Annotated in this window: 117 protein-coding genes, 1 other RNA gene and 2 riboswitches (1 of these 120 only partly in view); of the genes, 27 read left to right on the top strand and 91 right to left on the bottom strand. The window is 43.4% G+C overall.

Annotated features, from left to right (window positions below):
• On the bottom strand, nt 1-798 hold the 5' portion of the coding sequence (locus EL241_RS04665) for an SDR family oxidoreductase (protein WP_036107013.1). It extends 75 nt beyond the left edge of the window; the window shows 798 of its 873 coding nt (coding positions 1-798); its start codon is at nt 796-798; its stop codon lies beyond the left edge, outside the window.
• Nucleotides 799-942: 144 nt separating this feature from the next.
• Between EL241_RS04665 and EL241_RS04660 the strand changes: the two genes are divergently transcribed.
• Both EL241_RS04660 and EL241_RS04655 read left to right on the top strand, forming a co-directional pair.
• Complete coding sequence (locus EL241_RS04660; protein WP_126320386.1) at nt 943-1,524, top strand: TetR family transcriptional regulator; 582 nt, start codon at nt 943-945, stop codon at nt 1,522-1,524.
• A 236-nt stretch (nt 1,525-1,760) separates the two neighbouring features.
• Nucleotides 1,761-3,140 (top strand): L-cystine transporter, encoded by a 1,380-nt coding sequence (locus EL241_RS04655; RefSeq protein WP_003758506.1) that lies wholly within the window; start codon nt 1,761-1,763, stop codon nt 3,138-3,140.
• A 43-nt stretch (nt 3,141-3,183) separates the two neighbouring features.
• Here EL241_RS04655 and EL241_RS04650 read toward each other — a convergent pair whose 3' ends face one another.
• From EL241_RS04650 to abc-f, 5 genes are read right to left on the bottom strand one after another with little or no spacing between them, the layout of a single operon-like run.
• On the bottom strand, nt 3,184-4,134 hold the full coding sequence (locus EL241_RS04650; protein ID WP_036107019.1) for an aromatic acid exporter family protein: 951 nt from the start codon (nt 4,132-4,134) through the stop codon (nt 3,184-3,186).
• A gap of 20 nt (nt 4,135-4,154) precedes the next feature.
• On the bottom strand, nt 4,155-5,003 hold the full coding sequence (locus tag EL241_RS04645; protein WP_036107022.1) for a methyltransferase domain-containing protein: 849 nt from the start codon (nt 5,001-5,003) through the stop codon (nt 4,155-4,157).
• The gene (locus EL241_RS04640; protein WP_036107025.1) at nt 5,000-5,491 is read right to left on the bottom strand and encodes a dihydrofolate reductase; all 492 of its coding nucleotides are present in this window, start codon (nt 5,489-5,491) and stop codon (nt 5,000-5,002) included. Before EL241_RS04640 ends, EL241_RS04645 begins: the two co-directional genes overlap by 4 nt.
• A gap of 16 nt (nt 5,492-5,507) precedes the next feature.
• Nucleotides 5,508-6,452 carry a thymidylate synthase gene (locus EL241_RS04635; protein ID WP_036107028.1) on the bottom strand — a complete coding sequence of 315 codons (945 nt, stop codon included), beginning with the start codon at nt 6,450-6,452 and terminating at the stop codon, nt 5,508-5,510.
• A complete protein-coding gene (gene abc-f / locus EL241_RS04630) occupies nt 6,449-8,347 on the bottom strand; it encodes a ribosomal protection-like ABC-F family protein (protein ID WP_126320385.1) in 1,899 nt (632 codons plus the stop codon). Before abc-f ends, EL241_RS04635 begins: the two co-directional genes overlap by 4 nt.
• A 192-nt stretch (nt 8,348-8,539) precedes the next feature.
• Between abc-f and EL241_RS04625 the strand changes: the two genes are divergently transcribed.
• Nucleotides 8,540-9,727 (top strand): serine hydrolase domain-containing protein, encoded by a 1,188-nt coding sequence (locus tag EL241_RS04625; protein WP_126320384.1) that lies wholly within the window; start codon nt 8,540-8,542, stop codon nt 9,725-9,727.
• A 43-nt stretch (nt 9,728-9,770) separates the two neighbouring features.
• On the opposite strand, the gene EL241_RS04620 is transcribed toward EL241_RS04625, so the two are convergent.
• Both EL241_RS04620 and mntR read right to left on the bottom strand, forming a co-directional pair.
• Nucleotides 9,771-11,453 carry a formate--tetrahydrofolate ligase gene (locus EL241_RS04620; RefSeq protein WP_036107031.1) on the bottom strand — a complete coding sequence of 561 codons (1,683 nt, stop codon included), beginning with the start codon at nt 11,451-11,453 and terminating at the stop codon, nt 9,771-9,773.
• Between the two features lie 90 nt (nt 11,454-11,543).
• Nucleotides 11,544-11,963: a transcriptional regulator MntR gene (gene mntR / locus EL241_RS04615; protein WP_040486773.1), complete on the bottom strand. Its 420-nt coding sequence runs from the start codon at nt 11,961-11,963 to the stop codon at nt 11,544-11,546.
• Nucleotides 11,964-12,269: 306 nt separating this feature from the next.
• Between mntR and cspD the strand changes: the two genes are divergently transcribed.
• Entirely contained in the window at nt 12,270-12,473 is a 204-nt protein-coding gene (cspD, locus tag EL241_RS04610) for a cold-shock protein CspD (RefSeq protein WP_003758486.1), read from the top strand.
• 115 nt (nt 12,474-12,588) lie between these two features.
• Nucleotides 12,589-12,981 carry a ribonuclease HI family protein gene (locus EL241_RS04605; RefSeq protein WP_036107035.1) on the top strand — a complete coding sequence of 131 codons (393 nt, stop codon included), beginning with the start codon at nt 12,589-12,591 and terminating at the stop codon, nt 12,979-12,981.
• Nucleotides 12,982-12,998: 17 nt separating this feature from the next.
• Here the strand turns inward: EL241_RS04605 and EL241_RS04600 are convergent, their stop codons facing one another.
• From EL241_RS04600 to EL241_RS04590, 3 genes are all read right to left on the bottom strand, one after another.
• The gene (locus EL241_RS04600) at nt 12,999-14,306 is read right to left on the bottom strand and encodes a Y-family DNA polymerase (RefSeq protein ID WP_052009240.1); all 1,308 of its coding nucleotides are present in this window, start codon (nt 14,304-14,306) and stop codon (nt 12,999-13,001) included.
• 130 nt (nt 14,307-14,436) lie between these two features.
• Entirely contained in the window at nt 14,437-14,901 is a 465-nt protein-coding gene (locus EL241_RS04595) for a GNAT family N-acetyltransferase (protein WP_077912808.1), read from the bottom strand.
• Nucleotides 14,902-14,972: 71 nt separating this feature from the next.
• Nucleotides 14,973-15,722 (bottom strand): SDR family oxidoreductase, encoded by a 750-nt coding sequence (locus EL241_RS04590; RefSeq protein WP_036107038.1) that lies wholly within the window; start codon nt 15,720-15,722, stop codon nt 14,973-14,975.
• 159 nt (nt 15,723-15,881) lie between these two features.
• Between EL241_RS04590 and EL241_RS04585 the strand changes: the two genes are divergently transcribed.
• A complete protein-coding gene (locus tag EL241_RS04585; protein ID WP_003758476.1) occupies nt 15,882-16,487 on the top strand; it encodes a TetR/AcrR family transcriptional regulator in 606 nt (201 codons plus the stop codon).
• A gap of 47 nt (nt 16,488-16,534) precedes the next feature.
• On the opposite strand, the gene EL241_RS04580 is transcribed toward EL241_RS04585, so the two are convergent.
• The 10 genes from EL241_RS04580 to EL241_RS04535 all read right to left on the bottom strand — a co-directional run bounded on the left by EL241_RS04580 (nt 16,535) and on the right by EL241_RS04535 (nt 24,543).
• The gene (locus tag EL241_RS04580; RefSeq protein WP_003758473.1) at nt 16,535-17,407 is read right to left on the bottom strand and encodes a 5'-3' exonuclease; all 873 of its coding nucleotides are present in this window, start codon (nt 17,405-17,407) and stop codon (nt 16,535-16,537) included.
• 68 nt (nt 17,408-17,475) lie between these two features.
• A complete protein-coding gene (rpsN, locus tag EL241_RS04575) occupies nt 17,476-17,745 on the bottom strand; it encodes a 30S ribosomal protein S14 (RefSeq protein ID WP_003758471.1) in 270 nt (89 codons plus the stop codon).
• 121 nt (nt 17,746-17,866) lie between these two features.
• Nucleotides 17,867-19,171: a nucleobase:cation symporter-2 family protein gene (locus EL241_RS04570; RefSeq protein WP_126320383.1), complete on the bottom strand. Its 1,305-nt coding sequence runs from the start codon at nt 19,169-19,171 to the stop codon at nt 17,867-17,869.
• 3 nt (nt 19,172-19,174) lie between these two features.
• Nucleotides 19,175-19,753, bottom strand: a complete 579-nt coding sequence (locus EL241_RS04565; RefSeq protein WP_003758468.1) for a xanthine phosphoribosyltransferase — start codon at nt 19,751-19,753, stop codon at nt 19,175-19,177.
• Nucleotides 19,754-19,834: 81 nt separating this feature from the next.
• A riboswitch (purine riboswitch) is annotated at nt 19,835-19,936 on the bottom strand.
• 29 nt (nt 19,937-19,965) lie between these two features.
• Complete coding sequence (locus EL241_RS04560; RefSeq protein WP_126320382.1) at nt 19,966-21,480, bottom strand: carboxypeptidase M32; 1,515 nt, start codon at nt 21,478-21,480, stop codon at nt 19,966-19,968.
• Nucleotides 21,481-21,482: 2 nt separating this feature from the next.
• Nucleotides 21,483-22,631 (bottom strand): THUMP domain-containing class I SAM-dependent RNA methyltransferase, encoded by a 1,149-nt coding sequence (locus EL241_RS04555; RefSeq protein ID WP_036107044.1) that lies wholly within the window; start codon nt 22,629-22,631, stop codon nt 21,483-21,485.
• 165 nt (nt 22,632-22,796) lie between these two features.
• Nucleotides 22,797-23,165: RNase P RNA component class B (rnpB, locus tag EL241_RS04550), an RNA gene on the bottom strand.
• A gap of 15 nt (nt 23,166-23,180) precedes the next feature.
• Nucleotides 23,181-23,516, bottom strand: a complete 336-nt coding sequence (gpsB, locus tag EL241_RS04545; protein WP_003758462.1) for a cell division regulator GpsB — start codon at nt 23,514-23,516, stop codon at nt 23,181-23,183.
• Nucleotides 23,517-23,629: 113 nt separating this feature from the next.
• The gene (locus EL241_RS04540) at nt 23,630-24,178 is read right to left on the bottom strand and encodes an SLOG family protein (protein ID WP_003758460.1); all 549 of its coding nucleotides are present in this window, start codon (nt 24,176-24,178) and stop codon (nt 23,630-23,632) included.
• Nucleotides 24,175-24,543 carry a YppE family protein gene (locus tag EL241_RS04535; RefSeq protein WP_036107046.1) on the bottom strand — a complete coding sequence of 123 codons (369 nt, stop codon included), beginning with the start codon at nt 24,541-24,543 and terminating at the stop codon, nt 24,175-24,177. The genes EL241_RS04540 and EL241_RS04535 overlap by 4 nt, the downstream gene beginning before the upstream one ends.
• Before the next feature lie 270 nt (nt 24,544-24,813).
• Between EL241_RS04535 and recU the strand changes: the two genes are divergently transcribed.
• A complete protein-coding gene (gene recU / locus EL241_RS04530) occupies nt 24,814-25,413 on the top strand; it encodes a Holliday junction resolvase RecU (RefSeq protein ID WP_003758457.1) in 600 nt (199 codons plus the stop codon).
• Nucleotides 25,414-25,443: 30 nt separating this feature from the next.
• Entirely contained in the window at nt 25,444-28,023 is a 2,580-nt protein-coding gene (locus EL241_RS04525; RefSeq protein WP_036107049.1) for a transglycosylase domain-containing protein, read from the top strand.
• 50 nt (nt 28,024-28,073) lie between these two features.
• Here the strand turns inward: EL241_RS04525 and EL241_RS04520 are convergent, their stop codons facing one another.
• The 22 genes from EL241_RS04520 to EL241_RS04415 form a co-directional block, all read right to left on the bottom strand.
• Nucleotides 28,074-28,562, bottom strand: a complete 489-nt coding sequence (locus EL241_RS04520; protein ID WP_003758453.1) for a YpoC family protein — start codon at nt 28,560-28,562, stop codon at nt 28,074-28,076.
• A complete protein-coding gene (gene nth / locus EL241_RS04515; protein ID WP_126320381.1) occupies nt 28,555-29,214 on the bottom strand; it encodes an endonuclease III in 660 nt (219 codons plus the stop codon). The genes EL241_RS04520 and nth overlap by 8 nt, the downstream gene beginning before the upstream one ends.
• An 8-nt stretch (nt 29,215-29,222) precedes the next feature.
• Nucleotides 29,223-29,930, bottom strand: a complete 708-nt coding sequence (locus tag EL241_RS04510) for a DnaD domain-containing protein (RefSeq protein WP_003758450.1) — start codon at nt 29,928-29,930, stop codon at nt 29,223-29,225.
• A 164-nt stretch (nt 29,931-30,094) separates the two neighbouring features.
• Nucleotides 30,095-31,387 (bottom strand): asparagine--tRNA ligase, encoded by a 1,293-nt coding sequence (gene asnS, locus EL241_RS04505; protein WP_036107052.1) that lies wholly within the window; start codon nt 31,385-31,387, stop codon nt 30,095-30,097.
• 14 nt (nt 31,388-31,401) lie between these two features.
• Entirely contained in the window at nt 31,402-32,586 is a 1,185-nt protein-coding gene (locus EL241_RS04500) for a pyridoxal phosphate-dependent aminotransferase (protein ID WP_036107056.1), read from the bottom strand.
• A 19-nt stretch (nt 32,587-32,605) separates the two neighbouring features.
• Nucleotides 32,606-33,121, bottom strand: coding sequence for a cell wall elongation regulator TseB-like domain-containing protein (locus EL241_RS04495; RefSeq protein WP_232020851.1), 516 nt, complete (start codon nt 33,119-33,121; stop codon nt 32,606-32,608).
• A gap of 107 nt (nt 33,122-33,228) precedes the next feature.
• A complete protein-coding gene (dinG, locus tag EL241_RS04490; protein ID WP_126320380.1) occupies nt 33,229-36,018 on the bottom strand; it encodes an ATP-dependent DNA helicase DinG in 2,790 nt (929 codons plus the stop codon).
• A gap of 90 nt (nt 36,019-36,108) precedes the next feature.
• On the bottom strand, nt 36,109-36,495 hold the full coding sequence (panD, locus tag EL241_RS04485) for an aspartate 1-decarboxylase (RefSeq protein ID WP_003758445.1): 387 nt from the start codon (nt 36,493-36,495) through the stop codon (nt 36,109-36,111).
• A complete protein-coding gene (panC, locus tag EL241_RS04480; protein WP_036107058.1) occupies nt 36,488-37,357 on the bottom strand; it encodes a pantoate--beta-alanine ligase in 870 nt (289 codons plus the stop codon). Before panC ends, panD begins: the two co-directional genes overlap by 8 nt.
• A gap of 4 nt (nt 37,358-37,361) precedes the next feature.
• Nucleotides 37,362-38,195, bottom strand: coding sequence for a 3-methyl-2-oxobutanoate hydroxymethyltransferase (gene panB, locus EL241_RS04475; protein WP_036107061.1), 834 nt, complete (start codon nt 38,193-38,195; stop codon nt 37,362-37,364).
• 181 nt (nt 38,196-38,376) lie between these two features.
• Nucleotides 38,377-38,838, bottom strand: coding sequence for a hypothetical protein (locus EL241_RS04470; protein WP_036107064.1), 462 nt, complete (start codon nt 38,836-38,838; stop codon nt 38,377-38,379).
• Nucleotides 38,839-38,864: 26 nt separating this feature from the next.
• Nucleotides 38,865-39,314, bottom strand: a complete 450-nt coding sequence (locus EL241_RS04465; RefSeq protein ID WP_036107067.1) for a hypothetical protein — start codon at nt 39,312-39,314, stop codon at nt 38,865-38,867.
• Nucleotides 39,315-39,457: 143 nt separating this feature from the next.
• Entirely contained in the window at nt 39,458-39,907 is a 450-nt protein-coding gene (locus EL241_RS04460; protein ID WP_036107070.1) for a hypothetical protein, read from the bottom strand.
• Between the two features lie 63 nt (nt 39,908-39,970).
• Nucleotides 39,971-40,438 carry a hypothetical protein gene (locus tag EL241_RS04455; protein ID WP_232020850.1) on the bottom strand — a complete coding sequence of 156 codons (468 nt, stop codon included), beginning with the start codon at nt 40,436-40,438 and terminating at the stop codon, nt 39,971-39,973.
• Nucleotides 40,439-40,453: 15 nt separating this feature from the next.
• The gene (locus EL241_RS04450) at nt 40,454-42,373 is read right to left on the bottom strand and encodes a GW dipeptide domain-containing protein (RefSeq protein ID WP_126320379.1); all 1,920 of its coding nucleotides are present in this window, start codon (nt 42,371-42,373) and stop codon (nt 40,454-40,456) included.
• 211 nt (nt 42,374-42,584) lie between these two features.
• Nucleotides 42,585-43,043: a thioredoxin family protein gene (locus EL241_RS04445; RefSeq protein ID WP_036107094.1), complete on the bottom strand. Its 459-nt coding sequence runs from the start codon at nt 43,041-43,043 to the stop codon at nt 42,585-42,587.
• Nucleotides 43,044-43,061: 18 nt separating this feature from the next.
• Complete coding sequence (locus EL241_RS04440; RefSeq protein ID WP_036107098.1) at nt 43,062-44,036, bottom strand: biotin--[acetyl-CoA-carboxylase] ligase; 975 nt, start codon at nt 44,034-44,036, stop codon at nt 43,062-43,064.
• The gene (locus tag EL241_RS04435) at nt 44,020-45,207 is read right to left on the bottom strand and encodes a CCA tRNA nucleotidyltransferase (protein ID WP_036107102.1); all 1,188 of its coding nucleotides are present in this window, start codon (nt 45,205-45,207) and stop codon (nt 44,020-44,022) included. The genes EL241_RS04440 and EL241_RS04435 overlap by 17 nt, the downstream gene beginning before the upstream one ends.
• Nucleotides 45,208-45,241: 34 nt before the next feature.
• Nucleotides 45,242-46,033, bottom strand: coding sequence for a 4-hydroxy-tetrahydrodipicolinate reductase (gene dapB, locus EL241_RS04430; protein WP_036107105.1), 792 nt, complete (start codon nt 46,031-46,033; stop codon nt 45,242-45,244).
• Nucleotides 46,030-46,362, bottom strand: a complete 333-nt coding sequence (locus tag EL241_RS04425) for a nucleotide pyrophosphohydrolase (protein ID WP_036107108.1) — start codon at nt 46,360-46,362, stop codon at nt 46,030-46,032. Before EL241_RS04425 ends, dapB begins: the two co-directional genes overlap by 4 nt.
• A 153-nt stretch (nt 46,363-46,515) precedes the next feature.
• A complete protein-coding gene (locus EL241_RS04420) occupies nt 46,516-47,625 on the bottom strand; it encodes an NAD(P)/FAD-dependent oxidoreductase (RefSeq protein ID WP_036107111.1) in 1,110 nt (369 codons plus the stop codon).
• Nucleotides 47,618-48,265, bottom strand: a complete 648-nt coding sequence (locus EL241_RS04415; RefSeq protein WP_036107114.1) for a uracil-DNA glycosylase — start codon at nt 48,263-48,265, stop codon at nt 47,618-47,620. Before EL241_RS04415 ends, EL241_RS04420 begins: the two co-directional genes overlap by 8 nt.
• Nucleotides 48,266-48,357: 92 nt before the next feature.
• On the opposite strand from EL241_RS04415, the gene EL241_RS04410 reads away from it, so the two are divergent.
• Nucleotides 48,358-49,359, top strand: coding sequence for a serine hydrolase domain-containing protein (locus EL241_RS04410; protein ID WP_052009242.1), 1,002 nt, complete (start codon nt 48,358-48,360; stop codon nt 49,357-49,359).
• Here EL241_RS04410 and EL241_RS04405 read toward each other — a convergent pair.
• The 25 genes from EL241_RS04405 to EL241_RS04285 all read right to left on the bottom strand — a co-directional run bounded on the left by EL241_RS04405 (nt 49,356) and on the right by EL241_RS04285 (nt 73,968).
• Nucleotides 49,356-50,639 carry a BaiN/RdsA family NAD(P)/FAD-dependent oxidoreductase gene (locus EL241_RS04405; RefSeq protein WP_036107117.1) on the bottom strand — a complete coding sequence of 428 codons (1,284 nt, stop codon included), beginning with the start codon at nt 50,637-50,639 and terminating at the stop codon, nt 49,356-49,358. The genes EL241_RS04410 and EL241_RS04405 overlap by 4 nt on opposite strands.
• Before the next feature lie 125 nt (nt 50,640-50,764).
• Nucleotides 50,765-51,448 carry a zinc metallopeptidase gene (locus EL241_RS04400; protein ID WP_036107120.1) on the bottom strand — a complete coding sequence of 228 codons (684 nt, stop codon included), beginning with the start codon at nt 51,446-51,448 and terminating at the stop codon, nt 50,765-50,767.
• A 146-nt stretch (nt 51,449-51,594) separates the two neighbouring features.
• Complete coding sequence (locus tag EL241_RS04395) at nt 51,595-52,194, bottom strand: DUF1405 domain-containing protein (protein ID WP_003758418.1); 600 nt, start codon at nt 52,192-52,194, stop codon at nt 51,595-51,597.
• A gap of 72 nt (nt 52,195-52,266) precedes the next feature.
• Nucleotides 52,267-52,806: a ReoY family proteolytic degradation factor gene (locus EL241_RS04390; RefSeq protein WP_003758416.1), complete on the bottom strand. Its 540-nt coding sequence runs from the start codon at nt 52,804-52,806 to the stop codon at nt 52,267-52,269.
• Nucleotides 52,807-52,834: 28 nt separating this feature from the next.
• Nucleotides 52,835-54,088 (bottom strand): tetratricopeptide repeat protein, encoded by a 1,254-nt coding sequence (locus EL241_RS04385; protein WP_003758415.1) that lies wholly within the window; start codon nt 54,086-54,088, stop codon nt 52,835-52,837.
• Between the two features lie 128 nt (nt 54,089-54,216).
• Entirely contained in the window at nt 54,217-55,506 is a 1,290-nt protein-coding gene (gene aroA, locus EL241_RS04380; RefSeq protein WP_036107126.1) for a 3-phosphoshikimate 1-carboxyvinyltransferase, read from the bottom strand.
• A gap of 3 nt (nt 55,507-55,509) precedes the next feature.
• On the bottom strand, nt 55,510-56,622 hold the full coding sequence (locus EL241_RS04375; RefSeq protein ID WP_036107129.1) for a prephenate dehydrogenase: 1,113 nt from the start codon (nt 56,620-56,622) through the stop codon (nt 55,510-55,512).
• Nucleotides 56,623-56,633: 11 nt separating this feature from the next.
• Nucleotides 56,634-57,725, bottom strand: a complete 1,092-nt coding sequence (gene hisC / locus EL241_RS04370) for a histidinol-phosphate transaminase (RefSeq protein WP_036107132.1) — start codon at nt 57,723-57,725, stop codon at nt 56,634-56,636.
• A gap of 2 nt (nt 57,726-57,727) precedes the next feature.
• Nucleotides 57,728-58,099 (bottom strand): chorismate mutase, encoded by a 372-nt coding sequence (gene aroH, locus EL241_RS04365; RefSeq protein ID WP_036107134.1) that lies wholly within the window; start codon nt 58,097-58,099, stop codon nt 57,728-57,730.
• Nucleotides 58,100-58,113: 14 nt separating this feature from the next.
• A complete protein-coding gene (gene aroB, locus EL241_RS04360) occupies nt 58,114-59,193 on the bottom strand; it encodes a 3-dehydroquinate synthase (protein ID WP_126320378.1) in 1,080 nt (359 codons plus the stop codon).
• A gap of 2 nt (nt 59,194-59,195) precedes the next feature.
• Nucleotides 59,196-60,362 carry a chorismate synthase gene (aroC, locus tag EL241_RS04355; RefSeq protein ID WP_036107137.1) on the bottom strand — a complete coding sequence of 389 codons (1,167 nt, stop codon included), beginning with the start codon at nt 60,360-60,362 and terminating at the stop codon, nt 59,196-59,198.
• A gap of 183 nt (nt 60,363-60,545) precedes the next feature.
• Nucleotides 60,546-60,989: a nucleoside-diphosphate kinase gene (ndk, locus tag EL241_RS04350; RefSeq protein ID WP_003758399.1), complete on the bottom strand. Its 444-nt coding sequence runs from the start codon at nt 60,987-60,989 to the stop codon at nt 60,546-60,548.
• 19 nt (nt 60,990-61,008) lie between these two features.
• Nucleotides 61,009-61,980 (bottom strand): heptaprenyl diphosphate synthase component II, encoded by a 972-nt coding sequence (hepT, locus tag EL241_RS04345; RefSeq protein WP_036107243.1) that lies wholly within the window; start codon nt 61,978-61,980, stop codon nt 61,009-61,011.
• Nucleotides 61,981-61,989: 9 nt separating this feature from the next.
• Nucleotides 61,990-62,703 carry a demethylmenaquinone methyltransferase gene (locus EL241_RS04340; protein ID WP_036107140.1) on the bottom strand — a complete coding sequence of 238 codons (714 nt, stop codon included), beginning with the start codon at nt 62,701-62,703 and terminating at the stop codon, nt 61,990-61,992.
• A 19-nt stretch (nt 62,704-62,722) separates the two neighbouring features.
• A complete protein-coding gene (locus EL241_RS04335) occupies nt 62,723-63,487 on the bottom strand; it encodes a heptaprenyl diphosphate synthase component 1 (protein ID WP_003758394.1) in 765 nt (254 codons plus the stop codon).
• A 65-nt stretch (nt 63,488-63,552) separates the two neighbouring features.
• Nucleotides 63,553-64,110, bottom strand: coding sequence for a GTP cyclohydrolase I FolE (folE, locus tag EL241_RS04330; RefSeq protein WP_003758393.1), 558 nt, complete (start codon nt 64,108-64,110; stop codon nt 63,553-63,555).
• 196 nt (nt 64,111-64,306) lie between these two features.
• Nucleotides 64,307-64,615: a non-specific DNA-binding protein Hbs gene (locus tag EL241_RS04325; protein ID WP_159099860.1), complete on the bottom strand. Its 309-nt coding sequence runs from the start codon at nt 64,613-64,615 to the stop codon at nt 64,307-64,309.
• A gap of 241 nt (nt 64,616-64,856) precedes the next feature.
• The gene (locus tag EL241_RS04320) at nt 64,857-65,882 is read right to left on the bottom strand and encodes an NAD(P)H-dependent glycerol-3-phosphate dehydrogenase (protein ID WP_036107154.1); all 1,026 of its coding nucleotides are present in this window, start codon (nt 65,880-65,882) and stop codon (nt 64,857-64,859) included.
• A gap of 12 nt (nt 65,883-65,894) precedes the next feature.
• A complete protein-coding gene (gene der, locus EL241_RS04315; protein WP_036107159.1) occupies nt 65,895-67,205 on the bottom strand; it encodes a ribosome biogenesis GTPase Der in 1,311 nt (436 codons plus the stop codon).
• 157 nt (nt 67,206-67,362) lie between these two features.
• Nucleotides 67,363-68,511, bottom strand: a complete 1,149-nt coding sequence (gene rpsA, locus EL241_RS04310; RefSeq protein ID WP_126320377.1) for a 30S ribosomal protein S1 — start codon at nt 68,509-68,511, stop codon at nt 67,363-67,365.
• Nucleotides 68,512-68,853: 342 nt separating this feature from the next.
• Complete coding sequence (cmk, locus tag EL241_RS04305) at nt 68,854-69,525, bottom strand: (d)CMP kinase (RefSeq protein WP_036107245.1); 672 nt, start codon at nt 69,523-69,525, stop codon at nt 68,854-68,856.
• A gap of 14 nt (nt 69,526-69,539) precedes the next feature.
• Nucleotides 69,540-70,502 (bottom strand): asparaginase, encoded by a 963-nt coding sequence (locus EL241_RS04300; RefSeq protein ID WP_036107166.1) that lies wholly within the window; start codon nt 70,500-70,502, stop codon nt 69,540-69,542.
• 78 nt (nt 70,503-70,580) lie between these two features.
• Nucleotides 70,581-71,354, bottom strand: a complete 774-nt coding sequence (locus tag EL241_RS04295; RefSeq protein ID WP_126320376.1) for a LysM peptidoglycan-binding domain-containing protein — start codon at nt 71,352-71,354, stop codon at nt 70,581-70,583.
• Nucleotides 71,355-71,530: 176 nt separating this feature from the next.
• Nucleotides 71,531-72,937 carry a RecQ family ATP-dependent DNA helicase gene (locus EL241_RS04290; protein ID WP_036107174.1) on the bottom strand — a complete coding sequence of 469 codons (1,407 nt, stop codon included), beginning with the start codon at nt 72,935-72,937 and terminating at the stop codon, nt 71,531-71,533.
• A complete protein-coding gene (locus EL241_RS04285; RefSeq protein ID WP_170166142.1) occupies nt 72,937-73,968 on the bottom strand; it encodes a YpbB family protein in 1,032 nt (343 codons plus the stop codon). Before EL241_RS04285 ends, EL241_RS04290 begins: the two co-directional genes overlap by 1 nt.
• Before the next feature lie 100 nt (nt 73,969-74,068).
• Between EL241_RS04285 and EL241_RS04280 the strand changes: the two genes are divergently transcribed.
• Nucleotides 74,069-74,302 (top strand): ferredoxin, encoded by a 234-nt coding sequence (locus EL241_RS04280; RefSeq protein WP_003758367.1) that lies wholly within the window; start codon nt 74,069-74,071, stop codon nt 74,300-74,302.
• Nucleotides 74,303-74,333: 31 nt separating this feature from the next.
• Here the strand turns inward: EL241_RS04280 and EL241_RS04275 are convergent, their stop codons facing one another.
• The 14 genes from EL241_RS04275 to EL241_RS04210 form a co-directional block, all read right to left on the bottom strand.
• Nucleotides 74,334-74,936 (bottom strand): ECF transporter S component, encoded by a 603-nt coding sequence (locus EL241_RS04275; RefSeq protein ID WP_003758365.1) that lies wholly within the window; start codon nt 74,934-74,936, stop codon nt 74,334-74,336.
• A gap of 162 nt (nt 74,937-75,098) precedes the next feature.
• Nucleotides 75,099-75,221, bottom strand: a riboswitch (FMN riboswitch).
• A gap of 52 nt (nt 75,222-75,273) precedes the next feature.
• Nucleotides 75,274-75,813 (bottom strand): acyl-CoA thioesterase, encoded by a 540-nt coding sequence (locus EL241_RS04270; RefSeq protein ID WP_376701024.1) that lies wholly within the window; start codon nt 75,811-75,813, stop codon nt 75,274-75,276.
• On the bottom strand, nt 75,791-77,596 hold the full coding sequence (locus tag EL241_RS04265; RefSeq protein ID WP_036107181.1) for a HAMP domain-containing sensor histidine kinase: 1,806 nt from the start codon (nt 77,594-77,596) through the stop codon (nt 75,791-75,793). The genes EL241_RS04270 and EL241_RS04265 overlap by 23 nt, the downstream gene beginning before the upstream one ends.
• A gap of 58 nt (nt 77,597-77,654) precedes the next feature.
• Nucleotides 77,655-78,374, bottom strand: coding sequence for a response regulator transcription factor (locus EL241_RS04260; RefSeq protein WP_003758358.1), 720 nt, complete (start codon nt 78,372-78,374; stop codon nt 77,655-77,657).
• A 130-nt stretch (nt 78,375-78,504) separates the two neighbouring features.
• Nucleotides 78,505-79,236, bottom strand: a complete 732-nt coding sequence (locus tag EL241_RS04255; protein WP_003758356.1) for a pseudouridine synthase — start codon at nt 79,234-79,236, stop codon at nt 78,505-78,507.
• Nucleotides 79,236-79,829, bottom strand: coding sequence for an SMC-Scp complex subunit ScpB (gene scpB, locus EL241_RS04250; RefSeq protein WP_003758355.1), 594 nt, complete (start codon nt 79,827-79,829; stop codon nt 79,236-79,238). The genes EL241_RS04255 and scpB overlap by 1 nt, the downstream gene beginning before the upstream one ends.
• Nucleotides 79,826-80,575 (bottom strand): segregation/condensation protein A, encoded by a 750-nt coding sequence (locus EL241_RS04245; protein WP_036107183.1) that lies wholly within the window; start codon nt 80,573-80,575, stop codon nt 79,826-79,828. The genes scpB and EL241_RS04245 overlap by 4 nt, the downstream gene beginning before the upstream one ends.
• A gap of 12 nt (nt 80,576-80,587) precedes the next feature.
• Complete coding sequence (gene lysA, locus EL241_RS04240) at nt 80,588-81,901, bottom strand: diaminopimelate decarboxylase (protein WP_036107186.1); 1,314 nt, start codon at nt 81,899-81,901, stop codon at nt 80,588-80,590.
• A gap of 145 nt (nt 81,902-82,046) precedes the next feature.
• The gene (locus tag EL241_RS04235; RefSeq protein ID WP_003758350.1) at nt 82,047-82,865 is read right to left on the bottom strand and encodes a purine-nucleoside phosphorylase; all 819 of its coding nucleotides are present in this window, start codon (nt 82,863-82,865) and stop codon (nt 82,047-82,049) included.
• 32 nt (nt 82,866-82,897) lie between these two features.
• Nucleotides 82,898-83,788, bottom strand: coding sequence for a site-specific tyrosine recombinase XerD (gene xerD, locus EL241_RS04230; RefSeq protein ID WP_003758348.1), 891 nt, complete (start codon nt 83,786-83,788; stop codon nt 82,898-82,900).
• A gap of 111 nt (nt 83,789-83,899) precedes the next feature.
• Nucleotides 83,900-84,358 (bottom strand): ferric iron uptake transcriptional regulator, encoded by a 459-nt coding sequence (gene fur, locus EL241_RS04225; protein ID WP_036107192.1) that lies wholly within the window; start codon nt 84,356-84,358, stop codon nt 83,900-83,902.
• 187 nt (nt 84,359-84,545) lie between these two features.
• Complete coding sequence (locus tag EL241_RS04220) at nt 84,546-85,568, bottom strand: FecCD family ABC transporter permease (protein WP_036107193.1); 1,023 nt, start codon at nt 85,566-85,568, stop codon at nt 84,546-84,548.
• A 1-nt stretch (nt 85,569) separates the two neighbouring features.
• Complete coding sequence (locus tag EL241_RS04215) at nt 85,570-86,595, bottom strand: FecCD family ABC transporter permease (protein ID WP_036107194.1); 1,026 nt, start codon at nt 86,593-86,595, stop codon at nt 85,570-85,572.
• Nucleotides 86,596-86,711: 116 nt separating this feature from the next.
• Nucleotides 86,712-87,662: an iron-hydroxamate ABC transporter substrate-binding protein gene (locus EL241_RS04210; RefSeq protein WP_382311392.1), complete on the bottom strand. Its 951-nt coding sequence runs from the start codon at nt 87,660-87,662 to the stop codon at nt 86,712-86,714.
• A gap of 141 nt (nt 87,663-87,803) precedes the next feature.
• Between EL241_RS04210 and EL241_RS04205 the strand changes: the two genes are divergently transcribed.
• Together EL241_RS04205 and EL241_RS04200 are read left to right on the top strand one after the other, a co-directional pair.
• Nucleotides 87,804-88,646, top strand: a complete 843-nt coding sequence (locus tag EL241_RS04205) for an ABC transporter ATP-binding protein (RefSeq protein WP_050777022.1) — start codon at nt 87,804-87,806, stop codon at nt 88,644-88,646.
• The gene (locus tag EL241_RS04200) at nt 88,627-89,631 is read left to right on the top strand and encodes an NAD(P)/FAD-dependent oxidoreductase (RefSeq protein ID WP_036107196.1); all 1,005 of its coding nucleotides are present in this window, start codon (nt 88,627-88,629) and stop codon (nt 89,629-89,631) included. The genes EL241_RS04205 and EL241_RS04200 overlap by 20 nt, the downstream gene beginning before the upstream one ends.
• Before the next feature lie 115 nt (nt 89,632-89,746).
• Here EL241_RS04200 and EL241_RS04195 read toward each other — a convergent pair whose 3' ends face one another.
• Complete coding sequence (locus tag EL241_RS04195; protein ID WP_003758337.1) at nt 89,747-90,289, bottom strand: NUDIX domain-containing protein; 543 nt, start codon at nt 90,287-90,289, stop codon at nt 89,747-89,749.
• Nucleotides 90,290-90,489: 200 nt separating this feature from the next.
• On the opposite strand from EL241_RS04195, the gene EL241_RS04190 reads away from it, so the two are divergent.
• Nucleotides 90,490-91,140 (top strand): 5-bromo-4-chloroindolyl phosphate hydrolysis family protein, encoded by a 651-nt coding sequence (locus EL241_RS04190; RefSeq protein ID WP_036104728.1) that lies wholly within the window; start codon nt 90,490-90,492, stop codon nt 91,138-91,140.
• Nucleotides 91,127-92,314 (top strand): toxic anion resistance protein, encoded by a 1,188-nt coding sequence (locus EL241_RS04185; RefSeq protein WP_003758334.1) that lies wholly within the window; start codon nt 91,127-91,129, stop codon nt 92,312-92,314. The genes EL241_RS04190 and EL241_RS04185 overlap by 14 nt, the downstream gene beginning before the upstream one ends.
• Nucleotides 92,315-92,352: 38 nt before the next feature.
• Here the strand turns inward: EL241_RS04185 and dinB are convergent, their stop codons facing one another.
• From dinB to rnz, 3 genes are all read right to left on the bottom strand, one after another.
• Nucleotides 92,353-93,423, bottom strand: coding sequence for a DNA polymerase IV (gene dinB, locus EL241_RS04180; RefSeq protein ID WP_003758332.1), 1,071 nt, complete (start codon nt 93,421-93,423; stop codon nt 92,353-92,355).
• A gap of 88 nt (nt 93,424-93,511) precedes the next feature.
• Nucleotides 93,512-94,288 (bottom strand): SDR family NAD(P)-dependent oxidoreductase, encoded by a 777-nt coding sequence (locus EL241_RS04175; protein ID WP_036104530.1) that lies wholly within the window; start codon nt 94,286-94,288, stop codon nt 93,512-93,514.
• A 13-nt stretch (nt 94,289-94,301) separates the two neighbouring features.
• Complete coding sequence (rnz, locus tag EL241_RS04170) at nt 94,302-95,216, bottom strand: ribonuclease Z (protein ID WP_036104731.1); 915 nt, start codon at nt 95,214-95,216, stop codon at nt 94,302-94,304.
• A 259-nt stretch (nt 95,217-95,475) separates the two neighbouring features.
• On the opposite strand from rnz, the gene zwf reads away from it, so the two are divergent.
• From zwf to EL241_RS13620, 3 genes are all read left to right on the top strand, one after another.
• Complete coding sequence (gene zwf / locus EL241_RS04165) at nt 95,476-96,945, top strand: glucose-6-phosphate dehydrogenase (protein ID WP_003758325.1); 1,470 nt, start codon at nt 95,476-95,478, stop codon at nt 96,943-96,945.
• A gap of 216 nt (nt 96,946-97,161) precedes the next feature.
• Nucleotides 97,162-97,608, top strand: a complete 447-nt coding sequence (locus EL241_RS04160; protein WP_003758323.1) for a YueI family protein — start codon at nt 97,162-97,164, stop codon at nt 97,606-97,608.
• 13 nt (nt 97,609-97,621) lie between these two features.
• Nucleotides 97,622-97,759, top strand: a complete 138-nt coding sequence (locus tag EL241_RS13620) for a hypothetical protein (RefSeq protein ID WP_003758321.1) — start codon at nt 97,622-97,624, stop codon at nt 97,757-97,759.
• On the opposite strand, the gene EL241_RS04155 is transcribed toward EL241_RS13620, so the two are convergent.
• On the bottom strand, nt 97,756-98,199 hold the full coding sequence (locus EL241_RS04155) for a DUF6884 domain-containing protein (protein WP_126320374.1): 444 nt from the start codon (nt 98,197-98,199) through the stop codon (nt 97,756-97,758). The two genes, EL241_RS13620 and EL241_RS04155, sit on opposite strands and share 4 nt — an antisense overlap.
• Before the next feature lie 4 nt (nt 98,200-98,203).
• A complete protein-coding gene (locus EL241_RS04150) occupies nt 98,204-98,737 on the bottom strand; it encodes a GNAT family N-acetyltransferase (protein WP_036104542.1) in 534 nt (177 codons plus the stop codon).
• 602 nt (nt 98,738-99,339) lie between these two features.
• Here EL241_RS04150 and ilvD point away from each other — a divergent pair.
• The 9 genes from ilvD to ilvA all read left to right on the top strand — a co-directional run bounded on the left by ilvD (nt 99,340) and on the right by ilvA (nt 110,325).
• A complete protein-coding gene (ilvD, locus tag EL241_RS04145) occupies nt 99,340-101,031 on the top strand; it encodes a dihydroxy-acid dehydratase (protein WP_003758312.1) in 1,692 nt (563 codons plus the stop codon).
• Nucleotides 101,032-101,057: 26 nt separating this feature from the next.
• Nucleotides 101,058-102,773, top strand: coding sequence for a biosynthetic-type acetolactate synthase large subunit (gene ilvB / locus EL241_RS04140; RefSeq protein WP_036104546.1), 1,716 nt, complete (start codon nt 101,058-101,060; stop codon nt 102,771-102,773).
• A gap of 1 nt (nt 102,774) precedes the next feature.
• On the top strand, nt 102,775-103,266 hold the full coding sequence (gene ilvN / locus EL241_RS04135; RefSeq protein ID WP_003758310.1) for an acetolactate synthase small subunit: 492 nt from the start codon (nt 102,775-102,777) through the stop codon (nt 103,264-103,266).
• Between the two features lie 58 nt (nt 103,267-103,324).
• Nucleotides 103,325-104,320: a ketol-acid reductoisomerase gene (ilvC, locus tag EL241_RS04130; RefSeq protein ID WP_003758309.1), complete on the top strand. Its 996-nt coding sequence runs from the start codon at nt 103,325-103,327 to the stop codon at nt 104,318-104,320.
• Nucleotides 104,321-104,477: 157 nt separating this feature from the next.
• Entirely contained in the window at nt 104,478-106,016 is a 1,539-nt protein-coding gene (locus tag EL241_RS04125; RefSeq protein WP_036104549.1) for a 2-isopropylmalate synthase, read from the top strand.
• The gene (leuB, locus tag EL241_RS04120) at nt 106,013-107,065 is read left to right on the top strand and encodes a 3-isopropylmalate dehydrogenase (protein WP_036104552.1); all 1,053 of its coding nucleotides are present in this window, start codon (nt 106,013-106,015) and stop codon (nt 107,063-107,065) included. The genes EL241_RS04125 and leuB overlap by 4 nt, the downstream gene beginning before the upstream one ends.
• A gap of 1 nt (nt 107,066) precedes the next feature.
• Nucleotides 107,067-108,464: a 3-isopropylmalate dehydratase large subunit gene (leuC, locus tag EL241_RS04115; RefSeq protein ID WP_036104554.1), complete on the top strand. Its 1,398-nt coding sequence runs from the start codon at nt 107,067-107,069 to the stop codon at nt 108,462-108,464.
• Nucleotides 108,442-109,032 carry a 3-isopropylmalate dehydratase small subunit gene (gene leuD / locus EL241_RS04110; RefSeq protein WP_036104556.1) on the top strand — a complete coding sequence of 197 codons (591 nt, stop codon included), beginning with the start codon at nt 108,442-108,444 and terminating at the stop codon, nt 109,030-109,032. Before leuC ends, leuD begins: the two co-directional genes overlap by 23 nt.
• A gap of 24 nt (nt 109,033-109,056) precedes the next feature.
• On the top strand, nt 109,057-110,325 hold the full coding sequence (gene ilvA, locus EL241_RS04105) for a threonine ammonia-lyase IlvA (protein WP_003758297.1): 1,269 nt from the start codon (nt 109,057-109,059) through the stop codon (nt 110,323-110,325).
• Nucleotides 110,326-110,369: 44 nt separating this feature from the next.
• On the opposite strand, the gene EL241_RS04100 is transcribed toward ilvA, so the two are convergent.
• Complete coding sequence (locus EL241_RS04100; protein WP_036104558.1) at nt 110,370-112,592, bottom strand: putative mucin/carbohydrate-binding domain-containing protein; 2,223 nt, start codon at nt 112,590-112,592, stop codon at nt 110,370-110,372.
• A 215-nt stretch (nt 112,593-112,807) separates the two neighbouring features.
• On the opposite strand from EL241_RS04100, the gene budA reads away from it, so the two are divergent.
• Nucleotides 112,808-113,524, top strand: coding sequence for an acetolactate decarboxylase (gene budA / locus EL241_RS04095; protein ID WP_003758292.1), 717 nt, complete (start codon nt 112,808-112,810; stop codon nt 113,522-113,524).
• A gap of 41 nt (nt 113,525-113,565) precedes the next feature.
• On the opposite strand, the gene EL241_RS04090 is transcribed toward budA, so the two are convergent.
• Together EL241_RS04090 and EL241_RS04085 are read right to left on the bottom strand one after the other, a co-directional pair.
• Nucleotides 113,566-114,678: a low temperature requirement protein A gene (locus EL241_RS04090; protein ID WP_036104559.1), complete on the bottom strand. Its 1,113-nt coding sequence runs from the start codon at nt 114,676-114,678 to the stop codon at nt 113,566-113,568.
• Nucleotides 114,679-114,923: 245 nt separating this feature from the next.
• Entirely contained in the window at nt 114,924-115,322 is a 399-nt protein-coding gene (locus tag EL241_RS04085) for a DUF4064 domain-containing protein (RefSeq protein WP_036104560.1), read from the bottom strand.
• Between the last annotated feature and the right edge of the window lie 21 nt (nt 115,323-115,343).

The following is a 115,343-nucleotide window of genomic DNA, read 5'->3' as shown; positions in this document are numbered from 1 at the left end:
GTTGTCGCCCCAAACATTTCTTAAAGTGAACTTGGCCAACCATGTAAACTTGCCAGGAGCTTCTTCATCAGCAATTGCTTCGACAGGCAATCCTAGGCTTTCACCGATTTTCTCAGCAATGCTTTTTAACGGAATATCTGATTCCGCAACGCCGTGGTAAGCTGCCCCTTTTTTGCCTTTTTCAATCGCAAGCCGGTACAGCGTTGCGATATCTGCCAAGTGGACAGCGGACCAGTGATACGCTCCCTCGGCATAATAAGATCTGCCATTTTGCTTTGCAAGGTCGAAAAGTCCATCGATAAAAGCGGAGTGTCCGTCTTCATGTACACTTGGTGCCGGCCGAACGATCATTACACGCACACCTTTATCTTGATAGGTTAAGGCAGTTGTTTCACTAGGACCTCTTAAACTGCTTTTATCGATCGCATCCGTCTCTTTTTTGAGCTCACCAGCCGGAAATTGACCGATAGCAGAAGTCACGATAAAGGCTTTTTCAGTTCCAACTAAGGCATCGCCGATCGTTTGGATCACTTCTCTATCGATCCGGCTCGAGTTTTCCATGTTCGCCCAGTCGTGGATAAATCCTAAATGAATAACGCCATCTGCCTCCTTGGCTGCCTCAGCAATGATCTCCGTCGATTCCAGATCCCCTATCACTACCTCTCCGCCAATAGCTAAGATTTTTTCCTTTGCTGCTTCCGAGCGTGCTAACGAAACCACCTCATACTCCTTTTCCAAGAGTTCTTTTAGAACAGCACTTCCGATAAAACCACTTGCTCCTGTTAAAAATATTTTCATTTAAATCCGTCCTTCCGATTGATATATTTGCCTCGTACCTGTAAAATTACTAGCAAATAAGATAATTTGACACGAATGTCAGTCACTGACAAAACCATTATAACTCTGTCAGTCACTGACGTCAATAACTAGGAGCCACTTAATATGGATAAAGAAAAAAAACAACCGCAATTAAATACCCGCGACAGACTGGAACAAGCCGCTTTAGAATTATTTGAGCAAAAAGGTTATTCCCTGACGACAGCGGAAGAAATCGCCAAAAGAGCAAACGTCACAGAAAGAACATTTTTCCGGTATTTTTCAGAAAAGAAAGAAGTTCTCTTCAGCGAATCGGCCACTTTTCTTCATTCGATCCTAGCAGAATTAGATCAACAGCCTAAAACAGTTTCGGATTTCGAGAAAGTATATCAAGCTTTTTATCGGGCGACCAAAGTCTTTTTCAAAGATCTGCATGCCCACTCTAAATACAGAGCCAAGGTGATCTCCTCAACACAAGAATTAAGAGAACGAGAACAAACTAAATTTCATTTTATCGAAGCAAAAATCACGGAAAAACTGATCGAAGAAGGCAGTGATCCTTTTCAAGCTTCGATCGTTGCTAATTTAGGGATCAAAATTTTTGAATTTGCTTTTAACGACTGGGTCAATACCGAAGCAGAAGTTCCTTTTGATGAGAAAATGGAGGAGACCAAAGAAAAGTTTATGAAGACGATCCAGCTCCTTTGATCTATTCCATTGTCTGAGTATCTTAAACGCTAAAATCTGCCTTCCACTCCCCCCTTTAGAATCTCAGCATTTTCATCAACCAAATATGGCTGATTTTCGATAGTCTGACGGCTCGCTAAGCGTGTCGTCTTTTTTAGGGTTAAATCCATTGACAAAAAAGCCAATTCCATGTAAGGTAATACTTACAATTCTTATCGGAATTATATATTTTATTTTATTAAAGGGGGAAAAATGAATTGAATACGTTTTTGTTAGTGGTTAACTTAGTGATCGCTGCGCTGATTATTGCCGGTTTTATTTTTCTGGAGAAGAAACATGTTTCTTTTTCTAAACGGGTACTGCTTGCGTTAGCGATCGGGATCATCGCTGGTTTTATTATCCAGTTTACGTATGGTTCAGCAAGTCAGGTAACAACAGATACTACGAGCTGGTTAGGGATTATCGGCAGCGGGTATGTCAAATTTTTACAAATGATCTCGATCCCGCTGATCTTCATCTCGATCATTACGGCATTCACCAGATTGCAGCTTAAAACCAACGTTGCTAAAATCGGTCTATGGATCATTGGAACATTGGTAGTAACTGCGGCGGTAGCTGCTTTGATCGGGATCGGTTATGCCCTTTTATTCCAACTCGATGCTAATCATATCTCACAAGGCACAATCGAGATTTCTAGAGCAAAAGAACTGCAAGATAAGTTCGCAAGTATCAGCAATCTCTCCTTCCCGCAAAAGATCTTGGAACTACTTCCATCCAATCCATTCTTGGATTTCACTGGAGCTAGAGCAACTTCCACGATCGCAGTCGTTATTTTCGCTGCCTTTATCGGTATTGCTTTCTTAGGTGTCAAACGCAAACAGCCAAAAGAGGCAGCAAGCTTCTCTGCTGGTGTCGATGCCGTTTACGCGATCATCTTGCGTATCGTCCGCTTGATCCTTCGTTTGACGCCATATGGTGTCTTTGCGATCATGACCAGCACGGTAGCAACTAGTGATTTGAACGCGATCTTGAAACTCGGAAACTTCGTGATTGCTTCTTATGTAGCGCTGATCTCGATGTTCATCGTTCACTTGCTGATCGTAAGTTTATCCGGTGTCAACCCGATCACCTATGTTCGGACTGCGCTTCCGACACTTACATTTGCCTTCACATCACGTACAAGTGCTGGTGCCCTACCACTTAATATCGATGCTCAGCAAAAACTAGGAGTTCCTTCTGGGATCGCCAACTTTGCCGCCTCCTTTGGTTTATCCATCGGTCAAAATGGTTGTGCTGCGATCTATCCGGCAATGCTGGCGATCATGATCGCCCCAACAGCGGGTATCAATCCTGCTTCTTGGAGTTTTATCTTTACGGTTATCGCCGTTGTAGCAGTCAGCTCCTTTGGTGTAGCTGGTGTCGGCGGTGGTGCAACATTCGCTGCGATCATCGTCCTTTCGACATTGAACTTACCGGTCGGACTTGCCGGAGTATTGATTTCGATCGAACCGCTGATCGACATGGGACGTACTGCACTTAATGTCAGCGACAGCATGGTAGCAGGTATTGTCACTAGTCGAGCTACCGGTTCACTCGATAAGGAAAGCTCCGATCAAAATCTTGCTAGCGAAGCATAAAAATAAAATCCCCTCTGGCTCTAACTAAGCCGAGGGGATTTTTTTATACGCGCTGGATAAAATTGCGCTTGATCTCTAAAAAGTATCGCAGGTCATTCATATATTGAAACAGTTTTGCCCGATGCTCAAACTCATTTCGTGTCTGTGGCAATTCGCTCTCCCGAAATTGATGAACGAGCTCCGTGACTGCCGCCACTAGTTCATCGGCTGGATTTTCTTCGGATAATGAATCCGCTGTTTTCTGCGTGATCTTCGCTAATTCCTTACTGTAAAATGTATCTTCTGAAAGTGTTACTAAATGCTCTTTCATCTGCAGCAGGATCTGGTATTGAACCAGCCGCATATCCATGTATTGTAGATAATACTGTTCCTGCTTGAAAAACTGGTTCTCACTATGATTTGTAGCCGCCTGTTTGGCCTCGAGCAACGCCTGATTCAGTCCCGGCAGCTCCTGATCCCTATCCTCGAACAACACTTGATTTGCAAGTTGATCCGCCATACCACTCAAAATCGAACGCATCAGTTGCTCGATATGTTTCTGACTCGCTTTGATCCGACTTTCCATTTTCGGCATGTATAGATTCAGCAAGATCGCGATTCCCGCACCGACTGCCATCAGCAGCAATTCATTGGCAAACAATCCGACTGTTATCACACGCTCTACTAAAAGATGCGTCATCAAGACAGAACTGACCACAATACCGTCCGTCAGTTTAAATCGAACTGCTAGCGGAATAAATATCAGCAATGCAAAGCCGAACGCAAGCGCATTAAAGCCGATCACGTAAAAACAAAGCGCTGCAACCGCTAGGGCAAGGATTGCTGAGAATAATCGCTGATACGCTAGCTGTAAAGAGCTTTTTTTAGTGTTTTGGATACTTAAAATCGTGATCACGCCTGCAGAAACGGCATAATCCAGCGAGAGCCAGTTGGCGATCCATATCGCAATACAGGCACCCACTGCTGTTTTTATCGTTCGCATGCCAATTCGCATCGCCACGCCTCCTCCAGCTGTTATTTTGCTTTGCCGACTAAAATACGGTAATCCACCGTATAAGTAGTCTGCGTCAGTAAAGCTTCCTTATCTTCCGCCTTTAAATGCCAGCCAAGCGGCGTCATCGTCAGCAGATCAGGTACTCGTTCTGGCGGAAGTTCAGCCGTGTAAGTCAGCCGTTCACTGCTGATCCATTCAAATGAAGCACGAAAGCGGTCCAGCACTTCTTGATTAGAATAGCTTTCCTGCAAACGTGGGTCAAATTGGCGCAATTCCTGCAGATAATCAGTTTCCGGAACGACTTTTAACAAATAGCCGCCGGGCTTTAAGATCCGGGCAAATTCTTCATAATTGGAAGGCGATAAAATATTCAAGATCACATCTACACTGCGGGAAGCAAACGGACTATTTGCCAGATCTGCTACCGCCCACAAGATATCCGAAAAGTCACGAGCAGCTTGTTTGATTCCTTCTTTCGCAATATCCACACCGATATAAGTATACTCCTCACCCATTAGCTGCTTGATCGCGGCCAGCTGACTGCCTTCCCCGCTTCCAGCATCAAGCACGACACCGTGCGGAAGGGTTTCAAGCAATTCTGTCAAACGCTGCGTCAGCCCCTGAAAAAAACCCGCTTCCGCAATGCGGTGACGTGCTTCAAACAGCACTTTATCATATTTCGTTTTATTTCCATGCGCCAGCAGATATAGATAGCCCGGTTTGGAAACATCGAATTGATGCCCCTGTTCACATACGAATGAGCCGGCGTCATTCGTGTGAAAGCTTGTTTTACAGAGTGGACACTGATATAGCGATAAATGTGCTGCGAGTAATTGTTTTGCGGCTGCCAGTTTTGATAATCGATTCATTGGATCTCCTGCTCACGTTCATAAACAAGAAATGCATGCGGATACTTATTTTTTTCATCGATGTGACCAGGGATCTCTTGGACTAATCGAAAGGCCGACCAGTCCAAGACAGGAAATGCCGTATCTGCGTCAAAGGTGGCTGCGATTTTTGTGACATAGAGGCGATCTGCATCATCCGCAAATAAAGCATAGATCTGTGCGCCGCCGATAATAAAAATAGCTTCTTTTTCCGCACGCTTTAAAATGTCTGCCTTTGTATGGACGACAGAAGCATCTGCCAATGTCAGCTCTGGATCTCTCGTCAATACGATATTTTCCCGGTTTGGCAGTGCTTTTCCAAGCGAGTCATATGTTTTTCTACCCATCACGATCGTCTTGCCGGTCGTTTGTTTTTTAAAGTAAGCCAGATCAGCTGGCAGTCGCCAAGGCATTTGGTTGTCTTTGCCGATGTTGCCATTCGCATCTTGGGCCCAAATCAAATTGATCATTTTCTGTGACCTCCTTTTATACTGAGATCGGCGCTTTGATCGCCGGGTGTGGTTCGTAGCCTTCTAACGAAATATCCGCTACTTCAAAATCAAAAATACTCGCCGGTTCTTCGGCTAATCGCAGCGTCGGCAATGCTTTCGGCTCGCGGCTCAGTTGTTCCTTCACTTGTTCGATATGGTTATTATATAAATGCGCATCGCCCATCGTATGGATAAATTCACCGACTTCCAGCCCCGTTTCGCGCGCGATCAGGTGAGTCAGCAGTGCGTAGCTCGCAATATTAAAAGGCACACCTAGGAAAATATCTGCACTACGCTGATATAATTGACACGATAGTTTTCCATCTGCTACATAGAACTGAAACATAGTATGGCAAGGAGGAAGCGCCATAGTCGGTACATCTTCCGGATTCCATGCAGAAACGATCAGACGTCTGGAATCAGGTGTCTTTTTGATAGCTTCGATCACTTCTTTCAATTGATCAATCGTTTCTCCGCTCGACGTTTTCCATTCCCGCCATTGTTTTCCATAAATGTTTCCCAGCTCCCCGTAAGTAGCTGCAAAGGCTTCGTCGGTTAAAATCGCTTGCTTGAATGCTTCCATTTCTTGTTTATATGCTTCCCGGAAAGCTGCATCTTTTTCAGCCCGCAAGCCGAAATCCGTCATGTCAGGTCCTTTGTATGCTTCGCTTTTGACATATCTTTCAAAGGCCCATTCATTCCAGATATTGTTGTTGTGCTGCAGAAGATAGCGTATATTCGTATCCCCGTGCAGGAACCACAATAACTCGCTGACCACTAGTCTGAAAGCTACTCGTTTTGTAGTTAAGATCGGAAACCCTTTTGCAAGGTCAAAGCGCATTTGATACCCAAATGTACTGATCGTTCCAGTTCCTGTTCGATCTCCTTTTTGCGTGCCGTGTTCCAGTACATATTTTTCTAGTTCTAGATACTGTTTCATCGTCTTCCTCCTTCGTTTACATACATCGACAAATATTCCCAGCGTTCCATTTTCGTCTCTAGCTCGCTTTCCATCGATTCGATCCCGGCACTGATTTCAGATGCTTTGGTATAATCTGCACCTGTTGCCTCCAGTTCTTGGTTAGCCTTGATAATCGCTTGTTCTAGCTGTTCGATATCTGCTTCGATCGTGTCCCACTCGCGTTGCTCTTGGTAAGACAATCGTGTCTTTTGTTTTGGCTCAGGTTTAGCCTCTTCCACTATTGTTTTCTTTGGTTTCGCTGCCTTTTTTTCGGTTGCTTCTTCTGTATCCAAATAATCCGTATAGGCGCCATAAAATGTCGTTATCTCGCCTCTGCCTTTGAAAATCAGCAGGCGCGCTGCTACTTTGTCTAGAAAATAGCGATCGTGGCTGACCGTGATGACCGTTCCCGCATAGCTTTCCAAATAATCTTCGAGCACAGTCAGTGTTTGTGTATCCAAGTCATTGGTCGGTTCATCCAGAAGCAAGACATTTGGTCGTTCCATCAAAATTTTCAGCAGGAAGAGCCGTCGTTTTTCCCCACCTGATAAACTGCTGATCTTGTTGCCATGCATTTGCGGCGGAAAAAGGAATTTTTCCAGCATCGCACTGACACTTAAAACTTCGCCGCCTGCCGTTTCTACTTGATTGCCGATTTCCTGCAGATAGGTAATGATCCGTTTATCAGGATCTAGGTCTTCATTCTGCTGCGTGTAGTAGCCGATGTTGACCGTCTGACCAGTTGCGAGTTCCCCGCTATCGGGAGTCAATCTGCCGGCCAATAAATTGAGCAGCGTCGATTTTCCAGTACCATTACTGCCGGTTATCCCGATACGTTCGCCAGGTTGGACGATCAGATTGACATCTGTAAGGATCGGTTGCTCAGCGAAAGCTTTGGAAAGGTGTTTGATCTCAAAGACATCTTTCCCAAGACGCGCTGTTTGAAAGTCCAATTCCAGCTCGGAGGAATCGGTTTTTGTTTTTACTTTTGTTTCCAAATCTTGAAATCTCGATTTACGCGCTTCTTGCTTTGTCCCTCTGCCTTGCGGTCCGCGTCTCATCCACGCCAATTCCCGCCGATAGAGATTTTTATTTTTGTCGACTTCTTTCGCTTCATTTTCCACACGGACAGCTTTTGCTTCGATAAACTTCTCATAATTACCGATGTAGCGGTAAAGATTGCCTTGATCCAGCTCGACAATATGATTGGTTACCTGATCTAAGAAATAACGGTCATGCGTCACGAGCAGCACGGCACCCTTAAAGCGTTTTAAATAATCGGTCAGCCATTTGATTGAGGCATAGTCTAAATGGTTGGTAGGCTCGTCTAAAATGAGCAGATCAGGTGTTTCGATCAGCACTTGACTGAGTCCGACCCGTTTGCGCTGGCCACCTGATAGCGATTTGATCTGCATCCCTAGATTATTGATCCCTAGTTTCTCCACGATCATCTTCGCTTCTGTTTCCACATCCCACGCCGAACTGGCTTCCATTTTTCTGCTCGCCTGTTCATAAGCAGCTAGCGCATCGCTGTCTTCTGGATGCTTCTCCATCAAGAGCAAAGCTTTTTCATACATACGAATCGCTTTCAAGCTCTCGGTCTCGCCTTGGAAAATCGCATCTAAGATCGTAGCTTCTTCAGGGAGTGCAGGATCTTGCGACAAATAACCGATCCGGTAATCTTTCGGTTTGGTCACTTCGCCTTTATCCGGTGCGTCTTTCCCACTGATGATTTGCAGCAGTGAAGACTTACCTGTACCATTGACACCAATAAATCCGATTCGTTCGCCTTCCGTAATGGTTAGGGAAATATCTTGAAAAAGTGTTTTTTCACCATAGGTTTTGGTAATATGTTCTATTTTTAATTGTTTCATTCCTTATCAACTACTTTCCTTCAGTCTTATTTATTTTAAAAGAAAAACCGGAAAAAGGAAAGGAGATAAGTAAGGAGAATTTAATTTTCCCTTATAAAAATCTTTCTGTTTCCTTTTATTTCTCCCCTTGAAATCTGCTGACTTTTGTCCTATTGTGGAGATATAAACTTATTAACTGCTAGGAGTATGTCCATGTATCCACCAAAGAAAACACGCTCAGAGATGAATCGCCGCCGCAAAAGGCGCCGTCAGCTACTCATTCTTCTTTTTTTATTGCTTATTGCTGTCATTGCTGTGAAAATGGCTTGGCCGTCGCAAACTGCCACGGATAAGCCTGCGTCGTCAAAAAAAGAACCTATCCAATCCGAAAACCTTTCAAAAAAGAAAGCTAAAGTCCCTCAACAAAAAGCTAAACAAACGAAAACCATCAGTAAACTGCCGGTATTGGACAACTATTTGTCTTCCCTTCATTTCAGCGGTACCGCCATCGTGGTTCGAAACGGGAAAATAATCCTCCATAAAAGTTATGGCTATGCTGATCGGGAGCAAAAAAAAGCAAATACCAATCAAACAGTTTACTACATTGGTTCCGCTCAAAAAGCATTTATTGCCACCAGTATCATGCAGCTACAGGAAAAGCATCAATTGACTATTGACGATCCGATCGCTACTTACTTCCCCGATTTTCCAAACGGGAAAAATATCAAGATCCGCAATCTTCTGACTCACACATCAGGAATCGTCGGTCATACGGAAGGGCAAAATGCGATCACACCAAAAGCACTGGTGAAGGATATTGAAAAACAAGGCATCCTCAGCCAACCCGGTACTTGGCATTATCTGGATTCCAATTATACCGTCTTAGCCTATTTAGTAGAAAAATTAAGTAAACAATCACTGGAAAGCTATTTAAAAGCACATGTCTTTAAGCCTGCCGGTATTAGAGATGCTGGTTTTTACAAAGACTTTGCCAAAAACAAACATGCTTCTACTGGCTATTATTTAAAGCAGGATGGCACATACATGACCCCAAGCCTTCCTGATCTCTCGCAATTGTTCGGCGTAGGGAACATGTATATGCGGCCTTACGATATGTATTTATTTGACAAGGCTTTAAGTACCAAGAAATTGATCAATGCTGACAGCTACAAGGAAATGTTCACCAAAGGCAGCTCTTCCGGTTATGGCTTTGGGTTTTATGTCGATCCTGGCAGCTATAATAATCATGGTGTGCTAAATGGATGGAATGTTTCCAATAGTTTTAGTCATACTGGCAAAACGTTTGTTGTTTTATTTTCCAATATCCAAAACAACATCGCTTCCTTTGGGCAGGTAAACAATCATGTTTACGAACTGCTGAACGCAAGTAAATTTCAATAATAAAAAAGAGCAGCGAAATGATTTCCCGCTGCTCTTTCGTTATTTAAAACAAACCGATCGCATGTCCGTTTTCATCTACATCCATTTGCAGTGCCGCCGGTTTTTTCGGAAGTCCCGGCATTGTCATCACATCGCCTGTCAGTGCTACGACAAAACCTGCTCCTAATTTTGGAATGAATTCGCGAATGTGGATAACAAAATCTTCCGGACGTCCTAGCTTCGCGGCATCATCAGATAAGGAATACTGCGTTTTTGCCATGCAGATCGGATAACGGTCCCAACCGTATTTCTTGAATGTTTCAATTTGTTTTTGCGCCTTTGTCGAAAGCTCGACCCCAATAGCGCCGTAAACTTTCGTCACGATCTTATCTAATTTCACTTCCATTGTTTCTGCATCGTCATAAAGTCGTTTGTAGTCTGCTTCCTCTTTGTCGATCACCCGAATGACCTGTTCTGCAAGATCTACTCCGCCGCTGCCACCTTTTTCCCAAACTTCTGTAAGGGAGACCGGGAAACCCGCTTCGGCACATAATTCCTGCAGCGCCTCTACTTCTGCGTCTGTATCAGTAATAAATTTATTGATGGCGATGACAAACGGCAGCTGGTAATGGTGAATCGATTCTGCATGTTTTTCCAAATTGGCAAATCCAGCTTTCAAAGCTGCGACATTTTCTTCTGCTAAATCGGATTTCGCCACGCCACCGTGCATTTTCAATGCCCGGATCGTTGCCACGATCACCACGCAGTCTGGTGCTTTTCCTAGTACCGGCACTTTGATATCCAAGAATTTTTCCGCACCAAGGTCCGCACCGAATCCTGCTTCCGTTACCACATAATCCCCTAGTTTCAAGGCAGCTTTTGTGGCTTGGATACTATTACAGCCGTGTGCGATATTAGCAAATGGGCCCCCATGGACGATAGCGGGCGTGTGTTCTAGTGTTTGGACTAGATTAGGCTTCAACGCATCCTTCAAAAGCAACGTCAGCGCACCTTCAAAACCAAGTTCGCCTACTGTGACAGGTTCGCGTCCAAACGTGTAACCGACGACGATCTCGCTCAGCCGTTTTTTCAAATCGGCAAGGTCACTGGCTAAACAAATAATCGCCATGATTTCCGAAGCAACCGTGATATCGAAGCCATCTTCACGTGGCACCCCTTGAATCGGCCCGCCAAGTCCTACCACAACATGCCGCAATGCACGGTCGTTCAAATCCACAACTCGTTTCCACGCGATTCTACGGCCATCTAGCTGCATCTCATTGCCCTGCTGCATATGATTATCGATAAAAGCTGACAAAGCATTGTTCGCTGCCGTAATGGCATGAAAATCCCCAGTAAAATGCAGGTTGATGTCTTCCATCGGGATCACTTGTGCAAAGCCGCCACCAGTCGCGCCGCCTTTGATCCCCATCGTTGGTCCTAAAGAAGGTTCGCGGAGCGCAATGACTGTCTGTTTCTCTTTTTGAGAAAGTGCATCGCCTAAGCCGACTGTCACCGTAGATTTCCCTTCCCCTGCTGGTGTAGGATTGATCGCCGTTACCAAGATCAGTTTCCCATCTTCTTTTTGTTCTAATGATTGGAGTGTCTGATAAGTCAATTTTGCTTTATTTTTTCCGTACAGTTCTAAATTTTCTTCTTCTAACCCAATTTTCGCTGCAACTTCGGTAATTGGCAAAATTTCTGCTGCTGTCGCAATCTCGATATCTGATTTCACGTGGCTCGCCATGTCGCTTCCCCTCCAATTATGTATTTATTTCTCCTTTTGGACACAAATGAAAAGAGGATATGCTATCTCACCCGCCTATCCGTCTCTCCTTTATTCTCCTTGTTTCGCTTGCAGTTCCTTTAGTTTTTGCTGCGCAGCTTCATTTTCCTCAAAATATTGAACCACATCACCAATACGGTCAATAGAATTCCAACTCAAGTGATGCTCGATTCCTTCAACATCATGATAAATATGTTCTTCTTCTACACCAATGATCGTTAGAAATCGTTCCAGCAGTGTATGCCGCTCTAATAAACGTTTCCCAACTTTTTTTCCCTTTGGCGTCAGTACTAGCCCCCGGTATTTTTCATATACCAGATACTCATCTTTATCTAGCTTCTGCACCATTTTTGTAACAGAACTCGGATGTACGAAAAGTTCATCGGCAATGTCGGAAACACGTGCATAACCCTTCTTTTCTATAAGCGAGTAAATTTTTTCGATATAATCTTCCATGCTCGGTGTTGGCATATTACTCCCTCCAACTTTCAGAATTAACACTTCCATTGTACTATAGAAAAGCAAAGGAAGGAAGCAATATATGTCCTCACACGTTCTCATGTCACACTTGTTGTTCCAAAATCGGCAAAAGCTAAAAAATATTCTTGACGATATCCGAACAATTGTTTATAGTAAAGTTATCATAAAGCAAGTCTTTATGAATTTAGGCTGACTTGTATCCATGAGTATTTGACTGCCTTGAAATGTAAGCGCTATATATTGTAAGTCAGTATTCATCTTTACGATGTGTCACCGATAAAATGGGAGGATTCAAACATGCAAAATGGGAAAGTAAAATGGTTCAACAACGAAAAAGGCTATGGCTTCATCGAAACCGAAAATGGTGAGGATATCTTTGCTCACTTCACTGCAATTCAAGGTGACGGCTACAAAACACTAGAAGAAGGACAATCTGTAAGTTTTGAAGTTGTCGAAGGTAATCGCGGACCACAAGCAGCTAACATTGAAAAATTATCTTAAAATTTGCTAGTCACGTGCTAGTCCTTATAAATGTCTTGAAAGATACCCTCTTTCAAGACATTTTTTATGAGGTTGTTTATAATAAAAGGACGATGATATAAGGAGGTTTTTGGTGATGGAAATTTTTGTCGATGCTGCTTCAGCTGGCAATCCCGGATTGAGCGGTGCTGGCATCGTACTTAGCCAGGGCGAACTGCACGAACAATTAGCGATCCCGCTAGGAACGATGACAAACCACGAAGCTGAATTCATTGCGATCAAACTTGGTCTCCGCCGTGCTGTCGAGTTGGGAGAAACCGCTTTTGTCCGGGTTTACTCAGACTCTAAAGTAGCCATTGAAGCGATTGAAAAGCGCTTTGTCAAAAACCCGCTTTTCAAACCGTATTTGGAAGAGATCTTACAGCTTATCTCTCATTTCTCTTTATTTTTTATTGAATGGCGTTCTGTAACCAAAAACCGGAAAGCGGATGAATTAGCAAGGCGCGCAATTCAATCTCAGCGCAAATGAACATGTCAGAATGCGTGTTATTTTTTATGTCCGCCAACCTTGCCGTTACGTATAATCCCATTCCCTGAGGCTGTATAACTAACGGCGCGCATGATCGCCTGCTTGCCGTACCGACCTCTGATCTGATCGATCGTAAAATCCAACCGCCGCTTTTCTTCCAGTATCTCAGGGCTAGCAAATAAATTGAGCTGATGATAGCTTTCGGGTGTCACTCCGCCGATCGATATTCCAATCGACCTCACTGCATCCCCTTCGTAGTATTTACGAAAAAGCCGTAGAAAGGCTTCTTGAAATTGCCATGTTAAATTCGTAGCTGTATGCAGCTTCATTTGCCTAGAAAACCCTTTGATGGTCGAGTGCGCGCTATTTCCGATCGAAAGCCGAATAAAATCTCCGACCGCAGAGTGGTTGCGCAGACGCTCTGCTACATTATCCACCATTTCCGCGATCACTACCTCTACCTCCGCTTGCAGATGATAGTCACGCATCAAAATCTGATTTCCTCCATAGCTTTTTTCCAATGCCTGGATCGCTTGGTCAAGCCGCGTGTAGTCTAAACCATTTGCATGATAAAAAAGCTGCTCGCCGATAATGCCAAATTCTTTCTTTAAGGCGGTCAGCGATGCGTGTGCTAAACTTTTGATCGTATAGATACCCAGCTTTTCCAACCTTAAAGCCGTTCTTCTCCCGATCCCCCAAAAATCCGTCAAACGCTTGATCTGCCAGATTTTTTCAGGGATATTCTCGTAATTCCAATAAGCGATCCCGCTTTCTCGATGTTTTGCTTCGTTATCCATTGCCAGTTTTGCAAGCAGTGGATTATCTCCGATCCCGATCGTGCAGTAAAGGCGAAACTGTTTATACATTTCTTGCTGCAGCGCTTGCACTAAATTAGCCAACCCGCCATAGAGCCGAACACTGCCAGTGACATCTAGGAAAGCTTCATCAATACTGTATACATGAACAAACTTCTTCTCCGTGTAGTGGTAAAAAAGCTGCTGGATCTTCATATTCATGTCAATATACATCTGCATATGTGGCTCAACAATTTTGACAGACGGATCGTTCGGGACTTCAAAAAGCCGATTCGTGGTATTGATGCCATAGTTTTTTTTCATCGCAGGGGTAGCTGCTAAAATAACGCCTCCTTTTTGTTGCAGATCGCTCACGACCACTAGATTGGTCTTAAATGGATCCAATCCGCGGATCGCACATTCGACACTCGCAAAATAACTTTTGATATCTACTGCCAAGATGACTCTTCTAGGTGCATGTTGATAATCGAATACTGGGTTCATTGCACCTACCAACTTTCGTAATTCCATTTCTCTTTCATTATAAGAACACACGTTCGTTTTTGCAATAGGTAATTGGTCCCTTTCCCGAAAAAAAACACAGCAATGTGACATTACTGTGCTTACTTGAAAATAATTAAATTATGTTGGCGCTCCATTTTCAGAGGTCTTTTTGCATAAAACAGCTATTCGGATCTTCTTGATAAGATCCAAAAGGCAATGTCTCTATAAAGCCTAATTTTTTATATAAATGCTGCGCAGGGATAAAATACGGTTCCGTTCCGGTTTCCAAACTGATGCGTTGATAATGACGTTCTTGCGCCTTTTGTATGGCAAATTCGACAAGACGCTTTGCTACGCCTCGTTTTAAAAACTGCGGATGTGTTTTCAGCGATTTGAGTTCGCCGTGATCTGCTGCTAATTCTTTTAGTGCAACGCATCCCAAAATATCATTGCCATCCGTCAGCGTCCAAAAAGAAATATGCTCCGCTTGCAGTTCCTCGATTGCCAAAGCATGGACGCTTTCCTTTGGTGAGGTCGCATACATATCTTGTAAATGAAGTTCCAGTAGCTCGATTAATTTCGGATTGCTGAAATCTGCCTGTATAATGTCCAAAGCAGCCACCCTCTCTACCCATTAGCCTTTTTCTTTAGTATAGGGGATATTGGCTTTCTATAAAAGTAATATACCTGCTTTTATTCGATCTCTGCTTTCATTTTCTGATACATTCCAGCAACAGTTTCATTGATTTCTTTACGCGACATTTCCAGTACTTTTGCCGAATGTGCAAAGCCGATTTCTTCTTTGCCAGCTTGCATATCGCGGAAAACACTGTCGGCAAATTCGTCGGCATCTTCTCCGGTATTATGAAGTCCTGTACCACCTAAATCAGTATTGACTGCTGGTGGCAAAATTTCAATGACTTTGATAGCTGTTTCAGAAAGCTGATGACGTAAAGCCATCGTAAAAGCATGAACCGCTGCTTTCGAGGCGGAATAAATCGGGCTGATGACCATTGGAATGATTGCCAGACCAGAAGAAACATTTACGATCGTTGCTTGTTCTTTTTCTACAAATAATTGGCTAAATAAAATCGCTAAGTGGATTGTAGCTTCTTCGTTTGCTTTTATTTCCTGCAAGTAATAATCCCAATTATTTCGTACATCTGCTTTTAAAAGATTAAATCTTTGCTGGATGCCTGCGTTGTTCACGAGAATATTCGTTTCCGGGTGATCCGCGCTGATCCAATCTACTAAGGCAATACGCTCGTCTACATTCGTTAAATCACATTTTCTTGTGATTACTTCTGGATGCGCCGCTTGAACATCTGCCAATTTCTGCTCATTTCGTCCACAAATAATGACGCGATCCCCTTGTTTTAAATAACGTTCTGCCAATTTCCAGCCAATGCCGGAACCTCCACCTGTAATAAGTACGGTATTCATATTCTTTCCCCTCTCTTATCTAGCATTCTCCTCCAGCTAAATACTCATTAACAATGAACATATTCACTGAACGCATTCATTATAAACCTTTTCTTTTCTAATTGCAAGGGGTATAATAATGGTACCTTAAATTAAAGCGTATAGGAGTGTCGATAGAACATGCTTACCAATCGCCAATTGCAAAAAAAGAAGACTGCTGAGATGCTTTATCAAGCGGCAGTCGAACTTATTCAAGAAAATGGTTATGAAAATACGACCGTCAGCAGCATTACAAAACGAGCTGGCGTTTCGACGGGAACTTTTTATGTTCATTTTAAATCGAAAGAAGATATCGTTCGAGAGATATTCTTTTCGGACTATGAAAAGCTTATTACCACTAAATTCCCAGCTTTTCTAAAGGAGCATCCAGAAGCATCCGTTGCAGAAAAAATAACGTATTTTTTATGGCTGAAGATTCCCTTTGTTATGGAAAAAGGAATCGATGTGACGACACTCACCTATATGACTTTCTTTTCAGAAGCCATGGACAAAACAAAGCCACTCAAAGAATGGACAATGCTGGCCACGCTTCAGGAATTATTGCTGGAAGCCGAAGAAAAGCATCTGCTAAAAGCAGATTATACGGCAGAAGCAGCCTTTGAGATCCTTTATTCTGCTATCCGCGGAAATGTGATCACTTGGATCTTGACACGCGGTCAATTTGATCTTGAGGCACGGACCAAGACGGCTCTTCATTTAATGCTGCAAGAACTTTTCACAACATGATCACTAACAAAAAAAGCACAGCCCCGAATCGGGACTGTGCTTTCCACTTATAAAAATTCACGTGCCAACATTTTCAATCCGTATTGCTGAATGACATCCTGGGCTGAAGAATGGAAACCATCAAATCTACACTGCTCATAATTTACTTCAAGCGGAACAGCTACGTGGATCTCGGCAAGCTGTCGGCTCAGTTCCAGCATTGCCAAATCTTCTTGGATCTTACGTTTCTGAGCTGGTTTCAGTTGTTCCAAGTTGGCAAGGACGCCTTCGATCGAGCCAAACGTTTGGATCAATGTCAACGCTGTTTTTTCTCCGATCCCGCGTACACCTGGATATCCGTCGGAGGTATCCCCCATCAACGCCTTGACGTCGATAAATTGTTTTGGTGTGATGCCCATTTCTTCATAAAAAGTCGCTTCATCATAACGCTTATAATTGCCAAAGCCCTTCTGCATGATCCACACTTGATTGGACGGAGAAAGCAGCTGAAGCAGATCTTTATCGCCACTCAAGACCGTCGTAGAAAGGCTTTGCCCTAGCGATGCCGTGATCGTACCGATACAATCATCTGCTTCATAACCGGGAACACCCACATTCACAAAGCCGAATCCAGCAGCTACTTCTTTTGCCAAATCAAACTGCGGGATCATTTCTTCTGGTGGAGCCGTGCGGTTGGCCTTATAGCCGTCGTACAATTCATTGCGAAATGTCTTAGAGCCCATATCCCAACAAATAAGTGCGTGGGTTGGATCACTTTGCCGAAGTGCTGCCAGCAAATGTTTCATAAATCCTTGGACGCCGTTTGTGGGAATGCCATCTTGGTTGAACATAAATTGTTTGGATACAGCGGTCGCATAAAAGGCGCGGAATAACAAAGCCATCCCATCGACTACTAATAAGTTTTCTTGTTTGCTAACCATGCATGATTACCTCGTTTCTTCTCTATTGTAGTCCATTGTATCATAATACCAATAGAGAAAAAACCGGTTTACCAGCTCGCTTTTTTCACGCCAGGAATCTGACCTTTGTGAGCCAATTCGCGGAACCGGATGCGAGACATGTCAAATTTACGCATGTAGCCATGGGGACGCCCTGTTAGTGCACAGCGATTATGGATACGTGTCGGCGATGCATCGCGAGGAAGTTTGCGTAGTCCTTCATAATCACCAGCTGCTTTCAGTTCTTTGCGGATTTCTGCATATTTAAGAGCCGTAGCCACTTGACGTTCATGTTTGGCGATTTTCGATTTTTTTGCCATAATGATCCTCCTTTTTTTTTTCAAATCGTAATGATTACGTTTTACATCATACACCTCTTTCTTCTTCATTACAAGTCATTTGCACAAAAAAACACAGCGCCTTTTACGCTGTGTCTCTCCTTTATTGTTCTACAGAAGATTCCTGCAGCTTTGTTTTTTCTTTTGGTGCAAGCCGGATATTGAAAATAATATTTAGCAGAATAGCGGTAATGCTTCCTGCTACGATTCCGTTGCTTGTGAACAGCTGTAAAAAAGCCGGCAAAACGTGGAATAAATTCGGAACAGCTGTCACACCAAGTCCCACACCAACGGAACAGGCAATGATAAGCAGATTTTCCTGAGAAGCAAAGTCGACTTTACCCAGCATTTTGATCCCTTGGGCAACGACCATTCCAAACATAGCCACCATCGCGCCGCCGAGAACAGCGGTCGGGATCGTGGTCGTCAATGCACCGATTTTTGGTACTAAACCAAGTACGAGTAAAAATCCCGCTGCGATATACATCACTTTTTTCGTTTTCACGCCTGATAATTGTACTAATCCGACATTCTGTGAATACGCAGTGTAGGGAAAAGTATTGAAGATCCCGCCGAGAATGATAGCCAGCCCTTCTGATCGATATCCCTTCGTCAGATCATTTGCTTTCAATTTTTGACCAGTAATATCCGAAAGCGCAAAGTAAACGCCTGTTGATTCGACCATGCTCACAAGTGAGATCAAGATCATCGTGATGATAGCAGAAGCATGGAACGACGGCATCCCAAAGTAAAATGGCGTCGGCAAATGCAGCCAAGTCGCTTCGCTCACTGCACTGAGCGAGATTCCTCTTGTAAAAGCGTCCACGATACTCCCGGCAAGCAGCCCGATCAATACTGCAATCGCTCGTAAAAAACCTTTGCCAAATTTAAAAATAAGAATAATCAATAATAATGTCCCAAATCCTAAAGCTAGATTATACGGCGAACCGAAATCTTTCGCGCCTTCCCCTCCAGCCAGATTATTGATCGCAACTGGAATAAGTGTCAGTCCGATCACGGTTACGACAGAGCCAGTAACAACTGGCGGAAAAAAGCGGACGATCATGGAGAAGAATGGTGCGATCAAGAATACGAACAATCCTGACACAATGATCGCACCATAGATCGCACTGATACTCATCGACTGCCCGATCAAAATAATTGGCGCGATTGCTTGAACGGCACAGCCCAAAATCACTGGCAACCCGATCCCAAAGAAGCGATTGACGAATAATTGCAGGCAGGTCGCTACCCCGCACATAAAAATATCAATGGAAACTAAATAAGTCATTTGCGCTGGTGAAAAATGCAACGCACCACCGATCAAAAGTGGAACGATCACTGCACCGGCATACATCGCCAGTACATGTTGCACACCTAAAAGCGTCAATTTCCCTTTACCAAACATGGCTCAATCCTCCCTCACAAATTCAATTCCCTTATCTGACAATGACGCGATCCGAGCAAGTGAATAAATCGGCACACCCGTTTTTTCTACTAATGTGCGCCCCTGCTGAAAAGATTTTTCAATAACGATTCCAATACCGACTACTTCTGCACCGCTCATTTCGGCGATCTCAAGCAATCCAATGATCGCTTGCCCGTTCGCTAAAAAGTCATCGATCAGCAGTAAACGATCATCAGCCTCTAAAAAAGCTTTTGAAACGGCGATCTCATTGCTTTCTTTTTTGGTATACGAATACACGGTGCTGGTATAAAGATTATCAGTTAGTGTCACAGACTTTTTCTTGCGGGCAAAAATAACTGGTACCCCTAGCTTTAAGCCAGCAAAGACTGCCGGTGCAATGCCGGATGATTCGATCGTTACGATCTTGGTGATTCCTGCCTCACGGAATCGCTCGGCAAACGCCTCTCCCATTTTATCCATCAGTTCCGGATCGATCTGATGATTCAGGAAACTATCTACCTTCAACACATTTCCTTCTAAAACCGTTCCTTTTTCGCGAATATAGTTTTCCAACAATTGCATAGTATGTCACTCTCCCTCAATAAATAAAAAAAGCTTGTTCTCTAGTGAGAACAAGCCAAGACAATAGGATATACGCCTACCGTCAACTTCTATCTCACTTATAGTCCAGTCATTTACGGCAACCGGGTAGAAACGCGCCATCCCTATTATGGCAATTATATAAGTGTTCGATACGTAATAAAAACCAATTATACAGCTTTGCTGCTTGCTGGTCAATCTAATTGATAAACGAACTGATATCTTTTTTCCAGTAGGTCTAATAAATAATTCGGGTTCAGGGATTCTCCAGTTGTATCTTGTAAAATCTCCAATGGTTCTTTGAGCTTGCCGTACTGATGGACATGCTCAGTAAGCCAATTTTTGATTGGCGAATAGTCATCACTTGCGATCACTTTTTCCACATTCGGGATCTCTTTCTGCAACTGATGATACATTTGCGCTGCATACATTAAACCAAGTGCGTAAGAAGGGAAATAACCGAAATCGCCTCCCGACCAGTGGATATCTTGCAGAACGCCTTCTGTATCATTTTCCGGTCTAATACCTAAATAGGCTTCATATTTGTCAGCCCATACTTGCGGCAGATCTTTCACTTCCAGTTCTTCATTGATCAATGCTTTTTCCAACTCATAGCGAATCATGATGTGTAGCGGATAAGTTAGAATATCTGCTTCGATCCGGATCAGCGAACTTTCCGTCAAATTCACAGCTCGGTAAAAATCTTCCAAGCTGACATTATCCAGGTGCGAATCTGCAACTTGCTGAAGCGCCGGATAATTACTTTTCCAAAATGCCAAACTAGAACCGACGATGATCTCGTAAAACAGCGATTGTGATTCGTGGATACCCATGGAAGCACCGCTCGCTAAGTTTGTTCCTACTAATCTCGGTGCAAAGTTCTGCTCATAGATTGCATGTCCGCCTTCATGGATGATTCCAAAGACAGCCATTTTGAAATTAGCTTCGTCATAGCGGGTGGTGATTCGGACATCGCCGGGGTTCATTCCGATCGCAAACGGGTGGATCGTATCGTCTAGTCTTCCTGCTTCAAAATCAAAGCCCATTTTTTCTAAAATAGAAATACTGAATGCTTTTTGTTTTTCTTTGGAAATACTGACTTTCAAGATATCGCGGTTTGGTTCCGAATCACTAGCCGCGATCTTTTCGCGCAAAGCAGTGATCCCTTTGCGCAATTTGGCAAAAACATCATCCAGCAAGGCAACTGTCATTCCTGGTTCATATTGATCCAGTAGCGTATCATACTTATCTGCTTCATATCCCCAATATTCTACAAAGCGGCGTTTCATCGCGATGATTTCAGTCAAATAAGGCTCCAGTATGCCAAAATCTTTTGCTTCGCGTGCTTCCGCCCATGCAGTCTCGCCTTGTGCGACCAATTTGGTATAAGCGGCATATTCTTTCGCCGGGATTTTTTTATTCCATTCATATTCTTTTTGAGAAACTTCTAATGTCTTGCGCGTAACTTCATCCAGTTGCTCTTTTACTGGCGCTAACTCGGCAATAAATGCGGCCATTTCGGTAGACGTTTTCATGTCAAAAATCTCGCTGGAAAGGACGCTGACTACTTCGGAACGCTGCTGCATGCCTTTAGCTGGGGCTTTGGTTCGCAGATCCCAAAATACTAATTCCAATGCTTCGCTGACGGCTTCGATTTTACGAATGTAGGCTAAAAACTCTGCTTGTAACTCTGCTGTTTCTTCTGACATGCTTATTCCTCCGTTTCCATTCTTTTCGGACGCGGGCCCCAATATTGATAAAGGTCCGTACGCAGGTATCCGTTATATAATTTTCGTTTTTTAGTCGCTTTCTTGCCGAACGCTTCTTCAAATGTTTCCAGCGACGTCAAGACATAGAAGGACCAAGTAGGGATCGTTGCAAAGATCTGTCCCATTTCTTCATAAAGCTCACGGACTGCTTCTTCATCTTCCAACCGTTCCCCGTAAGGCGGGTTGGCTACCATAACGCCGTATTCGTCTTCTGTATGGAAATCTTTCAGTTGCATCTGTTTGAAATGGATCAAATCTCCAAGGCCAGCTTCGATCGCATTTTGCTTCGCGATCTCTACCAAGCGGTGATCGATGTCAGAAGCTGCGATATGGAGCGGCTGATCATAATTCGCCAATTCCTCTGCCTCACTCCGTGCTTTTTCCCATATTGAGGCAGGCATCCAATCCCACTTTTCCGAAGCAAAAGTCCGGTTGAATCCAGGGGCGATGTTTTGACCGATCAATGCCGCTTCGATCGGAATCGTACCAGAACCGCAGACCGGATCATAAAACGGGCGGTCGGGATGCCAGTTTGTTAATAATACAAGTGCTGCTGCCATGGTTTCTTTCAGCGGCGCCGCACCTTGGGCAGTACGATAGCCACGTTTATGTAAGCCTGCTCCGCTCGTATCTAATGTGATCGTAACTTCATCTTTTAACAAACCTACTTCCAGTTTGAAAAGTGCGCCTGTTTCCATCAGTCTACCAGAACGGCGATATTTATCGGACAAGCGATTAACTACTGCTTTTTTCACGATCGCCTGACAATCGGGCACACTATATAAGGTTGATTTTACCGATTTTCCGGCTACAGGAAAATTAGCATCCAATGGTAAAAAATTTTCCCACGGTAATGCCTTTGTTTTTTCAAACAGCTCATCAAAAGTCGTCGCGTTGAATCTACCCACCACGATCTTGACACGGTCAGCCACACGCAGCCACAAATTCGTCCGTGCGATCGCCAACTTATCTCCTTCAAAATATACCTTACCATTATCTACTTTTGCCTCATAACCCAAGCGGCGTACTTCTTTGCCGACGATAGCTTCTAAACCTGAAGCCGCGGTAGCGACTAATTGAAATTTGTCCATGTCAGTTCATTCCCTTATCTTTTTTTCATTATCAAAAAAAGCTGTTTCACTCCTGAAACAGCTCCAATTTTTGAAAAATGGCGAAACGCCGCCGTTTTTCTATCTTGCAGCGGGACAGACTTGTGCCGTTCCGCTGTTTCATTTAAATTCATCCTGAAAATAACGTTCTATAAGCCATGTTCTGTTCATTACTGCGTACAGGATAACAGTAAATCGATAATCATCTATCTGCGCGAATTAATTCGCACCTCTTCCCTTGTTCAATTTCCTCGGGAAAAGTGCCCCTACCATAGTTTGAGTTTCTCGCTCGTGGGGTTTACCGCGTTCCACTTCTGACATTTCTATCAGAACTTCGTCACTGTGGCACTTTCAAGGCTACTACATCATATCTTACGACTTAGATGGTTTACCTGCCGTCAGAGTTTGGTGGCTCTGCCTTGGCTTATTGTTTCACCAAGCACGATCACTACAGGCATCTCAGCACTGTGCGAGCATGGACTTTCCTCTGCGATCAAGCAGCGATTATCCGAACGTTATTTCATTTTTTATTTAATAATTGTCATTCAATTTGTTGCCGAAAACATGCTTTTCTAAGTTGGACAACCGTTTCAAGATGTCGAAATTCGTTGTTCCGACAGGCTGAACAGGTGCCGAGTCTACTTGCGAACTTGCAGAGCGTTTAGGCGTTTCGTCTAAGGCTTGCACCAAGCGGATGTTTTCTTCTCGTAGTGTTTCTATTTCTTGCGTAAAACTTCCATAATCTTTGATCACTAAATCTAAAAATTCGTCCACATCTTCCGGATTATATCCGCGAAGTCCGGTTTTAAATTCTTTTTCTAAAATTTCTTTGGCTGTTAAATTATATTCAAACTGTTCAGAAGCCATTATACTTCACCTCTATTTATGTGCTAACATAATATTTATCATTCTTATACCTATTCTTCCAAATATCACGGCTTTTGTCAATCTTATTCCGCAAAAAAGCAAAATCTTTCCTGTTAAAAATCACTGTTCATGTCTTCTACTACTTCTTGGAGCGCATAAAAATCGATCACACGAAGGAGATATGCTTCCCTTTCCTGTACCTGCCGCACTCGATCGTAGAAAAACTTCGGGCTTCCTTCCCGCTCTGCATCATAGACCATCAGCACGCCATCCGTGTTGTCGATGATAAATTGATCACGTAGCTGGAATTGGCGCGGATTCTCATAGGGACGATTCGTGATCGCAGCCTGATAGTCAGCGTCTGCCAATACTTCCGCATACCAGAGCTGATTTTGCTCATTCCATTTACTTTGCTGCTCTAAAAAAGGTTCGAGGACTGCTAATTTGACATCATAACCTTTCCATTTGCATTCGGCCACGACTTCTCCTGCCCAAAGCTCGATTCCCAGCTGTCCAGAAATAATGACCCATTCCAATCCGTCTTCGATCATGGCGACCAGTTCTCTGCGGATCGCTTCCTTTATGTAGGTGGCTTCGGGGGCATCTTTTTTGAAGATTCCCAGCTCAAAATTTTTATAACCGGTAACAAAAACACTTTTCACAGCGTGTCCTCTTTTCGTTCCAACAGCAAAAGGATTTTTGATAATGTATATTTGCTTGATTCATAATGATCAACGAAATGCTTGTAAAAAGATTTACCATTAAATGCGTTGACGGCGGTCATTTGAATATTCTCCGCAGCTTGATTCAGCTGCAGCTCGCCCAAGTAAAGCGGACGTTCCGAAATCACCCAAGGCAAAGCCACCAGCAAAAACGCATCACAGCGACGTTTCGCTTCATCGACAAATGGTTTCATATCTTCATAAAAATCGAAAGGTTGCTGGGAATCACGGTTTTCCAGATAAAGCTGCCAATTTTTTTCATTTTGCTCCAAGAGCGCTTCTGTTTTTTCTTTTAATTCTTTCATTTTCCGTAACATCCTTTGTCAGATTCTATGTTCAATATAGCATACCTGCGGGAAGAAAAACATCATTTCGACCCTATTGCTGTTTTCCTTTACTTTTTTTGAAAAAATTTAAATAAATCTTTAAAATCCTGAAAAGTCCTGCTCCCCCAAGGCGAAAGTGTGTTCTTGTTTTACAAAATCCACCTCAATGACTACTAAAATAATTTTTATTTGTTATAATAAGGGATAGTCCACGAATAGAATGTTTTTGAATGATTGAGGTGAAAAAAATTGGCGATTGGCTATCCGAATGGTAAAAAAAAGGAGATCCACAAACAGGTCTCGAAAAAACAAAAAGGAGTTATTGATTACGGTCGCCGCGGAATGTCTTTGGAAGATGATCTTAACGATACGAATCTCTATTACCTCGAGGCAGAAAAGGCAGTGATCCACAAGAAACCGACGCCTATCCAAATCGTAGGTGTTGATTATCCCAAACGAAGCAACGCCAAGATTAAAGAAGCTTATTTTAAGCAGCCTTCTACTACGGACTATAACGGTGTTTATAAAGGAAGATATTTAGACTTTGAAGCGAAAGAAACGACTAGCACGACTTCTTTCCCATTGCAGAATATGCACGAACATCAGATCACGCATATGCAACATGTGTTAAAACAAGACGCGATCGTGTTTGTTATTATTTCTTTTCGGACGCTACAAGAATGTTATTTTATACCTTTTCAATCTTTTTACCCATTCTGGGAACGTATGCTGAGCGGCGGAAGAAAGTCGATCACGCTTGCGGAAATACGTGAAAAGGCAGACCTGATTCCTTATGGTCTAAATCCACGACTTGATTTTTTGACGATTATCGATAAAATTTACTTTTGATCAAGTCTTTTAAAAGGAGGGAGATTTTTAATGGCAGACAAACCACAGACAAGATCTCAGTACCGCAAAACAACTAAAAAACAACCAGCAACAGCTAAAAAAGCGCAATCTAAAAAGCGGAATATCCCGCTATTGATATTTAAAATTATTTTCTTTGCCGCTTTATTCTGTGCTTTCTCTGGTATTACAGTCGGAGCTGCTGTGTTTTACCATTATGCAAAAGAAGCACCAAAATTAGTAGACTCGAAACTGCGCGACCCGCTTTCCTCCAAGATATTGGATAAAGATGGCAAGGTCTTTGCTGAAGTGGGGACCGAACAGCGCGAATATATTGAATACAAAGCAATTCCGCAGAAATTAAAAGATGCGATCCTCTCCACCGAGGACAGCCGCTTCTATCAACATGACGGAATCGATCCGATCCGTTTTGGCGGAGCAGTCGTAGCCAATATCAAAGATGGTTTCGGTGCGGAAGGCGCAAGTACCCTTTCTCAGCAGATCATCAAGATGTCCTACTTAGACTACACCAACAAAACGCTTGCTCGTAAATCGCAAGAAGCTTGGCTTGCCCTGCAACTTGAAGAAAAATACAGCAAAAACGATATTTTAGAGATCTACGTCAATAAAGTTTACATGTCTGACCGTGTTCACGGTATGCAGACAGCAGCGGAACATTATTATGGGAAGAAACTCGACAAACTGACACTTCCAGAAACGGCGCTTATCGGTGGAATGCCGCAAAGCCCGAACAGCTATAACCCCTATGAACATCCCAAAGCTGCAAAAGAACGCCGCAACACGGTACTGCACAATATGTATAAACATAATAAAATCAGTAAAGAAGACATGGATAAGGCGATCGCAACACCGATCAAAAAAGGACTGGTATCACTTGCCAAACGTAATGATAAGACTTACAAATATGATGCCTATGTGACACAAGTGCTGAATGAGATCCCGAAAAAATACGATGTTTACCGAGATGGCCTAACGATCCATACTTCCCTTGATCAGGATGCTCAAAAATATACTGAAAAAATGATGAACACCAATGAAATCGTTAATTACAGCGATAAAGATATGCAAGCCGGTATCGTGATGACGGATACGAAAAATGGTCGTATCTATGCGATCGGCGGTGCTCGTAATCAAAAAGTACAGCGTGGTTATAATTATGCGACGCAACTAAAACGTTCAGTCGGTTCTACCATGAAACCTATTGCTGATTACGGCCCTGCCTTTGAATATTTGAATTGGTCCACCGCTCACGTGCTGGACGATTCCAAATATACGTATTCCAACGGCGTTCCGATCAATGACTTCGACTTTGGCTTTAAAGGAAAAATGTCCCTTCGCGCTGCACTTTACCAGTCGCGAAACATTCCTGCTTTGAAGACACTCCAAGCTGTTGGGCTGGAAAACTCCCAATCATTTGCAAGCAAACTTGGTATGGATTATCCGCTGAAAGATTACGTCGAATCTTTTGCGATCGGTGCAAATGAAGCAAGTCCGCTACAATTAGCAGGCGCCTATGCAGCATTCGGCAACGATGGAAATTATACCAAGCCGCATGCTGTTGAAAAAATCGTGCTTTCAGATGGAAAAACAAGTATCGACATGGAACCAAAATCGTCGCGTGCGATGAAAGAATCCACTGCTTATATGGTAACGGATGTTCTCAAAGATGTACTGAAAGTCGGAACTGGTACTACAGCCGCCGTACCTGGTGTACCGGTTGCAGGTAAAACTGGTACAACGAACTTCTCTGCTGAACAAGCAGCAAAACACTATTATCCAAGCGGCGCTGCCCGTGATGCTTGGTTTGCTGGTTATTCTACCAATTACAGTATTGCTGTTTGGACCGGCTACAACAATGATAAGAAGAGCGAGGCAAAATACCTGTCTCCAGATGAGCAGCGAATCTCCCAACGAATGTTCAGCGCATTGATGGGACATGTTTCCGCAAATCGACAAACAAGTGATTTCCAAATGCCAAGCAATGTCGTCCGCATCCCAGTGATCAAAGGCAGCGATCCGGTCGTTCGAGCAGCATCTGGCACTCCTAGTGATCAAGTCAGCTACGAACTATTCTTATCCGGTCATTTACCTGCTAAAACAGCTTCGGCTCCGAAAAAAGATAAAGATGCCGATAAGAAAGATGATAAGGATAAGGATAAGGACAAAAAAGAAGATGACCAAGACAAGGATAAAGACAAAAAGGAAGATACGGAAAAAGATAAACTAGATGCGCCTAGCAATTTATCTGCTAAGTATGACCAGAGCCGTAAAATCATTCGCGTCTCTTGGAACGGTGTCTCCGGTGCTTCTTCTTACGTCGTTACTGTAAATGGCTCCGCATCGACTGTCAGCTCCACTGCGATCGAAGTCAGCGGCGGGAAAGCAGGCTCCACTGTGAGCATAAGCGTCGTCGCCAAAAAAGATGGGCAGACGAGTGGTTCCGCTAGCACCAGTGTAGCAATCCCGAAAGAGGAAACCAATAACGATCCTGCTGACAACAACAAAGATAAGGATAAAGACAAAGATAACGATAAGAATAAAGACGCCAACAAAGACAAAAAGGACAAGAAAGACAACGATAAAAAAGATTAAAAAAGACGCCCTAGGCAAAAGAAGTTCACTTCTCTCGCCTAGGGCGTTTATTATTGTTTGGCAATCAGTTTGCGCTGTTCTAAAAGCAATTCTTCCCACTGTTTGAATCCCGGATAGGTATGTCCATTCTCTAAAATATAAGTCAGCCGTTCTTCGATATTCATCGGTTTGATCTCAAGGGTCGCAATTTGTTTATCCAGTTCCCGCAATTGCACAGGACGCCCATTGCTCCAAAATAAAATCGATAAAAACAAGCCCAATCCGTCCCGTACTGTTATAGATTCGGGTTTTTCTTTTGCCTCAAAAGCTGCTTGAATGACTTCCGCCACGCTGCTCGCTTGTTTCGCCAGTTTGCGGCAAGCTTTTGCTTTATCCTCTTTCCATGGCATCACACCCGCTCCTTCGCGGAAAAATTGATGTTCTTGCCAGAATGGAAAGCCGCTTACATAAATAGATTCCGGATCGATTTCCTGCCATTCTGCACTTGGGAATGGAAATGCCGGATGCTGCAGTTCAAATGCATAAGCCTGTTCAGCCATCAAAGCCCCTCACTTTCGCTTGTTTCTTTCCTTCTCTGCAAATCGAAAGCAGCGGACATACTTGACACTCCGGCTTTCTAGCTTTGCAGTGATAGCGTCCAAAGAAAATCATCGCGTGGTGCGCGTCTGACCACATTTCTTTGGGAAGTTTACGCATCAATGTTTGTTCTACTTCGGTAACCGAATCTTTCCAGCGACAGATTGCCAGTCGCTTGCTGACACGTTCCACATGCGTATCGACGGCCAACGCAGGGATACCAAATCCCACTGACAAAACGACATTTGCCGTCTTTCTGCCCACGCCCGGCAGGCTCTCTAGTTCCGCATGCGTAGCCGGTACTTGACCGTCAAACGTTTCTAGCAGTTTACGCGATAAGCCTTGGATATTTTTTGCTTTGTTTTTGTACAAACCGATCGACCGAATATCATCCATCAGCTCCTCTACAGAAACATCCAGATAGTCTTCCGGCCGATGATATTTTTCAAATAGCGAGGCGGTCACACGATTAACGAGTACATCCGTACATTGTGCAGATAAGACAACAGCCACTAGCAGTTCAAATGTATTACGATGCTCCAATTCGCAATGCGCCATTGGAAACATGCGCTCCATTTCCTCTATACACATGATCGTTTGTTGTTTGGTTAACATCTATGCCCTCATCCTTTTCTTTTTTCCAGCCAATCATAAAGCGGGATCGAACCATCGCTTTTTTTCACTTCTGTATTTTCTTCCTGTCCATTCGACTTATGAAAGTTTTCGGAAACTTTTTTCGCATCTTGAGAGGTTTTCACGCCTTGTTTCGTCCAATTCAGCAAAATACGATCGATATACCGGAAATTGAGTTTTTGCGAAATCACAGCTTCTTTCAGCGCCTCTTGAATCACTTCGTTGCTCAGCCCATCTTGATCTAACCAGCTGCTGATCATTTCTGCTTCCATTGGAGAGAGTGGACGGCCAAATTCGGCTTCAAAAATCGTATACAGATTGACCTCCGTTTGCTGCTGCGAGGCAACTTTTGCCTCTTCTTCCTTATTCCAATATAACAAGCTCAGTTTTTTCCAGAGCGGCTGCAGACTGAAGGCTTCCGAAATAACAGCTTGCGACGCATTCTGTTCGATCGTCAAAATCCCTTTTTTCATTAGGCCATCCACGATCGCCATGACCTGAGCGGCAGAAAGCGACATTCTCGCAGCAATATCTTCCATAGACGGAAAACTTTCCTTATCGGTTGCAAAAGATTGAATTTGCAGGATACACATCATTTCTTGCTCATTCAATCCTAATTTCGTATAGTTTTTTAATAATACCTGCGGAAAAGAAACATTTCCCTCCGCTATCCAATTTTCTAATACCTTTTCATCCATTTTGCACACCTCACAGTGAAATTATACCATGATTCCAGCTGGAAAAATATAAAGGAGGCATAAAAAAACAAGGTAACCCGCGATTACCTTGTCAAATTAAGAAAAAATAATTAGAATCTTTTTTTCTTGCATTTGTGAGATCATCGCGGATCCCTTGCTTTCACTTATGGATAAAGTCGGTTCAGCAAACGAGGGAATGGAATCGTTTCGCGAACATGTTCCGTTCCAGATATCCAAGCGACGGTACGTTCCAATCCTAATCCGAAGCCGGAATGTGGTACGGAGCCGTAGCGTGCCAAGTCGATGTACCAGCTATAGGCTTTTTCATCTAATTCATGTTCTTTCATCCGCTCTAGTAAAACATCCAAGTCATGGATCCGTTCAGAGCCGCCAATGATTTCTCCATAACCTTCCGGTGCGATCATATCAGCACAAAGGACTACTTGCTCATTGTCTGGATCTTCCGGCATATAGAATGGTTTGATTGCTTTTGGATAATGGGTGATGAACACTGGTTTCTCAAAGCTGTCTGCGATCGCTGTTTCATGCGGTGCCCCGAAGTCATCTCCCCATTCGATATCATCAAATCCAAGTTCATGCAACTTTTCAATTGCTTCTGTATATGTGATACGCGGGAATGGAGCAGTCATGCTTTCAAGGACGCTCACATCTCTGCCTAGTCGTTCTAGTTCTAGTTTGCAATTATCAAGTACTGCTTTTACTAAGAAAGCAACATACTGCTCTTGTACTTTCAAACTGTCTTCTAATTGATAGAAAGCCATTTCCGGTTCGATCATCCAGAACTCGATCAAATGACGTCTTGTTTTAGATTTTTCAGCACGGAAAGTTGGTCCGAATGAAAAAACCTTACCGAATGCCATTGCGGCTGCTTCCATATACAACTGACCACTTTGAGAAAGAAACGCATCTTCATCGAAATATTTCGTATGGAATAATTCTGTTGTTCCTTCTGGTGCACTTCCTGTTAAGATCGGTGGATCGATTTTGATGAATCCTTCTTTGTTAAAGAATTCATAAGAAGCACGAATGATCTCGTTTCTGATTTTCATGATCGCGTGTTGGCGATTGGAGCGCAACCATAAATGACGATGATCCATCAGGAACTCGGTACCATGTTCTTTTGGTGTGATCGGGAAATCATGCGATTCACTGATCACTTCGACTCCGCTCACGGCAATCTCATAGCCAAACGGCGAACGGGTATCTTCGTTGATTATGCCGGTCACATATAAGCTTGTTTCCTGTGTCAAAGATTTTGCTGCTTGGAAAATCTCTTCGCCAACTTCTGCTTTCACGACTACGCCTTGCATGAATCCTGTACCGTCGCGAAGTTGCAAGAAAGCAATTTTCCCGCTGGAACGTTTATTGGCAAGCCAAGCGCCGATCGTAACTTCTTTGCCGACATAGTCAGCTGATTGATTAATTGTAATTTTCACAGATTCTACACTCCCTATTTACTCATAAACTCATTTATTCTATCAATTGCCGTTTGGAACAATTCCGGATCGGTGGCGTAAGATACTCGGATATAATCCGGCATTCCGAACCCAGATCCTGGGATCACTGCTACAAGAGCCTCTTCCAGTAATCCTTCTACAAAAGCATCAACAGAAGCATACCCTTTTTGCTTCGCTGCTTCTTTAGTTTCAATAAAGAAGTAAAATGCGCCCGCTGGCTTTTTCGGACGAAAGCCTGGGATCTTCTCCAACTGCGGGTAAAAACGATTCATTCGCTCTTCAAACGCCTGATACATTTGCTGAGGAACTTCTTGACTGCCATTGTAGGCTTCCACAGCTGCATACTGCGAATTGGATGTTGGATTACTGGTCAAGTGATCCGCTAGTTTTGTCATGCCTGCAATCAATTCTGAGGCTGCTGCTGCATAACCGATCCGCCAACCTGTCATTGCGTATGCTTTGGAGACGCCGTTGATCACAATCGTCTGTGCATACAGTTTATCACTGAGACTCGCGATCGAAACGAGATCCTGTTTGTTACCATAATAAAGTTTTTCGTAGATCTCATCGGAAATAATGTACAGACCGTGTTCTTCGGCAACTTTTCCGATTGCTTCGAGTTCCGCCTTCGTATAGGCCATCCCGGTAGGATTGTTAGGAGAATTGAGAACTAAAGCTTTCGTTTTCGGTGTGATCGCTTGTGCTAAACGAGCATCACTCAATTTGAAGTCTTCTTCAAAAGTGGTATCGATAAACACTGGAACACCGCCAGCCAACTTCACTTGTTCCGGATAAGTCACCCAGTAAGGGCCGGGAATGATAACCTCATCGCCTGGATCAATAATCGCTTGGAAGACCGAATACAAGACGTGCTTTGCCCCTGTTCCTACGAAGATCTGATTTGGTTCGTATGTTAGATGCTGATCGCGTGCTAATTTATCGACGATCGCTTGTTTTAATTCTGGTATCCCTGCAGAAGGCGTATATTTGGTATAGCCCTTTTCCATGGAATCCACAGCTGCCTGAATGATATTCGCAGGTGTATTGAAATCCGGTTCACCTGCTCCAAGCCCAATGACATCAATGCCGTCTTTTTTCATTTGTTTCGCTTTGGCAGTGATACTAAGTGTGGGTGAAGGAGCTACTTCTTGAATTCTTTTTGACAATGGTGTGCGCATGTTATTCCCTCCTACATAATCATAGATTCTCAATTGAATGGAGCACTTTGCCGTCTTCAAAAGATAAGTTGACATAATTAAGGTTGCCATTTCCAGTCAAATACGTTACTTCCCAAATGGCTTTTTCATTTTCCATTCCAAGCTTCGTATGAAGGATCTTTTCTGGATTTTTTTCGCTGTGGATGATCGATCTTGCCTGCTTCTCCGAGATGCCATCTGCTGCATACTTAACGAATACTTTGCCAGACTTTTTCTTGGGGACCCAGACGATGATCTTCTTGTTTGCCTTATTCTTTCCAACTAGAACAGAATAATCTTCTTTTGGCCCATTATACAAATAAAAGCGGCTTACATCTTTGATCGTAACGTACCCATTGATCCGATCCAGCGCCTCTTTCTGAGCAGCACGAACGGGCTTGTCCGCACTCCGCAGATAAAGCAGGAAGCAGGCGATGAGGATGAGAACGGCAGCAATACTGATATAAACCCATTTATTCACGCGTCTTCTTTGCTTTTTAGTTCGAATTCGTTGCATATTCTCGCTCATTTCTATAACTTTTCTCGCCGAATGTTCCGGCGCGTTTTATACTGTTTCCATTATAGCAATTGACAGGCTAGATTTGAAGCTAAAACCGGAAAATTTTAACTATCCTTAAAAAATGATTCAGTGATCGTCAAGATTTCTTCTTCATCTGCCGTGATGACTGGTGTTTGCGGAATCGAGGTTAAAAAGGCTTTTCCGAACTTTGTGGTTTCCAGACGGCTGTCGAATACAAAGACGATGCCCCGGTCTGTTTCCCGGCGGATCAAGCGACCGAAGCCTTGTTTGAAACGTAAAATCGCCTCTGGCAGCGAATATGTTTGGAAGGCATTTTCACCACGCTCTTTCCGCAGGCTGATCTGCGCTTTGGCATACGGATCGTCTAGCGGAACGAAGGGAAGCCGAACGATCGCTAAACAAGAAAGTGCCTTACCAGGAATATCGATGCCTTCCCAAAAACTGGATGTCCCCAGTAAAATCGATTTTTGGAAGACTTGGAATTGCTTGGCCAATCGTGTAACACTTCCGGGGGATACCCCTTGCGCCAAGATGCGGAATGTTTCTAGGTCATGACTGTTTTTCAGATGATAATAGGTTTTTTGCAACATTTCAAAGGAAGTGAACAAGACGAGCATGCGACCATCCGTCCGTTTGGCGATTTTTGCCAAGTAACGGGCTAGTTGCAGTGTATACATATCGACCGGTGTATCCTTGATCGGTGGCATATCTGTAGGGATCAACACTCGCGCTTGATTCTCATAATCAAACGGGGACTCGATCTGTCTGGTTATCAGCTCGCTTTCTTCTAAGCCAAGATTTTGGCAGATGAAGCGAAAATCACCTGTGATCGTAAGCGTCGCCGAGGTCAAAATAACCGTTTTTTTCTGATCGAAAAAGGTTTGTTTTAGCTGTTCGCTATTATCCAAACGAACCGATTTGATTCGCATACTTGTGATTGAGCGTTTGCTGTCGCTTTCCAGAGATAGCGCTTGAACCGGTATCTTTTGGTAGATCATCTGCGCCAGATCGTCTGTCATTTCTTGCCAATCAAGCAAAAAGGCATAAATCTCTTCTAAGAAGGCGCTCTCTGCTTCATCCCAATTCGTTTCTTCGGCTTTTGCTTTTGCTAGCAGCGCGTCCATTTGAAGAGCCGCCTCACGTAACAATTTATATACTTTTTCAGCAGCATAGAAAATATCGTCTGGCAGTGGCTCCCTTTCACTATTAGAAATGAGGCCCCTTTCCAGCTGATACAATTTTGTCTGCTTGGCATAATCCTGCAGCACTACAAAAAGCTCCTCTGATGCCTCGCCTAATTTAAAACCGGCGACATCAAGGTCGTAAAGCATTTCTGCTTGCGGGAACAGCATCGCCATTTTAGCCAGCAGCGAATACTTTTCCAACGAGCCGAGCTGATTTAGGAAATATTTGATTTTGCGGTAGGACAAAATAAACGTCCCGCGATCGCGTGCACTATCGGCAAAGTGATGTGCTTCATCAATAACTGCGACTTCATAATCAGGTAGGATCGCTTGTTTGCCGAAATGATCTGCTAAGAGGAGCGCGTGGTTGACGATCAATAGATCGGCGTGTCTGCTTTGTTCATAATTATAGCGATAAAAATCATAGTCTAGCCAGGGATCATGCTGCGCAGACAGATACCAACCAGTATGTTTCATCCGATTCCAAAAAAGCTCTCCGCCACTGGAAAGGTTTACTTCGCTGATATCCCCGGTAGTTGTTTCTGTAAGCCAAACAAGCAGTTTCAGCTTCGTGACGACGACATCGTATTGTGATTCATTTTCTTCTAAAAGTTGTTCAAATTTAAAGAGATTGAGATAATGATCTCTGCCCTTGAGTAGACTCACAGCAACCGGGAATCCAACGATTTTTTCCAGTAAGGGAATATCTTTCTCTACTAGCTGATTCTGCAAGAGCGTTGTATAAGTACTGATCACAACAGGCATGCCGCTTTGTTTGGCGTGATAAACAGCCGGTATAAAATAGCCAAGCGACTTCCCGATACCGGTTCCGGCCTCAATAAGTGCATGTCGCTTTTGCTCGATCGCCTGCTGGATCACATCCATCATTTCAAACTGTCCTGTCCGTTTAGTCAATGAAAGACCATTCTGCTCAAATAGCGCTGCTTTTGCTTGCGCCGTTTTCGGAAAAACATAGCTACTACTTTCTGCTGGCTCGGAAATAGTCGGTTTCTTGCGAATGACGAGACCACGATATTCCATTAATTCATCCGGCAATGCCTTCAGTTCTCGGTCTTTCTGCATCTCCAGTTCAAATAATAATTCCGGCAGATAATTTTTCAAGGATTGCGAGATCGTAGCCATTTTGCGAATAACCGGCAGCGGTAGATTTTCCAGTTTATCTAATAACAAGAGCAGCAGGTCCGCGGTTACTTCTGCATCACTATCCGCTTGATGCGGCCTGTCATGTCCTAATTTAAATTCATCCGAAAGGTCCTGCAATTTGTAGCTGTCGATTCCGGGATAAATGATCCGTGCTAATTCGACCGTATCCAGTTTTTTCGTTTTCGGTAGCGGATAACCTGCCCGCTGCATTTCGCGTGCTAAAAAAGTCCAGTCAAAAGAAACGTTGTGGGCCACAAAAATACAGTCTTCCAGCAGATTTTGAATGATCGGCGCCACATCCGTAAAAATCGGTGCATCGTAACAGTCACTTGGTTTTATGCCCGTCAGTTGTTGGATAAAAGGCGGTATTTCCCGTTCCGGATTGATAAAGGTAGAGTAAGTTTCTAAACGCTTAGAACCTTCTACTAGCGTTGCTGCAAACTGAATGATGCGGTCATGCCTATTCGCTTGGTTACCAGTAGTTTCTAAGTCTACTACTAAATACCTTTTTTCTTTTCTCTTCATAACTTTCTCCTTCCAACAACTTTGAACGATGTAAAAATATTCCAGCTACTAGTACCCTTTCTTCGAGTAGTAGCTGGAATAAGGATTTTACTATTCTAATGTCGTTTGTGCTTTTTCCTCATAAAGCACTTGTTCAATTATATTATTTTCTCCGAGTACAACTACTTTCGGCTGATGTGCTTTCACTTCTTCTGCCGTAAAGATCCCATAGCTGATGATAATAACAGTATCTCCTACTTGGGTATGTCTTGCCGCTGCCCCATTCAAACAAACGATGCCGCTGCCTCGTTTTCCGGGAATAATATACGTTTCGAGCCGCGCACCGTTATTATTATTGACGATCTGTACTTTCTCGTTCGGCAACATATCGACTTGTTCTAGAATCGCTTCATCGATCGTGATACTGCCGACATAATTTAAATTTGCTTCCGTGACCGTGGCACGATGGATCTTGCCATTCATCATTGTTCTAAACATGTGCTATCGCTTCTTCCTTATTTATTAATTCATTATCGATCAATCTGGCCTTGGAATATTTGACAGCCGCGGCAATAATAAGCGGTGCCTGCCAGTCATGTACAGCTTCAAATTCTGGAAAGCTGTAAATCGCCAAGTAGGCAATTTTTTCATGGCTTTTTTGGCTGTTGATCTTGTCTGTCATCGCTTGGACAATCACGCTCTCATTCGTTTCTCCACTCTCGATCAACTGTCTGCCAAGTAGCAGTGCTTGATGAATGATCGGTGCTTCGCTGCGTTCTTTTTTGGATAAATAGACATTGCGCGAACTTTTCGCCAGGCCATCCGCCTCACGAACAGTCGGTACGACAACGATCGTTAACGGAAAGAAATAATCGCGAACAAATCCTTCGACCACTGCCACCTGCTGGGCGTCTTTTTGACCAAAATACGCGCGGTTCGGTGACATTAAATGAAATAGTTTCATCAAAACTGTCACGACCCCATCAAAGTGACCTGCACGCTCGGCGCCATCCAAAACAGCAACTCGCCGCTCCACATGTGGTTTCATCGAAAGCGGCTCCGGATACAACTCTTCCGCACTCGGCATAAAGAGTAGATCAACATGATTTTCTTCTGCTGTAGCAATATCTCGAGCTTCATCGCGTGGATAAGCATCGAAATCTTCATTAGGACCAAATTGCGTTGGATTGACAAATACACTCATAACGACACAGTCATTTTCCGCCTTTGCGCGTTTAACCAGTTGCATGTGTCCCTCGTGCAAATATCCCATTGTCGGTACAAAGCCAATGGATTTATCCTGCTTTTTCCATTTTGCAATATGCGCTGCGAGCGCTTCTCTAGTCCGAATCACTTCCATGCTGTCACTCGCCTCCGTATAAGCCCTTGATTTCTTCTTCCTTCATGTTGAAACTATGCTCCTCGCGTGGAAACGTGCCTGCCCTTACTTCACTCGTATATGCCAGCAATGCTTTTTCGATCGGTACGTCGATATCTGCATATCCCTTCACGAATTTAGCTCTTCTCGTAATCCCGTAACCAATAACATCGTGATACACCAAAACCTGGCCATCCGTATCTGGACCAGCTCCGATCCCGATAACAGGAATTGTAAGCAGCCGCGTGATCTCTTTTGCCAGCTGCCTTGGGATCGCTTCTAAAACTAAGGCGATCGCCCCAGCAGCCTGTACTTCTAAAGCGCTTTTAATAAGGGCGCTACCTTCCGCAGCCGATTTCGCCCGGACTTTGTAGCTTCCAGTCAGACCGACACTTTGTGGCGTCAATCCCAGATGTGCGACTACCGGCGCCCCTGCCTCCGTAAGTGCCGTGATTTTTTCTATCACTTGACCAGCACCCTCCAGTTTCACAGCATTTGCTCCCGTCGCTTGGATGATTTCCCGCGCAGTAGCAATCGTTTCCGTAATGGAACCGTGATACGTCATAAATGGCAAATCTGTTACCATAAAGGTATTGGGTGCCCCGCGCCTCACCGCCTTACTATGATGGATCATATCCGCAGTCGTGACTGGAATCGTAGAATCATAGCCAAGCACGACCATCCCTAACGAATCCCCCACTAAGATCATATCCACATCCGCCTTCTCTGCATTCTTCGCAGACGGGTAATCATAAGCAGTGAGCATGGTTATTTTCTCGCCTGCTTCTTTCATTGCCAAAAAATCAATCGGTTTTTTCATGATTCAATCTCCTATTCGTCCCTGCCGGCGCTTGCCGATCAAGGCAAAATTTTTTTAAAAAAGGCGTGCTGTATATGCCAAATCTGGTCACATCCGTTGCACACCTGTATCGTACCATATTTTTAGGGATACATAAAGCACCAGACTTGTGTCTGGTGCTTGGGTCGATATAGGGGCGTGCTTAAAATAAGGGGAAGAGAAGTGGTATGACGAACAAGCGCTTTTTGCGTTTGAATTTGAATGATTCTGTATGTTTTTTGCCGTTTTCTAGCCAAGTGATTCGCATGCCTTTGATGCTGTTGTCGGGGCCGTTGTAAAAGGTTTCGTAATCTGTCAATGTTTTACCATCAAAGTTCCCTCCTCCTTTTTCAGCATCCGTTTTCATATATTTATTCTGATACTTATTATCAGTCAATAGATCAACCGATTCGATCTCTGGTTCACTACCTGCATTCTGCCACGTTATTTTACCATTCCATGGATAACGCTCCGTATCAACACCATCCATGCCTTTTCGAGGTTTATAGGCGGCTTTCCAATTATCGGATTCACCAATGATGATTGCGGGTTGAAAAGCGGAGAAAATGAACCAGGCTAATAGAAGTAATAAGCCAGATAGTAGAAATAGTATCATTTTTTTCATTCATTTTTCCTTTCTATTTGAAATCGTTAAAATAACGGAAGAACAAATAATCTTTTTTCCCGCTTAAATTTAAATGATTCTGTCTGCTTTTTGCCATTCTCTTTCCATGTAATTCGCATGCCTTCGATACTATTGTCTGGGCCATTGTAAAATGTTTCAGGATCCTCAATGACTTTTCCGTTAAAATTACCATTTCCTTTTTTAGCAGCGTCTCTATCTAATTCATTTACATACTTATTATCAATCCATAAATCGACCGACTCGATTTGCGGTTCACTAAAAGAATGACGCCATTTTATTTTCCCACTCCATGGATAACGCTCCGTGTCAACGCCATCCATGCCTTTTCGGGGTTTATAGACTACTTTCCAATTATCGAACTCACCGATAATGATTGCGGGTTGGAAAGCGGAGAAAATCAGCCAGGCGAGAAGGAGTAGAAAACAGACTAAAAAGATCCTTAGGTTTTTTTTCATTTTTTTCCTCTCTTTTCTAAGGCTTACATGCCTTCGATGCTTTTGTTAGGGCTGCTAGGAAAAGTTTCTTCGTCTTTTCTAATTAACTACTTTTCATTTTTAATTGTAGTATCAGCATATTAACAGATGTTATCTAAACTTTACTAAAGAAGAGAGATGAGAAGCGGTATAACTAACAAGCGTTTTTTGCGCTTGAATTTAAATGATTCTGTATGTTTTTCGCCATTTTCTTGCCAAGTGATTCGCATGCCTTTGATGCTGTTGTCGGGGCCGTCATAGAAGGTCTCAGAATCCTCAATGACTCTTCCGTTAAAATTGCCATTTCCTTTTTTGGCAGCGTCTTTATCTAAATCATTTACATATTTATTATCAATCCATAAATCGACCGACTCAATCTGTGGCTCGCTAAACACATGCCGCCATTTGATTTTTCCAGTCCACGGATAGGCAATAGAATCCGCCTCAGTTCCTTTTCTGGGTTTATAGACTACTTTCCAATTATCAGACTCGCCAACTATGATTGCGGGTTGAAAAGCGGAGAAAATCAGCCAGGCGAGAAGAAGTAGAAAACAGACTAGTAAGCATTTTTTCATTTATTTTTCCTTTCTTAACGGAGGCAACCTAATAATTTTCTTACAAACATTCCCTCCATTTTTCTAAAATAGTGGGAAAACAAGTGGCATGACTAATAACCGCTTCTTGCGTTTGAATTTGAATGATTCTGTATGGCTTTTGCCGTTTTCTTGCCACCTGATTCGCATGCCTTCGGTGGATTTATCAGGACCATTATAGAAGGTTTCGTAATCGGTCTGCCTTTTTCCATCAAAGTTTCCGTCCCCTATTTCAGTGCCATTTATAAGGGTCATATAGTTATTTATATATTTGCCGGAATCTAGTAAATCCACAGAAATATTTACTGGCTCTTTTGAGGTACCTTTATACTCGATAGTGCCTTTCCAAGGATAGCTAATTGAATCAGCAGCAGTACCTTTTCTAGGTTTATAGGTGGCTTTCCAATTATCGGATTCGCCGATGATGATTGCGGGTTGAAAGGCGGAAAAAATTAGCCAAGCTATAAAAATCAAGGTACTTATTAATAAAAATTTATATTTCTTTTTCATCATTTCTTCCTTTCTACTTTAAAATTTTATTACTCGAATAGATATGCGATTTTTTTGTTTGATTGCTTTTATATTCCGCTTATAATAGTTTTGTGAATGCCCCGCCATATACAAAGTCTTATTACTTTTCTGAGTAGCAATCATCGAGTGATAGTATCGCTTTCCACCTTTTTTCTTAAACTGAATAATATCTCCCGGTCTCGCATAAGAAATGGTAGAGTTAACATTTTTAAAACTCCTCACCGGTTTTCTTTTCGACCAATAAGCAGCAAAATCAGACACATTTATCCAAGAAGAGGAAACAGCAATTTCGTGATAGTCTGTCCAGCCATTTACGACACGATGTACATGTTGACTATACCAATAAGACTCTGTTTTATAGATATTACGCGGCACAGGTTTTTTAACTTTTTCGGACATCCGACCATTATACACACATTGAGAAACAAAATTCGTACAATCAGCACCTTCACGGCGATAATTTTTATTTCTGTGCTTCCCCCATTTCTTCGCATACGCAATCGCCCGCTTCCGGTTATACCCTTTAGCCCTAAAAGCGGTAATATCGCTCTCGACAATATCATTATTTTCGATTTCTTCTTCCTCTGCGATTCGATTTAACTCACGGATCGTAGTATTTTGTTCCGCGATTAAAGGAGACTTGTCCTCGTCTTTTTTATCCGAAATTTCAGCTGTTTGCCGGCTTGAAATAGTAGCCTTTTTTTCTGCTTTTTCATCTGGCTCCGGCGTAATCAAATTCTCATCATCGATAATCGGTTCTTCTATCAGATCATCGTCTAAGTCAACCGAACTTTCGGTTTGCTCTCCTTCTGGAAATGCTTTTTCAGAAGGGGTGGATGTGTGCTTATGCAGATATTCGCTTAGGTAAGCGGTGATAATATCATAATCTTCCCGCTCTGCCAAATCATTGTCGCTATCCTCTAGTAATTGTTCGGTCGCAAAATTTACAAATGCTTCCGAATTTATCTTCATCGCTTTGTTATTCAATTTTAAATACGTTTGAATCACGTTCTCTACCTGTGCTACTTTAGAATCTTCTGTTAAATAGGTCGTTAAGTGTTCCGGCTTTATCCAGCCAAGTTGTTTTCCATCTTTGGCGATAAGCAGATATTTGGTTTCTCCTGCGCTTGATTTCAGGATACGCTCTTTACTTACATGAACGGTATTGGAGATATAGCCGTTAATATCGTACTCCGTTCCCGATCCGTTAACAGGATTCCAATCTCCTTTGTAAATATTATCGTTGCCTTTGGCGATGATCGCCTTATAGGAAACCGGTTTGTCCACATATGTAAGCGGCGTGTATAATTTGGTTCCCGCTTTATCTATCCAACCCACTTCTTTATAGGTGGAACCAATGAAAGAATAAATATTGAGCCAAGTGACTTTATTATCCGTTACGATTTCTCTTCTAACTTGTAAACTAAAATTATAATAGGGAGCAGATGTCCCGACTTTTTTAGCCCCCGGTGTGTTATGTGGCCCTTTACTGTAGATGCCGTCACTTTTCCTTGTGATCGTAGCAAAGTAATTCACGTCTTTTTGAGAAGTGATTTTTCGAAAATCAGCGCCTTGTTTGATCGCTTTTTTATCCACCCAACCGATCGTTTTTCCATCCATGTCTTTAAAATTTACCCATGTTCGTTTATTGTCGGTGACCCATTCATTGACAGCTTGATATTTTTTACCTATGTATTGTACTGAATTCCCTAACTTTTTCGCACCCGGTGTATTATATGGTGCATGTCCAAAAACATTATATGTCGTGCTTGTTTTCACAATATCCATCGAATAATGAACATTCTTTTTAGAAGTGATTTTACTTGCAGCAGCATTCCCTTGCAGCGGTAATGGAGGTATTAGGATACCGATAGTCAGTATAACGAGTAGTAATTTCTTGAGAAGTGTTTTTTTCATCTGTAAGCTCCTTTGGTGTAAGTTAACACAAATACTAAATGAAATCTTTTTGTAACGCAAGCGAAATCATTGATATAATTAAGAAAATTTAAATTATTTCTCAGTATGGTTAGAATGATTACTTTTATTGTTTCTATTCTTACCAAATAGAACAAGCAAGCTGATGCTAATAAAAAAGCAGCAGGAAATTATTTTCCCACTACTTCTTTTATTATTTATGCTCCTTAAGCCAATCCGCTAATTTCTTTTTATCCGGTGTTGGTGAATAGGTAGCTTTTACTTTTCCATCTTTCATCGCTACTAGAGTAGGAACGGAATCAATATCGTATTTTTTCAGCAGTGCAGTCATGGCCTTCTCATCGACTTTTCTAGCTTTATCAACATTATAATAATCGATTTTACCAAGCTTTTGTTTTTTTACTTCCTTTTGAAACATCGGTTGAAAAGCTTGGCAGTCTTCGCATGTCGGTCTACCGACATAAATAGTTTGACTGGCTTTATTTTTGACTTTTGTCTGCCAATCGTTTGTGGTGATCACATGCAGAAAATTTTTGCCTGCCGCTTCGGTTTGCTTGGCTTTTTCAGCCGCTGTTTTTGAGTTCGCTCCCCCACACGCACTTAATGTAACTAGCGCGGCAACCGCGACGAACATGGCGATCCATTTTTTCATTTTTCTATTTTCCTCCCCTTATTCCTTATCGAATTCAATATCCGCTGAATAAATTTCATGAATGACACCTTGCGCGTCCTCCATCAGTAGCACTCCTTCGTCTGAGATACCTTTTACTTTCCCACGGATACTTCCTTTCAATGTGCTGGCGATCATGGTTGACTGAAATGGGATCGCCTTGGATTCCCATAATAATTTGATTGGTTCAAATCCTTTTTCTGTATATAGCTGATAATATTTTTCAAAATAAAGCATGGCTGCTTGAAATAAGATAGTTCGAGAAACGGTTTCCCCGGTTTCCTGACGCAATGAGGTAGCTTTGTTTTTTATTTCATCTGGAAAAGCGGCTTGGTTGACATTGATGCCGATTCCCAAGATAAGTGCTTCGATCTGGTCTGCTTCTGCCTGCATTTCCGTGAGCACTCCACATACTTTGCGTTTACCAATATAAATATCATTGGGCCATTTGATTTGCGGCGTTAGATCCGTTACTTTTTCAATTGCTTCAACAATCGCGAGTGAGGCAATGAAAGTAAATTGTGGTGCTTTTGCGATTGGGATATCTGGTTTTACGATGAGACTCATCCAAACACCTTGTCCTTTTTGCGAATCCCAGTTACGGTTCATTCTCCCTTTTCCCGTTTCCTGCTGATCACCAACGATCACTGTACCTTCCGGCGCCCCGTCGTTAACAGCCTTTTTTGCAACTAGTTGCGTAGAACCCACCGTTTCATAGAAGTAGAGGTTTTTCCCCATGAAGGTAGTCGCTAAATTTAAGAGCAGGGCATCGCGCGTGTATTGTTCCGCAGAAGCGCGCAGACGATAACCTTTATTGCGTACTGCTTCAATCAGAAAGCCTTCCGTGCGAAGCTGTTCCATTTGTTTCCAGATCGCTGTTCGAGAACAATTCAAATGATCCGCTATTTTTTGACCAGATAAAAAGTCATTTTCGTGCGCTTGGAATAATGCTAATAATCTATCTCGATTCTTCATCTACGACCCACCTTTTGATTGCATCCGACGTATTAGATAAACGACCTTGCACAATCTCTTTTTCTAATTTTTCAATTGTTATTTTCAGCCATTTGCCAGGTGCTTTCCCCGTCCAAGCCATCAAGTCCCGTCCGTCTGCCATTAATTCGTCGCGACTATGAATGGGCAGTTCGCCGTATTGCTTCAATAATTCATTTACTACTCCATCTTTCGCATACATGATCTCAAAAGCTGATCCTACTAAGCAAAGAACCTGCTCTCCGGCATAATAGAGATCTGTAGCTGTCCATTCCTCCGGATAATCCATCAAGCGTTCATAAGCTTTACTCACTACCTGAATGGTTTTATTCGATAATTTCCATGCTCGGAGAAATTGACTGGCGGATTCAGGTTTTACTGCCGCTGCAAGTAGCAGCCATGTTGCTAGTTCGTCTTGCAATTCGCTGAAATGCCATGTTGCTAGCTGCAGCAATGCTTCCTGTTTTCCTTGCAGTCCGGGCAAATAGACTTCTACACCGCTATCCACCAACAGTTTCAGTGCCTTGTTCACGGCTTTTCCTTGGAGAAGCTTGACCCATTCCGTTGTTTTTCGCTCCACCGCTGTATGCGCTAATAATGCTTTATTCTCTTGAAGCGCCTGCCGCGTTGCCTGATCCAACTGAAAGTCCAGTTGACTGACAAAACGGATCGCCCGCATCATCCGAAGCGCATCTTCGTGAAACCGTTCGTGTGGATCTCCGACAGCACAGATTTGTTTGGCAGTGATCGCTTCTTTCCCTCGAAAAGGGTCAATAAATCGGCCTGCTGCATCCATCGCGATCGCATTCATTGTAAAATCCCGGCGCCTCAAGTCTTCGGTCAATGAACGGATGAAAGTAACTTCTTTTGGCCGCCGAAAATCTTCATAGGTGCCCTCTGTACGAAAAGTCGTTATTTCATAGAAGGTGCCATTTTCTCTGACAGTGACCGTCCCATGCTCAATACCTGTATCATATGTCTTTGGAAAAATCTCTTTTACCTCTTCAGGAAAAGCGCTTGTTGCGATATCGACATCGGCGATCTTTCTGCCAATGAGGAAATCGCGCACCGATCCGCCGACAAAATACGCTTCAAAGCCGGCAGCCGTTAATTTTTGTAAGACTGGCAAGGCTTGTTTGAAAATCTCGTCCACGTGTACTCCTCCTAAACAGCACTATAATCGGCGCTTAATCTAAAATATTTTCTAGTCCATAAATCAATGTATCTAATTCTGCTGTTTTGCGGATGGAGAGTGCTACGCCAGACATGAAAGATTCGCGGTGATACGAATCATGACGAATCGTGAGCCCTTGTCCTTTAGCACCAAAGATAACTTCTTGATGGGCAACAAGTCCCGGCAGGCGAACACTGTGGATCCGCATACCGTCAAATTCTGCTCCCCTTGCTCCTGGAATCGTTTCTTCTTCACCTTCTGCGCCTTGCGAGATCGCTTTCCGTGTTTCGGCCATCATTTCAGCTGTTTTTCTCGCTGTACCGCTTGGGGCATCCAGTTTTTGATCATGATGCAGTTCGATTATCTCCACATTCGGGAAATATTTTGCTGCTTTTTGGGCAAACTGCATCATCAATACAGCGCCAACTGCAAAGTTAGGTGCAATGATCGCACCGGTTTTTTTCGATTCTGCGATCTCCGTTAATTCCTGCAACTGTTCCGTAGTGATTCCAGTTGTTCCGACCACTGCTCGAACACCGTTTTCCAAAATCGTTTTCGTATGTACGTATCCCACTTTTGGTGTCGTAAAATCAACGACACATTCCGGCTCTGCAGCTTTCAGCATGGCTTGCATATCGCCAAAAACAGGCACATCCAGCTCACTGAATGCTGTCACTTCATTGATGTTTTTCTCGCTGGGTTCATGATCCAATACGGCTACGAGTTCCATGTCCTCTGCCGCTAAGACCGTTTTGACTACTTCATGTCCCATTCTGCCTTTAAAACCAGATACTGCTACTTTCATTTGTCTTCCTCCTTTAAAGTCCAACGTTTTTTATCTCGTGTATTGAATTTATTCATCACTCCGTCATGCGCGGCTTCTAGATCAACACCCAAAGAATTTGCCATGCAAATCAATACAAATAAACAATCGCCTAATTCCTCTTCGATTTTTTTCTCGGTCTCTGTTGTTTTTTTCGGTTTTTCTCCGTAGTAATGATTGATCTCTCTCGCAAGTTCGCCCGTTTCTTCGGTAATGCGCGCCATCATTGCTAACGGCGAAAAATAGCCTTCTTTGAACTGACCGATATGGGCATCTACTTCCTGCTGGAGCGCTTGCATCGTTTTCGCCATTGTCTTTTCCTCCGCTCATTTTATGATTGCTTTTATTATACCTAAGTTGGCAGTTAATTCCAACTGACGCTATTTGCAAAAATCATGTTTCCACGTAGTGAAAACATCCTTTTTGCTTTAAGAAAAAACAGATTTTCAAGCTGCTTTATAAGGCTAATTATTTTTTATATACTTTTGCGGATCATATAAAGAAAGCGCAAGTGGAAGCTCGTTTTCTAACGCCATGTCTGCCAGTAGTCTTCCAACATAAGGCCCTGTCGTCAGCCCTGAAGCACCTAATCCGTTAGCCACGTAAACGTGTGCTTGACCCGGCAAACGTCCCATGAAGGGCGTAAAATCATTCGTATATGGTCTTGTACCTACTGTGATTTCTTTTCGTTCCCAATCTCTGAGCTGCGGCATAAACATTTCCAAATCGGCAAGGATCTCTTCGGCTGCTACTTCCGTTGGTATTCGATCGAAGCCTTTGTCTTTTTCATGTGTGGCTCCAATCAGCAATTCACCAGCGCCAAAAGGAACGATCGACTTGCTACTTGGAGGCAATATCACCGGCCAATCTTCTGTCAAAAGTTCTGGGACTTGGAGCCGTAACAGTTGTCCTTTTTGTGGCACAACGTCGATTTGATAGGCTGTCTGTTCAAATAAAGCCGGTAGCCATGCACCAGCTGTGAGAAATATTTTATCTGCCCGTACATTCGTGCCGTCCACAAGCAGATTCAATGCTTTGTCAAAAGAAGCGGTTCCTTTATGATACACAGCACCATGAGCAAATGCCGCTTGCAATAGGCTTTCCGTATACTGTTTTCCTTTGATCCGAGCTCCTCCACTGACAAAAACAGCGCCATAATCAGCTGAAAGGAAAGGATAACGCGCCTGTAGTGCTTCCGCGTCCCAAGTCGTGATCGCTCCGATTTCTGGTGCCTCTTTTCGCCGTTCATGCGCCAACTCTTCTAGCGCCATTAATTTGGTAGTGCTGTCGCGAAGTAAGAGCGCGCCGGTTTGTTTGTAACTGCTTTTCCGATTGGTCAACTGCTCGATTTCTGTTGTTAATACAGGATAGTATGCCGCACTTTGCTTGGCTAGTTCGTACCAAATTTTATTTCTTCGTTTCGAGAGCCACGGGCAAATGATACCCGCTGCTGCTTTCGTTGCCTGACCTAGTTCTTCTTTATCGATGATTTTCACTTTAGCGCCGGTTTTTGCAAGATGATAAGCCGTACTCGCTCCTACGATCCCAGCACCAACGACGATATATTCATGCATCTTTCTTCCTCCCTATGTAGATCGCGATCTTGTCCCAGTCTTGTTCCATCAACGGCAACAGCGTCCGGTTGTAAAAAATAGCAGCAGGATGAAAAGTCGGGATGACAGTATAGTTTTTTTCCGTCCAATCGTATTGTTCCTTTGTTTGATTCCAAAACTGGATCGGTCCCTGATAAACGGTACCATGCGCAGCTGATACTGACCAGTCGCTTCCAAGTAGCCGCTTTAAACCAATATTTCCAAGCGTGACGATGACTTCCGGTGAGCTGGTCTCAATCTCATAATCAAGGACTGGTGCGTGCGCAATGATCTCTCCTTTATTCGGCGTGCGGTTATATCGTTTCCATTCATTGCGCTCCGTTTTGCGATCCCATTTTTGCCTTTCTTTATATGGTCGGCTGCGAACGGCGCTGGTGATATAGACCTCATCACGCTGCACATTGGCGCGTGTCATCATCTGTTCCAGTTCTTTTCCTGCCCTACCAGTGAACGGGACGCCTGTATGGATCTCTGTTTCTCCCGGCGCTTCGCCTACCAGCATCAGCGTCGGATGTTCGACATCAGGACTGATGACAAAGCCTTCTAAAGCATAATTCGCTGCCCTTTTTTTGACAGTTTCGATCAATTTCTTTGGCAACATGGCTTTCCCTTCTTTCTGCTGAAAATGATTTATTTGAAATTTAGCTGGCGAACATGTCATAATAAGAAAAAAACGAAAAGGAGCTGATTCTCTTGTTTACACAAACGATCAAAGAGCTAGAGGACCTTTATAAGCAAGGAATCATCCCTGGTATCAGCTATCGGCTTTACTCCCCTGAAACTGTCTATTCGCATGTGGATGGCTGGAAGCAGACTGAACCTGCGCCGATTCCATTAGATGCAGCGATATCGTACCGTTACGATATCGCCTCCTTGACCAAAGTGATCGCAACGACAACAAGGATGCTTCAGCTTTTAGAAACCAAACGCGTGCATCTTCATGATACCGTGAGTACTTATCTGCCGGAATTTCGTTTCCCAGACGTAACGCTTTCTCAGTTGCTCACACATAGCTCTGGTCTTGCAAAAAACATTCCCGGCTACACGATCGAAACACCTGCTGCGGTCAAACAGTATTGTTATGATACCCCACTCCAAAGCGAACCAGGTTCTAAAGTCGCGTATGCCGATGTCAATTTTTTACTACTTGGTTTTATTATCGAGCACCTCGACGGAGACTTTGCCGCCAGCATCCAAGCAAATGTCATCGATCCATTAGGATTAAAAGAAACAGGATTTGCTCCGATAGCTGCTGATGTAGCGATCCCCACTGAATGGACGCGTGATCGTGGCCTTATCCAGGGAGAAGTCCATGATTACAAAGCATGGCGCAATGGTGGAGCCGCCGGTCATGCTGGCCTTTTCAGTTCGCTAACGGATCTAGGACGTTTCGTTCACTGTCTGTTGTTTGAGAGCGGCAAACCGCTTTTTCAAACTACCGACTGGCAACGGTTGATTTCAACCAAACAGACTCCCAGTGGGGTGCTTGACCGAGCAATTGGTTGGGATCTAATAGCCACAGGTGATCATTACGCCAGTTACCATACTGGTTTTACTGGGACTTTCATTATAATCGATTTTATAAAACAAACGGCACTGATCGCTTTAAGTAATCGCGTCCATCCTACAAGAAACAATCCTGCTTTTTTAGAAGCACGCAATCACATCGTTACGACTTTTCTCTCCGAAAGTTAATTGTTTTTCGCACGCCAATAGCTACTAGCTGTTTCCGCTGCATACTTGCCGGCAGTGTGGCCGGTCACGAGGGCGCAAGTAATATTATAGCCACCGGTGTAGCCATTGATATCAAGGATCTCTCCGCAGAAAAAGAGTCCCGGCATTTTCTTTGATTCCATTTCACGAGGGTGGATCTCTTTTACCGAGACACCGCCTCCGGTCACAAACGCTTTCTCAAAATCAAGCGTTCCAGTCACGTCAAAGCGAAAATCTTTCAGTAATGCGATCAGCTTCTCTATTTTTTTGGGGCTGATTTGTTTGTATTCTGCCAATGGATCGATTTCCGCGCGTTCCAGCATAAAGAGCAGCAGTTTTTCCTGTAGTAAATTAGGAAGCGCGTTTTTGATCGCTTTTTTCTCGTTTTCCTGCAGCAGTTTCAGCACACGCTGACGAAGTGCTTCTGCTGACAACTCTGGGAAAATATCCAGTTTCATTGGCACAGCTTGCTTTTGTTTTTTCATTTCGCGCTGCACAAACATGCTGCATCGCAAAGCTGCTGGACCAGAAACGCCAAAATGCGTGAAGATCATATCCATTTGATGCGTAATGACGGGCTTTCCTCTTTGATTCAAAACAGACAAGGCCACGTCTTGCAGCGAGATTCCCTGCAACGTACGCTCCTTGATGAACGCTTCATTCGAGGTGATCGGAACTTCTGTCGGATAAAGCTCTGTGATCGTGTGCCCTGCCGCTTTTGCCCAAGCATAGCCGTCTCCGGTCGAGCCAGTCCGCGGAACAGATTTCCCACCGACGGCAATGATAACTGCTGGAGCGCTGATCTCCTTACCATCTTCCAGTTGGATTCCTGCTACTTTTTCAGCTTCATATCGGACTTTTGCCACCTTGGTTTTCATGAAGATATCCACTTGATATTTTTCGAGCTGCGTGATCATGGCTTCTGCTACAGACCGCGCACTATTAGAAACTGGAAACATCCGGCCATGGTCTTCTTCTTTCAGCGCAACGCCCAGCCCTTCAAAGAAAGCAATGATCGACTCATTATCGAAATCGTGAAAAGCACTATATAAAAACCGGCCATTTCCGGGGATATGACGAATGATCTCTTCCACGGGCAATCGATTGGTGACATTACATCTGCCGCCGCCGGAAAGAATCAGTTTTCGTCCTAATTTCGGTCCTTTTTCAACTAATAAAACCTTTTTATTGTGGCTTGCTGCACTGATGGCAGCCATGAGTCCAGAAGGCCCTCCGCCTATTACTATCACATCATAATCCATGTCATAACTCCTTTTTTGTTTTCGCTTGTTAAGTATATCAATTTCCCTATCGTTACTCAAGGATAGAAACCAGTTGTCAAACGCAAAAAAACCGCTCTCCCATGAGGAAAGAGCGGTCTTTTTTATCAGCTGCGGTTGCTGTTCGTGAAAATCAAGATCAAACGAAGCAGCTCCAAGACAGCTACTGCCATTGCAGCAACATAAGTCATCGCCGCGGCACTCAATACTTTTTTCGCGTGTGGTAGCTCTTGGCTGGTAACGATATTCAAACCCTCGATTTGAACGAGTGCCCGTTTGCTGGCATCGAATTCAACTGGCAAGGTGATCAGTTGGAATAATACACCAACCGCCATTAAAATAATCCCGATCAGCATCACACCTCGAATTTGAGCAATCATTCCGATAATCAAGAAAATCCAGGCCGAGTTCGAGCTGAACATCGTTACCGGAACGAGCGCTGAACGGAAACGCATAAAGGCGTAATCTTCCGCATCTTGGATCGCATGTCCGACTTCATGAGCTGCGACTGCGGAACCAGCGATCGTTCTGTCGGAAAAATTAGCTTCGGATAAGAAAACTTTTTTCTTACCGGGGTCATAATGATCGCTCAAAAATCCGGATGTCGGTTCGACAGCCACATCATATAAGCCATTTTTATCTAAAATCATCCGTGCGACTTCTGCCCCAGTCAGACCGCTCTGTACGCCTACTTGCGCATATTTGTTATAAGTCGATTTCACTCGGTACTGTGCCCAGATCGGCAAAGCAGCCACAATGATAAAATACACAATGTAATTAGTAATTGGCATAGGAACATTCTCCTTTTATAAATTAACTTTATTAACTATATTATAAATTGTCCTAACTTTCCCCGCAAGTGCTTTTGCTCTAAATGAGTAAAATCTCATTTTCAGTGGGAAATTTAGCTAAAAAATGGCTTATTCTCATTGGATTTTCATTTTTGAAGATGCGAAAAATCGAGTATAAACCGATTTTTTCGAAGTCCACGAATGTAAACAAGAGCAAGCACCGCGATCGTGAGCCAAAAGGTAAAATATCCGATGATCGGCAGATAATGCTCCAATCCCATGTAGATCGGCATCTGCCCAAACACATAATCGATCACATCGTTGTGCAAGACCCAAATCGCCGCGACAGCAAAGTGCCAAAAACGAAAACGGAAATAAGGAATAAAAATCACTGCTTCCACTGCCATGAATGCGTGTGTTCCTGCCAGCATCAGGCTGGTCCAATAAAAATTTCCGTCGTGAAACATCAAAAACACATTCATCCCAACTGCCCAAGTCCCATATTTGATCAGCGTGACAAGTGCCAATGCTTCCATCAACGGCCAATGTCTGTGCAGTAAAATGCTCCCTAATGCAAATAGAAAAAAGAGCAGCGCTGTTGGACTATCCGGTACAAACAGCCAGTATTTTGGCGCCGTGATCTGCAGCTGCGGGATATACCAGATATAACCATAGATCGTGCCCAAGAGATTGCCGATAAATAGCAACCATAAAAAACTTTTTTTGTTAAGCAATGTATGTAGCACCTGTTCCTCTCCTTTTTAAAAAATCAGCTTGCACGCCTTTTCAGAAAAGGGGGTCAAGCTGATTCTATCTCACTATTTTTCTTTTAATTGGTGATAGGCTTCTGCCAGTTTATAAAAGTCTTCTTCATTACGCTCATCTAATGCTTTATCGACTTGTTTCATGAGGTTTTCCTTTGCAAATACCGAGATACTCTCATCTAAGAAGGTTTTCGCTTCGTCTTTCGCTTCGTCATCGAGATGGAGCAAGGCATGCGGATTTTCTTCGCGGACAAGCGCATATTCGGGAGAAAGCCGGGCGCCGGAGAAATGGAGTTCGATATAAAGATCTTCATCCCAATTCAACCGAATATCGTGAAATGCTTTTTCCGGATCCGTAGTGACGATGTTTTCTTTAAAAAAACGAAAAGGTTCTGCGTTGCTGCCATGTGCACCTAATGAAAGACCGCGCTTATATCCTTCTAGGCTATCTACGAAATGGGCATACTTCAGTATCTGGTCATGACCAGCGATATAATTGAGTACCCACATGGATTCTCTGATCTTCATTTGATGATTATCCAACAGCCACCTGATAAAATCTTTTTTGTCATTAATCGAAATAGATGCTTTCATATCCTTATCTCCTCTCCGTAATGAGGTCTTATTCCAGTAAAGAATCGATTTCCTGATCGTCTGGTTCAAGTGCTAAGTAAGCACGCAACAGTGCTTCTGATTGTTCTATTTCCCCTTCTTCTCGCAAGAATAAACCATATTCTCGTAAAAAAGTAGGATTTTGCTGGAAGTGTGTGGCAGCTGCTTCGTAGTTTACTTTGGCTTTATTATAATTTTCTGTTTCCTGATAAGCAAGTGCTAGATCCCAGAAAAGTTGAGGTTCTTTGACGATGTCCTCATCAAGCTGTTCGCCCAGCTCGATCACGCCTTCATAATCTTCTTTCGCGAGCAGCAGTTTATTAAGCGCAAGAATCGCTTCGGCATATTCCTCGTCCAGTACAATGGCTTGTCGAAGATAGTTTTCTGTATCTCCAAGCAAATGTAAACTTTCAGCGAGTTTAGCTGCCTCAAGATATAGCTCTTTATTAAACTCATCTTGTACGAGTCCTTCTTTCAATACTTCAAGCGCCTGCTCCGGCTTATTGTTTTCTTGGTAACTCTTCGCCAGATAGGTATATAAAGTGGTATAAGCCGGATCATGTTCTTTTAGATGCTCCAATGCATGGATGGCTTGGGTATATTCCTTTGCTTGGTATGCTGTCAGTCCATAACCGAATAATGTATCCATCGATTCATTCTCGGCAGTTGCTTTTTCATAATAAGGCAGTGCTTCTTCAAACGCACCACTTGCGGATAAGGCTTCCGCGATACGTTCGTAGACAGATACATGAGCAGCTTCAATAAAAGTGATGCCATTATCTAAGACCGCTTGATAACTTTGGACACTGGAAGCAAATCGGCCTTGTGACAGATAATATTCGCCTAATGCAAAGTCGATGATCGGTTCATCTGGAGCAAGCTGTTTCGCGTCTTGTAGTTTGCGTTCACTAACTTCGAACAACCCCTGCATTTGGTAAAGATCAGCTAAGACCAGTAGGCTTTCTAAATACGCTTCATCTTGTTTGTCCACTTTTTCCAAATACGCTTGGGCACTCTCGATATCGTCTTTTTCCAGTGCTACCTCGGCTGCACGCACAAGCAGTTCGCCTTCATCTTTATATTTGGCAAGTAGTAATTCATACAGATCTTCCGTTTCGTTTAAAAATCCCAGACTGAATAACTGTTCCGCTAAAAAGAACTGCTCTTCATCTGATCCATTTTGCAGCACTTCGTTAAAATAACCTTGTGCTTTTTTTATATCTTCATGCTCTAAGGCATGGAGCATTTTTTCTGCATTTTCCATTACGTAACCCCTCGTCTATAAAATCGTAGTACCTATTATACCATTTGCATTTTGCGGATAGAAAGAAATATGGCTTATAACTTCAAAAAGCGGATCACACACTGCTGCCAGCTTGTGATCCGCTTTTCTTATTGGTGTATCAATTTTTCTAGATCTGTGAAAAAAGCTGGATACGAAACCGAAACAGCTTCTGCTTTATCCAATTCTACTTCTCCACTCGTTACTAATAAAGCAGCGATTTGAAGCATCATGCCGATACGATGATCGCCGTAGCTAGTCACGTTTGCGCCATGAAGCGCAGTTTTGCCATGAATGATCAAACCGTCTTCGGTAGGTTCGATTCGGGCACCAAGTTTTGTCAATTCCGCCGCCACCGCATCGATTCGATTGGTCTCTTTCACTTTCAGTTCGGCAGCGTCTTTGATCACCGTCGTTCCTTCTGCTTGAGTAGCAAGTAACGCGATCACCGGGATCTCATCGATCAAGCGCGGTATCAAACTACCACTTATTTCTGTACCGTGTAGCTCGCTTGTCCGCACAATCAGGTCTGCAGATGGTTCGCCTTGATGGGTGCTAGGATTCGATTGTTCCACGCTCCCTCCCATTTGCTCGATCACATCCAAGATGCCTGTACGAGTCGGGTTGATCCCAACGTTTTCTAAATGGATCTCGCTATTTTCCGCAAGTAATCCGGCTGCTAAGAAAAAGGCTGCGGAAGAAATATCGCCGGGCACCGTGATCGTTTGACCAGTCAATGTTTGATTACCAGTCACCCGGATCGTTTTACCTTCCGTTTGGATCGTCCCGCCAAACTGCCGGATCATCTGCTCGGTATGGTCACGCGTTTTTTCAAGTTCATGAATGACCGTTTCACCTTCTGCCTGTAATCCAGCTAAAATAATCGCACTTTTGACTTGGGCACTGGCAACTGGCATGTCATAGGTGATCGCTTGCAGTTTCCCATTATCGCGGATCGTGAGCGGTGCGAATTCGGAATCATCTTTCCCCGCAATCGATGCGCCCATTTCCTTCAAAGGAAGCATGACGCGATTCATCGGCCGGCGAGCAATCGACGAATCGCCGAAAAGAACAGCTGGTATGCGGGCACCTGTCAAAATCCCCATCAGTAAACGGATCGTCGTCCCTGAATTACCGACGTCAATAGGACCATCTGGCGCTTCAAGACCGGCAAAACCTTTTCCATGAACCTTCACTTTTTCGCCGTCATCTTCAATTTTTACGCCTAATTTCTGAAAAGCTGCCAATGTACCAAGACAATCGTCAGCACGTAAAAAATGCGTGATCGTTGTCGTTCCATTTGCTAAGGCACCGAACATAATGCTGCGGTGTGAGATCGATTTGTCGCCGGGAACTTGGATATTCCCCTGCAGATTTTGTTTATTTATCCATAATTTCAACTGCTATTCCTCCTCGCCGTAGTGGCAGGCATAGCCACTCTTACTTTCAATACATACTTTCGCGCGTTCGCGGTCTTTATTGGTTTGGAAAGTAATTTGCAATACCCCAAAGATATCTTCGCGTGTTTCTAAGATCTTGATATTGGTCAAGCTGATTTCTTCTTCGGCCAAAAAGCCAGTGACTTCCGAGATGACACCAGGATAATCGGGAACGTCAACAAATAGATCATAGAAAGCAGGAATCGCTCCGCCTTCGTGGATCGGCAGCGAATCGCGAAATTCTTTCGCATCGTCGAAAAAGGAGTAGATGGTTGTTTCATTCTCCTGATCGATCATACGGATCGCTTCGTTCATACCATCGCGCCATACAGAGAGCTGCTGTTTCAAGATCGTGCGGTTGCTGAGCGAGATGTCTGTCCACATCCGCGGATCAGAGGAAGCAACGCGGGTGATGTCCCGAAAGCCACCTGCCGCTAGACGAAAGGCGGCTGGATGATCATTGGTAAAGTTTCTAGTTTGATTGACTAATGCAGCTGCCACGATATGCGGCAGATGACTCAGCATCCCGGTGATTTGATCATGTTCTTCAGGGGCGATCTCCATAAATCTCGCATTGGTGCCGATTAGCCATTTTCGGAGCTCTGCTACTCTGTCCGCTGATACTGAGGGCGGCGGTGTCAGCAGATAATACGCATTTTCAAATAAAAGCGCCTTCGCTGCAGTAACACCACTTTTATGCGAACCAGCCATTGGATGACCACCGATAAACGTCTTCCCTAATTCCAACAGTTCTGCAGCTGCTTGGATGATTCCTGATTTTGTGCTGCCGGTATCTGTAATAATGACATCCGGTTTTAATTGGATCGCCGGCAAGCGCTGCAGCAAGGCTTCGGTCTGCTTGACAGGTGACCCGAAGATCAATAGATCCGCTTTTGGTCCGTCGATCTGCAGACTTTCACCAATTTCGTCGATCACGCCGAGTGCTTTGCCTTTTTCAAGTGTAGCTAAAGAAACATCGATACCAATGATATGTGCTTCGGGATGTTCTTTTTTGATTGCTAGACTGATGGATCCACCGATCAATCCCAGCCCTACAATGACAACTGTTCCTTTCATACTATTTCTCCTTATCTATTTGCCAAAAGTTGTTTCAGTAACGTAATGACTGCTTCATTATCTTCCCGGCGTCCTACTGTGATCCGAATCGCAGTTGGGAATCCTAATGCCGCTCCGGAACGCGTGATATAGCCTTTTTTTTCCAAGTAATCAAAAATTTCGCTTGCTGGTATATCGAGATCGAGCAATACAAAGTTGCTCTTAGAAGGATAGAGTTTTACCTCCGGATATTCGCTAGCGAATGCCTCATATTGTTTGATCCCCTGAGCATTTTCTGTGCGACATTTTTCAATAAAAGCCTGATCATTCAAAGCTTCGATTGCAAGCTGCTGTCCGGTTGTTGTCGTATTGAACGGCGGACGGATAATATTTAGTTTTTCAATCACTTCTTTTTGCGCGATTCCATACCCGACCCGTGAACTAGCTAGACCGTAGATCTTGCTGAAAGTCCGTGTAATGATGACATTCGGATAGCGACGCATCCAATCTTCATGCCGCTCCGGCACAGGCAGTACATAATCGATATACGCTTCATCCACTACCACAAGGCAGTCTGCTGGTACTTTGGCAATAAATGCTTCTAATTCAGTGGTATCGATATAATTCCCGGTCGGATTGTTTGGGTTACAGATCCAAACGATCGCTGTATTCGCATCGATCGCCGCTAACATTTTTTCTAAGTCATGCGAGCCATCTTCTAGCAGTCCGATCTCTCGAACTTCTGCGCCTTCTATCAATGCATTTTGGCGATATTGGACGAAAGTAGGAACGGCCATGACGGTATTCGTTTGTTCCGAAAGCAGACCGCGTGTCAATAATGCGATCAGTTCATCCACACCAGCCGTGAAAATCAATTCTTCTTCAAAAACGCCATGATAGGCAGCCACGACTTTACGCAGCTCGCTTGCCCAGCCGTCTGGATAAATCTCTGTTGCTAAGTGGAAATGAGCGATGACATCCTTCACTTGCGGCGATGCTCCTAATGGGTTTTCATTCGAAGATAATTTCACAATGCTTTCCAAGCCTAATTCCATCATTACTTCTTCTTCCCGTTTACCAGGTTTATAAGAAGCTAAGCCATTTAATGATTTCTTCCATTTCATTTTTATTCCTCCTTGTTAGCCAAATCAGGTCGTAAACGCTTTGCTGCGTTCAGATACACATGCTTAATCCCCGCTAGGTCTGCTTCGATATTGGTAAAGACCATCATGCGGATACAAAGTGGTAGTGCATTCGGAACTGCCATTTCTAATGTGCTCATAACAGGAACCAGCTCAAACCCTGCTGTTTCACGAACAGCACGAGCCGGGAAGCCGGCATCGACATCTGGAGTGACTGTGATGATGACCGATACAAGCTCCTCTGCGGAAGAGATCGAATTCGCTGTTAAAATTTGCTGGAATAGTTCTTTCGTATGACTATAGATCTGTTCTTGGGTATTTGCTGGGATCGTTGTTGCTCCTCGGATCGCTCGCATTTCCTCACTCCTTTTCACGCATTTAATTCGTCAAAAATATGTTTCAGTTCTTGTTCCGTAGCTGGATAGATGACTGGTTCGCCGATTTTTTTCAGCAACACCATATTTACCTGGCCGTAAGTCGTTTTTTTATCGTGTTTCATGTTTTCAAATAGGGCTGTCCAATCTAAAGCAGCAGGTAAATGGACTTCATAGCCAAGTTTGGCAAGCCATTTTTTCCATGTCGCCACATCAAAATCAAGCTGATAAACTTGCTGACTCATTGCGATTGCATACAACATTCCGTAAATAACTGCTTCCCCATGCAGCCATTTTCCAAATCCACCGTAGGCTTCAAGCGCGTGACCAAATGTATGACCGAAATTCAGAAACGCTCTTACACCTTGTTCGGTTTCATCTTCGGCAACGATCTGTGCCTTGATCTCGATTCCACGTGCTAAGAAACTGCTGAGATCTTTGGTATAAAGATCACTGGGTAGCCTGAAAGTTTCCATTAAAGCCGTTAACAATGTATGATCTTGGATCAGCGCATGTTTGATAAGTTCGGCAAATCCCGAGCGCGTCTCGCGTTCTGACAGTGTTTGAAGTAGCGAGGTATCATAGATCACTGCTTCCGGCTGATAGAAATTACCGATCATATTTTTCCCAAGCGGATGATTGATCGCTACTTTGCCACCGACAGCACTATCATGTGCCAGCACGGTCGTTGGTAGTTGATAAAAGGCGATGCCACGCATATAGGTCGCAGCTACAAAGCCACCTAGATCACCGATCACTCCGCCACCAAAAGCCACTAGCGCTGATTTGCGGTCCAATCCTTCTTCGATTGCTTTCGTCATTACTGCTTCATAGACAGGAAATGTCTTCGCTGTTTCTCCACTTGGAGTAACGTAGTAAACGACATCCGCAAGCTGTGAAAAAGCCGTTTGCAATTTATCCAGTTGATAGTTTGCTACGTTTTCATCAGTCAAAACAAACACTTTGGAATACTTGCCTAGCTCTTTCACTAATTTTGGAAATGTTTCTTCCAATGCATTTGCGCTGATATAGACAGGATATGTTTTACTTGCGGCATGCACAGTGATTTCTGGCATAATCAAAACTCCTTCATAGCTTGACGGTACGCTTCCACTTGTTCTTTCAGTCCTTCAAAGCGGTCGCTGTCAAATTTATCCAACACTGCTTCGGCGACTTCCCAAGCAACTACTGCTTCGGCAACAACACTAGCAGCAGGAACAGCACAGCTGTCGGAACGTTCAACGCTGGCCGTGAATGCTTCTTTAGAATCGATATCGACACTTTGCAGCGGTTTGTATAATGTTGGGATTGGTTTCATGACTCCATGAACCACGATCGGCATTCCATTTGTCATGCCGCCTTCGAATCCGCCAAGATTATTACTTGTCCGTGTGTAGCCATCTTCTTCGGACCAAACGATCTCATCCATCACTTCGCTTCCTGGTTTGCGGGCCACTTCAAAACCAACACCGAATTCTGCGCCTTTGAAAGCATTGATACTCACGATAGCACGGGCGATCTTGGCATCCAATTTTTTATCCCATTGGACATAACTGCCAAGTCCTGCGGGTACACCGCCAACTACTACTTCGACGATTCCACCGATCGTATCGCCATTTTTCTTTGCTTCATCGATTTTATCCATCATGGTCTGTTCACTATTTTTATCTAATGTACGCACTGGTGATGCTTCGGAAATGCTTTGGATCTCTTTGACAGTATAGTCTTTGTCCAGATCAGCTCGGACACCACCGATTTCAAGGACATGACCTGCAACTTCGATACCAAGCTCTGCCAATAGTTTTTTCGCTACTGCACCAGCTGCGACGCGTACGGTCGTTTCTCTCGCACTAGAACGTTCTAGGACATTCCGCATGTCGCGATGACCATATTTGATCCCGCCGACAAGATCAGCATGTCCCGGTCTTGGTCTGGAAACACGTCTCGATTGTTCTTTTTTATCGGGTACAGGTTCGATGCTCATTACTGTTTCCCAATGTTTCCAGTCTTTATTCTCTACAAATAAAGCAAGCGGGGAAGCGAGTGTCTTCCCATGTCTTAATCCTGCTGTTACTTGGACTTGATCCTTTTCGATCCGCATTCTTGCTCCGCGGCCATGTCCGCCTTGACGTCTGCGCAGTTCATTGTTGATATCATCCGGTAATAAAGGTAGCCCTGCTGGCAACCCTTCAATAATCGTCGTTAATCCTGGTCCATGGGACTCTCCTGCAGTTAAATATCTCATTTATGCTCTCTCCTTTTTTCGCTCAATATTTTAGCGCTTTAAAGTATATGTGTATAATCTTAACATACTAGCACTTAGAAAACAATTCTTTGCTTCTGCTTTTTGAAATCCAGATTTATCAAAATAAACAGTTAATTATGCGAAAATCTGCCTCTTCTGGACAGATTTTCAAAACATATTTTATTATAACCACAAATCGTCTGCTTTTGGATAAGTCAAAATCTCTTTCTCTTCAAAATAAAGGGCGATCTCACGTTCAGCGCTTTCTATGCTGTCTGAGCCATGAATGATATTACGATTCGTATGCAAAGCATATTTGGCGCGGATCGTTCCTTGCGCAGCTTGTAGTGGATCTTTATCGCCCATCAGCAGCCGCACTAATTTCACAGCATCATCGCCTTCCCATACCATTGCAAATACCGGCCCGGACGTGATGAATGAAACAAGGTCTGGAAAGAAAGGTTTCCCTTTATGTTCTGCATAATGTTCCCCTGCCAGCTGTTCATCTAATTGCAGTAATTTGGCAGCAACAAGTTTTAATCCTTTGGCTTCAAGTGCTGCGATGACTTTACCGATCAAATTGCGATTTACACCATCTGGTTTTATCATGACATAGGTTTTTTCCATCTTTGCATCCTCCTTTAGATCAACTCTTCCGTTTTTCCAAACTGCTTACAATTTGTTTCAGCGATTTTCGAGCGGTCGATCGCGGTAATGTTTCCAAGATCGCGGTAGCTTTTTCTAAATAGCGGTCAGCGATCTCATCAGCTTGTTCTGCCGCCTTGGATGCTTTGACAATGGTAATACATTCTGCGATAAAATCTGCAGAGCTTTCCGAGGATAGCTGTTGTAATTTGGTTTTGAATGTGGGCTCACTTGCCATCGCCATAAAGACTGGCAATGTGATATTTCCTTGGCGCAGATCTTCTCCTGCCGGTTTACCGAGTTCTTTTTGCGAACCAACGAAATCGAGAACATCATCTTGGATCTGAAAGGCCATACCGACATAATAGCCAAACTGATAAAGTTTTTTCGTAGTTGCCGCGTCCTGTCCGGAAATAACGGCGCCGAGTCCGCAGCTCACGGCAATCAGCAAGGCCGTTTTGCGTTTGATTCGTCTTAAATATGTACGAATGCTTTGTGTCACATCGTATTTGGATTTTAATTGTTCGATCTCGCCAGTTGCAAGCTCTACTGTCACACTCGCAAGCATTTCGTGCGCTTCGATTTCTTTGATATTGGTCATGTAATCAAGCGATTTTGCAAAGAGATAGTCGCCTGTGTACATAGCAATGTGATTTCCCCAGCGCGATTTGATGGTTTCCCGGCCGCGCCTCAAGCTTGCATTGTCCACCACATCATCATGAACGATCGATGCCATATGTATCAATTCTACAGCTACAGCTGCGTATTTCATTTTACTTTGATCGGGCTTTTCGGTAAGCCGGGCTGTCAAACATACAAATAACGGCCGAATCCGCTTCCCGCCTGCTTCCAAAAGGTGCAAAGCAGAGGCAGTAGTCGTTTCTGCTTCTGCACTAATGATTGCTTGCTTCAGCTCATGATTGATCATGTCCATGTCTTTTTCAATATTCGGATATAGAAAATTCAATTTCATGCTTGTCACCTATTGTTCCTTCTTTTTAAACCCAAAATGTGTCGCACTTGCGCCGCCGCTGTGCGAAATATATCTGACGTAGGAAAAGCCCGCTTCTTGGAACATTTCCGCTAATTTTTTCATGTCCGGGAAGTGGCGGGTCGATTCTTGCAACCAGCTGTACTCATTATAGCTTTTTGCAAATAATTTTCCAAATACCGGCATGACGAAACGGAAATAACCGTTAAACAATTGCTTCCAGCCAGGGATCGTCGGATGAGAAGTGTCTAAGCAAGCGAACTGGCCGCCTGGTTTCAATACACGGTAGATTTCCTGCAAGACTTGCATGTAGTCCGGTACGTTTCTCAGTCCAAATCCGATCGTCACGTAGTCAAAGCTATTGTCTTCAAAAGGTAGTTCCATAGCATTGCCGTGTAATAATGCCACATTCTCGTAGCCTAATGCTGCTACTTTTTCCCTGCCGACTTCCAGCATATTCTCGCTGAAATCCAGCCCGGTGACGTGCCCTTTGCTTCCGACAGCTTCCCGCATCTGGATCGACCAGTCTGCTGTTCCGCAACAAACGTCAAGCACAGCTGCGCCAGGTTTTACACGCATCAATTCCATCGTTTTTTTGCGCCATTTGACATGCAGTTTGAAGCTGATCAAACTATTCATACGGTCATATTCCGGAGATATTTTTTCAAATACTTGATGTACCTTTTCTTCTTTCGATTGCGTCATCACTGAATCCCTCTCTTTCTTATGCTGCTAGAAGTTCTTTAATCCTGATCACCAGTTTGGCTGACAGCGCGCTGCTTGTCAAACTGCCGCTTACTTCTGCTTTGACCGTATTGATGATTTCCCCAAGCCAGATCGCAAATGTCGCCTGACCTGTCTTGGCAAAATAACCGTGGTCATATGCGCCGACAAGACGAGAAGTATTCGTGGTTTCATATAACTGCCGCTCTAGCAACAGCCGTTTCAAGAGCAAAGTCTGCTTCGCAATGTGAAGAAACGCTTCTTCATTTCCGAAGTATTCTGCAAATCGCAAGGTGATCGCAGCGTTAGACTTGATAAGTTCTTCTAAAAATTCTTCATCCGTTGCCACATGCAGCTGATAAATATTCGTTTTGGCAGCATTGGTTTCTTCGACGCCCTTTTGGATCGCTTGGATCAAATCGATCTTTCCTTGACTTGCCAATGTCCGATAATACAAAGCGCTAAAATAATCTCCCGCTAACACAACAAGTTCCCGTTCTTCTTCTTTGAGGGGAAATTCGGCATTCGGCTCGTCGATCGTTTCATGCGTATCATGTGCTAAAATCACATACAATACGGCTTCAATAATCGCTCGTTTCTGATCCTCATCCTTTACATCCTGGATAGCCTCTTGAAGCCAAAGTAATTGGTCTTTATCTAACTCCGGCAGCAGATTATGCTTTTCTAAAAAGCGGATAATCTTCGGATCGGTAATCAATTGCTTTGCCCCCTCTTGCTTCGTATGTTCAGCTTGATATATCATCATTTATTCCCCTTTGTCCATAAATCCAATGTTTTAATTATAGCACAAAGACCTGCTCAGGGCTTCTATCAGCCTTTGATCAGCGACATAACTTCGCTTCTTAATTTATCGTCATTTCGAAAAGCACCGCGTACGGCGCTTGTGATTGTCTTTGTTCCCGGTTTATTGACACCGCGGATCGTCATACACATATGTTCCGCTTCAATGATCACCATCACACCAAGCGGTTTTAATTTTTCCATCATGATCTCTGCTACGGTCGTGGTGATGCGTTCCTGCAATTGAGGACGTTTACTGACATCATCGACTACCCGTGCTAGTTTGCTAAGTCCGGCAACACGACCGTGCTGTGGAAGGTAAGCTACATGAGCTACGCCATAAAACGGAACTAAATGATGCTCGCACATGGAAGAAAAACGAATATCTTTTACAAGTACTAATTCTTCATGCTGTTCTTCAAATACAGTATTGAAATGAACAGAAGGATCTTGATGCAGCCCTGCAAAAATTTCTTCATACATGCGAGCTACACGCATCGGTGTATCTAATAAGCCTTCGCGCTCTGGATTTTCACCCACCGCTTCTAAAATCATTTTTACTGCTTCAGCAATCTTATCTTTATCCATGATAACTCCCCTTTACTCCAGCGTCTCTACTTTGTATATCTTAACACAGGCTGATAGTTTGGTAAATCTTATTTGCTTACTGCTGGCATCAAAAAAAGCTTGTCAAAAACAATTAGCCAATCACTAATCTGTTTTTGACAAGCTGAAACCCCCGCTTAAAAAGCGAGGGTTTTGTATGCTTAAAGGTCTATGTAAATTATTTAACAGCTTCTTTAAGCGCTTTACCAGGTTTGAATGCTGGTACTTTACTTGCTGGAATGTCGATTTCTTCTTTTGTACGAGGGTTGCGTCCTTTACGAGCCGCACGTTCACGTACTTCGAAGTTACCGAATCCAATCAATTGAACTTTTTCACCTTTAGATAAAGAAGTTTGAATTGTTTCGAATACAGCTTCCACTGCTTTCGCTGCGTCTTTTTTAGATAGATCTGCAAGCTCAGCAACGTTGTTTACTAAATCAGTTTTGTTAGCCATGTCCTTGTTCACCTCCTTCACAGAATATACCATATTAGTTGACTGAGTTCCCTCTATCTTCATAGAAAGAAAATGAGAAAAACAGTTAAAATGGCTTGATTACTATATCTATCAGTAATTCTGATAAAAGATTATCACATAATCCTTAGAACTGCAAGGATTTACCTGTATTTATCCTAAAAAACCGCAATTTTAAACAAAAAATCAATTTTTTGTACACAAAATCGCTTGTGTCAAAGATAGAAAGCGCTTTTTTATCGACTAGAAACCTACTTTATTTGTTAAAATCTTCGGCTTCTTTTTTCTTTTCGCGACCCATTAATTGATCAACAGCTTCACGCGCATTTTTCTCTTCAAATAAGATCTTGTAGATCGCATCGGTGATCGGCATATCAATGTCCAAACGTTCCGCCCACTGTTTGACAGCACGTGCGGTTCTAACACCTTCAACGACCATTCCCATTTTGTCCAGCACATCAGCCAGGCGTTCGCCTTTACCAAGCATATTCCCGGCACGCCAATTACGCGAGTGGCTGCTGGTACACGTAACGATCAGATCACCGATACCAGTCAAACCGTAGAAAGTCTGCGGATCAGAACCGACTGCGACTCCTAAGCGAGTTATCTCTGCCATGCCACGCGTCATCAAAGCCGCTTTGGCATTGTCGCCGTAGCCAAGCCCGTCAGAAATACCGGCACCTAATGCAATAATATTTTTTAAAGCGCCGCCGATCTCCGCACCGATAACGTCAGCATTCGTATAGATCCGCATATTCGCATTCAAGAAAGCATCTTGCACGAATTCTGCTTCTTTCAGCTGACTGCTGCTGGCACATAATGTCGTTGGGTGGCGCAATGCCACTTCCTCCGCATGGCTTGGCCCAGAAAGCACTACCACTGCCTGACGCTTCTCTGCACGGATCTCTTCTTCAATAACTTCGCTCATTCGTAAATTCGTATCAGGTTCGATACCTTTACTTACATGGACGATGATTTTCGGTTCTGTCAGTTGATCGTTGACTTGCTTACAAACTTCACGCATTGCGCTAGTTGGTATTGCCAAGACAACAATGGCTGCATCCGTTAATGCTTCTTGCAAGTCAAGTGTTGCCTTGACTTCATTCGGAAGTAAGATTTCTTTCAAGTAATGCTCATTTGTATGCGACTTGTTGATTTCATCCACGGTGCGAGCATTATTTCCCCAAATAATCGGCTTTTTACCATTATCTGCAAGTACCATCGCAAGTGCTGTTCCCCAGCTTCCTGCGCCTAATACGGCAACCTTATTTGTAGCATTCATGGCGATCCCTCCTTATTTCCTTTTTCGAGCGATTACGCGGATCGGTGTACCTTCAAACGAGAATGTATCACGGATTCGGTTTTCTAAAAAGCGCTCATAAGAAAAGTGCATCAATTCCGGTTCATTTACAAATACCACAAATACAGGAGGCTTGACCGCCACTTGTGTGGTGTAGAAAATCTTGAGACGTTTGCCTTTATCCATTGGTGATGGATTCATCGCGACCGCATCACTGATAATATCATTCAGCATGCTGGATTGTACACGCAAGGAATGGTTTTCACTCACTTGATTGATGATCGGGAATAAATTGGTCAAGCGCTGTTTTGTTTTCGCCGATACATATACGATCGGTGCATAAGAAAGGAACAAGAATTGTTCGCGAATATCTGTCTCAAATGCCTTCATCGTTTTTTCATCTTTTTCGATAGCGTCCCACTTGTTGACAACGATAACGATCGCACGTCCTGCATCATGCGCATAGCCAGCGATTTTCTTATCTTGTTCACGGATACCTTCTTCCGCATTTAAAACGACTAAAACAACATCACTGCGTTCGATCGCCCGCATTGCTCTGAGGACACTGTATTTCTCAGTTCCTTCATAAACTTTACCACGTTTCCGCATTCCCGCTGTATCGATCATGATATATTCTTGATCATCATAAATATAAGACGTATCGATCGCATCACGCGTTGTTCCGGCAATGTCAGAAACAATTACCCGCTCTTCGCCGAGCAGTGCATTCAAAATAGACGATTTGCCGACATTTGGGCGACCAATCAAACTGAATTTAATGATATCGTCATCTTCTTCCACTTCATCTTCCGCAGGGAAATGTTTGCGGACCTCATCTAATAGATCCCCAAGTCCCAGACCGTGTGAACCGGAAATCGGAAATGGCTCCCCGAATCCTAACGAATAAAAATCATATATCTGCGTACGCATTTCTGGATTATCTACTTTATTGATTGCCAAAACAACCGGTTTTTGCGAACGGTATAAAATTTTAGCAACTTGTTCATCTGCATCTGTTACGCCTTCTCTACCATTGGTAATGAAGATAATAACATCCGCTTCATCAATTGCGATTTCTGCTTGCGCTCTGATTTGGTCTAAAAACGGTTCATCCGACAAATCAATACCACCTGTATCAATGATATTGAAATCTTTTCCTAACCATTCTGCAGAATTATAGATCCGATCCCGCGTTACGCCCGGAACATCCTCTACAATAGAAATACGTTCACCTACAATACGATTAAAAATAGTCGATTTCCCAACATTTGGGCGACCAACGATAGCAACTACTGGTTTTACCATGATCTCACCTTCTTTTTTCTTCCTGTTTATCAAACTTTCTTTAGTTTATCAGTAAAGCCGCACTCTGGCAATGGTTATTATGGACCGATACCGAAAAACAGCCAAGTAATGATTGATAGAATCAGTACTTGGCTGTTGTTTCACTTACGAAAAATCATTATTCATTTTCTTTATTTTGAATGTTTTTCAGCTGGTCACCGATGATATCGCTCATTTGGAAGCCGGTGCTCTCTTCTGGCAATTCGTATTCTGGTTCGGCATCCGGATCTTCTTGTAATGCTTTGATGCTCAAAGAAAGTCGTTTCTCGTCCAAGTTGACATCTAGAACTTTCACTTCCACTTCTTGGCCTTCTTTTAGAACTTCTTGCGGCGTTCCGATGTGTTTATGCGCGATTTGCGAAATATGCACAAGCCCTTCCACGCCGGGAGCTACTTCTACGAATGCACCAAAAGATACTAAACGAACGACTTTACCAGACAATACGCTGCCAGCAGGCATTTTTTCTGCGATATCGTCCCACGGTCCAGGTAATGTTTCTTTGATGGATAAAGAAATACGTTCATTTGCTTTATCGACGCTAAGCACTTTGACTTTCACTTCTTGGCCTTCTTCAAGGACTTCGCTTGGCTTATCGATATGGCTATAAGAGATTTGCGATACATGCACAAGTCCGTCTACACCGCCAAGGTCGACAAAAGCACCAAAATCAGCTAGGCGTGCTACTTTTCCAGTCAAGACATCATTTTCGTGGATTTTTTCTAAAACTTCTTTTTTCTGTTCTAATTTTGCTTCTTCTAAAACGACACGGTGGCTCAAGATAACACGGTTATTTTCCGGCTCGAATTCCACGACTTTGAAAGTAAGAGTCTTTCCTTTATAATCGGAAAAATCTTCTACAAAACGGTCTTCTACTAAAGAGGCAGGGACAAATGCACGGATGCCTAGGTCCACTACGAGGCCGCCTTTGACAACGTCGCTTACTTCCGCTTCAAAGACTTCACCGCTCTCAAACTTAGCACGAACATCATCGGCTGCTTGCAGGGCATCTACTTTGCGTTTAGACAGTACAAGTAAATCCTCTTCAACTTTTGTTACGACCAAATCTAATGTATCACCAGTAGAAACGATATCAGAAGCATTTTCTACATGGACATTGGAAAGTTCACTGATCGGAACTACACCGTCTAGTTTGCTATCTGGGATCCCAACATAGACTTGTTTCTCTTCCACACTTGAAACAGTCCCAGTAAGTCGGTCTCCTTCTTTGAAATTTTTCACTTCTACGTTCTCTAATTCTTCAGACATAGGTAGTCCTCCTTCATTCGTTTATCGAATTTAGGACTTTCTTGGTGCAATCGGATAGAAGTAGCTGGGAGTTCGTGTTTACCTGTGTATTTAGGAATAAAATAACGATTGATACTACCTGTCGCTAGCCTTCGATTCCAAAGAAAATCCTAGAGAAAAAACAAAATCTCTCCCTTCTAACTTGCTACAATTCAAGGCTTTTGTCAAGTTTTTTCTAAGCTGTCTTTAGGGAAAACAGGTCGAGAAAAGCGCTGTGGAGTCATAAAAAAACAGTCTTTTAGCAAGACTGTCCCTTTTATCTGCGAAAAAACTTCTGATCGCGTGTATTATTTAATTTTTCATTCAAGCAATTTTCTGCTGCGCTAGCTCGAAGATTTTCCCAGCTACTTCATCGATCGACATTGAAGTCGTATCCAGCTCGATCGCATCGTCTGCTTTTTTCAGCGGTGAATGTTCTCTTGTGTAATCTAAATGGTCGCGTGCTTCGATCTCTTTTTTCAGCTGTTCGATATCTTCTTCAAAGCCCTTACGCTTATTTTCTTTATAGCGGCGTTCTGCTCGTTCTTCGACGCTCGCCAGTAAAAAGATCTTCAGTTCTGCATGCGGCAAGACCGCTGTCCCGATGTCGCGGCCGTCCATCACGATACCGCCTTCTTCTGCTAATTGATGCTGCAGTTTTTGCAAGGCAGTCCGAATAGAAAGGTGCGCAGCTACGATCGACACATGATTAGTTACTTCCGCCTTACGAATGACTTCGGTCACATTTTCTCCATTTATGTAAACTTGTTGTACTCTGCCTGGCTCAAATGTGATCGTACTTTTTTCCAGCAAAGCATGGATCGCTTTTTCGTCTTCGTAATCCAAGTTGTTTTGAAAGGCTAAATAGGTGACTGCACGATACATAGCTCCCGTATCGATATATACAAATCCTAATTTTTTAGCAACTATTTTTGCTACTGTACTTTTTCCAGCTGCCGCCGGTCCGTCAATTGCGATACAAATTTTTTTACTCATGATCGGTTCCTTTCTCATCTAAAGTTCTTTTGACTGATCTCTTCTTTTGCTGCCAACAAGACAGCTAATTTCATGCGCGCTTTTTTACTGTCATAATCTTTTCCCAGTATAACACCACGGTTATATAAATCAAAGGTGCTTCCTTCATAATCGTAAGTCGTGTAAACATTGCCTTCTTCCGCACTTGTCGTGATAACGACGGGAACACCGGCATCTAATGCACGGATGATCGCCGGCATCATTTTCGGTGCGACTTGCCCGCGTCCGACGCCTTCCAGCACGATTCCTGCCACATGATTGTCAAGCGCAGCATCGATAAACATACCGTCTGCTTCCAGATAACATTTTATCACAACGACTTGCGGCAAGGACAAATGGATATCATAGCATTCATGTTCGACCGGCTTTTGGTAAACAAAAACCTGATCATTATCAATGATACCTAAGTAACCAAAACCAAAGGCGCTGAAACCTTGGATATTGGAGGCATGCACTTTTTTGACATATCGTGCGGTAAAGATCCGTTCATTGAAAACAACAACGGTTCCAGCATCTTTAAGAACCGGCTCACAAGCTGTATAGATCGCGTGCCGAATATTGACATAAGCATCTGTCCCGGGTTCGTCCGGGGCCCGCTGTGATCCTGTAACTACGACCGGGCGGCTGTCAGTGATCGCTAAGTCAAGAAAGTACGCCGTTTCTTCTAAAGAATCAGTACCGTGGGTCACTACAATACCGTCATAAGCCTCATCCATATAGATCGTTTCGATCAATTGCTTCAACGCGATCAGATCATCAAATGTAATATGCATCGATGGTAATTGAAAAGTGGAATAAATATCGATTTGGATTTCTGTCGGCAGCTCACAAAGTGCCGCCAGTTCTTCGCCGGAGAGTTCTCCCGACGCCAGCTTTCCTGACATCGTCTTCTTGCTGGCGATCGTTCCTCCAGTTGTTATTAGCGCTACTTTTGCCATTTTCTTCCTCCTTTACAAGGCGAAAGAGTCTAAGCAGCTCTTTTCAAAAGCAATGCTTAGCCTCTTTCTTAAAATGATTTATTTAGGGATCACAAGGGTCGTTCCAACCGGTACGCTATCTCCCGACAATCCATTTGCTTGTTTGATCTTTGCTACGCCACTACTTGCTCCGGCGCTTCCGTACGCTGCTCTGGCGATACTATACAATGTATCTCCTGCTGCGACAGTATGAGAGGTAGCTACTTGCTGTTTTTCTTTCTCTGCCTGTTGTTCTTTTTCAGCTTTTTCTTTGGCTGCTTGCTCTTTTTGGGCTTGTTCCTTTGCCGCCTGTTCTTTTTGCGCTTGCTCTTTGGCTGCCTGTTCTTGCTTCGCTTTTTCTGCGGCTGCTTGCTCTTTAGCTTTTTGGTCTTTTTCTTTTTTCTCTGCGGCAGCTTTCTCAGCTTTGGCTTTTTCTGCTTTTTTCTTTGCTGCATCTTCTTTGGCTTTCTTGTCAGCTTTTTCCTTTGCTGCCTTGGCCTTTTGTTCCTTCTCCGCTGCTGCCTGTTGTTTATCTTCTTTATTACTTGATGAAGCAACGCTGACTTTATTTTCTTCCTGCTTGACAGGATCATCATTATTATGCGTATTTAAAACAATCACAGTGACGATAACGATCACAAGCGGTATCGATATTAAAAAAATCATTAGCATATTCAAAAACGGGTAGCGAAAGAAGGACTTCTTTCGAGTTCGGCGGCTATCGCTCCGGGACAACATGGGCGGCTCGTTATTGAATTCATCTTTCTCTTCGTCCGAATACTCCCATTTGTAATCCTCTGGCTCTCGGTATTCATGTTTCTTTTTACGCGCCATTGAAGTTTTCCTCCTTTGGTAAAATATGAATCATTCCTTTTGCGCATACTTATATGTAGGCAGGAGTCGAAATCTCCTTGCAATAATTATACACATTTTTGTAATATACAACAATAGAAAAAAAGGAATTTCATGCGTTTTCATCGAGATTAGTTCTTAGGTCGCAGGAAAGATTTTCATCGCAACAAGTACGTCAGGTAATCTTCCCAGGTCTTTTGCGGTTTTGATGTCGCCTTCTCTTCAGAGCCGAAAAAGGCATCTAGAGAAGCTCCATCATTGTCGCAACATTCATTCGGAGCTGTTTCTACTTCATTTTCCCCAAAGTAATCCGTCAAAAACCTCCGCCGGCAAGTTTTTGTTTCGATGAAATTTTTCATTTGTTTTAGGTTATTCAATTTCCATACTTGCCGGCTCTGGATCTGCTGATTTATCTCTGCAGCAGTCAGCCCGCTTCGTGCATAATAATTTAAAAACCGCTGCTGCTGATCAGGCAAAGAAGCACGTTCCTTATCAGATAGAGAGAGCAGTGCCGGATCAGGTAGATCCCGATCTAATAATTGCGCTTGGATAAATTCGTCACCGGCAGCATAAAGCAACAGCGCGGCACTTGGATCACCATCCCGACCCGCACGTCCGATCTCCTGCAGATACGCTTCGATATCAGCTGGCATATGATAATGGATCACATAGCGGATGTCCGCTTTATCGATCCCCATTCCAAAGGCACTCGTTGCACAGATCACCGCAAGTTGTCCGCTGACGAACTGCTGCTGGATCGTGATCCGGTCTTCGATCTCCATTTCGCCATGATAAAATGCAGCCTGCATCCCAAATTCTCGGCTTAACTCTTCCGCGATCTGCTGTGCGAGTTTTCGACTGGTAAAATAAATGATCCCCGGCGGTTTCAATTCTTGCAGCACTTGTATCAAGGCATCTTTTTTTGCTTTTGCAGAAGCATATTTTTGGACAAAAAGTGCAATATTTTCACGGTTGACGGAATAAATGATCTCCTCCCCGGAAGTGAGTTCCAATTGTTTCCAAATATCTGCCCGTACTTTTGCTGTTGCCGTAGCAGTCAACACTAATGTCAATAGCTCGCCCGCTTCCCGTCTGAATTTACCGAGTTCCAGGTAATCCGGGCGAAAATCGTGTCCCCACTGCGAGATGCAATGCGCTTCATCCACTACAAAAAGCCCGATTTTGATTCGCAAGAGTGCGCTTCTCACTTCTGGGTTACCAAGCATTTCCGGCGATAGGAAAATAAATTTATAGGCAGCCAGATCGCGGATCACCTGCTCTTTTTCTTCCCAATTCAAAAAACTGTTTAATGCAGTGACCCGTTTTTCTCCATATGCTTTCATCCGTTCCACTTGATCCTGCATCAGTGAGAGCAGCGGCGAGACAATGAGGACAGCCCCCTCTGATAAGTAGCCAGCCAGCTGATAGCAGACCGTTTTCCCGGTTCCTGTCGGCAGCATCGCGAAGCAGTTTTTATTCGCTAGGATCGTCTCGATGACTTCCTTTTGTCCAGGGCGAAAAGAAGGATAACCTAAATAGCGTTGCAATGCTTGTTCTAGTTCCATCAATTCCCCTTCCTTTCCTTGCTTACCACCGCCAGCCGGATCTGATAATAGCTAAGCTGCGGGTAAACTTCCTTGATTGCTTTCAATTGTATGTAATTGCCTTGTTTGATTGCCGCGATCGTTGTTTCATCGGGCAGACCCGGTACCTCCAGATCTTCAAAAGTTGCCCGTAATTCGACAAAATGATCATGGATCGTACTTTCTTTAAGTCTTCGGCGGCTAGCCAATTCCTCCACGGAAATCGTTTTTTTATCTAAGGTGCGAAAGAACTGGAACGTTTTGGTTGCCGATTGTGTCAGTGTACTGCTCCGTGTTGGCAAAAGCGGGGTAAGCACCGGAAATCGTTCTGGCGAAACTTCTAATTGTTCCACAACAAGATGGATCTGTTCCAACCAGTCAAAATAAACATCCCAGCTGCTTTTCCCGTTTTCCTGAGCTAATTGTTGCATCGTCAGCCCCATCCATTCTCCCCCAGAAAATTGACGAACGATTGCTTCTGGTGACAGTGCCGGCGGAAAAAGCCGAAATAATAGTTCCATTTCAGCGTAAAGTTGCTGCCGTAACTGTAACTTATCGCCGCTTTGCAGCTGTGAGGCGAGCCAGCGCTTGATATGTGTCTGAACGTAGGCATCCCGCACCACTGGCAAGTAATGTTCCTTACGATGTTTCCAGTTACTGGTGACTTGTACCGCTAATTTCCACGCAGAAAAAAAGAGAATCCCGCGCGCCGTGTAAGTAAAATCCTTGTAGTTCCGCTTGGCAAAACGATTTTCCTCATGATTTTTGATTTCATAGCCTTGTGCTGTTTCTATAACAACACCCGCATCCACCAAGTGGCGAAGGCGTGTTTGCAATTGTTCTGATTTCAATGTCGGTGTCAATCCAAAAAAACGTTCCATCCGAAAAAGGTGAATATCTTGAACAGCTTGACCCGTTCGCTTACCTGTCATGATCGCATAAATAAAAGGAACTTTTCTTGGCGTAGTAAAGCCATTTAAAAGCATGATTAAATAATTGTCTAATTGATCCACTGTGCGTTCACCACCTGCCCCTATCATATCATAGAAACACGTGTTCTACAGCAATTTTCTGTTTTGTGGTATACTACCTTGTAGAAAAGGAGGAGCTGCTATGCCGAAATACGTTTGTGTGGATAAAGAAACCTGTATTGCCTGCGGTGCCTGCGCCCTTCATGCCCCTGAGATATTTGACTATGACGACGACGGTATCGCCTATTCGATGCTTGACAATAATCAAGGAAATTCTAAGATCCCGGAAAAGTGGCTAGAAAATGCAGAAATTGCAGAAGAAGCCTGCCCTTCTTTATCGATCCAGATCGCGGATGAGCCTTTTCAACATAAGTAAAAGCAGTGCTAATAACTAGCACTGCTTTTACTTATTTTTTATGTTTGTAAGCTCGTTTGCTTTTTTCTTTCGGCGAACGGTTACGTAAGATCCAAGGCTCCAAATAATTATATAGGATAAAGAAAATAACGCTGACGATCACACCTTTTAAGAGGTTAAAGGGGATAATAGAGTACGTAATAAGCGCTGTGATATCTACATTCTTAGGCAGACCGCCAATCTTGATATAAAATGGCAATAAGATAAAGTAATTAAACAAACACATAACCACCGTTATCGATATCGTCGCAAGTCCCGATGAAATCGCGAGAACGCGCTTTGATTGATAATAGCGGAATAAATAATAAATCGGAAAAACAAAGCTTAGTCCGGACAGAAAATTCGCAAATTCACCAATTGGCACACCAGCGATTCCTCCCGAAAACATAAACCATAAAACATTTTTCAAAAGCTCGATCAAGATCGCAGCTAGCGGACCAAACATAAACGCGCCAACCAATGCAGCGATATCGCTAAAATCAAGTTTCAAAAATGGTGCACTAGGCAAGATCGGAAATTCGATCACCATCAGCAAAAAGCCGATCGTGCTCAGTACGGCAACACTAACAAACGTTTTCAATGAATAATTTTTCATCAACCTATTCTCCTTTGATGTCCATCCAAAGAAAAGGAAGACGGCAGCTTTTTTACTTGATCCAATAAAAATCCCCTAACCAAAATAAGTTAGGGGAGAACAGACGAATATTCTAAAAAAGGCATAGCCAAAGAACATTGCGCAAGCAAAAAAGCTTACTGCCTACATCTTCTCCCATCCAGACTATACTGTCGGTCCTGGAATCACACCAGAGTCACCCGCAAAAAATGCGGATCGTGGACTATTACCACCGGTCGGGAATTACACCCTGCCCCGAAGATGAACGATATTTAATTTCTACATTATTTTATCATATTTTTAAAAATTAGCAAGCACGTTATTCCAGCCACGGTAATTCTGTACTCAAAGAAGCTGCCAGCGCCTTGCTCTGCTTCACGCGTTCCTTACGAGCTAAGCTGCGCGCCTCTGCCCCGGCATGGATTCGTTTTTCTTCATCCGATTGTGGGATCACACTGGCTACTTCTACGGAACGACCTTCTTCATTCAGCGCTACAAATGTTAAGAAAGAAGTCGCCGCCAGATAGCGTTCGCCTGTTTTCAAGTTTTCGGCGATCACTTTGACAAAAATCTCCATGGAACTTCTTCCGGTTGAGGAAACATAGGCTTCTAAACAAACCGAATGGTCGTTCTTGATTGGATTCAAAAAATCCACGGAGTCTGTAGAAGCTGTGACGATATCTGTCCGGCAGTGTCTCGAAGCACAGATCGAAGCAGCATCATCGATATAGGTCATCAGACGGCCACCAAACAGTGTATTATGATTATTGGTATCTTGCGGGAATACCCGGCTTGTTTTTACTACTAATGATTCTCGGCAAAATTTCGGTTCTATTTTACTCAATTGTATTCTCTCCATTCATTTGTAAAGGTAATTGGATAATAAAGGAAGATCCTTTTCCAAGCACACTTTCTACTTTGATATAACCACCGTGGGCATCCACGATATTTTTAACGATCGCCAGTCCGATCCCGGTTCCTTTTGTTTCGCCTCGAATGCGGGCTTTATCTGCTTTGTAAAAACGCTCAAAGAGATAGGGGATATCGGCTTCGCTTATCCCAGCACCATTATCTTGGATCGCGATCTTGATCCGGTCTTCCAGTTTTTCTAGCTGAACAGTGACTTTCCCCTCGTGCCCTTCCCGGCCGGTGTGCTGGATCGCATTCATGATCAAATTGATAAACACCTGTTCCATGCGATCCTGGTCAAAGAAATATGGGATATCCGCTGGTGCTGAAGATACTGCTAGGCTCACATGATTTTCTTCGGCCAATACTTGGAGGTTAGCCGTTACCTTATTCGCAAGCGCAGTGAGCGAACCTGCTTTTTTATCTAAATTAGTGAAGCCCGCTTCCATCCGCGCCAGATCCAGCATTTCGTTGACCAAGCGGCCGATCCGGAGCGATTCTTCATAAATGATCTCCGCAAATGCCCGCACTTCTTCTTCATTCTGCGCCACACCATCAATAATCGCTTCACTGTAACCTTGGAGCATCGAGATCGGTGTCCGCAATTCATGCGAAACATTATTGACAAAATCCGTCTTCATTTTTTCCAAACGGCGTTCTTCCGTCATATCCCGTAAAACCACCACGATACTACGGATGATCGTGCCATCATAAAGCAATGTCAAGATCGCGACATAAGTTTTATCATCAACAGTCAACTCGCCTGTTACTTCTTGCTTTTCCTCGACTGCCTTAGCGATCAGCTCAGAAAGAACGGGCGGAACCAAGACGCGTGTTTCGTTTTCGCTGGAGAAAAACCAATGATGCAGAAATTCTTCTGCTGGTGGATTACTTAGTATGATCGTTTGCTCCACATCGAATTTGATAACTGCATCCGCCATGCCGATCAAAACGTTGGAAAACTGTTCCTTCTCTTGCTGCAAGGCACCGATGTTTCCTTGTAACTGCTTCGACATCTCTTGCAGTGCATATCCTAGTTCGCCGATCTCATCATGTGTATACGGCGGGATCTTTGCGTGAAAATTCCCTTTTGCCATCTCTTTAGCTGCCTTCCGCATTTGATTGAGCGGCACCACCATACGGGAAGAAAATAAAAATGAGATAAAGGTGGTGATAATGATTGCTACAATAATGCTTAGTACGATCGAGTTTACAGCAGTACGATTCAATTTGACGATATCATCATAGAACTTATAAACATAGATCGTTCCTACTTTATCATTCGGAAGTGCAAACCGTTTCGCTGTCAATTCGACAGACATGGTCTGTTTGTTTACTTTAAAGTCATATTTTGTGTTGATTTTTCCATCGCTTTTCAGTTGCTGATCGATTTTTTTATCGGTCACCAGCTGATTTACTTGCTTCTCAGTCAGCGATTTTTTTGTCGGGCTTCGATAGACGCGTTCGCCATTTTCAAATATAAGGACACCGATATTATCTTCTAATAAGTGCATCGCTGATTCATCAGCTGTATTCTGACGTACGACTTCGCCATTCTGCTTCATAAAACTTGTCAACTTATTGGCGATTTCGATATTGAGCTTTTCTGCCCGATCAATGTTCGTCTTCTCGTACATGACAGCAATGACCAAACCGCTGATAGAAAGGACCCCGATCAACAATAAGATGATAGTGCTCCAAATTTTCCAAACAATGCTGCCTCTGAGTTTCATCTAGTCGTCCTCCTCCATAGAAAAAAACTGCCTGTTTTCAATAACAAGCAGTCTGTAATCAATCGTCTGGTACTCCTAGCTTATAACCTAATCCCCATACGGTGACTATCATTTTCCCTGCTTCTTCGGAAATATCATACAATTTTTCGCGTAGTCGCTTCACATGCGTATCGATCGTACGCAGATCGCCGACAAAATCATACCGCCAAATTTCTTTCAGCAACGCTTCCCGGCTGTGTACACGTTCGGGTGTCCGCGCCATGAAATATAGCAGATCATATTCTTTCGGAGTCAGGTTTACTTTTTCACCATTAATGGTTACCAGATGGGACTCGTTATCAATGGTAAGGTTTGGAAAAGTGATCGTATCGCCGATTGAAAGAAGTGTGTCTTTGCCTTGTTCGCCACCACTTGCCCGTCGTAATACTGCTTTGACACGCAAAACGACTTCGCGTGGACTGAAAGGTTTGACGATATAATCATCCGCACCGACTTCAAATCCTTGGACACGATTGGATTCTTCTCCTTTGGCAGTGAGCATGACGATTGGTGTGGCTTTTGCCATCCGTATTTCCTTGCAGACTTCGATCCCGTCTTTCCCTGGCATCATCACATCAAGTAAAATAACATCGTAATCATATTTAAGCGCCATGTCGAGCGCATCGTCACCATTATCCGCTTCATCAATAAGATAACTTTCTCGTTCTAAATACATTTTCAATAAACGACGAATGCGATCTTCGTCATCGACAATAAGTACTTTTATCTGATTATTCATCCGTACTCATCCCCTTGCAAAAAGATTTCATAAATTTGAATTGCTTCTTTTCAAAATTATACCTGTTTTTTCCCCTTTGTGCCACTTTTAGTTCTATCCAAGCGGTATTTCAAGGTACCGGCTTATTTGACTATTTCAGTTTTCCAAAATTCGCTTGGGTCTTCAGCAATTTGACTTCATGATGAGAAAGCTCACGGCGTTCGCCTGCATTCATGCCTGCCACATTTAAAAAGGCATAAGCTTCGCGCATCAATTTTTGCACAGGAAAGCCAATTGATTCAAACATCTTCCGGACTTGTCTGTTTCTGCCTTCGTGGATCGTGATCTCAATGATCGCTTTTTCCTTCGCTTTATCTGCGGAGCGCAGTTTCACTTTTGCCGGAGCGGTTTTACGGCCGTCAATGACCACACCGCGTTCCAATCTGCGGAGCTGCTCTTTCGTCGGGATTCCTTTTACACGGGCGATATATTGTTTTTCCACTTCATGTTTAGGATGCATCAATTTGTTCGCAAAGTCGCCATCATTTGTCATCAATAACAAACCCGATGTTTCATAATCCAGTCGGCCGACAGGATACAATCGCTCTGGGATATCCACAAAGTAATCGGCAACTGTTTTTCGTCCTTTATCATCTGTGACTGCTGATACAACACCTCTAGGTTTATAAAAGAGGAAATAACGGTGTTCTTCTTTTGTCAGTTCGATTCCTTCTACTTCGATCCTGTCATTTGGAGATACTTTTGTTCCAAGTTCACGGACAACTTCGCCATTTACGGTTACGCGTCCAGCAGCAATCAATTGTTCCGCTTTACGGCGGGAAGTGACTCCGCTATTTGCTATTACTTTCTGTAATCTTTCCATTATTTCTCCTCCTCTCTTTGTTTCTGGTTAAACCTGTCGAAAAACAGATCTAATTCTGTCTGTTCCAGTTCTTCTGCTTGATCTTCCAGCTGCGGCAATTCCGCCAGCGACTTCAATCCGAAGCTGTCTAAGAATTCATCTGTCGTAACATACAGTTTCGCTCTTCCGGCACCTTCTGCGCGGCCATGATCTTTAACAAGCCCTTTTGCTACTAATGTACGAATTGGACCGTCTGTGTGGACACCGCGGATCTCATCGATCTCCATCCGCGTGATCGGTTGTCTGTATGCAATAATGGCGAGTGTTTCCAAAGACGCTTGCGACAATGTCGATTGATCCGGGATCTCTACTAACTTACGCAGGTAATCTGCGTGTTCTTTCTTTGTGGCTAATTGAAAACTCCCCGCTGTTTCTAGCAAAGTCAGTCCTCGGCTATCTTTACTGCGATAATCTTCTCCGACCGCTTCCAATAGATTAAGTACTTCGATGTGGGTGATCCCCATGACCTGTACTAATTGCTCTACGGACAGTCCTTCATCGCCAGCCGCAAAAAGCAGACTTTCGAGGACTCCCATTTGGTTATTATCTGTCACTTGTCTTTTTCTTCCTTTCCTTGCACATATAAATCAGCAAAATTACCTACTTGTTCCACGATCACAAGTTTTCGCTTCATCAATTCCAGCAGCGCTAAAAAAGTAACTACTAAAGCCTCTCTGGTATTGCCTTCAAACAGCGCTTCAAACTTAGTTCGGTTGTTTTTAGCTGCTTTCAGCGTGACCATGACTTCATCCATTCGGTCCCCGATCGACACTTCCTGCGTTGTTATCCTTGTATGCAGCGGCTTCGCAAGCTTTTGTCTTCGCATCATCTTGTGAAAAGCGCTCAGCATATCCGGCAATCCGACATCTAGTTCTGCTTTTTCGATATCCTTTTCATAAATCTCCAAGTCCATCGGTGCTTTGCCAAAATAAAAACTTCTTTCTTGTTCACGTTCTTTTAATGTTTTGGCAGCTTCTTTGTATTTTTTATACTCCATCAGCTTCTGCACTAGCACTTCCCGCGGATCTTCTTCCAGTTCTTCCATGTCGAGGTCGATCGCAAGTTCTTGTTTCGGCAGCAGCATTTTGCTTTTGATCTGCAATAGCGTCGCAGCCATCACTAAATATTCGCTAGCGATATTTAGTTCCAGTTCCTGCATGGTATGCACAAATTCCATATACTGATCCGTTATTTCAGCCATCGGTATGTCGTAGATATCTATTTCCAGCTGGTTGATCAGATGAAGTAGCAAATCAAGCGGGCCTTCAAAAGCATCTACTTTAAAATTCATTTCTATCATTTTTTTACCGCCTTAAAATAATGACAAATCATTTTGGATCAAGTCATCATAAGTTTCTCTGGCAACAACTAGCTTATCGATCCCGTTTTCGACAAAAACAACAGCAGGGCGGCAGATTCGGTTGTAATTGCTCGCCATTGCATAGCCATAAGCGCCGGTACAGAAAACAGCCAGTATTTCACCGCTTTGCATGTTTGGCAATGGAATATCCCAGATCAGCATATCCCCTGATTCACAGCATTTTCCGGCAATCGATACCGTTTCTTCGGCAGCTTTTTCCGGATGATTCGCGATCACAGCTTCGTATTTTGCATCATAAAGTGCAGGTCGGATATTATCGTTCATCCCGCCATCTACCGCAATATAATCCCGAATTCCCGGCACTTCTTTTCGCGAGCCGATCGAATAGAGTGTCGTTCCTGCTTCGCCGACTAAAGCACGCCCAGGCTCGATCCAGATCTCCGGTACAGCGAGTTCATTTTGCTGGGCAACTTCTTTTACCTCTAAGATGATCTGGCGCACATATTCTGCTGGTTCCAGCGGTTCATCATCCGCTGTATAACGCACCCCGAATCCTCCTCCTAAGTTTAACACACTCGCCTTAAAGCCAAAAGCATCGCGCCACTCTACTAATTTATCCATGACACGGTGAGCAGCCACCTTAAAACCAGTCGTTTCAAAAATTTGCGACCCGATATGGCAGTGTAGCCCTTTCACATCAAAATACGCAGAATCTTGAAGCAACAGTTGTAAAGCTTTTTCTGCCTGTCCATTATCCAATCCAAAACCAAATTTAGAGTCTTCTTGCCCGGTTAAAATATAGTCATGTGTATGCGCTTCGATCCCCGGTGTCACTCGGACAAGAACAGATACTTTCTGCTGCCGTTCACTTAGGATCGTTTTAAGCAGATCGATCTCATAAAAATTATCGACGACGATACAACCAATCTCATAGTCTAGCGCCATTTCAATTTCTTCACGCGTTTTATTATTGCCATGAAAATGAATCAGTTCTGCAGGAAAACCTGCTTTTATCGCTGTATAAAGTTCTCCTCCAGAGACCACATCAACAGAAAGCCCTTCTTCCGCCATCAACTGATAGATCGCGATTGCCGAGAAGGCTTTGCTCGCATAAGCAACTTGTGCAGTGATACCCATTTCTTCAAATGTTCGTTTAAATCCTCTGGCGCGATCACGGATTAAAGCAACATCATACACATACAGAGGTGTGCCGTACTTTTCAGCCAGCTTTATCGTATCCACCCCTCCGATTTCCAGATGCCCTTCTTGGCTTGTTTTCATCGTTCCAAGACGCTCAAATGTCACTTCAATCCCACCTTTATCTCCAATTTTTACATTCACTTGTCTATAGTAGCATAAGACAAACAGTCGCGACAATAACATTATCAAATATATGAAAAAAAGCGGCTTCCAAAGGGAAAGCCGCTTCACGTAATAAAACTGTTCGCGTTTAAGCAAGTTTACTTAAAATCGCCCGTACATATTTCAAGAAAGTCTGCTGCACACGATCTGTCGTTTCGATAACTTCCTCGTGCGAAAGCGGCTGGTCAAGGATTCCTGCAGCCATATTTGTGATGCAAGAGATCCCCAGCACATTTAGACCAGCATGGTTCGCAATAATAACTTCCGGAACCGTCGACATACCAACTGCATCTGCTCCTAGCGTACGCATCATTTTGATTTCTGCTGGTGTTTCGTATGTCGGCCCACTGAATCCAGCATAGACGCCTTCTTGGATCGAGATCGAGAGTTCTGCCGCTACTTTACGCGCTAACACACGTAGTTCTGTTTTATAAGCATCCGACATATCAGGGAAACGCGGACCGAATTGGCTGTCATTTTTCCCGATCAGCGGGTTAGTTCCTGTGAAATTGATGTGATCCGAGATCAACATCAAGTCGCCAGCTTCATACAACTCATTGACACCGCCAGCCGCATTCGTCACGATCAGTGTTTCGACGCCTAAAGCTTTCATTACTCTAACAGGGAAAGTAACTTCCTGCATCGAATAGCCTTCGTAAAAATGAAAGCGACCTTGCATCGCGACCACTTCTTGTCCTTCTAAAGTTCCAAAAACAAATTGTCCAGCATGTCCTTCTACGGTTGAAACTGGAAAATGCGGGACATCTGCATACGATAACGCTGTCCGATCTTCTATTTCATCTGCCAAAACACCAAGACCAGATCCTAAAATCAAGCCGATCTTTGGTGTTTTCTCATAACTTTCCCGAATTTTACCAACTGCTTCTGTTACTTGATCCATACTCATCAATCATTCTCCTTAAAGGTTTATTTTTCTATTTAGGCACGTGGATGATATTTCTTGTAGACATCTTGCAAACGTAGCTTGGTAACGTGCGTATAGATTTGGGTAGTGGAAATATCTGCATGTCCAAGCAATTCTTGAACAGAACGAAGGTCAGCACCATTTTCCAGTAAATGGGTCGCAAACGAATGACGCAGTGTATGTGGTGTGATCGGCTTATCGATGCCGGCTTTCTGAGCAAGCTGCTTTAGTAGCTTCCAAAAGCCTTGTCTGGTGAGTCCGCCGCCATGATGATTCAAAAACACATAATCATTGCGATATTTAGGTTTTCTCAGCTTGGGACGTGCTTCTTCTAAATACTTAGTAAGTACGGCCGTAGCTGTATGTCCAAGCGGTATGATCCGCTCCTTATCCCCTTTCCCGATCGTTTGGATAAATCCCATATGTAAATGCAGATCATCCAGCTTCAAATGGATCAGTTCCGAGACCCGCAGGCCTGTGGCATATAAAATCTCAAGCATAGCCTGATCACGAAGTCCGAGTATCGAATTCGGGTCGGGAGCAGCCAAGAGTTTCTCTACTTCTTCCAAATGGAGCACTTTCGGTAGCGCTTTCGTTTGTTTCGGTGTCTCGATCTGGATCATAGGATCATGATCCATTTTTTGGTCATGCAGTAAAAAATGAAAAAAAGAGCGCAATGAAGCTAAATAACGTGCAATCGTACGCGGAGATTTATCAGCATCGCGTGCAAAAGCAATAAATGCCACGACCGTTCCTCTGGTAATGCTGTTTGGATCGGTTATCCCCTCTATTTCTAAAAAGGAATCAAAATAACGCAAATCCCGCTTATACGCTTGAATGGTATTTGCCGCTAACCCTTTTTCCACAACTAAATAGTGCAAAAAGTCTTCCACATATGGTTGCATGTTCGCACCCCCTACCTTTTATTTTACCATGAATCCCAGTAGAGTATAAGCCTAAAAAAAGACTTATAATAAATTGCTTGTCTGTTCAAACAATTCACTATAAATCTTCTATTATTTATTCGTTTTTTTCGCTTCTTCCCGGCAATTCAAACAAATGCCCTGGAAAGTCAAACGATGGTCCTTCACTTGGAATTTCCAGCGATCTTCAATAATTTTTTCGACATCTTCCAGCAGGTCCTCTTGGATTTCTTCCACCGAACCACATTCGATGCAGACCAAGTGATGATGGAAATGTTTTGCACCTTCTTGTCTTAGATCATAACGCGATACACCATCGCCGAAGTTGATCTTATCCACTACTCGAAGTTCGGTAAGCAACTCAAGCGTCCGATAAACAGTCGCCAACCCCGTATCAGGGGCGATCGCCTTCACTTGTAAGAAAACATCTTCTGCGCTTAAATGATCTTTTTCATTTTCGAGTAGAACGCGGACAGTAGCTTCTCGCTGCGGAGTTAATTTATAGCTGGCTTCATGTAATTGTGTTTTGATTCGTTCAATTCTACCTTCCATTCTGCTTCCTCCCAAACTTGCTTCATTAATTCTCATTATCAATTACTCTAGTTTATAATAATTACAATTAAAATGCAAGTTCTATTTGAAAATATATCCCATTTTAGCATTAAAAATGCTTGCCATAATCGCATTCTCATTAAAAATAATTATTAGATTATAATCATTATTCTAATTGATAATTGCTTCAAGATTTTGCTTTCGCCAGTAAATATAAAAAATACGGTGCACCGATAACCGCCACAACAATACCGGCAAAAATTTCTGAAGGCTGAATAATCAAGCGCCCGATCGTGTCTGCTAGTAATAGAAGAAGACCGCCAGCTAAGGCAGAGACCGGCAACAGCCATTTATGTTCACTGCCTACTAGAGAACGGGCGATATGAGGACCGATCAATCCGACGAACGCGATCCCGCCGCTGACCGAAACACATGCTGCAGCAAGCGCGACAGCCACAATAAGCAAAATAAACTTTTCTCGTTCGACACGCACACCAAGTCCCGTTGCGATCTGATCTCCGAAACCGAGAATATCCAGAGTTTTTGCTTTCCAAACAGCGATCAGACAAGTGACGACAAACCACGGCAGCAAAGCAAATACATACTGCCAGCTGGAAGCCCAGATATTTCCAGCCACCCATTCCGCATACTTTTGGTAATTAAGCGGATCGAGTCGTACTGATAAAACGGTTATCAATGCAGAAATAGCAGCCGCGATCGCGATCCCTGTCAAAAGCAGTCTGTTTGGCAGTAGCCCTTCTTTTCGACTATAAGAAAGCCCGTAAACAACAAATGCTGTGATAATCGCGCCAACAAAGCCAACAAGCGGCATGAATAATACGGGAACATCGATGGTCGAAGGAAAAAAGGAAATGTACAGCATCACGGCAAGTCCCGCCCCATTATTGATTCCAAGTATCCCCGGATCGGCAAGTCCATTACCAGAGATCCCTTGCAAGATCGCGCCGGAAACAGCAAGTCCGGCACCAACTAACAGCGCCACCACGATTCTTGGTAAACGAAATTCTGTGATGATAAGCTGCTGTTGTGGAGTTCCTAATCCGAAAAACGTTTTCCAGATATCCAAAAAAGGAATTTTGGAATACCCAGCATTGACACTATATGTAAACACTAGCACGATCAGAATGAGAAATATCGCCAATACTGCCAGCCGTCTTTTACGCCTTCTTTTTTCAGCTACTGTATACATCTCACAAGTTCCTCCTTTCTTTTCTTGCTACATAAAGGAAGAAAGGAACTCCGATCAATGCAAAAATCACACTGATTGGTGTCTCATACGGCGGATTGATCGTCCGCGCCAGAATATCAGCAGCAAGCGTCAACAAGGCTCCGATCACGGCCGAACAAGGAATGATCCAACGATAGTCCACTCCAACCAAAAATCGCGTCAAATGCGGAATGATCAACCCAATGAAACCAACTGGTCCAACGATCGAAACAGACAATCCAGCCAAAATAAGTACGATCACCATCGTAAAAATTTTTACCAATCCTGTTTTTTCTCCCAGTCCTACTGCGATATCTTCCCCAAGACTTAAAATCGTCACAGATTTACTGATAATGATCGCCCCCAAGAGACCTGCAAGGAGCCACGGCCATACATATTGCAGCTGACTCCACTTTACCCCGGCAACGCCACCTGCATACCAAAATGTCAGATTTTGGCTCAGCTTAAAATAGATCGCGATTCCTTCACTTAATGCTGTCAGCAAGGAACTAACAGCCGCACCAGCAAGCACTAGTTGCGTTGGCGATAAACCTCTTCCAGCCAAGGCACTTATCCCGAAAACGATCATCGCACCGATTGCCGCACCTAAAAAAGAAAACAAAATCAAATAGTTATAGCTCAATCCTGGCAAAAATGCAAAGCAAAGAGCAATCACAAAAGCACTTCCTGCATTCAAACCAAGCAAGCCTGAATCAGCAAGCGGATTGCGCGTCATTCCTTGCATCAAAGCACCCGCCACTGCTAAAGCGGCACCCACCATGATATCGGCCAGCACCCGAGGCACGCGAAGCTCCCAAATGATTTGATGTTGCGTATTTGTTTTATCAAAGTGAAAAAAAGAATCCCACACTGTGTCTAAATGAATATGCGCCGCTCCAACTGCGATCCCAACGAAAGTCAGTAAAACGACCGCTGCGATCCCAACAATCAAAACAACGATAGCCGCTGCAGGACGCGTTTTTATTTTTTCTAATTCCGCAATTTCCATTTTACCTACCACTCTCTCTATGCCATGCAAGCAATCTTGATCTTCCAAATTATAGCATAATTACGGCATATAATTGAATAGAAGTAGGCTGCACATATCCGCAACCTACTCATTTATTAATTCTTCAGTAATTTGTCCACAATAATATCGAGCTGGCCTTCGATCGCAACTGGATCATAATAGAACATTTTGTTAAAATCCATTTCGAATAAATGATTTTTCTTCAAGGCAGGCAAATCTTTCCAAATACCGCTTTCTTTCATATCTGCCAGTGTCCGTTCTCCTTGTTTTTGGCTTGATGAATAGGCAGTGACAAACATATAATCAGCAGCATAATCAGGCAATACCTCTAAGGAGATCTTTTTCCAATCTTGTCCTTCAAATACATCTTTTTTGATTTTTTTGGGTGGTTCCAATCCTAGCGCGTGATAAATGATCTGACCACCGCGTCCCATATTTTGTCCCATGATATAAAAATCTTTATCCTGGACTTCATAGATACCGAATGTTGCATTTTTAGGGAGCTTTCCTTGGATTTTCGCACGAGCTTGTTTTGCTTTTTCGTGATAGTCCGCGATCCATTTTTTTGCTTCGGTTTTTTTGTTTAAAAGCTCGCCAAACATTGTCAACTCTTCTTCGACTGTTTTTGTTGCTCCATATGGAATCAACACAGTGGGAGCGATTTTCGATAATTTCTTATATGTGTCTTCCTTGCTGACAATGATCAGATCTGGACTGAGTTCTGCCACTTTTTCCGCGGAAACTGGATCCCCGAGTTTTTTGACTCCTTTCATGTCGTTTTTAATGAAGGGGTTGTCAAATTGTGAACTTGCCGTTGCAATCGGTTTAATACCGAGCGCGATCAAATCACCTGAGTAATCCTCTGTCACGATTTTTTTGGGATGCGCAGGAATCTTTACGGTCTTTTTATTTGTCATCGTATATGTACGCGTATCTTCCTTCTTTTCTTTACTGCTCGAAGCTGTATTCCCACAAGCGGCAAGCAAGCCCACCACAATGATAGCGATTAATAAAACTATTTTTTTCAAATCTTTTCCCTCCTGCATGTAATGAAATTGATAATCATTCTCAATAAATATATCAGCATTCATGATTGCTGACAACCCTTTTTCTACTTGCATAATAAAATAAAAGAAACTATACTAAGTATTGAGAATGATTATCACTATATACTGGAGCGATGCCCTGTGAAAAATCTCTATACCGAAAATCTCGAAATTTCTTACGATAAACGTGTCATTATCCATGACTTGAACATAGAAATCCCTAAAGGAAAAATCACGGCGCTTGTCGGTGCCAACGGTTGCGGGAAATCTACTATATTAAAGACATTGTCGCGCTTGATGAAACCAAGTAAAGGCAGCGTACTATTAGATGGAAAGAAAATCCACCGCCAATCTACCAAAGAATTGGCTAAGGAGATCGCGATCTTACCGCAAAACCCTTCTGCTCCAGACGGTCTGACCGTATTTGAACTGGTTTCTTACGGCAGAGCACCTCATCAAAGCAGCTTCAAACCAATGAGCCAAGAAGATCGAGACAAGGTTTTCTGGGCCCTACGAGTCACTAATCTGTTGGATTTTGCCGATGATCCGATCGAGAACTTATCGGGCGGACAAAGGCAACGTGCTTGGATCGCAATGGCGGTCGCCCAAGAAACAGATGTGCTGTTCCTTGATGAGCCAACCACCTTCCTCGATATGACGCATCAGCTAGATGTCCTTAACTTGTTAAAACAGCTTAATGAGGTCGAGAAGCGTACGATCGTTATGATCGTCCACGATCTGAATCATGCTTCCCGCTATGCAGATCATATGATCGCCATCAAAGACGGTGGTGTCTTTGCATCCGGCACACCTGCGACAGTGATGACAGAAAGTACACTTGAATCGGTATTCAACATCAAGGCAGATATTTTGATCGATCCTCGCAGCGGGGTCCCACTCTGCCTGCCATATGAAACATGTAACGGCTGCGAAATCAAAGAAGCTGCGGGAGGGGTAACCAATCTTGTCCAAGGAATTGTTTGACATCACCATTATCGGAGGCGGCCCGGTAGGCCTTTTTGCCTCCTTTTATAGCGGCCTACGGGCAATGAAAACGAAAATAATCGAAGCAGAACCAGATGTAGGCGGCAAAGTCCGCTACTTCTATCCAGAGAAACTCATCCATGACATCGGTGGCATTCCGGAAATACGTGGCAGCGATTTTGTCAATGGCTTAAAAGAACAAGCCGAAACATTTGAACCTGAGATCTGCTATAACGCGAAAGTCATTGATCTCAAACGTCTGGCAGACGGTACTTTTGAATTAACGGATAATACTAGAACAACACATTACAGCAAAACGGTTTTGATCGCAGTAGGCAGCGGAACCTATATCGTCAATCAGCTAGAAGTAGAGAACGCAGACAGCTTTGAAACTGCTATCCACTATCATGTGCGTGATTTAGAAGCTTTCCGCGGACAAGAAGTGATTGTTTCCGGCGGAGGCGACGCGGCAATGGATTGGGCACGAATGCTGGAAGACATCGCTGCAAAAGTCCATCTCGTTTACCGCGGAGAAGATTTCCGAGGCCACGAACGGCGTGTCCAAGAATTGCGCGCTTCCAATGTTAACGTCCTAGTTCAGCATGAGATCCAGTCGCTTTATGGTGAAAATGGCCAGTTAGAAGGTGTAACGCTGTTTTGTAAACAAACCAGTACTTCTTTCCAATTACCAGCAGCAGCTGTGTTCGTGAATCACGGCGTAAAGATCGATATCGGTACCATGCACGACTGGGGCTTCCAAACCGAAGAATACGGTATCGTAGTAGACGAAACTATGGCCACCACCGTCCCTGGTATTTATGCTTGCGGCGACGTGGCCATTTATCCCCGCAAGATCCGGATCATCGCTGCCGGTTTTCACGAAGGTCCGATCGCTGTTAATAGCGCAAAAAGATTTTTAGAACCGGATGCAGCGAATGAAGCAATGGTTAGTACGCACCATGAGAAGTTTATGCATTTGTCGTGAAAAAAAATCGATTAATAAAAGAATCGCTTGAATCCATTTTTAAAAATGGTATTTTCAAGCGATTCTTCTTTGTTAGTATCTAGTATTTACATGGAAAGACGACTCGATCTGTTTTTCATCTATACTGTTCCAACTCCAAATACTGCACCGCATACATTGTTTTTACATCAAAAATATTTCCTGTCTCTATCAATTGCTTTGCTTCTTCTAAAGAAACTTCGACCACATTGATAAATTCATCCTCATCTTTTGCAAGTGGATCGTCGGCTTTTTTCAATTTTTTGGCAACGTAAACATGCAGTACTTCGTCGGCAAACCCCGGCGAGGAGGCAAATGACGTTACATATGCCAAGTCATCAGTTTGGTATCCGGTTTCTTCCTCTAATTCTCGTTTCGCAGCTTCTATCCTATCTTCTTCCGGCTCTAATTTGCCAGCCGGAATCTCGATGATCGTTTTTTCCAATGGTTTGCGAAATTGTTCGACTAAAACTAATTTATCGTCTATAACTGGAATGATCGCTACTGCCCCTGGGTGTTTGACCAATTCCCGTTTCGCTTGATTACCATCGGGAAGCAAGACATCTGCTACTGTTAAGTCGATTATCTTTCCTTTATAAATAGTTGTTTCCGAAATTGTTTTTTCTTCTAAAGACCTCACGCATCTCCACCTGCTTTCATTTTCTCAAAGTATATCATATTGCGAGTCTTAGAGTAATTTACGTCCTTCGACGGATAAACACTTTACTAAAATTATGGTATGATTATAGCAATAAAAGTTTTCCTAACAGGGTATAGATAAATATAATGCGATTTGTTCGGCTAACGGACATATAAGTACATTGAAGGAGTAGATAAATGATGACATATTTTAAAAAAATCCTGGCGTTCTTAGGCTCCATTATTATTGTTTCCATAATTGGTGCGATCATAGATACGATTTTTTCCAACGGCTTGCTTACGGGTATCATCGTAATAGTCGCCGCAGTTGTTCTCTTCTTCTTCTCTTCACGTGCTGGCGACAAAGCAAGGGAGATCACGACCGGTCTCAAGAAAAAAGAATATAAATACATTCGGACAAATTTAGAAGAGGGGCGTACCAAGATCTTGCGCCTACAAAAAATCATGAATCAAAATAAAAATCTGTATTCTTTTCAAGAAAGAAATAAAACACTCCAGCTCACGAAACGGATCTACGGCATCGTCAAGGAAAATCCAAAACGTTTCTATGAAACAGAAGATTTCTTCTTCTCTCACCTTGACTCTTTAGTAGAATTGACGGAAAAATATGCCTTCTTAGAAAGACAACCCGTTAAAGACAAAAAAATCTATCAAACGTTATCGGATACAAGAACATTGCTGAATGATTTGAGCCGCGTTATCGAAAAAGATTTATTCCAGCTACTCAAACGAGATGTGAACAGCTTGGATTTTGAACTGGAAGTCGCGAAGAATTCTATTTCGAGACAAAAACAAAAAATGGAAGGAGAAACGCGACATGACTCAAACTGACCCTACGAATGAAAAAGACCAAGTATTAGAAAAAGAAATTAATCAAACACTAGATGATCTACTCGCTAATCCCTTCGGAGAGGCTAAAACATCCGAAACAGCGATCACGAATTCTGAAAATGAACCAGCTGAGCGTCTAGTTGATATGCTCTCTGAACGTAATAAACAGCAAGCACAAGAATTGGCCAAACAAATTGAACCTGGTAACCAATCCGCGATTTTGAGCTATGGTGCGCCGGCCCAAGCAAAACTGCATGATTTTTCGCATTCGATGTTGAACCACGTACAAAAACAAGATGTCGGACCGATCGGAGAGATCATCAGCGACCTAATGTATCGTCTTCAAGAAGCAGATCCGGACGAACTAGCTGCAAGAAACCGCAATATTTTTACGAAAGTCTTTCACCGTGTGAAACAATCCGTCAATGAGATTACTTCTAAATACCAAAAAATCGGCACCCAAATCGACCGCATCGCGTTGAAATTGGAACATGCCAAAAAACGATTGATTGAGGACAACTCCTTTTTAGAACAACTTTATGACAAAAATAAAGATTACTTCCAAGCGCTTAACATCTATATCGCTGCCGGAGAACTCAAATTAGAAGAAATCAACAAGACATTGATTCCGGAACTACGTAAAAAAGCTGAAGATACTGGAGATCAAATGGCGTATCAAGACGTCAATGACCTTACTCAATTTGCCGACCGCCTTGATAAACGTGTATATGACTTGAAATTAAGTCGCCAAATCACGATTCAGCAAGCGCCACAGATCCGTTTGATCCAAAATACGAACCAAGCGTTGGCAGAAAAGATCCAATCCTCTATCATGAATGCTATTCCACTATGGAAAAACCAAGTTGCGATCGCTCTTACTCTATTAAGACAACAACAGGCCGTCCAAGCACAGCGCAAAGTTTCCGAAACAACGAACGAACTCTTGAAACGTAATGCGGATATGTTGAAAACAAATGCCATTGAAACTGCCCGTGAAAACGAACGTGGCATTGTCGACATTGAAACATTGAAAGAAACGCAAACAAGTTTGATCGAAACATTGCAGGAAACATTGAAGATTCAGCAAGAAGGCCGCCAAAAACGTGTAGCAGCTGAAAAAGAATTGATTTCGATGGAACAAGAATTGAAAGAACGCCTTATTGAAATGAAATAATAAAACCCGTTATCCTCTGCGTGAGTGATAACGGGTTTTTATATGCCTTCTAATCGTAAATTTTCATAATACACAGGTTTGAGATTTGTGACGGTGAGGCCAATCAGCCGGATACTCTCTTCCCCGCTATAGCTGGCATTGAGTAATGCTTTTCCTGCTTGGAAGATGGCCTCCGAATCGTTGACATATTCACTGAGCGTCAACCTTCTCGTATAGGTCGTAAAATCGCGGTAGCGAATTTTAAGAACGACTGTTTTACCGTTTTTATGGATTTTTTGCAAACGCTCCGAGATCTGCGCGGCGAATTTCCTTAAATAGCGTTGAATCATTATTTCATCCCAAACATCTTTTTCAAAAGTGGTTTCCTTACCAACGGATTTCCGATCGCGATTTGGGTTGACAATGTTGCTAGATTGCCCACGGACGTGACGGTATAATTGGTAGCCATGTTTATTCAGTTCCCGCAGCAGATCCCATTCGCTCCAGGCTTTTAGATCTGCGCCTGTGTATATACCCAGACGATGCAGTTTCTCTGCTGTGACCTTCCCTACGCCATAGAATTTCGTGATCGGGATCCCTTCCAGAAAAGCTTCTGCTTCTTCCGGTGGCACCACGGTAATACCATGCGGTTTATGATAATCAGAAGCGATCTTGGCGATAAATTTATTATAAGAAACTCCTGCTGAAGCAGTAAGACCAAGCTCTCTAAAAATCGTTCGCTGGATATCTTGTGCAAGGTAAGTCGCAGATTTCATTCCTACTTTATTATCCGTGACATCTAAGTAAGCCTCATCCAACGATAAAGGCTCGATCAAGTCGGTGTAACGGTGGAAAATGGCCCTGATCTGATTAGAAACTTCGACATAATGCGACATATTTCCATGAATAAAAATACCTTGTGGGCAAAGTTTGACTGCTTGTTTGGTCGGCATGGCAGAATGCACGCCGAATTTTCGTGCTTCATAAGAACAAGTAGACACGACCCCGCGTTTATTCGGATCTCCCCCGATGATAAGCGGTTTGCCGCGATATTCAGGATGATCTCGCTGTTCAATAGATGCATAAAAAGCATCCATATCAATATGAATAATCTTCCGACTTGTATCCATAAGCGCCGCCTCCTAAAAAGAACATTTGTTCTATTTTAGTTTATCATATTTTCTCCAAAAAGAAAAGAAGCTACTTTGCAAGAGCTTCTTACTTTTTCATAAATGCACGTTTTCCTAAGACTTCGATTAAGCTTGGCATTATTTGGTATATCCGCGTACCGATATTCATGGCAAAGGGTAAGTTTATCTCACGTTTTTTCTTTCCGAAAATCGAGACGATCTTATGCGCTACTTTTTTCGGATCGAGAACGAGGAACCCGACACTTTTTAAATAGTTGCCTGACGAATCCGCAATATCGAAAAAATTAGTAGCGATGGGGCCGGGATTAACGGTGGTGACATAGATGTTTTCCGGTGCTAATTCCATCCGCAAGGCGTTGGAAAAACCGAGGACCGCATACTTAGTCGCAGAATAAACGGCCGATTTTGGGGTCGCGATCTTGCCTGCCTGGGAGGCGATATTGATGATATGCCCCGACTTGCGCTCCTGCATGGCTGGCAAAAACAATTGCGTCAGCTGCATCAATCCTTGTACATTGGTCGCGAACATCTTCTCGATCGTTGCAAATGGAATAGCAGCAAATTCTTCAAATAAGCCAAAACCAGCACAATTGACAAGTATGTCTGGTGGATAAGTGACTAATAGGTCAGCAGCTATTTCTCCCACCGCTTCTCTATCGGTCATATCAAGCGAATAAACAGGACAATCGACTGCATATCGCTTTTGGATCTCTTCTGCCAGCGATTCCAGTTTGTCCTTGCGGCGTGCTAGCAAAACTGGTTGATAGCCTTTTTCTGCTGCTTGGGTGGCGATTTCCCAACCTAGTCCACTGGACGCCCCCGTAATAATGACGATTGGTCTCATCAAAACATCCTTTCTATATCGTAAAGCGGCTAAAGTCATTAGCTAGTTCAGTTTCTGGGAAAAGGCTGCGCGCTTCTTCAAGTAATTGTCCGCTTCCTTCCTTATCATAGCGTGCACTGATGTGCGTGATGATAAGTCGTTTTGCTCCGGTTTTTTTCGCCAGTTCGGCAGCTTGATGCGTCGTGGAATGCATATATTCATGCGCCAACTTTTCTAATCCTGCTTCAAAAGTAGCTTCATGAACAATCACATCCGCATTTTTCCCTAGTTCTAGACTTGCCGGTATTTGTCTGGTATCCCCATAGATCGCAATGATCTTGCCAGCTTGCGAGGGGCCGATATAATCGCTGCCATCGATCGTTCTGCCATCTTCCAATTCCACAGATTCGCCTTTTTTGATTGCTTGAAAAATCGGTCCCGGTGGCACGCCGATCTCCTGTAGTTTTTCGGCATATAACGCCCCTGGCTTGTCTTTTTGGACGATCCGATAGCCATAGCTAGCAATCCCGTGATCAAGCTGATCGCAGCTGACGGAAAATGTGTCGTCATCGAAAAGCAGGCCCGGCTCAATTTCTTCAAAAGTGATGGTATACGATAAGTGTGTGCCACTGAGCCGCAGTGCACTCTCTACATATTCTTGAATCCCTTTTGGTCCGTAAATCGTGATTGGCTTCTCCTTGCCCTGAAACGAGCGACTGCTGAGAAGTCCTGGCAATCCGAAAATATGATCGCCGTGCATATGGGTAATGAATATTTTTTCTAATTTACTCAATTTGATCGTGCTTTTTAAGATTTGATGTTGCGTTGCTTCTCCGCAATCAAACAGCCAAATCGATTTCCGCTCATCTAAAAGTGATAATGCGATCGAGGTAACATTTCTGCTTTTGGAAGGAAGTCCTGCCCCCGTTCCAAGAAATATGAGTTCCATAATGATTTTGTCCTTTCTTTCAGCTTCATAGATCCATTTTATCACATTTTCATGTATGATTGGAAAAACAAGTCTCTCTCTGGCTTCAGAAGATAAAATCTTCGCTCTGCGGTTCAATCATTTGCACAAACTCTTATTAACGGCTAAAATAATATGGAACTACTGGTGAGTTTTTTACTCATCATTTAAAATGCGTAATCAACTTCTGGCTGATTTCATAAATAAGACCTATAGGGACAAGAAAGAGGGTAAATAAAGTATGGCAGACAAGTTAGAACAAAAAGCTTTAATTACTATATTTGGTGGTACAGGGGATTTAGCAAATCGGAAACTTTACCCTTCTCTTTATCACCTTTTCAGAAAAGGCTATCTAAAGGAGCATTTTGCGGTTATCGGGACGGCACGGAGAGAATGGAGTGACGATTTTTTCCGGCAAAAAGTAACGGAATCGATTCAAGACATTGAAGGCTCAGAAAAAGACGCTGAAGCATTTGCTTCTCATTTCTATTATCAATCCCATGACGTGACCAATCGCGAATCTTACGTGAAGCTAAAAAATCTTTCTGAAAAGTTGGATGAAAAATATCAATTAGAAGGCAACCGATTATTTTACTTAGCGATGGCACCGAATTTCTTCGGAACGATCGCGAGTCGAATCCAATCAGAAGGTTTTGTTGATACGGAGGGCTTCCACCGTTTGATCATCGAAAAGCCATTCGGCCATGATCTAGAGAGCGCGAAGGAATTAAATGATAGTCTTCGCCTTGCTTTTAATGAAAATGAAATCTATCGCATCGATCATTATTTAGGCAAAGAATTAGTGCAGAACATTCCTGTACTTCGTTTCGCGAATCCGCTTTTAAATGCGGTCTGGAACAATAAGTATATTGCCAATATCCAAGTATCCTTGACGGAAACATTGGGCGTAGAAGAACGCGGACGCTATTATGATGAAAGTGGCGCGATTCGTGATATGATCCAAAACCATACGTTGCAAATCGTCTCACTGCTCGCAATGAACCCGCCAATCGATCTAACAACAGAAGATATCCGCAATGAAAAAGTGCGGGCGCTTCGTTCGCTTCGAGTTTATGAAGGCAAAGAAGTGGCAGAAAACTTTGTCCGCGGTCAATATGGCGCTGGAGAAGTGGACGGCGAAACTTTAGAATCCTACCGCGATGACAAAAACGTTGACTCTGCGTCTACCACTGATACATTTGTAGCGGCGAAACTAATGGTCGATAACGATCGTTGGGCCGGTGTTCCTTTCTATATTCGTTCTGGTAAACGTCTTAATAAGAAAGCCACCCAAATCGCGATCGAATTTAAAAAGAATCCGCATCACTTGTTCGGCGATGAATCATTAGCAGGCAACACGCTTGTGATCAATGTACAGCCTGACGAAGGCATCTACCTTTACTTGAATGCGAAGAAGCCAGGCGGTGGCATGGAAAGTATGCCGATCCAATTGGATTACAGCCATACTTCTCCAGATGGCTCGCCTATTCCAGAAGCATACGAAAAACTGATCTTAGACAGCTTACGTGGCGACGCTACTTACTTCTCGCATTGGGATGAAGTTTCGACCTCATGGAATCTAGTCGATCATGTTATCGAGGAATGGAATAAAGAAACACCCGAGTTCCCAAATTATGCATCCGGTTCTACCGGACCAAAAGCAGCGGATGAATTGCTTGCCCGTGACGGCTTTAAATGGTTTGATAAATAAAAAAAAGCTTGAGCCTTTGGGTTCAAGCTTTTTTTTGAAGATAAATATTATTTCCAACTTGCCTACATAACGATCAGATCCTAGACAAAGTCGAATGCTTGGGCGCTTATGAGGCGTGAATCGAAACTGAGCGTTTGTCTGGCAAATCGTTTTTTATTTTCAAATCACTCCGTTCTCATGTTAAAATGAAAAAAAGAGCAATCAGGAGGTCCATCCATGGCTGAAAACGTAGAAGATTACTTAGAAAAAGGAATGTACGGCGCGAAAGAGATCAATCCTGAGGAAAAGAAAAAATTTCTCGGTACTTATCGCGAACGTGTGATTCTGGCAATGCATAAAGAAGATGTGCTAGCCGGCAAGTTTTTTGAGGAAATCAAACAAGCAATGCAGGCAGATCCACAGGCGAGATTACTCTTAAATAGTCAATTATCGTATGATTACTTACGTCCGTATATCCACCTCGCTGAAAAATATCATCATGCTTTTTCCCTTGTAACGCGCAAAGCAGAGGAAACAGATGTTTATTTGGTATTGACTGCAACAGAAGCAGTCGATAAGGAAACGATCTTCCTTAGTGAAAACACTGCTGACTTGCCAGAAAAAGAAGAAGAACAAAAAAAATCTTTTTTACAAAAAGTACAAGACCTTTTGAAAAAAGATTAGGAAGGAATTATGTATGTTAGCCATTATTGTGAAAGCCCTCGCGATACTGATGCTGCTTCAAGCACTGTATCTCTTTATCCGCCGCAACTTCGAATACGGTGTCCTCTTCCTTTTGATCACTGCAGCGCTCTTCATTCTTTCGCAAATCTAAAGCGGGCGCTGTTTTCGAATGGCTTCTTTCAGCATCTGCTGCATTTCCCCTATTCCTCGCGCTCCGACCAGCGGAAAAACAAACTGCTGTTCTGGTGCAGTTTTCTCCAATAAACGAATAAATTTTTTCCCGCCCAACATCACTATTACTTCTTGATTGATTTCTAGCTGCTTCCAACCTGCCTGCAGTTCCGGCAGTGAGATCGTTTCTGCATTGACACCATTATAATCAAAGCGCACATCATAACTTCCCGTTACCAAATCATCAGGTTTCAAAAAGCCGTACTTCGGCGATAAGATCAAATAACTTTCTCCCAACATTTCGGCATAGCCCCGGCATAATCGATGAAAGGTTCCTGTATAGGCTTCTTTTGCTGGAACTGGACCTTTTTCAGGTTGTTTATCCCAGATCTTTGGTTTCCCCGACGGAATAATCATCATGCTGTCATTCCCCCTTTTCACGCAAATATTCCCAGCGCAACACTTTCCCTACCGGTTCATTGACGTCTTGACCTTCCATATAGGTAAAATGATTGTGCCGCAATACTTGGATGGATGCTTGGTTAGTTGCATAGCAGCGTGCAAAGATTTTGTGGATCACCGGTTCCTGCAAGAGCCAATTCAATAATGCTGCGATTGCTTCCGACATGTAACCTTGATTTTGATACGCGGGTACGATACTGTAGCCCAGCTCGATCTCCCCTGTTTCATCAGGATCACCTTGCCCTCCGATCTCACCAATGATCATTTTCGCTTCTTTTAAGACGACTAATTTGGTCCATCTCGTCATCGCCGGTTTTTTTTCTACGTTTTCTAATACATAAGGTAAATAAAAGAAAAAATCGATCCCCGGCCAATCTCGTGAGACTTCATAACCTGTTATTTCTTCCAAAGCCTCTGGTCCCTCGATCGTTGCCCGAATCATTTCTAATGAATACGTGATCAACAGTAATCTATCTGTTTCAATAATATGGTCCATATTGGTTGCCTTCTATCTGTAAATTTTAATAAGAATCCTATTCCGATAGTAACGGATATCGTTTCAAAAGTAAAATAAAGGTCATTTTCAAAAAATAAAATTATTCAGACTATTTAGTTGACCTTTTATTTTTGTAAGCGATTACAAGTTAGTTATAGCAAAGATATAGTACCAGGTACTAAAAATCATTATCCTCCCTATTTAGCAGAATTGCTTGAATTGATAGAAAAATCCAAAATTAGCTGTTGACTTTCCTTAGGCAGACGTATATATTAATACTAACATCACTTGGCACACATAAGTGATCGCTGAAATCAAAATCGATAATTTAGAATTCCATTATGATTAAAGGGGTACGAGATCATGAAAAAGGCAAATCTAGTCATTACAATTTTATTACGCTGACAGGGCTATGAACATACTGTTTGATTTAACAGTTGTTTGAGTCCTGTTTATGATTAATGGGATTCTTACAAAGCATCCCATTTTGTTTTTGACAAATTGGGGTGCTTTTTTATTAGCAGGTACTAGAATCAATAGTTTGTTTTTTCTAAATATTCAGCATTCACAAGGATAATTAATAAAGAAATGAGGGGTACGTTATGCGAAGTGACAAAATCAAAAAAGGTGTCGATCAGGCTCCAGCGCGCAGTCTGCTGAGAGCAACCGGCCAAATCAAAAGTTCTGGTGATATGAATAAGCCATTTATCGCCATCTGTAATTCCTATATCGACATCGTTCCAGGACATGTCCATTTGCGGGAGCTGGCAGATGTAGCGAAAGAAGCGATCCGCGAAGCCGGGGGTATCCCCTTCGAATTCAATACGATCGGCGTAGATGATGGGATCGCAATGGGACATATTGGAATGCGCTATTCCCTTCCAAGCCGGGAAATCATCGCGGATGCAGCGGAAACGGTTATCAACGCTCACTGGTTCGATGGTGTTTTCTATATTCCGAACTGCGACAAGATCACACCCGGCATGCTACTCGCATCCGTTAGAACCAACGTACCAGCTATCTTTTGTTCCGGAGGCCCGATGAAAGCAGGATTATCTGCACATGGGAAAGCATTGACCCTTTCTTCGATGTTTGAAGCAGTTGGTGCCTTTAAAGAAGGAAGTATCTCTCAAGAAGACTTTCTCGATATGGAAGCAAATGCCTGTCCGACATGCGGCTCTTGTGCCGGGATGTTTACAGCCAACTCTATGAACTGTCTAATGGAGATCCTCGGTTTAGCACTTCCGGGAAACGGGACAACACTGGCAGTATCCGATGATCGGCGCGAATTGATCCGAAAATCTGCTTTCCACTTGATGGATCTCGTGAAAAAAGATATTCGTCCTAAAGATATCGTTACGAAAGATGCGATCGATGACGCATTTGCCTTAGACATGGCAATGGGAGGTTCGACCAATACCGTGCTGCATACACTGGCACTTGCAAACGAAGCAGGAATCGATTACGAACTGGATCGCATCAATGATATTGCAAAACGCGTCCCTTATCTTTCCAAAATCGCTCCTTCTTCTGCTTATTCCATGCATGATGTTCATGAAGCAGGCGGTGTATCGGCAATCATCAAAGAACTTGTCGATCTTGGCGGAGCGATCCATCCCGACCGCATCACCGTCACTGGGAAAACGATCCGCGAGAATGTGGAAGATGCTGTCATCATAAATGAACAAGTCATTCATCCAAAGGAAGATCCCTACAGCCCAGTCGGCGGTCTTTCCATCCTCTTCGGAAATATTGCGCCAAAGGGTGCTGCAATCAAAGTCGGCGGTGTGGATCCTTCTGTAAAAGTCTTTCGCGGCGAAGCGATCTGCTTCAGCACACATGACGAAGCAGTCGAAGCAATCGATAACCATACCGTTCAGGAAGGTCATGTCGTCGTGATCCGCTATGAAGGTCCAAAAGGCGGTCCAGGAATGCCGGAAATGCTCGCTCCTACTTCTAGTATCGTAGGACGCGGATTAGGTAAAGACGTGGCACTGATCACAGACGGACGCTTCTCAGGTGCAACGCGTGGTATTGCAGTCGGACATGTTTCTCCCGAAGCAGCAGCTGGCGGTCCGATCGGTCTTATCAACGACGGCGACATCATTACGATCGACCTTCCCAACCGGACACTGAATGTAGAAGTTTCCGATGAAGAATTAGAAGCCCGCAAGAAAGATGTTCCAAAATTCAAAGCAAAAGTGAAAACTGGTTATCTAGCAAGATATACGGCTCTCGTGACATCAGCACATACTGGTGGTGTTATGCAGATCCCAGAAGATTTGATAGATTGATCAATAACGACAAAGAGGTGAGGAAATTGGTTACACAAAGAGCAGCAACAACACAAGCAAGTCAGACAAAATCAGGAGCCGAACTCTTTATCGATGCCCTGAAAAAGCAGGATGTTGAAATGGTTTTCGGCTATCCCGGCGGCGCGGTCCTACCTATCTATGATGCCTTTTACAAAAGTAATTTCCCCCACATCCTAACACGGCATGAGCAAGGCGCCGTCCATGCAGCAGAAGGATATGCGCGGGTGACAGGCAAACCAGGTGTGGTTGTCGTTACCAGCGGCCCCGGTGCTACAAACGTATTGACAGGAATCGCTGATGCCATGAGTGATTCGATTCCACTAGTCGTTTTTACCGGTCAAGTGCATACACCCGGTATCGGGAAAGATGCTTTCCAAGAAGCAGATATGATCGGACTGACGATTCCTATCACCAAATATAATTATCAAGTCAGAGATATCAAAGAACTGCCACGTATCGTCAATGAAGCATTCCACATTGCGAATACCGGCCGAAAAGGACCTGTAGTAGTAGATATCCCTAAAGATCTCGGAATCGCTGAAACAGATACCGTGCATCCCGATACGATCAAACTACCAGGCTATCAGCCAACCTACATTCCGAATCTATTGCAAGTCGAAAAATTAGCACAAGCGATCTTAGCTGCTAAAAAGCCATTGATCTTGGCTGGCGCGGGAGTCAATCACTCCAAAGCAACAGCAGAACTGTTGGAATTTGCAGAACGCTATGATATCCCAGTTGTCAACACACTGCTCGGCCTAGGTAGTTTTCCTAATCATCACGAATTGTTCTTGGGAATGGGAGGTATGCACGGCTCTTATGCAGCAAATATGGCCCTTACCGACTGCGACCTGCTGATCAATTTCGGTTCCCGCTTTGATGATCGCTTGGCCAGTGCACCAAAAGAATTTGCACCAAACGCCGTGATCGCTCATGTCGATATCGATCCGGCCGAGATCGGGAAAATCATTGAAACGCAGATCCCGATCGTAGCTGATATCCGGGCTACATTAGAAGCACTGCTTGCCATCCAAGTAACAGAAGCTTTCGACTTCTCGCATTGGCATAAGCTTAATACAACGCGTAAAAATCGGCATCCCTTCTCTTATGACCGCAACACCAAGACACAGATCAAACCGCAGCGCGTTATTGAGATCATTGGCGAGATCACACGCGGCGAAGCATTGGTCGCGACCGATGTCGGACAGCACCAAATGTGGGTGGCGCAGTTTTATCCGTTCCAATTTGATCATCAGATCATCACTAGCGGTGGCCTCGGTACTATGGGCTTTGGCTTCCCGGCAGCAGTAGGCGCACAACTCGCCTTCCCAGAAAAAACAGTCGTCGCTTTTGTTGGCGATGGTGGTTTCCAAATGACCAATCAAGAACTCGCGATCCTTGCTGGATATGGGATCAACGTCAAAGTCGTGATTTTGAACAATCATTCGCTTGGTATGGTCCGGCAATGGCAAACCAAATTCCACGGGGAACGTTACTCCCATTCGATTTTCGACAGTCAACCGGATTTTGTTAAATTAGCAGAAGCCTATGGCGTAAAAGGCTATCGTTTTACGAATCCAGAAACGATCGAAAACGATTTGAAAAAAGTATTCCTACAAACAGGTCCGGCAGTTATCGATGTTGAGATCCCTGGGGACGAGCAAGTGCTGCCGATGGTGCCAAGTGGAAAACCAAACCATCAAATGGAAGGAGTCGAATAAGATGCGCCGTATCATCACTGCTACTGTGAATAATTCTTCCGGCGTGCTAAACAGGATCACCGGCGTTATTTCCCGCCGGCAATACAACATCGACAGTATCTCTGTTGGCTGGACAGAAGAAGAAAATATCTCACGAATCACGATCGTTGTTCATGTCGACTCACTCTATGAGATCGAACAAGTAACGAAACAGCTCAACAAACAAATCGATGTCTTGAAAGTCAGCGATATTACAGATGACCCGCATATCGAACGAGAGCTGGCATTAGTAAAATTAAATGCACCTGCCCCGCTCCGCTCGGAATTAAATGCGGTGATCGAGCCTTTCCGCGCTACGATCATCGATGTTGGCACCAAAAACATCGTAGTCCAAGTCAGCGGCACAAGTGAAAAAGTCGATGCGTTTGTCGATACAGTCAAACCATATGGCATCAAGCAATTAGCACGAACAGGCGTGACCGGGTTTACCCGCAGCAGTAAAAAAAATAGTTGAGATTTCACTGAGAGCATCTGCTTTCTGAAATAGATATCAAACGTTGGAGGTTAGGAAAATGACAAAAGTATATTATGAAGATGCTGTAAAAGAAAATGCACTAACGGGGAAAAAAGTTGCCGTTATCGGTTATGGATCACAAGGACATGCGCATTCGCAAAACCTGCGTGACAATGGCAATGACGTTATCATCGGTATCCGCGAAGGACGTTCTAAAGAAAGTGCGAAAAACGACGGCTTCGATGTTTACTCCGTTGCCGAAGCGAGTAAACAAGCAGATGTCATCATGATCCTTCTACCAGACGAAATCCAAGGAGATACATACGAAAAAGAAATCAGCCCAAACTTGGAAGCAGGAAATGCCATTGTTTTCGCCCATGGTTTCAACATCCATTTTGATGTGATCAAACCTCCTACAGATGTAGATGTTTTCCTAGTTGCACCAAAAGGCCCCGGACATCTAGTAAGACGTACCTTTGTAGAAGGCGGTGCCGTCCCTTCCCTCTTCGCCGTCCACCAAGATGCCACTGGCAAAGCGCAGGACCTCGCCCTTTCTTATGCCAAAGGAATCGGAGCTACACGTGCCGGCGTTATCGAAACAACTTTCAAAGAAGAAACAGAAACGGATCTATTCGGTGAACAAGCTGTCCTATGCGGCGGTGCCACTCACCTTATCCAAGCAGGCTTTGAAACACTTGTAGAAGCAGGCTATCAACCGGAACTCGCTTACTTCGAAGTACTGCATGAGATGAAACTGATCGTAGACCTGATGTACGAAGGCGGTATGGAAAAAATGCGCTATTCGATCTCCAATACAGCAGAATATGGCGACTATGTATCCGGTCCACGCATCGTGACCAGCGATACGAAGAAAGCGATGAAAGAAGTATTGACGGATATCCAAAATGGTAATTTTGCCAAATCGTTTATCGATGACAATAAAAACGGCTTCAAAGAATTTCACCGAATGCGCAAAGAACAGCAAGGTCATCAAATCGAAGCAGTCGGCAAAAATCTCCGCGAAATGATGCCGTTCGTAAATCCAAGAAAATAATTGTTAAAAAGCATCTAGCTTGGGAACCTCTGCAGCAGCAGAGCTCTTCCCTGCTTTTTGTTATCAGTTATGGGTTTTTGCCAGTCCAATGCCTATAACTGATAACAAAAACAACGTGTTTTTTGTATCTACAATACTAATGAAGAGGTGAAATCGAATGAAAAAGGTCCAGTTTTTTGACACAACTCTGAGAGATGGCGAACAAACACCTGGCGTTAATTTTGATGTAAAGGAGAAAATAAGAATCGCCTTACAACTCGAAAAACTAGGCATCGATTGTATCGAAGCGGGATTCCCGATTTCCTCTCCTGGTGATTTTGAATGTGTCAAAGCAATTGCTGATCAAATCAAAACAACAGCCGTAACAGGGCTTGCTCGTTGTGTGGAAAGGGATATCGACCGCGTCGCCGAAGCGCTGCAAAATGCGTATGCCCCGCAGATCCATATTTTCCTAGCCACCAGCGACGTTCACATGAAATACAAACTAAAAATGTCGCGAGCGGAAGTACTGGCATCGATCGATCACCATGTCCGCTATGCAGCCAAACAATTTGAGATCGTCCAGTTTTCACCGGAAGATGCCACTCGAACAGACCGCAGTTTCCTGATCGAAGCTGTACAGACGGCGATCACGGCTGGCGCAAAAGTCATCAATATCCCGGATACCGTCGGCTATACTAACCCTACTGAATTCGGCCAACTGTTCCGCGAACTCAGAGCAGCGATTCCTGAATTTGATGCTGTCACCTTCTCCTGCCACTGCCACGATGATCTCGGTATGGCAGTTGCGAACTCGCTAGCAGCGATTGAAAACGGTGCGACCCGTGTGGAAGCAACGATCAACGGTATTGGTGAACGAGCTGGTAATACGGCACTTGAAGAAGTTGCTGTTGCCCTGCATATTCGGAAAGATTTTTATCAAGCAGAAACAACTATCACACTCAATCAATTTAAAACGACAAGCGATCTCGTCAGTCGTCTTTCCGGCCTTCCTGTTCCGAAAAACAAAGCAGTTATCGGCGGCAATGCTTATGCACATGAATCCGGAATCCATCAAGATGGCGTCCTTAAAAATCCCGATACGTATGAAATCATCACTCCCGCTCTCGTCGGTGTAGAAAAGAATTCCTTGCCACTCGGCAAACTATCTGGCAAGCACGCTTTCCAAACAAAGCTGGCAGAACTTGGCTATGAGATCACAGCCGAAGAACAATCGCGCTTGTTCAAACGCTTTAAACAACTGGCTGATGCCAAAAAACAGGTTACCGAAGAAGACATCCATGCACTTGTTTTAGGGGAATCGCAAGAAGCAGATAAACCCTTTGAATTGGAACACATGCAGATCCAATATGTTACAAATGGCATTCAAGCAGCGGTGCTTCGTATTAAAGACGCAACTGGCAAGATTGCCGAAGATGCTGCGACTGGTTCGGGAAGTATCGAAGCGATCTATAACGCGATCAATCGCCTTACCAATCAAACAGTTACCCTCTCTGATTACCGTATTCAATCCATTTCCGCAGGGCAAGACGCCCAAGCAGAAGTCCATGTCATTATTGAGACAACGAATGGTCGTCAGCTACACGGGATCGGCATCGACTATGACGTCCTGACCGCCAGTGCGAAAGCTTATCTACAGGCAGTCGGCAAAGTAGGTCAGACAGTCGCATCGCAAGAGGAGGTAAAAGAAGCATGACTAAGAAAATCGTCGTGTTGGCTGGAGATGGCATTGGTCCGGAGATCATGGAAAGTGCCCTTTCTCTCCTCCAAACCATTCAAGCAGATTTCGAACTTGATTATCAGATCGAAAAATTCCTCTTCGGCGGAGCAGCGATCGATGCAACTGGTGTGCCACTTCCAAAAGAAACACTCGCTGCTTGCCGGCAAGCAGATGCCATCTTGCTGGGAGCGATTGGCGGTCCAAAATGGGATAACGCCAGCGAGCGCCCCGAAAGCGGTCTGCTTGCCCTACGTAAAGCACTTGGTTTATTTGCAAACATTCGCCCCATCCAAGTTCCCGATTCGATCGCTGCACTTTCACCACTTAAAGCAGAAATCGTCTCTGGCAGTGATTTTATCGTTGTCCGCGAACTGACAGGTGGTCTGTATTTTGGCGAACCAAAAGTTTTGGAGGAAACACATGCCACCGACACGCTCAACTACTCCAAGAAGGAAATCCAACGTATTTTGATCCAAGCATTTGAGATCGCGAAAACGCGAAAACAAAAGGTAACTTCTGTCGATAAAGCCAATGTGCTTGCCAGTAGCAAATTATGGCGGGAAACTGCGAATGAAGTTGCTGCTGATTATCCGACAGTTACATTAGAACATCTTTACGTTGATGCAGCAGCAATGCTACTGATCCAAAAGCCGACCGCATTCGACGTGATCGTCACAGAAAATCTGTTTGGCGATATTTTAAGCGACGAAGCTTCTGTCATTACCGGATCGCTCGGTCTGCTCCCTTCTGCCAGTCATGCGGAGCAAGGTCCTTCGCTTTACGAACCGATCCATGGATCCGCTCCTGATATCGCCGGACAAGACATCGCCAATCCGATGTCGATGATCAGCTCCATTTCCTTGATGCTCCGCCAATCATTTGGCGAGCATCAAGCAAGTAAAAGATTAGACGAAGCCGCAGAAGCAGTAATGAAGGCAGGCATCCTCACTCGTGATTTAGGAGGAGATGCTTCTACCAGTACTTTTACCAATGCCATTCAAAATAAATTAAAAGGAGGAAACTAAAATGGGACAAACGCTTTTTGACAAACTTTGGGATCGCCATGTCATATATGGAAAAGAAGGTGAACCACAATTATTATACGTCGATCTGCATTTGATCCATGAAGTTACTTCTCCCCAAGCCTTTGAAGGATTGCGTATGGAAAACAGACCTGTCAGACGACCAGATCGGACTTTTGCCACGATGGATCATAATGTGCCGACAGAAGATATTTTCAACATCCATGATCTTGTTTCTAAAAAACAAATCGAAGCATTACAGAAAAACTGCGAAGAATTCGGGGTACGACTAGCTGATGTCGGTAGTGAACGCCAAGGAATCGTCCACATGGTCGGTCCGGAAACTGGTTTGACCCAGCCTGGCAAACTGATTGTCTGCGGTGATTCTCACACTGCGACGCACGGCGCTTTTGGCGCGATCGGCTTTGGGATCGGCTCCAGTGAAGTGGAACACGTCTTTGCCACCCAAACGATCTGGCAACAGAAACCTAAAAACATGGGAATCGAGATCACCGGTAAACTTCCAAAAGGTGTCTATGCGAAAGATATCATTCTCCATTTGATCGCTACTTACGGCGTTTCATTCGGAACCGGATATGCCGTTGAGTATTACGGGGAAGCAATCGAAGCGCTGACTATGGAAGAACGGATGACGATCTGCAATATGGCGATTGAAGGCGGTGCTAAAGTCGGATTGATGGCACCGGATCAAACCACTTTCGAATATGTCAAAGGTCGTGAATATGCACCAAGCGATTTTGACGCGGCTATTCAAGATTGGCAAGCGTTCTATACGGATGAAGATGCTACCTATGATCTGCACCTCGAAGTCGATGTCAGCAAACTCGAGCCGTATGTGACTTGGGGAACCAATCCAGAAATGGGAGTTCCTTATTCTAGCGCTTTCCCCCCTATTAAGGACAGCAACTACGAACGCGCCTATGACTATATGGGGCTAAAACCCGGACAACGGGCAGAAGATATCGAACTTGGCTATGTGTTTATTGGTTCCTGCACGAACGCAAGGCTTTCCGATTTGGAAGAAGCCGCCCGTATCGTTGCTGGGAAAAAAGTAAAAGAAGGCATTCGCGCACTCGTCGTTCCCGGTTCCAGACAAGTACGTACACTCGCTGAGAAAAGTGGTCTGGATAAGATCTTTAAAGATGCTGGTTTTGAATGGCGTGAGCCTGGCTGTTCCATGTGTCTAGGAATGAATCCCGATCAAGTCCCGGATGGCGTCCACTGCGCGTCCACTTCCAACCGGAATTTCGAAGGACGGCAAGGAAAAGGTGCACGCACACATCTTGTATCGCCAGCTATGGCAGCAGCTGCCGCCATTCATGGTCATTTTGTCAATATTCGCGAGGAGGGGATTCTAAATGGAAGCAATCAAGGTGCATAATGGAAAAACGGTCGCGCTGATGTATGATAATATCGATACGGATCAAATCATTCCGAAAAATTTCTTAAAGCGAATCGAACGGACTGGTTTTGGCGAATTTTTATTCGATGAGTGGCGCTATTTAGCTAATCGAAAACCTAATCCGGATTTCCCACTCAACGAACCCAACCGCAAAGAGGCAACGATCCTGATAACTGGAGACAATTTTGGTTGTGGTTCCTCTCGGGAACATGCTGCTTGGGCACTCTTGGATTATGGTTTCAAAGTCATTATCGCCGGGAGCTACAGCGATATCTTTTACATGAACTGCACAAAGAATGGTGTTTTGCCAATCTCACTTTCCCAAGCGTCACGTGATCATCTTGCCAAACTTGGTGCAGAAGAATCGATCACGATCGACCTTCCGAACCAGCAAGTGATCGCAGCAGGTAAAACTTATGACTTTGAGATCGATCCGACTTGGAAAAATAAATTTATCGAAGGTTTGGACGATATCGCCATCACGATGCAGTATATCGATAACATCACGGCATATGAAGCAAAAATCAACACATATGAACAGGTCTGAAATCAAAAAAAGGTTGTGATAGGAATGGAATTAGTGGACTTATTGGTCACGAAAGAAGATGTCTTAGCTGCGTATGATACACTCAAATCAGTGGTACGTCATACACCATTGGAATATGATTTTTATTTATCACAAAAATATGATTGTCATGTTTACTTAAAGCGAGAAGATCAGCAGCAGGTGCGTTCTTTCAAGATCCGCGGCGCTTATTATGCGATCAAGCAATTGACAGCCGCGCAATTAGCAAATGGAGTAGTATGTGCTAGTGCCGGCAACCATGCGCAAGGTGTTGCTTACACATGCAATCAGCTCAAAGTCCCGGCAACCATTTTTATGCCTACCACTACACCAAAACAAAAAATCGATCAAGTCACATTTTTTGGCGGTACAGAAGTTACCGTCGAACTGATCGGCGATACTTTTGACGCTTCCTCTAAAGCAGCTGTCCGTTTCGCTAATGACAATCAGAAAACTATCATCCCTCCTTTTGACGATGCTAATGTGATTGCTGGTCAAGGCACATTGGCTGTGGAAATGCTAGAAGATCTGACAAACGAAAACAACGCTGCAGATTTTGTGTTTGCCGGAATCGGTGGTGGCGGTCTGATCAGCGGGATAAGTGCTTATTTGAAATCCACCAGCCCTTCCACTAAAATCATCGGTGTCGAACCAAGCGGAGCTCCTTCTATGGCAGCTGCTCTTGAACAAGACCATGTCGTTTGTTTAGAACAGATCGATAAATTTGTAGACGGTGCTGCCGTCAAACAGGTCGGCGAGCGTAATTTTCTCCATGTCAAGACATTGGTGGACGATGTGATCGACGTACCGGAAGGCGAAGTATGCAGCACGATCTTGGATCTCTATTCCAAACAAGCGATCGTTGCGGAACCAGCTGGTGCTTTATCCGTAGCTGCCTTGAATCATTATCGTGACAAGATCAAAGGTAAAACAGTCGTCTGCGTCGTCAGTGGTGGTAATAATGATATCAATCGGATGCAGGAAATCGAAGAACGTTCGCTCTTATTTGAAGGACTCAAGCATTACTTTATTGTCAACTTTCCGCAGCGTCCAGGGGCATTAAAAGAATTCGTCAACGAGGTCCTAGGTCCTGAAGATGACATTACCAAATTTGAATACACGAAGAAAGTAAATCGCGGGAATGGCCCTGTGATCATCGGGGTACTTTTGAAATATAAACAGGAATATCCCGACTTACTGAAACGAGTAGAAGCCTTTGATCCCAGCTTTATCGCCATTAATGAAAATCACATGCTGTATGGTTTATTGGTTTAAAAAAGGTAGCAACTGCTGAGGTTGCTACCTTTTTTAGTACTTTATTATTCCGAAAAGAGCGCTTGATAGTTATCGAGATAGACCGTTCTATTCGGCTCATCTAACAATTGGATCGCCTGTAGAAGCTGTTTCTTTGCCTCGGATTCAGCAAATGGCACATCCTTCAAATCAGCGTCATTTAAAAGCCTTGTTCCTTCTGCCTTGATTTTAACGATGAGATCTTCCTGAGGATCATTGGCAAGTGTTTTATTGCGCAGTCCCCATTTCGTCATTACCAGCGTATTCGTCTTTGTTGCTTTATCGATAATAGACTCAGACGAGCGAAGACGATTTTTTGTCTCGGCATGATAGATTTCCACGATGTCCCCTTCTTTGAAAGGAAACGAATCTTTTCCAACCTTTGTTCCAGTTCCCTCCATCGTCTTTTCATAACGTGTCATTCCTGCTGCATCTTTGACGACCACTTTCGCATAAGTTTCCCCGCTGTAATAACTATGCGGTTTTTCAGCAGTAACATCGAGCGTGGCGGAATCATCGTTTCGATTCGTCGTAAAAGTCGCGAATTTGGCATCGCCTAGTCCTAGGAGTTGGATGCTTTGATTTGCTAATTTACTGATGTTTATCTTTTCAAGTGAGATCTTCGCATCATTTTGGGCTTCTTTCACATAAACATAATGCGTATCAGCAATATATGGAGCGACTTCTTTCCCTATGAACGTTACAGTATAAATACCATTTGGCACTTGTTTAAAGTCTAGTGTCTCTCCTTCCACAGTTTGCTCCGCGATCATTTTTGTCCCGTCTTTGAGCTGCAGTTTTGCTCCATTTAGCGCCTTTACATCCTCCGCTTTTAATTGGATACTCAGATCTCCTTTTAATCCTAAGGAAGCGATATCCTTATTCTGTACCATTTCAAAATTAGAATTGATCAATATTGTCGGATCTACTAGAGTGCGTGCACTAGCTAATTTGCTCTCCGGTATGATATCAGCGAGTGAAGCTATTGCTGGATAGGATTTTGCGCGGTTTTTAACAGCTTGATCATCTGCTAGTACTAGCCCCCACCGTTGCAAAACGGGTGTAAAGTCTTGTTTACTTGTTTCGCTGTAGTAGCGATTTAGCAAATCTGGCAGTGGGTAATCCGTTTTGCTGAAACCATTCTGATTGGCAAGCTCTCGATATCCTTGGTACATCTTAGTAAAAGCTTCATTTCCAGCTTTTTGTTTCAACATCGTCAGCAAAATCAACTTTTCGCGTAGATCTACAGAGCCATATGTTCCGTCTTGTTTGACCAATTTCGTATACAGATTTTTCTCTACCGCTTCTTTTTTCCCGTAATTAAAGAGCCAGCCGATTTGATCTGCTTTTTTCCCATATTTTTCATATTGGTATTGGACACCGAATAAGTTATTGGAAACTTCCCCTGTATACATGCCTTGTCCATCGAAACCGGCTTGATAGCCATGAGCGATCTCATGAAGCGTTGCCCAATCTACCTTTGTCAGCCACATATCTGTCGTTGCGTAGCTATTGGCCGTCCAATTACCGCCATAATAGGCGCCCCCTGCACCATGACTATCCGCTTTTAAAAAGTAGCGATTGCTGCCATTTTTATTAACCGCAGAACTATCATCGAAACCAGCAATTTGATTATAATAGGCAAATAAATCTTGATAATGCGCTATTAATTCATCTAAGGAAGCATAATCTTTGAGATTGCGAACTGCATTTTTATCTCGCTTCGGGATAAGTAGTTGAAAATCTTTCCCTTTGATCAACGCATAATTTCCATCCTTATCGTCCCATGTTTGAAAAAAGGTTTCCGCATCGCCATGATATGCATAAACAGGAAGCGGCTTCTGTGTCTGCTCACTATCTACCTCATATTCCAGCTGAGCACCTGACTCGCCATAAGGCGTGTCGACAAAAGGAACAAGTGCTTCCGTTCCACTAACCGTCGTCCAATCACTGCCGACTTTTACCGATTTTTCGGTTGCTGAATCATTTCCTAAAAGCCGGACCGTCAATGACTGCTTATAAGCTGGATTAGCTTGGCGGACTTTCAAGACTGTGTTTTCTCGTAAAATAAAGCCTAGATCTTGACGATCATGGTTCTTTCCTTTACTCATTCCCGCTTTAAAAATCCAAGTTGGTTCTTGAATACTGAATACATCTTTCTTCCCTGTTTCTTTGGCTTCTGCTTGCATACTGCCGATACATACAAGCAACACACTAACTATTACTAAGAAAAATCCCGTTTTTTTCATTTCTATTCCTCCTTTTCTATACCTTTACTATACAATAAAATTCAAGATTTGTTAGGAAAACTGGGTGGTGTTCTTTAAAAATCTGTATTATAATTAAAAACTAACTGTTTTAATCAAATCTCTTTATTTAAAACAATTAAAGGTTTATACTAAAATAGTAGAGGGAAAACCTGTATTAATAGTATTTAACTTTTTCAATAATACAAGGAGTGTTTATGATGACTAGAAAAAATCGTTTATTCCAGCATTCCACCATGGCCGCATTAGTTGGCGGTTTGTTTAGTGGGACAACCACCTTTAAGGAGTTGCTCGCAAATGGTGATCTTGGAATTGGTACATTAGATGAATTTGACGGCGAATTGATCGTGGTTGACGGTAAAGCGTATCAGATCCGTTCTGACGGTAAGGCATATGAAGTGAAACCAGAAGATACAACGCCATACGCAAGTGTTTCTTTTTTTGATGCGGATACTTCCCTAACCATCGAGGAATCCAAATCAAAAGATGAAGTCGAAGCACTGATGGCTTCCCATATGCAAGGTCCGAATGTTTTTTACGCAGTCAAATTAACGGGAAACTTTCGTTATGTGGATACACGTGTTGTTCCTAAACAAACTAGACCTTATCCGCCACTTATTGAAGCAGTAAAAGAACAACCGACTTATCACTTCGAATATATCACTGGTACGATCGTCGGTTTTTGGACCCCCGCTTATATCAGTGGGATCGGAGTGGCAGGTTATCATATCCATTTCATTGATGATATGCGCCAAGTCGGTGGACACGTTTTCGATTACGAAATGTTGGACGGCACGGTCGAATTTGCGCAACAAACGGAGTTCGAATTACAGTTGCCACAAACAACGGAATTCTTACGAAGTGATTTGACAACGCCAGATATGCTGGATCAAATCGAAGCGGCAGAAAAATAAAAAAACTATTTCCTTTTACTAGGAAATAGTTTTTTTTTGCTTCAAATGCCAGTATGTCTTTCAACATCACTATGCTGCTTCGACCATCGTAAACTAGCGACCATACCAGTAATCGATAGAATGAAGATAGCTAGTAAAATCGAAATGTTCGATATAAAACTCATTGCAAGCGCATTTACAATAATAATGCCAATAACACTATAAGGCAGTATTTTTGTTCGGAAAGCACGGTTATACACCCACCAATTGATAACAATGACACCCAGATAAACGAGAAATGCTAGCAGTAAGCCTATTTTATTCGCCGTATCCCATTCAACGCCCACAACGCCATAGGTGGCAATCAAGAACTGCAGATTGATCGCAATGATGATAAAGACATGTAGATAAGCTGTTGCAAATCCTGTACTATTTTTCACCTTATTCATACCAAATCGATAATGATACATATAAAGCCAGAACAGCATGATGACAAAAACAAAATAAATGACACTTCGGATCGTTACATGCTCGATCTCAATAGCATTGACTAGGAAAATCAATCCTTCGCCAAATAATAAAATGACAAATAAGCTCAGCCGCTCAGCAAGGTGCCCAAAGTGGATGGGATTTTTTTTGGAAACTGGATAAAACAACAGTGGAAATACCACCGCTACCATGACAGAGACAAAATAGATCCAAAAGTGGATCCCAGCTGGTGCCAGCAGTCCAACTGTCGCGATCGCGCAGGAGAGTAACAATCCGCCTGCATATACCAAAACTATTGCACGACTGGTATTGTTGCGTTTCAATACATAATTCAACACGTACTGCAACGCGATACTTAAAAATATCAATGTGGTCAGTCCGGTGAAACTGATAAATGTTTTTTCAAAATCAGCATTGATCGTTTTCGACAAGAGAATCACTAAAAACATGTCAATAAAAACAAACATGTATTGATACCACTCTTTCTCAAAAAAGCGGTTGACCAATAGCGTGCGGTAGATCCAGATAGCGAAGAACACCAGAAAGAGCATCGTATTTTTCCCTAAACTTTCTAATGTCAGCAAACTTGGTGAGATATGTTCGACAGTATGATTGATCTGCGACAGCACATAGACAAAGATCAAGTCAAAGAACAGTTCGGACATACTCACTTCTTTTTCTTTCATAATTCATTCATCCCCTTTTATTAAAACCTATAAAAAATAGTACCATATTTCCCAGTAAATTTCAGTCTTATAAAAAAACAGCCTTATTTGCTAAGGCTGTTAGCACGTATAAAAGATAATAGCCATGATTAACTGCTTTTACGTTTTGTATAGATGAAAAAATGTCGCGAATCCACTTCCTATACTCGTTGATCATGTCACTTTTTATTTACCTCTCCGTTTTACCCAAAATTTCGTTAATAGCATTAATCGTAAAAAATATTACGTTTCTCTCTAGATGATTTTACTACTGACATAATGCCTGATATCAAAAACAGAACGCCTGTTATCCAGCCGTAACTAAAAAAGCAAAGCCCTCCTACTACTATGAGTGTAATCGACCAACCTTTGATATTCTGCCCATTTTTCATTTTAAAGGCAGCTATAAAACCAATGATACAAGCTGCCACTGCTAAAAGGAAAAAATAGAAAACAATCCCTCCGCCTACAGTCAAGCCAATCACATCATCTGAAGTTAGTGCATCCGTATTTATAGATGTTCCTATTCCTAAAAAGGCTAACATAATCCCCATAAATAAAATCCCAAGTATTGCAAGACTCGCTCCGATAATCGTCATAATAAATTCTGCTTTTCTTTGTTCCATTTCTTTTCTCCTTCAACTAGT

This window comes from Listeria grayi (genome assembly GCF_900638015.1).
Taxonomy (GTDB): domain Bacteria; phylum Bacillota; class Bacilli; order Lactobacillales; family Listeriaceae; genus Listeria; species Listeria grayi.
Note: the sequence above shows the minus strand (reverse complement) of the source record. Positions and strands in the feature narration are given on the sequence as shown.

Excerpts from the sequence above, each read along its gene's own strand:
- EL241_RS04100 (WP_036104558.1), bottom strand. The coding sequence starts at position 112,592 with ATGAAAAAAACGGGATTTTTCTTAGTAATAGTTAGTGTGTTGCTTGTA.
- EL241_RS04405 (WP_036107117.1), bottom strand. The coding sequence starts at position 50,639 with ATGGATTATGATGTGATAGTAATAGGCGGAGGGCCTTCTGGACTCATG.
- EL241_RS04090 (WP_036104559.1), bottom strand. The coding sequence starts at position 114,678 with ATGAAAGAAAAAGAAGTGAGTATGTCCGAACTGTTCTTTGACTTGATC.
- leuC (WP_036104554.1), top strand. The coding sequence starts at position 107,067 with ATGGGACAAACGCTTTTTGACAAACTTTGGGATCGCCATGTCATATAT.
- cspD (WP_003758486.1), top strand. The coding sequence starts at position 12,270 with ATGCAAAATGGGAAAGTAAAATGGTTCAACAACGAAAAAGGCTATGGC.
- aroH (WP_036107134.1), bottom strand. The coding sequence starts at position 58,099 with ATGCGAGCGATCCGAGGAGCAACAACGATCCCAGCAAATACCCAAGAA.
- EL241_RS04255 (WP_003758356.1), bottom strand. The coding sequence starts at position 79,236 with ATGGAAAGATTACAGAAAGTAATAGCAAATAGCGGAGTCACTTCCCGC.
- EL241_RS04390 (WP_003758416.1), bottom strand. The coding sequence starts at position 52,806 with ATGAAAGCATCTATTTCGATTAATGACAAAAAAGATTTTATCAGGTGG.
- EL241_RS04535 (WP_036107046.1), bottom strand. The coding sequence starts at position 24,543 with ATGAAAGAATTAAAAGAAAAAACAGAAGCGCTCTTGGAGCAAAATGAA.
- EL241_RS04335 (WP_003758394.1), bottom strand. The coding sequence starts at position 63,487 with ATGATGATATATCAAGCTGAACATACGAAGCAAGAGGGGGCAAAGCAA.
- EL241_RS04590 (WP_036107038.1), bottom strand. The coding sequence starts at position 15,722 with ATGAATACCGTACTTATTACAGGTGGAGGTTCCGGCATTGGCTGGAAA.
- EL241_RS04605 (WP_036107035.1), top strand. The coding sequence starts at position 12,589 with ATGGAAATTTTTGTCGATGCTGCTTCAGCTGGCAATCCCGGATTGAGC.
- EL241_RS04155 (WP_126320374.1), bottom strand. The coding sequence starts at position 98,199 with ATGATGATTATTCCGTCGGGGAAACCAAAGATCTGGGATAAACAACCT.
- EL241_RS04325 (WP_159099860.1), bottom strand. The coding sequence starts at position 64,615 with ATGGTATATTCTGTGAAGGAGGTGAACAAGGACATGGCTAACAAAACT.
- ilvA (WP_003758297.1), top strand. The coding sequence starts at position 109,057 with ATGGAATTAGTGGACTTATTGGTCACGAAAGAAGATGTCTTAGCTGCG.
- EL241_RS04440 (WP_036107098.1), bottom strand. The coding sequence starts at position 44,036 with ATGAAGAATCGAGATAGATTATTAGCATTATTCCAAGCGCACGAAAAT.
- EL241_RS04645 (WP_036107022.1), bottom strand. The coding sequence starts at position 5,003 with ATGAATCGATTATCAAAACTGGCAGCCGCAAAACAATTACTCGCAGCA.
- rnz (WP_036104731.1), bottom strand. The coding sequence starts at position 95,216 with ATGGAACTCATATTTCTTGGAACGGGGGCAGGACTTCCTTCCAAAAGC.
- EL241_RS04295 (WP_126320376.1), bottom strand. The coding sequence starts at position 71,354 with ATGGCGCGTAAAAAGAAACATGAATACCGAGAGCCAGAGGATTACAAA.
- EL241_RS04290 (WP_036107174.1), bottom strand. The coding sequence starts at position 72,937 with ATGGAACTAGAACAAGCATTGCAACGCTATTTAGGTTATCCTTCTTTT.
- leuD (WP_036104556.1), top strand. The coding sequence starts at position 108,442 with ATGGAAGCAATCAAGGTGCATAATGGAAAAACGGTCGCGCTGATGTAT.
- EL241_RS04470 (WP_036107064.1), bottom strand. The coding sequence starts at position 38,838 with ATGAAAAAAATGATACTATTTCTACTATCTGGCTTATTACTTCTATTA.
- EL241_RS04510 (WP_003758450.1), bottom strand. The coding sequence starts at position 29,930 with ATGGATGAAAAGGTATTAGAAAATTGGATAGCGGAGGGAAATGTTTCT.
- aroB (WP_126320378.1), bottom strand. The coding sequence starts at position 59,193 with ATGCCAGAAATCACTGTGCATGCCGCAAGTAAAACATATCCTGTCTAT.
- dinG (WP_126320380.1), bottom strand. The coding sequence starts at position 36,018 with ATGAAGAGAAAAGAAAAAAGGTATTTAGTAGTAGACTTAGAAACTACT.
- dinB (WP_003758332.1), bottom strand. The coding sequence starts at position 93,423 with ATGGATACAAGTCGGAAGATTATTCATATTGATATGGATGCTTTTTAT.
- EL241_RS04450 (WP_126320379.1), bottom strand. The coding sequence starts at position 42,373 with ATGAAAAAAACACTTCTCAAGAAATTACTACTCGTTATACTGACTATC.
- EL241_RS04500 (WP_036107056.1), bottom strand. The coding sequence starts at position 32,586 with ATGCGCACACCATTGTCAAAAAGAATTCAAGAAGTAGCTCCTTCACCC.
- EL241_RS04640 (WP_036107025.1), bottom strand. The coding sequence starts at position 5,491 with ATGATCAATTTGATTTGGGCCCAAGATGCGAATGGCAACATCGGCAAA.
- EL241_RS04570 (WP_126320383.1), bottom strand. The coding sequence starts at position 19,171 with ATGTTTGGTAAAGGGAAATTGACGCTTTTAGGTGTGCAACATGTACTG.
- ilvN (WP_003758310.1), top strand. The coding sequence starts at position 102,775 with ATGCGCCGTATCATCACTGCTACTGTGAATAATTCTTCCGGCGTGCTA.
- mntR (WP_040486773.1), bottom strand. The coding sequence starts at position 11,963 with ATGCCAACACCGAGCATGGAAGATTATATCGAAAAAATTTACTCGCTT.
- EL241_RS04150 (WP_036104542.1), bottom strand. The coding sequence starts at position 98,737 with ATGGACCATATTATTGAAACAGATAGATTACTGTTGATCACGTATTCA.
- rpsA (WP_126320377.1), bottom strand. The coding sequence starts at position 68,511 with ATGTCTGAAGAATTAGAGAACGTAGAAGTGAAAAATTTCAAAGAAGGA.
- EL241_RS04125 (WP_036104549.1), top strand. The coding sequence starts at position 104,478 with ATGAAAAAGGTCCAGTTTTTTGACACAACTCTGAGAGATGGCGAACAA.
- EL241_RS04385 (WP_003758415.1), bottom strand. The coding sequence starts at position 54,088 with ATGGAAAATGCAGAAAAAATGCTCCATGCCTTAGAGCATGAAGATATA.
- EL241_RS13620 (WP_003758321.1), top strand. The coding sequence starts at position 97,622 with ATGTTAGCCATTATTGTGAAAGCCCTCGCGATACTGATGCTGCTTCAA.
- cmk (WP_036107245.1), bottom strand. The coding sequence starts at position 69,525 with ATGAGTAAAAAAATTTGTATCGCAATTGACGGACCGGCGGCAGCTGGA.
- EL241_RS04625 (WP_126320384.1), top strand. The coding sequence starts at position 8,540 with ATGTATCCACCAAAGAAAACACGCTCAGAGATGAATCGCCGCCGCAAA.
- folE (WP_003758393.1), bottom strand. The coding sequence starts at position 64,110 with ATGGATAAAGATAAGATTGCTGAAGCAGTAAAAATGATTTTAGAAGCG.
- EL241_RS04425 (WP_036107108.1), bottom strand. The coding sequence starts at position 46,362 with ATGGCGAAAACGATGCAAGCGCTCCAGCAGGAAGTAGATGCCCATATC.
- der (WP_036107159.1), bottom strand. The coding sequence starts at position 67,205 with ATGGTAAAACCAGTAGTTGCTATCGTTGGTCGCCCAAATGTTGGGAAA.
- EL241_RS04260 (WP_003758358.1), bottom strand. The coding sequence starts at position 78,374 with ATGAATAATCAGATAAAAGTACTTATTGTCGATGACGAAGATCGCATT.
- EL241_RS04420 (WP_036107111.1), bottom strand. The coding sequence starts at position 47,625 with ATGCATGAATATATCGTCGTTGGTGCTGGGATCGTAGGAGCGAGTACG.
- EL241_RS04460 (WP_036107070.1), bottom strand. The coding sequence starts at position 39,907 with ATGAAAAAATGCTTACTAGTCTGTTTTCTACTTCTTCTCGCCTGGCTG.
- EL241_RS04245 (WP_036107183.1), bottom strand. The coding sequence starts at position 80,575 with ATGATAGAAATGAATTTTAAAGTAGATGCTTTTGAAGGCCCGCTTGAT.
- EL241_RS04320 (WP_036107154.1), bottom strand. The coding sequence starts at position 65,882 with ATGAATGCTACAAATAAGGTTGCCGTATTAGGCGCAGGAAGCTGGGGA.
- ilvC (WP_003758309.1), top strand. The coding sequence starts at position 103,325 with ATGACAAAAGTATATTATGAAGATGCTGTAAAAGAAAATGCACTAACG.
- zwf (WP_003758325.1), top strand. The coding sequence starts at position 95,476 with ATGGCAGACAAGTTAGAACAAAAAGCTTTAATTACTATATTTGGTGGT.
- EL241_RS04565 (WP_003758468.1), bottom strand. The coding sequence starts at position 19,753 with ATGCAATTGTTGGAAAACTATATTCGCGAAAAAGGAACGGTTTTAGAA.
- ndk (WP_003758399.1), bottom strand. The coding sequence starts at position 60,989 with ATGGAAAAAACCTATGTCATGATAAAACCAGATGGTGTAAATCGCAAT.
- EL241_RS04560 (WP_126320382.1), bottom strand. The coding sequence starts at position 21,480 with ATGTCAGAAGAAACAGCAGAGTTACAAGCAGAGTTTTTAGCCTACATT.
- EL241_RS04660 (WP_126320386.1), top strand. The coding sequence starts at position 943 with ATGGATAAAGAAAAAAAACAACCGCAATTAAATACCCGCGACAGACTG.
- EL241_RS04190 (WP_036104728.1), top strand. The coding sequence starts at position 90,490 with ATGACATATTTTAAAAAAATCCTGGCGTTCTTAGGCTCCATTATTATT.
- EL241_RS04585 (WP_003758476.1), top strand. The coding sequence starts at position 15,882 with ATGCTTACCAATCGCCAATTGCAAAAAAAGAAGACTGCTGAGATGCTT.
- EL241_RS04400 (WP_036107120.1), bottom strand. The coding sequence starts at position 51,448 with ATGCCAATTACTAATTACATTGTGTATTTTATCATTGTGGCTGCTTTG.
- xerD (WP_003758348.1), bottom strand. The coding sequence starts at position 83,788 with ATGCAACCATATGTGGAAGACTTTTTGCACTATTTAGTTGTGGAAAAA.
- EL241_RS04270 (WP_376701024.1), bottom strand. The coding sequence starts at position 75,813 with ATGGAGAGAATACAATTGAGTAAAATAGAACCGAAATTTTGCCGAGAA.
- EL241_RS04495 (WP_232020851.1), bottom strand. The coding sequence starts at position 33,121 with ATGCAACGAATTCGAACTAAAAAGCAAAGAAGACGCGTGAATAAATGG.
- EL241_RS04525 (WP_036107049.1), top strand. The coding sequence starts at position 25,444 with ATGGCAGACAAACCACAGACAAGATCTCAGTACCGCAAAACAACTAAA.
- budA (WP_003758292.1), top strand. The coding sequence starts at position 112,808 with ATGATGACTAGAAAAAATCGTTTATTCCAGCATTCCACCATGGCCGCA.
- EL241_RS04445 (WP_036107094.1), bottom strand. The coding sequence starts at position 43,043 with ATGAAAAAATGGATCGCCATGTTCGTCGCGGTTGCCGCGCTAGTTACA.
- EL241_RS04185 (WP_003758334.1), top strand. The coding sequence starts at position 91,127 with ATGACTCAAACTGACCCTACGAATGAAAAAGACCAAGTATTAGAAAAA.
- EL241_RS04220 (WP_036107193.1), bottom strand. The coding sequence starts at position 85,568 with ATGTATACAGTAGCTGAAAAAAGAAGGCGTAAAAGACGGCTGGCAGTA.
- EL241_RS04650 (WP_036107019.1), bottom strand. The coding sequence starts at position 4,134 with ATGCGAATTGGCATGCGAACGATAAAAACAGCAGTGGGTGCCTGTATT.
- EL241_RS04210 (WP_382311392.1), bottom strand. The coding sequence starts at position 87,662 with ATGCAGGAGGGAAAAGATTTGAAAAAAATAGTTTTATTAATCGCTATC.
- EL241_RS04455 (WP_232020850.1), bottom strand. The coding sequence starts at position 40,438 with ATGATGAAAAAGAAATATAAATTTTTATTAATAAGTACCTTGATTTTT.
- panC (WP_036107058.1), bottom strand. The coding sequence starts at position 37,357 with ATGGAAGTGATTCGGACTAGAGAAGCGCTCGCAGCGCATATTGCAAAA.
- EL241_RS04600 (WP_052009240.1), bottom strand. The coding sequence starts at position 14,306 with ATGGAATTACGAAAGTTGGTAGGTGCAATGAACCCAGTATTCGATTAT.
- dapB (WP_036107105.1), bottom strand. The coding sequence starts at position 46,033 with ATGAAAGTAGCAGTATCTGGTTTTAAAGGCAGAATGGGACATGAAGTA.
- EL241_RS04520 (WP_003758453.1), bottom strand. The coding sequence starts at position 28,562 with ATGGCTGAACAGGCTTATGCATTTGAACTGCAGCATCCGGCATTTCCA.
- panD (WP_003758445.1), bottom strand. The coding sequence starts at position 36,495 with ATGTTTAGAACAATGATGAATGGCAAGATCCATCGTGCCACGGTCACG.
- fur (WP_036107192.1), bottom strand. The coding sequence starts at position 84,358 with ATGGAAGGTAGAATTGAACGAATCAAAACACAATTACATGAAGCCAGC.
- EL241_RS04555 (WP_036107044.1), bottom strand. The coding sequence starts at position 22,631 with ATGGACAAATTTCAATTAGTCGCTACCGCGGCTTCAGGTTTAGAAGCT.
- EL241_RS04175 (WP_036104530.1), bottom strand. The coding sequence starts at position 94,288 with ATGAGACCAATCGTCATTATTACGGGGGCGTCCAGTGGACTAGGTTGG.
- EL241_RS04465 (WP_036107067.1), bottom strand. The coding sequence starts at position 39,314 with ATGAAAAAAAACCTAAGGATCTTTTTAGTCTGTTTTCTACTCCTTCTC.
- EL241_RS04160 (WP_003758323.1), top strand. The coding sequence starts at position 97,162 with ATGGCTGAAAACGTAGAAGATTACTTAGAAAAAGGAATGTACGGCGCG.
- rpsN (WP_003758471.1), bottom strand. The coding sequence starts at position 17,745 with ATGGCAAAAAAATCGAAAATCGCCAAACATGAACGTCAAGTGGCTACG.
- EL241_RS04340 (WP_036107140.1), bottom strand. The coding sequence starts at position 62,703 with ATGACGCAATCGAAAGAAGAAAAGGTACATCAAGTATTTGAAAAAATA.
- EL241_RS04085 (WP_036104560.1), bottom strand. The coding sequence starts at position 115,322 with ATGGAACAAAGAAAAGCAGAATTTATTATGACGATTATCGGAGCGAGT.
- aroC (WP_036107137.1), bottom strand. The coding sequence starts at position 60,362 with ATGAGATATTTAACTGCAGGAGAGTCCCATGGACCAGGATTAACGACG.
- abc-f (WP_126320385.1), bottom strand. The coding sequence starts at position 8,347 with ATGAAACAATTAAAAATAGAACATATTACCAAAACCTATGGTGAAAAA.
- EL241_RS04265 (WP_036107181.1), bottom strand. The coding sequence starts at position 77,596 with ATGAAACTCAGAGGCAGCATTGTTTGGAAAATTTGGAGCACTATCATC.
- hisC (WP_036107132.1), bottom strand. The coding sequence starts at position 57,725 with ATGAAATGGAAGAAATCATTAAATGGCTTAGCTTCTTATAAACCTGGT.
- EL241_RS04620 (WP_036107031.1), bottom strand. The coding sequence starts at position 11,453 with ATGGCGAGCCACGTGAAATCAGATATCGAGATTGCGACAGCAGCAGAA.
- EL241_RS04275 (WP_003758365.1), bottom strand. The coding sequence starts at position 74,936 with ATGAAAAATTATTCATTGAAAACGTTTGTTAGTGTTGCCGTACTGAGC.
- EL241_RS04415 (WP_036107114.1), bottom strand. The coding sequence starts at position 48,265 with ATGTTGCCAAAGAAATTGATCGAAACTGTCAAAAAAAGGGCAGCGAAT.
- EL241_RS04580 (WP_003758473.1), bottom strand. The coding sequence starts at position 17,407 with ATGGTTAGCAAACAAGAAAACTTATTAGTAGTCGATGGGATGGCTTTG.
- EL241_RS04235 (WP_003758350.1), bottom strand. The coding sequence starts at position 82,865 with ATGAGTATGGATCAAGTAACAGAAGCAGTTGGTAAAATTCGGGAAAGT.
- leuB (WP_036104552.1), top strand. The coding sequence starts at position 106,013 with ATGACTAAGAAAATCGTCGTGTTGGCTGGAGATGGCATTGGTCCGGAG.
- EL241_RS04280 (WP_003758367.1), top strand. The coding sequence starts at position 74,069 with ATGCCGAAATACGTTTGTGTGGATAAAGAAACCTGTATTGCCTGCGGT.
- EL241_RS04215 (WP_036107194.1), bottom strand. The coding sequence starts at position 86,595 with ATGGAAATTGCGGAATTAGAAAAAATAAAAACGCGTCCTGCAGCGGCT.
- EL241_RS04635 (WP_036107028.1), bottom strand. The coding sequence starts at position 6,452 with ATGAAACAGTATCTAGAACTAGAAAAATATGTACTGGAACACGGCACG.
- EL241_RS04300 (WP_036107166.1), bottom strand. The coding sequence starts at position 70,502 with ATGGCAAAAGTAGCGCTAATAACAACTGGAGGAACGATCGCCAGCAAG.
- hepT (WP_036107243.1), bottom strand. The coding sequence starts at position 61,980 with ATGAAATTGAATTTTCTATATCCGAATATTGAAAAAGACATGGACATG.
- panB (WP_036107061.1), bottom strand. The coding sequence starts at position 38,195 with ATGAAAAAACCGATTGATTTTTTGGCAATGAAAGAAGCAGGCGAGAAA.
- EL241_RS04375 (WP_036107129.1), bottom strand. The coding sequence starts at position 56,622 with ATGAAAGGAACAGTTGTCATTGTAGGGCTGGGATTGATCGGTGGATCC.
- ilvD (WP_003758312.1), top strand. The coding sequence starts at position 99,340 with ATGCGAAGTGACAAAATCAAAAAAGGTGTCGATCAGGCTCCAGCGCGC.
- gpsB (WP_003758462.1), bottom strand. The coding sequence starts at position 23,516 with ATGGCTTCTGAACAGTTTGAATATAATTTAACAGCCAAAGAAATTTTA.
- nth (WP_126320381.1), bottom strand. The coding sequence starts at position 29,214 with ATGTTAACCAAACAACAAACGATCATGTGTATAGAGGAAATGGAGCGC.